At 73.0% G+C, this 91,260-nt stretch carries 74 protein-coding genes, 10 tRNA genes, 1 other RNA gene, 1 pseudogene and 1 riboswitch; of the genes and pseudogenes, 47 read left to right on the top strand and 39 right to left on the bottom strand.

Features of this window, described 5'->3' with window-relative positions; genetic code table 11:
- Positions 1-290: 290 nt before the first annotated feature.
- Complete coding sequence (locus tag ACFYWG_RS27340; RefSeq protein WP_389203979.1) at positions 291-839, bottom strand: MarR family winged helix-turn-helix transcriptional regulator; 549 nt, start codon at positions 837-839, stop codon at positions 291-293.
- Between the two features lie 122 nt (positions 840-961).
- Here ACFYWG_RS27340 and ACFYWG_RS27335 point away from each other — a divergent pair, with 122 nt between their 5' ends.
- Positions 962-2,224, top strand: coding sequence for an MFS transporter (locus ACFYWG_RS27335; protein WP_389203990.1), 1,263 nt, complete (start codon positions 962-964; stop codon positions 2,222-2,224).
- 40 nt (positions 2,225-2,264) lie between these two features.
- On the opposite strand, the gene ACFYWG_RS27330 is transcribed toward ACFYWG_RS27335, so the two are convergent.
- Positions 2,265-3,932, bottom strand: a complete 1,668-nt coding sequence (locus ACFYWG_RS27330; RefSeq protein WP_383503693.1) for a SpoIIE family protein phosphatase — start codon at positions 3,930-3,932, stop codon at positions 2,265-2,267.
- A gap of 172 nt (positions 3,933-4,104) precedes the next feature.
- Positions 4,105-5,484, bottom strand: a complete 1,380-nt coding sequence (locus ACFYWG_RS27325) for an NAD(P)/FAD-dependent oxidoreductase (RefSeq protein WP_383503694.1) — start codon at positions 5,482-5,484, stop codon at positions 4,105-4,107.
- A gap of 376 nt (positions 5,485-5,860) precedes the next feature.
- Between ACFYWG_RS27325 and ACFYWG_RS27320 the strand changes: the two genes are divergently transcribed.
- On the top strand, positions 5,861-6,622 hold the full coding sequence (locus tag ACFYWG_RS27320; protein WP_376334543.1) for a TetR/AcrR family transcriptional regulator: 762 nt from the start codon (positions 5,861-5,863) through the stop codon (positions 6,620-6,622).
- A gap of 597 nt (positions 6,623-7,219) precedes the next feature.
- Positions 7,220-9,160 carry a sigma-70 family RNA polymerase sigma factor gene (locus tag ACFYWG_RS27315; RefSeq protein WP_389203978.1) on the top strand — a complete coding sequence of 647 codons (1,941 nt, stop codon included), beginning with the start codon at positions 7,220-7,222 and terminating at the stop codon, positions 9,158-9,160.
- Positions 9,161-9,270: 110 nt separating this feature from the next.
- Here ACFYWG_RS27315 and ACFYWG_RS27310 read toward each other — a convergent pair whose 3' ends face one another.
- The gene (locus ACFYWG_RS27310; protein ID WP_385421899.1) at positions 9,271-11,385 is read right to left on the bottom strand and encodes an asparagine synthase-related protein; all 2,115 of its coding nucleotides are present in this window, start codon (positions 11,383-11,385) and stop codon (positions 9,271-9,273) included.
- 837 nt (positions 11,386-12,222) lie between these two features.
- Between ACFYWG_RS27310 and ACFYWG_RS27305 the strand changes: the two genes are divergently transcribed.
- The 4 genes from ACFYWG_RS27305 to ACFYWG_RS27290 all read left to right on the top strand — a co-directional run bounded on the left by ACFYWG_RS27305 (position 12,223) and on the right by ACFYWG_RS27290 (position 17,252).
- Positions 12,223-13,647: an MFS transporter gene (locus tag ACFYWG_RS27305; RefSeq protein WP_376334538.1), complete on the top strand. Its 1,425-nt coding sequence runs from the start codon at positions 12,223-12,225 to the stop codon at positions 13,645-13,647.
- Positions 13,648-13,709: 62 nt separating this feature from the next.
- Positions 13,710-14,915 (top strand): L-2-hydroxyglutarate oxidase, encoded by a 1,206-nt coding sequence (lhgO, locus tag ACFYWG_RS27300; protein ID WP_389203977.1) that lies wholly within the window; start codon positions 13,710-13,712, stop codon positions 14,913-14,915.
- Between the two features lie 87 nt (positions 14,916-15,002).
- Positions 15,003-15,857: a tRNA (guanosine(46)-N7)-methyltransferase TrmB gene (gene trmB, locus ACFYWG_RS27295; RefSeq protein ID WP_389203976.1), complete on the top strand. Its 855-nt coding sequence runs from the start codon at positions 15,003-15,005 to the stop codon at positions 15,855-15,857.
- A gap of 57 nt (positions 15,858-15,914) precedes the next feature.
- On the top strand, positions 15,915-17,252 hold the full coding sequence (locus ACFYWG_RS27290) for a PrsW family intramembrane metalloprotease (RefSeq protein WP_385421890.1): 1,338 nt from the start codon (positions 15,915-15,917) through the stop codon (positions 17,250-17,252).
- Between the two features lie 22 nt (positions 17,253-17,274).
- Here the strand turns inward: ACFYWG_RS27290 and ACFYWG_RS27285 are convergent, their stop codons facing one another.
- From ACFYWG_RS27285 to ACFYWG_RS27270, 4 genes are all read right to left on the bottom strand, one after another.
- Positions 17,275-18,228, bottom strand: coding sequence for an aldo/keto reductase (locus tag ACFYWG_RS27285; protein WP_389203975.1), 954 nt, complete (start codon positions 18,226-18,228; stop codon positions 17,275-17,277).
- A 139-nt stretch (positions 18,229-18,367) separates the two neighbouring features.
- The gene (locus tag ACFYWG_RS27280; RefSeq protein WP_383503701.1) at positions 18,368-19,402 is read right to left on the bottom strand and encodes a M23 family metallopeptidase; all 1,035 of its coding nucleotides are present in this window, start codon (positions 19,400-19,402) and stop codon (positions 18,368-18,370) included.
- Positions 19,403-19,413: 11 nt separating this feature from the next.
- Positions 19,414-19,570: riboswitch (cyclic di-AMP (ydaO/yuaA leader) on the bottom strand.
- Between the two features lie 302 nt (positions 19,571-19,872).
- Positions 19,873-19,946, bottom strand: a tRNA-Met gene (locus tag ACFYWG_RS27275).
- Between the two features lie 126 nt (positions 19,947-20,072).
- Positions 20,073-21,203 (bottom strand): dihydrofolate reductase family protein, encoded by a 1,131-nt coding sequence (locus ACFYWG_RS27270; RefSeq protein WP_389203974.1) that lies wholly within the window; start codon positions 21,201-21,203, stop codon positions 20,073-20,075.
- Between the two features lie 263 nt (positions 21,204-21,466).
- On the opposite strand from ACFYWG_RS27270, the gene ACFYWG_RS27265 reads away from it, so the two are divergent.
- The 3 genes from ACFYWG_RS27265 to ACFYWG_RS27255 all read left to right on the top strand — a co-directional run bounded on the left by ACFYWG_RS27265 (position 21,467) and on the right by ACFYWG_RS27255 (position 23,382).
- On the top strand, positions 21,467-21,982 hold the full coding sequence (locus ACFYWG_RS27265) for a MarR family winged helix-turn-helix transcriptional regulator (protein ID WP_389203973.1): 516 nt from the start codon (positions 21,467-21,469) through the stop codon (positions 21,980-21,982).
- A 131-nt stretch (positions 21,983-22,113) separates the two neighbouring features.
- Positions 22,114-22,755 carry a GTP cyclohydrolase II gene (ribA, locus tag ACFYWG_RS27260; protein WP_383503704.1) on the top strand — a complete coding sequence of 214 codons (642 nt, stop codon included), beginning with the start codon at positions 22,114-22,116 and terminating at the stop codon, positions 22,753-22,755.
- A 120-nt stretch (positions 22,756-22,875) separates the two neighbouring features.
- Positions 22,876-23,382: a MarR family winged helix-turn-helix transcriptional regulator gene (locus tag ACFYWG_RS27255; RefSeq protein WP_389203972.1), complete on the top strand. Its 507-nt coding sequence runs from the start codon at positions 22,876-22,878 to the stop codon at positions 23,380-23,382.
- 85 nt (positions 23,383-23,467) lie between these two features.
- Here the strand turns inward: ACFYWG_RS27255 and ACFYWG_RS27250 are convergent, their stop codons facing one another.
- From ACFYWG_RS27250 to ACFYWG_RS27230, 5 genes are all read right to left on the bottom strand, one after another.
- Positions 23,468-24,523, bottom strand: a complete 1,056-nt coding sequence (locus ACFYWG_RS27250; protein WP_389203971.1) for a SpoIIE family protein phosphatase — start codon at positions 24,521-24,523, stop codon at positions 23,468-23,470.
- Entirely contained in the window at positions 24,523-24,966 is a 444-nt protein-coding gene (locus tag ACFYWG_RS27245; RefSeq protein WP_383503707.1) for an ATP-binding protein, read from the bottom strand. The genes ACFYWG_RS27250 and ACFYWG_RS27245 overlap by 1 nt, the downstream gene beginning before the upstream one ends.
- On the bottom strand, positions 24,966-25,382 hold the full coding sequence (locus tag ACFYWG_RS27240) for an STAS domain-containing protein (protein WP_389203969.1): 417 nt from the start codon (positions 25,380-25,382) through the stop codon (positions 24,966-24,968). Before ACFYWG_RS27240 ends, ACFYWG_RS27245 begins: the two co-directional genes overlap by 1 nt.
- 8 nt (positions 25,383-25,390) lie before the next feature.
- Positions 25,391-26,302, bottom strand: a complete 912-nt coding sequence (locus ACFYWG_RS27235) for an STAS domain-containing protein (RefSeq protein WP_376334512.1) — start codon at positions 26,300-26,302, stop codon at positions 25,391-25,393.
- Positions 26,303-26,441: 139 nt separating this feature from the next.
- Positions 26,442-27,614, bottom strand: a complete 1,173-nt coding sequence (locus ACFYWG_RS27230; protein WP_383503710.1) for a PP2C family protein-serine/threonine phosphatase — start codon at positions 27,612-27,614, stop codon at positions 26,442-26,444.
- A 320-nt stretch (positions 27,615-27,934) separates the two neighbouring features.
- On the opposite strand from ACFYWG_RS27230, the gene ACFYWG_RS27225 reads away from it, so the two are divergent.
- Together ACFYWG_RS27225 and ACFYWG_RS27220 are read left to right on the top strand one after the other, a co-directional pair.
- The gene (locus ACFYWG_RS27225) at positions 27,935-28,429 is read left to right on the top strand and encodes a MarR family transcriptional regulator (RefSeq protein ID WP_376325988.1); all 495 of its coding nucleotides are present in this window, start codon (positions 27,935-27,937) and stop codon (positions 28,427-28,429) included.
- A gap of 355 nt (positions 28,430-28,784) precedes the next feature.
- On the top strand, positions 28,785-29,633 hold the full coding sequence (locus ACFYWG_RS27220; RefSeq protein WP_376326011.1) for an RNA polymerase sigma factor SigF: 849 nt from the start codon (positions 28,785-28,787) through the stop codon (positions 29,631-29,633).
- 98 nt (positions 29,634-29,731) lie between these two features.
- Here ACFYWG_RS27220 and ACFYWG_RS27215 read toward each other — a convergent pair.
- The 4 genes from ACFYWG_RS27215 to ACFYWG_RS27200 form a co-directional block, all read right to left on the bottom strand.
- Positions 29,732-29,804 (bottom strand) — tRNA-Lys (locus ACFYWG_RS27215).
- Between the two features lie 239 nt (positions 29,805-30,043).
- Positions 30,044-32,197 carry a DEAD/DEAH box helicase gene (locus ACFYWG_RS27210; protein WP_389203968.1) on the bottom strand — a complete coding sequence of 718 codons (2,154 nt, stop codon included), beginning with the start codon at positions 32,195-32,197 and terminating at the stop codon, positions 30,044-30,046.
- Between the two features lie 356 nt (positions 32,198-32,553).
- A complete protein-coding gene (locus ACFYWG_RS27205; RefSeq protein WP_389203967.1) occupies positions 32,554-33,090 on the bottom strand; it encodes a hypothetical protein in 537 nt (178 codons plus the stop codon).
- An 86-nt stretch (positions 33,091-33,176) separates the two neighbouring features.
- The gene (locus ACFYWG_RS27200) at positions 33,177-33,527 is read right to left on the bottom strand and encodes a metallopeptidase family protein (protein WP_383509759.1); all 351 of its coding nucleotides are present in this window, start codon (positions 33,525-33,527) and stop codon (positions 33,177-33,179) included.
- 83 nt (positions 33,528-33,610) lie between these two features.
- On the opposite strand from ACFYWG_RS27200, the gene ACFYWG_RS27195 reads away from it, so the two are divergent.
- The 8 genes from ACFYWG_RS27195 (at position 33,611) to ACFYWG_RS27160 (ending at position 40,726) form a co-directional block, all read left to right on the top strand.
- Positions 33,611-35,218, top strand: a complete 1,608-nt coding sequence (locus ACFYWG_RS27195; RefSeq protein ID WP_389203966.1) for a metallophosphoesterase — start codon at positions 33,611-33,613, stop codon at positions 35,216-35,218.
- A gap of 80 nt (positions 35,219-35,298) precedes the next feature.
- Positions 35,299-35,371 (top strand) — tRNA-Glu (locus ACFYWG_RS27190).
- 36 nt (positions 35,372-35,407) lie between these two features.
- A tRNA-Asp gene (locus tag ACFYWG_RS27185) sits at positions 35,408-35,482 on the top strand.
- Between the two features lie 24 nt (positions 35,483-35,506).
- Positions 35,507-35,580, top strand: a tRNA-Phe gene (locus ACFYWG_RS27180).
- Between the two features lie 112 nt (positions 35,581-35,692).
- A complete protein-coding gene (locus ACFYWG_RS27175) occupies positions 35,693-36,040 on the top strand; it encodes a DUF6233 domain-containing protein (protein WP_383509751.1) in 348 nt (115 codons plus the stop codon).
- 68 nt (positions 36,041-36,108) lie between these two features.
- Positions 36,109-40,077 carry an ATP-dependent RNA helicase HrpA gene (gene hrpA, locus ACFYWG_RS27170; protein WP_389203965.1) on the top strand — a complete coding sequence of 1,323 codons (3,969 nt, stop codon included), beginning with the start codon at positions 36,109-36,111 and terminating at the stop codon, positions 40,075-40,077.
- 93 nt (positions 40,078-40,170) lie between these two features.
- Positions 40,171-40,245: transfer RNA gene (locus ACFYWG_RS27165), tRNA-Asp, on the top strand.
- 286 nt (positions 40,246-40,531) lie between these two features.
- Positions 40,532-40,726: a DUF6274 family protein gene (locus tag ACFYWG_RS27160; protein WP_333931349.1), complete on the top strand. Its 195-nt coding sequence runs from the start codon at positions 40,532-40,534 to the stop codon at positions 40,724-40,726.
- Between the two features lie 468 nt (positions 40,727-41,194).
- Here the strand turns inward: ACFYWG_RS27160 and bldC are convergent, their stop codons facing one another.
- Positions 41,195-41,401, bottom strand: a complete 207-nt coding sequence (gene bldC / locus ACFYWG_RS27155; protein ID WP_003949541.1) for a developmental transcriptional regulator BldC — start codon at positions 41,399-41,401, stop codon at positions 41,195-41,197.
- A gap of 599 nt (positions 41,402-42,000) precedes the next feature.
- Positions 42,001-42,846 carry a hypothetical protein gene (locus ACFYWG_RS27150; RefSeq protein ID WP_376325976.1) on the bottom strand — a complete coding sequence of 282 codons (846 nt, stop codon included), beginning with the start codon at positions 42,844-42,846 and terminating at the stop codon, positions 42,001-42,003.
- Positions 42,847-43,066: 220 nt separating this feature from the next.
- Here ACFYWG_RS27150 and ACFYWG_RS27145 point away from each other — a divergent pair, with 220 nt between their 5' ends.
- Together ACFYWG_RS27145 and ACFYWG_RS27140 are read left to right on the top strand one after the other, a co-directional pair.
- Positions 43,067-44,173, top strand: a complete 1,107-nt coding sequence (locus tag ACFYWG_RS27145; RefSeq protein WP_376325974.1) for a Leu/Phe/Val dehydrogenase — start codon at positions 43,067-43,069, stop codon at positions 44,171-44,173.
- Positions 44,174-44,480: 307 nt separating this feature from the next.
- The gene (locus ACFYWG_RS27140; protein ID WP_376325972.1) at positions 44,481-44,729 is read left to right on the top strand and encodes a DUF3073 domain-containing protein; all 249 of its coding nucleotides are present in this window, start codon (positions 44,481-44,483) and stop codon (positions 44,727-44,729) included.
- A gap of 81 nt (positions 44,730-44,810) precedes the next feature.
- Here ACFYWG_RS27140 and purM read toward each other — a convergent pair whose 3' ends face one another.
- The 4 genes from purM to ACFYWG_RS27120 all read right to left on the bottom strand — a co-directional run bounded on the left by purM (position 44,811) and on the right by ACFYWG_RS27120 (position 49,169).
- Positions 44,811-45,890, bottom strand: coding sequence for a phosphoribosylformylglycinamidine cyclo-ligase (purM, locus tag ACFYWG_RS27135; protein ID WP_376325970.1), 1,080 nt, complete (start codon positions 45,888-45,890; stop codon positions 44,811-44,813).
- Between the two features lie 43 nt (positions 45,891-45,933).
- Positions 45,934-47,463, bottom strand: coding sequence for an amidophosphoribosyltransferase (gene purF, locus ACFYWG_RS27130; RefSeq protein WP_311688302.1), 1,530 nt, complete (start codon positions 47,461-47,463; stop codon positions 45,934-45,936).
- Between the two features lie 63 nt (positions 47,464-47,526).
- Positions 47,527-48,300, bottom strand: coding sequence for an META domain-containing protein (locus ACFYWG_RS27125; protein ID WP_385411409.1), 774 nt, complete (start codon positions 48,298-48,300; stop codon positions 47,527-47,529).
- A 71-nt stretch (positions 48,301-48,371) separates the two neighbouring features.
- Complete coding sequence (locus tag ACFYWG_RS27120) at positions 48,372-49,169, bottom strand: sterol carrier family protein (protein WP_389203964.1); 798 nt, start codon at positions 49,167-49,169, stop codon at positions 48,372-48,374.
- Positions 49,170-49,670: 501 nt separating this feature from the next.
- On the opposite strand from ACFYWG_RS27120, the gene ACFYWG_RS27115 reads away from it, so the two are divergent.
- From ACFYWG_RS27115 to ACFYWG_RS27075, 9 genes are all read left to right on the top strand, one after another.
- Positions 49,671-50,123 carry a hypothetical protein gene (locus ACFYWG_RS27115; protein WP_389203963.1) on the top strand — a complete coding sequence of 151 codons (453 nt, stop codon included), beginning with the start codon at positions 49,671-49,673 and terminating at the stop codon, positions 50,121-50,123.
- 120 nt (positions 50,124-50,243) lie between these two features.
- Positions 50,244-50,435 carry a hypothetical protein gene (locus ACFYWG_RS27110; protein WP_376325962.1) on the top strand — a complete coding sequence of 64 codons (192 nt, stop codon included), beginning with the start codon at positions 50,244-50,246 and terminating at the stop codon, positions 50,433-50,435.
- A 29-nt stretch (positions 50,436-50,464) separates the two neighbouring features.
- Positions 50,465-50,656: a hypothetical protein gene (locus ACFYWG_RS27105; protein WP_376325961.1), complete on the top strand. Its 192-nt coding sequence runs from the start codon at positions 50,465-50,467 to the stop codon at positions 50,654-50,656.
- A gap of 334 nt (positions 50,657-50,990) precedes the next feature.
- Positions 50,991-52,715 (top strand): alpha/beta fold hydrolase, encoded by a 1,725-nt coding sequence (locus ACFYWG_RS27100; protein ID WP_389203962.1) that lies wholly within the window; start codon positions 50,991-50,993, stop codon positions 52,713-52,715.
- A gap of 5 nt (positions 52,716-52,720) precedes the next feature.
- On the top strand, positions 52,721-53,299 hold the full coding sequence (locus ACFYWG_RS27095) for a hypothetical protein (protein WP_383511526.1): 579 nt from the start codon (positions 52,721-52,723) through the stop codon (positions 53,297-53,299).
- Between the two features lie 61 nt (positions 53,300-53,360).
- On the top strand, positions 53,361-54,116 hold the full coding sequence (locus ACFYWG_RS27090) for a class I SAM-dependent methyltransferase (RefSeq protein WP_376325956.1): 756 nt from the start codon (positions 53,361-53,363) through the stop codon (positions 54,114-54,116).
- Entirely contained in the window at positions 54,113-55,840 is a 1,728-nt protein-coding gene (locus ACFYWG_RS27085) for an ABC transporter ATP-binding protein (protein ID WP_383511523.1), read from the top strand. The genes ACFYWG_RS27090 and ACFYWG_RS27085 overlap by 4 nt, the downstream gene beginning before the upstream one ends.
- Entirely contained in the window at positions 55,837-57,321 is a 1,485-nt protein-coding gene (locus ACFYWG_RS27080) for a phytoene desaturase family protein (RefSeq protein ID WP_383511521.1), read from the top strand. The genes ACFYWG_RS27085 and ACFYWG_RS27080 overlap by 4 nt, the downstream gene beginning before the upstream one ends.
- The gene (locus ACFYWG_RS27075; RefSeq protein WP_383511519.1) at positions 57,318-58,163 is read left to right on the top strand and encodes a nuclear transport factor 2 family protein; all 846 of its coding nucleotides are present in this window, start codon (positions 57,318-57,320) and stop codon (positions 58,161-58,163) included. The genes ACFYWG_RS27080 and ACFYWG_RS27075 overlap by 4 nt, the downstream gene beginning before the upstream one ends.
- A gap of 103 nt (positions 58,164-58,266) precedes the next feature.
- Here the strand turns inward: ACFYWG_RS27075 and purL are convergent, their stop codons facing one another.
- From purL to purS, 3 genes are read right to left on the bottom strand one after another with little or no spacing between them, the layout of a single operon-like run.
- A complete protein-coding gene (purL, locus tag ACFYWG_RS27070) occupies positions 58,267-60,525 on the bottom strand; it encodes a phosphoribosylformylglycinamidine synthase subunit PurL (protein ID WP_383499168.1) in 2,259 nt (752 codons plus the stop codon).
- Positions 60,522-61,202 (bottom strand): phosphoribosylformylglycinamidine synthase subunit PurQ, encoded by a 681-nt coding sequence (purQ, locus tag ACFYWG_RS27065; RefSeq protein ID WP_376325947.1) that lies wholly within the window; start codon positions 61,200-61,202, stop codon positions 60,522-60,524. Before purQ ends, purL begins: the two co-directional genes overlap by 4 nt.
- Entirely contained in the window at positions 61,199-61,462 is a 264-nt protein-coding gene (gene purS / locus ACFYWG_RS27060; RefSeq protein WP_010045045.1) for a phosphoribosylformylglycinamidine synthase subunit PurS, read from the bottom strand. Before purS ends, purQ begins: the two co-directional genes overlap by 4 nt.
- 268 nt (positions 61,463-61,730) lie before the next feature.
- Here purS and ACFYWG_RS27055 point away from each other — a divergent pair, with 268 nt between their 5' ends.
- The 8 genes from ACFYWG_RS27055 (at position 61,731) to ACFYWG_RS27020 (ending at position 66,294) form a co-directional block, all read left to right on the top strand.
- Positions 61,731-62,048, top strand: coding sequence for an Lsr2 family protein (locus ACFYWG_RS27055; protein ID WP_383499164.1), 318 nt, complete (start codon positions 61,731-61,733; stop codon positions 62,046-62,048).
- Between the two features lie 135 nt (positions 62,049-62,183).
- Positions 62,184-62,255: transfer RNA gene (locus tag ACFYWG_RS27050), tRNA-Gly, on the top strand.
- 81 nt (positions 62,256-62,336) lie between these two features.
- Positions 62,337-62,409, top strand: a tRNA-Gly gene (locus ACFYWG_RS27045).
- Between the two features lie 128 nt (positions 62,410-62,537).
- The gene (locus tag ACFYWG_RS27040) at positions 62,538-63,512 is read left to right on the top strand and encodes an ABC transporter ATP-binding protein (protein ID WP_389203961.1); all 975 of its coding nucleotides are present in this window, start codon (positions 62,538-62,540) and stop codon (positions 63,510-63,512) included.
- Positions 63,509-64,285 carry an ABC transporter permease gene (locus ACFYWG_RS27035; RefSeq protein WP_383499158.1) on the top strand — a complete coding sequence of 259 codons (777 nt, stop codon included), beginning with the start codon at positions 63,509-63,511 and terminating at the stop codon, positions 64,283-64,285. The genes ACFYWG_RS27040 and ACFYWG_RS27035 overlap by 4 nt, the downstream gene beginning before the upstream one ends.
- A gap of 19 nt (positions 64,286-64,304) precedes the next feature.
- Entirely contained in the window at positions 64,305-65,576 is a 1,272-nt protein-coding gene (locus ACFYWG_RS27030; RefSeq protein WP_385411427.1) for a sensor histidine kinase, read from the top strand.
- Positions 65,573-66,196 carry a response regulator gene (locus ACFYWG_RS27025; protein WP_376325939.1) on the top strand — a complete coding sequence of 208 codons (624 nt, stop codon included), beginning with the start codon at positions 65,573-65,575 and terminating at the stop codon, positions 66,194-66,196. Before ACFYWG_RS27030 ends, ACFYWG_RS27025 begins: the two co-directional genes overlap by 4 nt.
- 22 nt (positions 66,197-66,218) lie before the next feature.
- Positions 66,219-66,294, top strand: a tRNA-Gly gene (locus ACFYWG_RS27020).
- Between the two features lie 51 nt (positions 66,295-66,345).
- On the opposite strand, the gene ACFYWG_RS27015 is transcribed toward ACFYWG_RS27020, so the two are convergent.
- The 6 genes from ACFYWG_RS27015 to ffs all read right to left on the bottom strand — a co-directional run bounded on the left by ACFYWG_RS27015 (position 66,346) and on the right by ffs (position 75,634).
- Positions 66,346-67,245, bottom strand: coding sequence for a phosphoribosylaminoimidazolesuccinocarboxamide synthase (locus tag ACFYWG_RS27015; protein WP_389203959.1), 900 nt, complete (start codon positions 67,243-67,245; stop codon positions 66,346-66,348).
- A gap of 69 nt (positions 67,246-67,314) precedes the next feature.
- Positions 67,315-68,793, bottom strand: a complete 1,479-nt coding sequence (locus ACFYWG_RS27010) for a N,N-dimethylformamidase beta subunit family domain-containing protein (protein ID WP_383499148.1) — start codon at positions 68,791-68,793, stop codon at positions 67,315-67,317.
- A 368-nt stretch (positions 68,794-69,161) separates the two neighbouring features.
- Positions 69,162-71,165 carry a hypothetical protein gene (locus tag ACFYWG_RS27005; protein WP_389203989.1) on the bottom strand — a complete coding sequence of 668 codons (2,004 nt, stop codon included), beginning with the start codon at positions 71,163-71,165 and terminating at the stop codon, positions 69,162-69,164.
- A gap of 364 nt (positions 71,166-71,529) precedes the next feature.
- On the bottom strand, positions 71,530-72,780 hold the full coding sequence (purD, locus tag ACFYWG_RS27000) for a phosphoribosylamine--glycine ligase (protein ID WP_389203957.1): 1,251 nt from the start codon (positions 72,778-72,780) through the stop codon (positions 71,530-71,532).
- 223 nt (positions 72,781-73,003) lie between these two features.
- The gene (locus ACFYWG_RS26995; RefSeq protein ID WP_389203956.1) at positions 73,004-75,433 is read right to left on the bottom strand and encodes a DNA polymerase III subunit gamma and tau; all 2,430 of its coding nucleotides are present in this window, start codon (positions 75,431-75,433) and stop codon (positions 73,004-73,006) included.
- Between the two features lie 104 nt (positions 75,434-75,537).
- An RNA gene (ffs, locus tag ACFYWG_RS26990) (signal recognition particle sRNA small type) lies at positions 75,538-75,634 on the bottom strand.
- A gap of 72 nt (positions 75,635-75,706) precedes the next feature.
- Between ffs and ACFYWG_RS26985 the strand changes: the two genes are divergently transcribed.
- Positions 75,707-75,794: transfer RNA gene (locus tag ACFYWG_RS26985), tRNA-Ser, on the top strand.
- Positions 75,795-75,873: 79 nt separating this feature from the next.
- Here the strand turns inward: ACFYWG_RS26985 and ACFYWG_RS26980 are convergent.
- A pseudogene (locus ACFYWG_RS26980) lies at positions 75,874-76,153 on the bottom strand (site-specific integrase); the annotation flags it as partial.
- A gap of 148 nt (positions 76,154-76,301) precedes the next feature.
- Here ACFYWG_RS26980 and ACFYWG_RS26975 point away from each other — a divergent pair.
- The 4 genes from ACFYWG_RS26975 (at position 76,302) to ACFYWG_RS26960 (ending at position 79,527) form a co-directional block, all read left to right on the top strand.
- Positions 76,302-76,769 carry a hypothetical protein gene (locus ACFYWG_RS26975; RefSeq protein WP_389203955.1) on the top strand — a complete coding sequence of 156 codons (468 nt, stop codon included), beginning with the start codon at positions 76,302-76,304 and terminating at the stop codon, positions 76,767-76,769.
- An 8-nt stretch (positions 76,770-76,777) separates the two neighbouring features.
- Positions 76,778-78,601, top strand: a complete 1,824-nt coding sequence (locus ACFYWG_RS26970) for an alpha/beta hydrolase (protein WP_389203954.1) — start codon at positions 76,778-76,780, stop codon at positions 78,599-78,601.
- Entirely contained in the window at positions 78,598-79,146 is a 549-nt protein-coding gene (locus ACFYWG_RS26965) for a hypothetical protein (protein ID WP_389203953.1), read from the top strand. The genes ACFYWG_RS26970 and ACFYWG_RS26965 overlap by 4 nt, the downstream gene beginning before the upstream one ends.
- 159 nt (positions 79,147-79,305) lie before the next feature.
- Positions 79,306-79,527, top strand: coding sequence for a hypothetical protein (locus ACFYWG_RS26960; RefSeq protein WP_333931599.1), 222 nt, complete (start codon positions 79,306-79,308; stop codon positions 79,525-79,527).
- A gap of 378 nt (positions 79,528-79,905) precedes the next feature.
- Here the strand turns inward: ACFYWG_RS26960 and ACFYWG_RS26955 are convergent, their stop codons facing one another.
- The gene (locus tag ACFYWG_RS26955) at positions 79,906-80,373 is read right to left on the bottom strand and encodes an MSMEG_6728 family protein (RefSeq protein WP_383499129.1); all 468 of its coding nucleotides are present in this window, start codon (positions 80,371-80,373) and stop codon (positions 79,906-79,908) included.
- A gap of 55 nt (positions 80,374-80,428) precedes the next feature.
- Positions 80,429-82,942 carry a SpoIIE family protein phosphatase gene (locus ACFYWG_RS26950; RefSeq protein ID WP_389203952.1) on the bottom strand — a complete coding sequence of 838 codons (2,514 nt, stop codon included), beginning with the start codon at positions 82,940-82,942 and terminating at the stop codon, positions 80,429-80,431.
- 147 nt (positions 82,943-83,089) lie between these two features.
- Here ACFYWG_RS26950 and ACFYWG_RS26945 point away from each other — a divergent pair, with 147 nt between their 5' ends.
- Positions 83,090-84,061 carry a DUF72 domain-containing protein gene (locus tag ACFYWG_RS26945; protein WP_383499123.1) on the top strand — a complete coding sequence of 324 codons (972 nt, stop codon included), beginning with the start codon at positions 83,090-83,092 and terminating at the stop codon, positions 84,059-84,061.
- Here ACFYWG_RS26945 and ACFYWG_RS26940 read toward each other — a convergent pair.
- The 4 genes from ACFYWG_RS26940 to ACFYWG_RS26925 all read right to left on the bottom strand — a co-directional run bounded on the left by ACFYWG_RS26940 (position 83,961) and on the right by ACFYWG_RS26925 (position 89,418).
- Positions 83,961-86,048, bottom strand: a complete 2,088-nt coding sequence (locus ACFYWG_RS26940; protein WP_389203988.1) for a copper resistance protein CopC — start codon at positions 86,046-86,048, stop codon at positions 83,961-83,963. The two genes, ACFYWG_RS26945 and ACFYWG_RS26940, sit on opposite strands and share 101 nt — an antisense overlap.
- A gap of 205 nt (positions 86,049-86,253) precedes the next feature.
- Complete coding sequence (locus tag ACFYWG_RS26935) at positions 86,254-86,730, bottom strand: cupin domain-containing protein (protein ID WP_376325918.1); 477 nt, start codon at positions 86,728-86,730, stop codon at positions 86,254-86,256.
- Complete coding sequence (locus ACFYWG_RS26930; protein ID WP_383499119.1) at positions 86,727-87,335, bottom strand: GNAT family N-acetyltransferase; 609 nt, start codon at positions 87,333-87,335, stop codon at positions 86,727-86,729. The genes ACFYWG_RS26935 and ACFYWG_RS26930 overlap by 4 nt, the downstream gene beginning before the upstream one ends.
- The gene (locus ACFYWG_RS26925) at positions 87,328-89,418 is read right to left on the bottom strand and encodes a penicillin acylase family protein (protein WP_389203951.1); all 2,091 of its coding nucleotides are present in this window, start codon (positions 89,416-89,418) and stop codon (positions 87,328-87,330) included. The genes ACFYWG_RS26930 and ACFYWG_RS26925 overlap by 8 nt, the downstream gene beginning before the upstream one ends.
- A 77-nt stretch (positions 89,419-89,495) precedes the next feature.
- On the opposite strand from ACFYWG_RS26925, the gene ACFYWG_RS26920 reads away from it, so the two are divergent.
- Together ACFYWG_RS26920 and ACFYWG_RS26915 are read left to right on the top strand one after the other, a co-directional pair.
- Complete coding sequence (locus tag ACFYWG_RS26920; protein ID WP_376325911.1) at positions 89,496-90,215, top strand: siderophore-interacting protein; 720 nt, start codon at positions 89,496-89,498, stop codon at positions 90,213-90,215.
- Between the two features lie 46 nt (positions 90,216-90,261).
- The gene (locus ACFYWG_RS26915; RefSeq protein WP_376325909.1) at positions 90,262-90,864 is read left to right on the top strand and encodes an HhH-GPD-type base excision DNA repair protein; all 603 of its coding nucleotides are present in this window, start codon (positions 90,262-90,264) and stop codon (positions 90,862-90,864) included.
- Positions 90,865-91,260: the final 396 nt, after the last annotated feature.

Raw genomic sequence — 91,260 nt, 5'->3', positions numbered from 1 at the left:
CTGTCCTCACGGCTGTTGGGCCGTTCCGACGTCTCCAACCTTAGCGCGGTCTCTCGGCGATCCAAAATCGAAGCCGGTGCGGATTCGATCAGGACGTCGAGTCCCATTCGAATTGAATTCGGGAACGCCGAATGCAACCCGGCTGGGATCGATCTTGCTGGTGGTTGGTGCCGCTGCTGCGGCGGAAGTGCTACCGAAGAACCGTTACGGCTCCGTGGCAACCCGAAGAACCTTACGGACCCGGCAAGGGGCTGTCAAGCACCCCCTGTCAAGATCTTTTCTGCCGGCCGTCAGTCCAGGTCGGTGAGGCGTCCGCCGGCGTCTGGCTGGGCGTGCTCGACCCGGCGCAGCAGGCGGGTGAGCACCTCGCCGAGTGCCGTGCGCTCCTGCGGGGACAGGTCCTGGAGCAGGTCCTCCTCGAAGACCGACGCCATGCGCATCGCCTCCAGCCACTTCTCTCGCCCCTCCGGTGTCAGCTCCACGATGACGCGGACGCGGTTCGTCTCGTCCCGTTCCCGGGTCACCAATGCTTCGGCGACCATGCGGTCGATCCGGTGGGTCATGGCGGCCGGCGTCAGGCCGAGGCGCTTGGCGAGGTCGCTGGGGCCCAGGCGGTAGGGGGCGCCGGAGAGGACGAGGGCCTTGAGGACCTCCCACTCGGCGTTGCTGATCCCGAGGGCCGCGGTCTGGCGGCCGTAGGCGACGTTCATGCGGCGGTTCAGGCGGGACAGGGCGGAGACGATCTGCTCCACCTGGGGGTCGAGGTCCTGGAACTCGCGCTGGTACGCGGCGATCTGCTCTTCGAGAGTCGGCTCACTGGGGCCGGGGGTGTCGCCCATGGCCGCAGTATGGCACGCCCCTCCTTTGCCTTGAAGTCCTTGACTATGTACTCTTTAGCATCGAACTTTAGCTTCGAAGTCTTCACTCCTAACTTCTGAGAGAGGTGAACGTGACCAGGGCGATGGGCGCTGCGATGCGCCGGATCCACGTGGGCAACGCACTCAGCGCTTTCGGGCTCGGCTTCACAGTCCCCTACCTGTACGTCTATGTGGCGCAGGTGCGAGGGCTCGGGGCCATGACGGCGGGTCTGGTGCTCGCCGTCTTCGCTGTGGCCGCGCTGATCGTGCTGCCGTTCGCCGGGCGGGCCATCGTCCGGCGCGGTCCGCTGCCGGTGCTGCTCACCGCCCTCGTCGCCGCCGCCCTGGGGGCGCTGAGCCTGGGAATCTCGAGCAGCGCGGTGGCCGTGCTGGTCTCGGCGTCCCTGCTGGGCGCCGGCCAGGCCGTGATGCAGCCGGCGCTGGCGACCATGATCGTGGACTGCTCCAGCGCCGACACGCGCTCGCGCGCGTTCGCCATGCAGTTCTTCCTGCAGAACCTCGGGCTCGGCGTCGGCGGGCTCATCGGCGGCCACCTGGTCGACACCTCCAGCGCCGCGTCCTTCACGCTGCTCTTCGCGATCGAGGCGGCGATGTTCCTGCTGCTGGTCGTGGTGATGGCGACCGTGCGGATGCCGCACGCGCCCCGGATGGACGCGCCCGTGAGCTCGGGCCGGGGCAGCTGGAAGCAGCTGCTGGGCAACCGGGCCATGGTGCAGCTGTGCGTGCTGGGCTTCGTGCTGTTCTTCGCCTGCTACGGGCAGTTCGAGTCGGGGCTGAGCGCGTACGGGGTCGAGGCCGCCGGTATCTCGACGTCCGCGCTGGGGACCGCCCTGGCGGCCAACACGCTGGTGATCGTCGTGGCGCAGTTCGCCGTGCTGCGGTTCGTGGAGCGGCGCCGGCGGTCGCGGGTGATCGCCGCCGTGGGTCTGATCTGGGCCGTGGCCTGGGTGGTCGCGGGCTACGCGGGGCTCGGGCACGGGAGCCAGGAGATGGCGACGGCCGCGTTCGTGTCGACGTACGCGCTGTTCGGGCTGGGGGAGGCGATGCTGTCGCCGACCGTGGCCCCGCTGGTGGCCGATCTCGCGCCGGAGGGCATGGCCGGTCAGTACAACTCGGCGTTCGCCCTGGTCAAGCAGCTGGCGCTGGCCGTCGGGCCGGCCGTGGGCGGGCCGCTCGGGGCGTCGCTGCACGCGCCGTACATCGTGGCGTTCCTGGTGTTCTCGCTCGGGATCACCTTCCTCGCCGTGCGGCTCGGGCGGCAGCTGACGGAGGCGCAGGACCAGCCGTGGCGCGCGAAGAGCCGGGTCGTGGCGCGGGGCGGGGCGCCCGTCTCGGCGGACGTCTGATCCGTCCCGCCTGCTGATCCCGCCCGCTGCCCCGTCACCGTCAGGGGAGCGCGGTACGGGGCAGGACGAACTCGCACCACACCGCCTTGCCGCCGCCCGGAGTGCGGCGGCAGCCCCAGTTCGAGGCGATCGTGGCGACGATGGCGATGCCGCGGCCCGACTCGTCGCCCGGTTCCGCGCGGCGGCGTCTGGGGAGGTGGTCGTCGCCGTCGGTGACCTCGATGATCAGGCGGCGGTCGGTGCGGCGCAGGCGCAGCCGCATCGGCGGGGTGCCGTGCTGCAGGGAGTTGGCGACCAGTTCGCTGGTCGCCAGCACGCCGAGGTCGTGCAGGTCCGCCGGGAACCGCCAGCTGGTCAGGACCCCGGAGGCGAAGGCACGCGCGCGTGGGGCCGCTTCGACACCGCCGAGCAGTTCCAGCGCGGCGTTGCGGAACAGCTCGCTGTCCGGGCCCGTGCGGGCGGGGTGCTGCAGGACCAGGACGGCCACGTCGTCGTCGTGGTCGGGGGTGACGCCGGCCGAGCGGATCAGGCGGTCGCAGACCACCTGGGGCGTGCCGGTCGCGCCGGACAGGGCGCGTTCCAGGGCGGCGATGCCCTCGTCGAGGTCGGCGTCGCGGCGCTCCACCAGACCGTCCGTGTAGAGGACGGCCGTGGAGCCGGGGCCGAGCGGGATCGAGCCCGAGGTGTGCATCCAGCCGCCGGTGCCGAGCGGGGGTCCGGTGGGTTCCTCGGCGCGCAGGACCGTGCCGTTCTCGTCGCGGACGAGGATCGGGAGGTGGCCCGCCGAGGAGTAGACGAGCTTGCCCTCGTTCGGGTCGTGGATGGCGTACGCGCACGTGGCGATCTGGTGGGCGTCGATCTCCGCCGCGAGGCCGTCCAGGAGCTGGAGGACTTCGTGCGGGGGCAGGTCGAGGCGGGCGTAGGCGCGCACGGCCGTGCGCAGCTGGCCCATGACCGCCGCCGCGCGCACGCCGCGGCCCATGACGTCGCCGATCACCAGAGCCGTGCGACCGCCGCCCAGGGTGATCACGTCGTACCAGTCGCCGCCGACCGCGGCCTCGGTGCCGCCGGGGTGGTAGGTGGCGGCGATGCGCAGGTCGTCGGGTTGTTCCAGCTCCTGGGGGAGCAGGGAGCGCTGGAGGGTGACGGCCGTCTCGCGCTGGCGGCGCTCGCTGGCGCGCAGGCGTTCGGCCGCTTCGGCGTGGTCGGTGACGTCCGTGGCGAAGACGAGGACGCCGCGGCCGTCGCCGCCGGCCTTGCCGTCGCCCCGGGCGACGGGGGTGCAGGTGAAGGTGTAGCAGCGGCCGTCGGGGGCCTTGCGGGACTTGACCGTGCGGGGCTTGCCGCTGCGCTGGACCTGGTCCAGCAGGGGGAACAGGCCGAGCGCGTCGAGTTCCGGCAGGGCCTCGCGGGCGCGTTCGCCCAGGGGGCGCACGCCGAAGGCGGTCGTGTAGGCGTCGTTGACGTAGGCGATGCGGTGGTCGGGGCCGTGGACCAGGGCGACGAGGGAGGGGACGCGGTCGAGGACCTCGCGCACGCGCAGTTCGTCGACTGCGGGAACGGGCGGTACCTCGTCGGTCGGTCGTTCGGCGCGGGCGGCGGGGACGGAGCCGTCCCCCCGCCGGTCCGGGGAGGCCGTCTGCTCGGTCCGCGCTGCGGCGCGGCGCTGCGTTCCGGGGAGCCGGGCGCTCCAGCGCGTGAAGTTCACGAATCCTTGCCTCGTGTAGTGGTCGGCGGCCGGCACCGGAACCGGCCGGGGCCCGGGGGCCCGCACCGGGACGTGGGGTGGCACGCCCGCGGTGGTGGACCAGTCTGGCAGGGCGCGGACCGGACCGACATCCGTCAGACGCCGGGCCGACCGGTGGAGTTCCTGGGGACGGTCAGGACGACCCCTTCGGGTTGTGGGGAGGGTCCTGGGACGGCTTTCCACCGGCCGCGAGTTCGAACTCGGCCCGCGGGTGTTCGAGTGAGCCGAGGGAGACGATCTCCCGTTTGAACAGTCCGGCGAGGGTCCATTCGGCGAGCACGCGCGCCTTGCGGTTGAAGGTGGGCACGCGGCTGAGGTGGTAGGCGCGGTGCATGAACCACGCCGGGTAGCCCTTGACCTTGCGTCCGTAGACGTAGGCGACCCCCTTGTGCAGACCGAGGGAGGCGACGGATCCGGCGTAGGAGTGCTCGTACGTCGTCAGGGGTTCGCCGCGCAGGGTGTGCACGATGTTGTCGGCGAGGACGGCTGCCTGGCGCACGGCGTGCTGGGCGTTGGGCGCGCACTCGCGGCCGGGCTCCTTCGCGGTGACGTCGGGGACGGCGGCGGCGTCTCCGGCGGCCCACGCGTGCGTGGTGCCCTCGACCGACAGCTGCGGGGTGCACTTGAGGCGGCCGCGCTCGTTGCGGGGCAGGTCGGTGGCGGCGAGCACCGGGTGCGGCTTCACGCCGGCCGTCCAGACGACCGTGCGGGTGGGGAAGCGGGCGCCGTCGCTGAGGACGGCGACCCGGTCGGCGCACGACTCCAGCCTGGTCTCCAGGCGCACGTCGATGTTGCGTCGGCGCAGCTCGGTGACGGTGTAGCGGCCCATCTCCTCGCCGACCTCGGGCAGGATGCGGTCCGAGGCCTCGACGAGGATCCACTTCATGTCCTCGGGCCGGACGTTGTGGTAGTGGCGAGCGGCGTAGCGGGCCATGTCCTCCAGCTCGCCGAGCGCCTCCACCCCGGCGTAGCCGCCACCGACGAAGACGAAGGTGAGGGCCGCGTCGCGGATCGCGGGGTCGCGGGTGGAGGAGGCGATGTCCATCTGCTCGATGACGTGGTTGCGCAGCCCGATGGCCTCCTCGACCGTCTTGAAGCCGATGCCGTGGTCGGCCAGGCCCGGGACGGGCAGGGTGCGCGAGACGGAGCCGGGGGCCAGCACCAGGTGGTCGTAGGCGAGCCGCTGTCCGCCGGTGCCCTCCTCCTCGGTGGCGAGGGTGGTGATGGTGGCGGTGCGCTTGTCGTGGTCGACGGCGGTGGCCTCGCCGATGATGATGCGGCACCGGCCGAGGACGCGGCGCAGCGGCACGACGACGTGCCGGGGGGAGATGGCACCGGCGGCGGCCTCGGGGAGGAACGGCTGGTAGGTCATGTACGGGTCGGGGGTGACGACGGTGATCTCGACCTCGTCGCGGTCCAGTTCCCGGCCGAGTCTGCGCTGCAGGCGCAGGGCCGTGTACATCCCGACGTAGCCGCCGCCGACAACGAGAATGCGCGCACGTTCCTTCACCATCCCATGACGCACCCGCCGCTTGCGTTTGTCCACAGCCTCGACGAATTGTGTGACCGGGGCGGGAGCCGGCGCGGAGTTGGCCGAAAGGGCGGGATGCCAGGAGTCGCCGCAGGTCAGGACGGGTGGTGCGGGGGGCGCACGGGAGCACATTCCGGACGTATGCGGCCCGTACTCCGATCGGTGGGCGCTCTGTGCGGAACCTGCCCCTTCTGAATTGACTCCCTCTCAACTATGTTCGTGTGTCGACGGGGTGTAGGGGGATGTGCTCACCGGGTCCGCGACGGGCGGGCCCGCGGACCCGGGCCTGTTCCCCCGTCCCGCGACTGTATGGCGGGGAGCGTCTCCGGGGGGAGACGTCATTACCGGGGGAATGCATATGCATGTTCAGGATTCTCGATGGTCGTCCGTGTCCGCTCTCGCGGGTGGCGCGACGATGAGCCCGGCGCCGGGCGGTGCCCGCGCGGACGGGCCGCGGACCACACCGCTGCGCGTGGACGCGCAGCGCAATCTGGAGCACGTGCTGCGTGCGGCGCGCGAGGTCTTCGGCGAGCTGGGGTACGGCGCGCCGATGGAGGACGTGGCGCGGCGCGCGCGGGTCGGCGTGGGCACGGTCTACCGGCGGTTCCCGAGCAAGGACGTCCTGGTGCGCCGGATAGCCGAGGAGGAGATCTCCCGGCTGACCGACCAGGCCCGTGCGGCGCTCGGGCAGGAGGACGAGCCGTGGTCGGCGCTGTCGCGCTTCCTGCGGACGTCGGTGGCCTCCGGTGCCGGACGGCTGCTGCCGCCGCAGGTGCTGCGGGTCTCCGTGGAGGACGGCGCCGCCGGGCCCCGGGTGCCGCAGCAGCGCACGCAGCCGGGACCGGCGGAACTGCGGCTGGTGCCCGACGAGCCGGCGGCCGTGGCGCCGTCGGCCGCCGCGGAGGACGACGCCGGGGCGGCGGCGCTGCTCGAGGTCGTGGGCCGGCTCGTGGAGCGGGCCCGGGCGGCGGGCGAGCTGCGGGCGGACGTGTCCGTGTCGGACGTCCTGCTGGTGATCGCGACGGCCGCGCCCTCGCTGCCGGATGCGGCCCAGCAGGCGGCGGCCTCGGCCCGGCTGCTGGACATCCTGCTGGAGGGGCTGCGCTCGCGACCGGCGTGAGTCCGGTCCTGCGTACGGGCCTCGGGGCGCATCCGTCCAGCAGGTTCTCTAGGTCCAGGGCGTGAAGGGCCCGGAGCGTGGGCTCCGGGCCCTCGCGCGTGGCGGGCACGGCCTTGCGGCCGACCGGCCGTGCGGCGTGGCGACGGCGGGCGGTGCGGGGGCGGCAGTCCTTCGGCGTGGGCGTGGTCGCGGCCGGTGCGGGGCGGTCGAGCCCTCGGCGCGGACCGCGACTGGCGCTCGATGGTCGGGGCCCTCGGCACGGACCGCGACCGGCGCACGGCAGTCGGGCCTCCGCGCGGACCGCGACCGGTGCTCGGCAGTCGGACCCTCCGCGCGGGCCGCGGGCGGTGGGTGATCCATCGGGATCACGGGCCTCGGCGTGTGCCGCAGCCGGTGCATGTGCCCTCGGTCCCGGCCGGGGCGCGAAGGCGGCCCGAAGGCGCGATTCTTCCCCTGGCGGGCCCCGTTCAGTACTGGCGTGCGGCCGAACCCCTCGGACGGGTGATGGTCCCGACGCAAGGGCTCCCGGTGGGGGCCGCTGTGGCACGCTGACGCGGTGGTCTGGACGGGTTGGTCGGCTGGTGGGGGCGTTCCGCGATGAGCGGTGACGGGCGGGACGAGTCGAGCGGGAGCAGCGAGGACGCCACCGCCGGCGGCGCGGTACCGCCCCAGGTGCCGAGCCAGGGCGGACGCGCGGGGGTGCCGCCCCGCGCTCCCTCGGAGGGCGCCGTCCCGGCCCAGCGCGAGGGACGCGAGGACGGTGTACTGCCACCCCCGCGTGAACTGCCCCCGTCCGACGCCGATCTGATCGACCGGATGCGCGCGGGCGACGACACGGCGTACGAGGAGCTGTACCGGCGCCATGCGCAGGCCGTGCGCCGGTACGCCCGCACCTGCTGCCGCGATGCCCACACCGCCGACGACCTCACCGCCGAGGTCTTCGCCCGGATGCTGCAGGCGGTGCGCGGCGGGGCGGGCCCGTCCCACGCCGTCCGGGCCTACCTGCTCACCTCCGTCCGGCGCGTCGCCGCCTCCTGGACGCGTTCCGCCCGCCGGGAGCAACTCGTCGACGACTTCGCCGTGTTCGCCGCGCAGTCCGCCCGTCGCCCGGACGGGTCCGACGACGACACGCTCGAACTCGGCGCGGACGTACGGGCGCTGCACGCAGCCGAGCAGTCCATGGCGATGCGGGCGTTCCGCTCGCTGCCGGAGCGGTGGCAGGCCGTGCTGTGGCACACCGAGGTGGAGGACGAGTCCCCCAGCGAGGTCGCCACGCTCTTCGGACTCGACGCCAACGGCACGCGCGTGCTGGCCAGCCGGGCCCGGGAGGGACTCAAGCAGGCCTACCTCCAGGCCCACGTCAGTGCCACGCTCACCGCCGACGAGGAGTGCGCCCGCTGGGCCGACCAGCTCGGCACCTACGCCCGGGGCCGGTTGCGCACGCGGGCCGAGCGGGGGCTGCGCAAGCACCTGGAGGAGTGCGCGAAGTGCCGGCTGGCCTCGGCCCAGATCGCGGAGGTGGCCGGGGGCATCCCGGCCGTCGTGCCGGTCGCCGTCATCGGCTGGTTCGGTGCCGCCGGGTACGCGAAGGCGGCCGGACTCATCGCCGGGGGCACGGGAGCGGCCGGTGCGGCCGGGGCCGCCGCGGCGGGCGGCTCGTCCGGCGGGGCCGGGGGTGCCGGCGGAGCGGCGTCCGAGGGGCTCGGCGCACCGCTGAAGGCCGGTGTCGCGGCCGGAGTGGTGGCCGTGGGCGTCGCGGTCGCGGTGGTGCTCGCACTGGCCGGCAGCGAGAAACCGAAGGAGGAGGCCAGGTCGGGCCCGTCGGCCGCTCCGCCCTCGTCGGTCGTCCGCCCCGGTGAGCCCACGCCCGAGCCCCGGAAGCCGGGCCCCGGGCCGAGGCCGCCCGTGCTGCAACCGGTCGGCGCCGGCACGCCCGCGCCCACCCCGACCCCCCGGACCAGCCCGGCACCGTCCCCCTCGGCCTCCCGCACCCCGGCGCCCGCCCCTCCCCGCGCGACCCCGCCACCCACGCCGCCTCGCGCCCCGGCCCCCGAACCCACCCCGGCACCCCCGTCGCCACCACCCCCACCCCCGCCGCCGGCCCCGACCGTCTACCGGTGGAGCGACCTGGCCTACGACGTCGTCGGTGACGGCACCGGGCCGGAGATGCGGATCGGCGCGAGCAGCTGGGTGTGGAAGCGGTCCGGGCTGTCCGTCGACGGCCTGCGGTACGCGCACGGCGTCACCGTGCACGGCAGGTCCTCCGTCACCATCGACCTCAACCGGTCCTGCACCGCGTACGACGCGAAGGCGGGCGTCGACGACCTGGCGCTGAAGCTCGGCCGGGTCTCCTTCTCCGTCTACGCGGACGGGGTCAGGCTGTGGCGCTCCGGGCTGGTCCGGGGCGGCGACCCGGCGGTACCGGTCCATGTGGATCTCACCGGCCGCAGCACCGTGCGCCTCGTGGTGGAGCCGCGCGGCGTGCTCGACGACGTGACGCTCGCGGACTGGGCGGAGTCGACGTTCACCTGCCGCTAGCGGCACGCACGCCGCGCACCTCGTCCGACTCACGCAGGACCTCCTGCGGGGCGATGGCGCGGTAGCCGGCGGAGAACGGAACCCGGAGGCTTCGCGCTGCCCGCGGGTTGCTACACCCGCCGCCCGCCGGCCCCCGCTCCCAGCGCCCCCCGCTGCGGGGCGATTCCCGCCGGTACGGCGCGGGCCCGGGCCGGGGTGCCCGTCCAGCACGTGCCGCGGCGGGACAGCAGGCGGCGGAGCCACAGTTCAAGGGAGACCAGGTCGGCGAGGCCGTCGAGGGGGAGGGGTTCACCGGCTGCCGCGCCGCGCAGCGCCTTGCGGACCACCCGGGCCTCCACCAGCCCCGCCTCCGCCAGCAGCGGCGTCTCGAACAGGGAGATCAGGGAGTCCGCCGCCACCCGCAGACCCGTGCGCGCGGCGGCCGCCGCCGTCCCCTGAGTGGGCACGCCCCAGCCGGGCGGCAACTCCCGTACGCCGGCCCCCTCCAGCACCGTGCGCAGGATCGCCGCCCGCGCCCCGGGCCGTACCCGCAGCGCCTCCGGCAGCGCGCGGGCCGCGCGGACGACCTGGTTGTCGAGGAAGGGCGCGTGCAGCCGCTGGAAGCGGATCTCCGCGGCCTGCTCCAGCACCCGCAGGTCCGCGGCGTAGCGGGCCAGGGACGCCCGCGCGCGGAAGTCGCCCGGCCGCTGGCCCGGCCCCACCAGCTCCGACCGGTGCGTGGCCGCCTGGAGGCGGACCGACACCTCGGCGAGCGCCTCACCGGTCAGCCAGCGCGCCGCCGGCCCGGGTCTGCCCCAGCTCAGCGCGGCGAGGGACGCCTCCACCGCCCCGCCGGGCGCGTCGGGGCCGTCGTCCTGCCGCGGGTCGAGGAGGCGCTCGGCGAGGGACTCCAGGCCCGTGCGGTACGGCGTGCGCGACAGCCGCCGTGCCGCCGCGTACACGCGCGCGGGGACGAACACCGACCCGTCCGCCTTGGTCAGCGCCGCGACCGGACGTACGAGATGGCGCCGTTTGCGGTCCATCAGCAGGTCGGCCAGGCGCGCGGGGTGCGCGTCCAGCACCTGCCGCGCCCCGTAGCCGGTGAAGTGGTCCGCGCTGCCCGCCGCGAGCCGGGCGCGGTGCCGCGCCGCCGTCACCAGGCACGGGCCGGGTTCGTCGGTCAGCGGGCCGTCCAGGTCGGCGTAGGGGAGGGTCTCCTCGCCGCCGGCGACGACCACGTGGTGCAGCCGGGGGTTCGCCGCCAGCGCCCCGGCCCGCTCCAGTTCGGCCTCGGGCGCCTTGACGGCCAGGTCGTTGAAGGTCACGGCGAGCAGCCGCTCCCCCGCGCCGGTGCCGTGCCCGAGGACGGTGCCGGGCATCCCGGGCAGGCCGGCGGCGAGCAGGGCCAGCGCGCCCGATGCCGGGCCGCCGGAGAGGTCCGCCCCGATGCCCGGCACGGGCATCCCGCGGGCGGCGCGCCGCTCGGCCGGGCCCATGCCGGGCACGGGCCCGGGGTCGATGTCCGCGCCCGGGACGTGCCGGGGTGCGGACAGCCGCGTGCGGACGGCCTCCACCAGGGCGTCCCGTACGGCGTCGACGGCGCTGTCGGGGTCGGCCGGCGGGGCGGCCACCGCCAGCGAGGCCCGCGGCTCGTACCCGGCGATCTCCCGGGCCCCGGCGCGCAGGATCAGGGCGTGCCCTGGCGGAATGCGCTTCACGCCGTCGTACGGCGTCGAGTCGTGCAGCGCGGCGGGCACGTCCGGGGCGGCCAGCAGCGCGGCGAGGTGCCCGAAGTCGAGGTTGGCCTCGATGAGGTCGGCCAGCGGCAGGGCGGCGGTGGCGTACGCGGTGCCGCCGGCCCAGGGCGTGTGGAACACCGGCCGGGCGCCCGCGAGATCACCGCAGACGGTGATCCTCCTGCCGACCTGGACGATCGCGGTGTAGCTGCCCGGCCACGCGGTCAGATGGCGCAGGGCCCCGCCGCGCGCGGCGAACAGGGCGACGCGCAGCTGCTCGTCGGTGGCTCCGCAGATGCCGAGCACGGCGATCCGGGTCTGTTCGTCGGCCTTGACGACCCGGACCTCGTCGGGGCGCCAGTCGCCGACCGCCCACAGCGGATCGGGGTCGCCCCACAGGAGTTGGGACCCCACCGGGTGCAGGGTCTCGCCGTCGCTCCCGGTCGCCCCCGCCGTGCCGGCAGCGACGGCTCCCGCGGCGGTGCTGCTCCATCCCACCAACCACCGCATCGCCGCCTCCACAGGCTGTGGACAACCAGTGCACCGTACGAACCGGTTCACCATGCTGCCATGAAGGAAGCGCTCCGGAGGCTGCCCGCGCCGCGCGCGCTCCGCCCAATGCGCCCCGGCGGAGCCGGTCCCCCGGGCCGGGCGACCCCAACGCCCGGTCCCGGTAGGGGCATACGGATGCCGTCGGTGTCCCTCACGGGGAGCGTCGGACGGGTCGAACGTATCGGGAACCGGGGAGAGGGCGCGAAGGCGGAAGGCGTGCCGGAAGAGAAGTCCGGCCAACATGCAAGGCGGCACGGGGACATGTCTCCGGTACGACCGCGACCTGAATGCGCCCCCGTAATGCGCCCCAATCACGCCCGAAGCGCCCTCAAGTACCGTGGTCGCGACCCTTGGCGCAGCCCGGAAGACGGGGTCGATTTTCGGCCAAATAGCCGACGCGTGCACGGAGTCGAACACGCTCCGTACAGGCCGCGGACGCCGTCGTCCGGTCGCGCAGTCCGGGAGACGGAACACGCCTCCCGGACCGTTCCGCCGCCCGCGGGGATGAAGGCGGCGGTGTCCCCCAGCCCACTGGATCCAGTACAGCGGGCCGACCCACGCGAGAACCATGGAACCGCTCCCGGGATGGCCGGAGAAGAGCGCACGGGCGGGCGCACGGCCACACAGCGGGAGCACGTTGCAACTGCCCGTATCTGAACCGCACTTCAGTACGGACCACAATCCCGCCAACCGGAACAATGCCCCTTAACGCTTGGGATCCGGCGAACTACGCTGGGTTTACGAATGCCGCACGGTTATGCCAGCGCGGCAGCCGTCTGTGTCGAGGGGTGGCGCATGTCCAGGGAGCAACGCGGGCCGAACGAAAAGCTCGGCGCCGTTCTCGCCCTCGCGGGAATCTCCAACGCCGGCCTCGCGCGGCGCGTCAACGATCTTGGCGCCCAGCGGGGACTGACACTTCGCTACGACAAGACCTCGGTGGCGCGCTGGGTGTCGAAGGGGATGGTGCCGCAGGGTGCGGCGCCGCACCTCATCGCCGCCGCCATCGGGCAGAAGCTCGGCCGCCCGGTGCCGCTGCACGAGATCGGGCTCGCGGACGCCGACCCCGCGCCCGAGGTCGGACTCGCCTTCCCCCGGGACGTCGGGCAGGCCGTGCGGTCCGCGACCGAGCTCTACCGCCTCGACCTCGCCGGCCGCCGTGCCGGCTCCGGCGGCATCTGGCAGTCGCTGGCCGGATCGTTCGCAGTAAGCGCGTACGCCACGCCCGCCTCGCGCTGGCTGATAACCCCGGCCGACAGCTCGGTGGCGCGCGACGTGGGGTCCGGCGAGGACTCCGGCGCACCGCTGAAAGTCGGCCACAGCGACGTGCAGAAGCTGCGGGAGGCCGCCGAGGACGCGCGGCGCTGGGACTCCAAGTACGGCGGCGGCGACTGGCGTTCCTCGATGGTCCCCGAGTGCCTGAGGGTCGAGGCCGCCCCCCTGCTGCTCGGCTCCTACTCCGACGAGGTCGGCCGGGCCCTGTTCGGCGCCTCCGCGGAGCTCACCCGCCTCGCCGGCTGGATGGCCTTCGACACCGGCCAGCAGGAGGCCGCCCAGCGCTACTACATCCAGGCGCTGCGCCTGGCCCGGGCGGCGGCCGACGTGCCCCTCGGCGGGTACGTCCTGGCCTCCATGTCCCTCCAGGCCACCTACCGCGGCTTCGGCGACGAGGGCGTGGACCTCGCCCAGGCCGCCCTGGAGCGCAACCGCGGCCTCGCCACGGCCCGCACCATGAGCTTCTTCCGCCTGGTCGAGGCCCGCGCGCACGCGCGCGCCAACGACGCCCACGCCGCCGGCGGCGCCCTGAAGGCGGCCGAGAGCTGGCTGGAGCGCGCCCGCCCCGGCGACAACGACCCGAGCTGGCTCGGCTTCTACTCCTACGACCGGTTCTGCGCCGACGCCGCCGAGTGCTACCGCGACCTCAAGGCGCCGCGCCAGGTCCGCCGCTTCACCGAGCAGGCGCTGTCGCGGCCGACGGAGGAGTTCGTCCGCTCGCACGGCCTGCGCCTGGTCGTCTCCGCCGTCGCCGAACTGGAGTCGGGGAACCTGGACGCCGCGTGCGAGCAGGGCGTGCGGGCGGTCGAGGTGGCCGGCCGCATCTCGTCCGCGCGCACCACGGAGTACGTCAAGGACCTCCTGCACCGGCTGGAGCCCTACGGCGACGAGCCGCGGGTGGTCGAGCTGCGCGAGCGGGCCCGGCCCTTGCTGGTGGCCCCCGCGTGAGCGTCCGCCGTCCCCGCGTTTGAAGCCGCTGTCAGTGGCGCAGTGCACTATCGAGGCGGGAGGTGGTGCGCGTGGGGACGGCGTACGACGGTGACGTGCTGGTGATCGGCGGGGGGATCGTCGGCCTGTCCACGGCGTACGCGATCACGCGCGCCGCGCCCGGCACACGTGTCACCGTCCTGGAGAAGGAGCCGGGCCCGGCCCGCCACCAGACGGGCCGCAACAGCGGCGTGATCCACAGCGGCATCTACTACCGCCCCGGTTCGCTCAAGGCGCGCTACGCGGTGCGCGGGGCGGCCGAGATGGTCAAGTTCTGCGCCGAGTACGGCGTCCCGCACGCGGTCACCGGAAAGCTGATCGTCGCGACGGACCGCGCGGAGCTGCCGCGCCTGCACGCGCTCGTGCAGCGCGGCCGGGAGAACGGCATCCCGGTGCGCGAGCTGGGCGCCTCCCAGATCGCCGCGTACGAGCCGGAGGTCCGGGGCCTGGCCGCGATACACGTCGGCACCACCGGCGTCTGCGACTACGTCGAGGTCGCCCGCCGGCTGGCCCACGCCTCCGGCGCGGAGATCCGCTACGGCACCCGGGTCGTCCGCGTCGACCGGCGCCCCGAGCGGGGGGTCGCCGTGCTCACCGCGGCGGGCGAGATCGTCCGCGGGCGCGTGATGGTGAACTGCGCGGGACTGCACTGCGACGAGATCGCGCGCCTGAGCGGGGACGACCCCGAGGTGCGGATCGTGCCGTTCCGGGGCGAGTACTACGAGCTGGCCCGGCCGGAGCTGGTGCGCGGCCTGGTCTACCCCGTCCCCGACCCGGCGTTCCCCTTCCTCGGCGTGCACCTCACCCGCGGCATCGACGGCGAGGTCCACCTCGGCCCCAACGCCGTCCCGGCCCTGGCCCGCGAGGGGTACCGCCGGACCACCCTGAGCCCGCGGGAGCTGGCCTCGACCCTGGCCTGGCCCGGCTCCTGGCACATCGCCCGCAGACACTGGCGATACGGGGCGGGAGAGCTGCGGCGGTCCCTGTCCAGGAGCGCGTTCACCCGGGCGGTGCGCAGGATGCTGCCCGCCGTGTCCGAGGACGACCTGGTCCCGGCGGCGGCGGGCGTCCGCGCACAGGCCGTCCTGCGGGACGGCACGCTGGTCGACGACTTCCTGATCCGCGAGGGCCCGCGCACGGTCCACGTGCTGAACGCCCCGTCGCCGGCGGCGACGGCGTCCCTGCCCATCGGCAGGGAAGTGGGCCGCCGCGCCCTGCGGGCACTCTGAGGGGGACACGCCCGGCCCCGCGCCGGGCCGGTGCCCCGCCCGGCGGGGCGGATCCCTCCGCACCCACCCCGTAAAATCTGTCCCACTGTGTCTGACTCCGTGAACACCCCCGAAAGCCCGCAGCCCGGCACCACCGGGGCCGCCGAGACACCCGGTGGCCCCCTCCGGCACACCCGGGCCAAGGGCGAGCCGCGTTTCCCCGACGGGCCGAAGCCGGACCCCGCCGGGTCGCACTTCGAGCGGCGGATCCGGAGCTTCCAGCCCCGGCGCAGCCGGGTGACGGCCGGCCAGGCCGACGCCCTGCAGCGGCTGTGGCCCACGTGGGGCCTCGACATCGACGGCCGCGCCCTCGACCTGCGCGAGCTCTTCGGCGACGACCGTCCCGTCGTCCTGGAGATCGGCTTCGGCATGGGCGAGGCCACCGCCCAGATGGCCGCCGCGAACCCCGGCACCAACATCCTCGCCGTCGACGTCCACACTCCCGGCCAGGGCAACCTGCTCAACCTCGCCGACCAGCACGGCCTGTCCAACCTCCGGGTCGGCAACGGCGACGCGATCATCCTGCTGCGCGAGATGCTCGCCCCGGACTCCCTGGACGGCCTGCGCGTCTACTTCCCCGACCCGTGGCCCAAGAAGCGGCACCACAAGCGCCGCCTCATCCAGCCCGACTTCCTGTCCCTGGCCGCCACCCGGCTGCGGCCCGGCGCGCTGCTGCACTGCGCCACCGACTGGGAGCCGTACGCCGAGCAGATGCTCGAGGTCCTCACGGCCCACCCCGACTTCGCGAACACGCAGGCGGACGGCGGATTCGCCCCGCGCCCCGACTTCCGGCCGCTGACCCGTTTCGAGGGCCAGGGACTGGACAAGGGACATGTCGTGAACGACCTCCTGTTCCGGCGCGTACCACACGCGGACCAGCCCCAGCCCCTCGCAGGCACCTGACCGCACCCGTACGTTCCCGCCTGCGGACAGCGCCCCTCCGTCGTTAGGGTCAAAGCCGTGGCCACCAGTTCCCCGCATCCGTATCCCCGTGGTCCCGCCGGCGGCGCCCCCGTCGGCGGTTCCCTGCGGCACGCGCACTGGTGGCAGCGCCCCTGGGTGCGCTACGGCGCGCCGAGCACGCTGCTCGCGATATCCGGCCTGGTCATCCTCGCCCTGGTGCGCGAGGAGACCGGCACGGAGGGGTTCCTGGTCGGACTGGGCCTGGCCGTCCTCCCGGTCCCCCTGCTGCTCGCGTCGTTCCGCTGGCTGGACCGGGTGGAACCCGGCCCCTGGCGCAACCTGCTGTTCTGCTTCGCCTGGGGCGCGTGCGCGGCGGCGCTGATCGCGATCGTCGCCAACAGCTTCGCGACCAGATGGATAGCGACGGCGACCGCGGACCCGTCCCGCGCGGACACGCTCGGCGCGACGGTGATAGCGCCGGTGGTCGAGGAGTCCGCCAAGGCGGCCGCCGTCCTGCTGGTCTTCCTGTTCCGGCGGCGCGACTTCACCGGGATCATCGACGGCGTCGTCATCGCCGGCGTCACGGCGACCGGCTTCGCGTTCACCGAGAACATCCTCTACCTGGGCACCGCCTTCGGCACGGACCGCTTGACCGGCGGCACGGGCATCGCGTCCGTGACGGCGGCGACGTTCTTCGTGCGCATCGTCATGTCGCCGTTCGCCCACCCGCTGTTCACCGTCCTCACGGGCATCGGCTTCGGTGTCGCCGCCCTGCGCGGGGACGCGGGCCGGGTCCGCCGGGTGGTGTTCCCGCTCGCCGGGCTGCTGCTGGCGATGGGCATGCACGCGCTGTGGAACGGCTCCTCGTCGCTGGGCGAGTACGGCTTCTTCGCCGTGTACGCGGCGTTCATGGTGCCGATCTTCGGCCTGCTGACGTGGCTGGTGATATGGACCCGGCAGCGGGAGCTGCGGACCGTGCGGGAGGAGCTGCCCGCCTACGCGGTGGCCGGCTGGCTGGACCCGGCGGAGCCCTACGCGCTGGGCTCCATGCGGGCCCGGCGGATCGCCCGCGCCCGGGCCCGGCGCCACGCGGGCCGGGACGCGGCGCGGGAGGTGGCCCGGTACGAGGCGTACGCGACGTCCCTCGCGTTCCTGCGGCACCGGGCACGCCGCGGCCGGGCCGGCGCCGGCTTCACGGTGCGCGAGCGGGAGCTGCTCGGCGAGCTGTGGCGGCGCCGGGAGGCGGCCCGCCCGGCCCTGGTCCACGCGGCCCGGGTCACGTCCCCGCCGCCCCCGGTGATGTTCCCGCCCTGGCCGGCGCACGGGGTGCACGGTGCGTACGGGCAGGTGCCCGGGCCGGCTCCGTACCCGGCGTACAACCCCTACCGCTCCTGAGCCGCCGCTCCCCCCGCTCCCGTCAGGCCGACGCCTCGTCGAGCCGGGCGGTCTCCTCGTCCGTCAGGGTCAGCCCACCCACTCCGACCAGCGCCGGCAGCTGCTCCACCGTCCGAGCGGAGGCGATCGGGGCGACCACGGTCGGGCGGGAGGCCAGCCAGGCCAGGGCCACCGTCGCCACCGGCACCCCGTGCGCCGCGGCGATCCCGTCGAGCGCGTCGAGCACCCGGCGTCCCTGCTCGGTCTCCAGATGCCTGGCCGCGCCCCCGGCCCGCGCGCTCTCGACGGTCGTGCCGGGCCGGTACTTGCCGGTGAGGAAGCCGGACGCGAGCGCGTAGTACGGCACGGCCGCCAGGCCGCTGCGCTGGGCGAGGTCCTGCAGCTCGCCCTCGTAGGTGTCGCGGGAGACCAGGTTGTAGTGGGGCTGGAGGGCCACGTACCGGGCCAGGCCCTCGCGGTCGGAGAACTCCAGGGACTCCCGCAGCCGCTCCGCGGAGATGTTGGAGGCGGCGATGTACCGCACCTTGCCGGCCTTCACGAGGTCGTCGAGGGCGCCGATGATCTCCTCGACGGGCACCTCGGGCCGGTCGTAGTGGGTGTAGTAGAGGTCGATGTGGTCGGTGCGCAGCCGCCGCAGGGAGGCGTCGGCCGCGGCCTTGATGGTGGCGGCGGACAGCCCCTGGAAGTCGGGGTGCTGGCCGGCCTTGGTGGCGACGACCACCTCGGAGCGGTTGCCGCGTGCCTGGAGCCAGGCGCCGAGGATGCTCTCGGACTCGCCGCCCCGGTTGCCCTCGGCCCACGCCGAGTAGACGTCGGCGGTGTCGACGAAGTTGCCGCCGGCCGCCGTGTAGGCGTCGAGGACGGCGAAGGACTGGTCCTCGTCGGCGGTCCAGCCGAAGACGTTGCCGCCGAGGGCGAGCGGGAAGACCTCGAGGTCGGAGGAGCCGAGCTTGCGCAGAGACGTCGTGGCAGTCATGCCCTGCGTCAACGACCGTGCGGAACAGCCCATTCCGGCCGCGGCGCAAAGGTCGGGCAAACCGGCGCCGGAAGAACCGGCAGCCCTGGCGTCGGGGGGTCGTCGTCAGGGCTGCCGGTGCTTCGCGGGCGCGGTGCGTCTACGGGTTCAGTCCCTTGCCCCGCAGCCACGCCATGGGGTCGATGCCGCTCGCGGAGCCGGCGGAGTGGACTTCGAGGTGGAGGTGGGCGCCGGTGACGTTGCCGGTGGCGCCGACACGGCCGATGACGTCGCCGGTGCTGACCTTCTGGCCGACGCTCACGCCGATGGACGACTGGTGCGCGTACCAGATCTCGGTGCCGTCATCGAGGGTGAGGACGGTCTTGTAGCCGTACGAGCCGTTCCAGCCCGCCTCGGTGATGGTGCCGCTGTGGACCGCCTTGATCGGCGTGCCCGTGGGGGCGGCGAAGTCGAGGCCGGTGTGGTAGCCGGAGGACCAGTACGCGCCGGCCTGACCGAAGGAGGAGGTGATCGTGTACGAGGAGGTCGGCAGCGTGTACTGCTTGGCGAGGGCGGCGAGGCGCTCGGCCTCGGCCTTCTTCTCGGCCTCCTCCTCCGCCTTCCTCTTCGCCTCGGCGGCCTTGGCCTCGGCTTCCTTCTCCGCCTTGGCGACGGCCTCCTTGGCCGCCTTCTCGGCGGCGGCCGCGGCGTCCTCGGCGGCCTTGGTGTCGATCTGGTCCTGCTGGTGCTCGACCTGGGCCATGATCCGGGCGCGCAGAGCCTCACCGGCGCCGTCGGCGCCCTGCTCGGTCTCGGCCACGGTCGTGGTGCCCAGGCTGCTGAGCGGAGTGGCGGAACCTTCGGGGGTGTCGTCGTCCGAAAGGAGGGAACCCACCGAGGGAAGGTCCGGGACGGAGATCGACACCGGCGGCTTGCCGGTCTGGGCGCTGGCCATGCCACCCGCGCCGACGGCGGCTATGACACCGACGCCGAGGACGGTGGAGCTGCGGGCGAGCCCTCCGCCGCGCTGCTTGGAGACGCGGTGCCGGCCACGGACGGGGCGAACGGACTCCGCGGTGGGGTTCCACTCCTGGAACGGGCCCTCGTCGGTGCGCTGACGGCCGAAGCCGAAGGTCTCGGGGTCGCGCTGGTCCGCCGCGAACGGGGCCGTGGGGGCAGGCCGGTTGGACGCCACGTGGGCGTGCTCCTTTCCTTCCTTCTCGCCTACCGGGTTAGCTGACGGGTTCGGAGCAGGAAGGTCTCCTACGCGCGTATACCAGCCGTGCTGCCACGGCGGCATCCGCCCGATTCACCCCAAGTGGTGGTTCCCCGGTTCCCTTGCGGGATTCGGCGCGTGCGCACGGAGCCGCCTTCTGTGACGGCTGGGACGACCGCGCTGCGTTATCGAACGTTAATGGATGGCGCGGTGCGTATTCCAGCGCTTCAGCTTGATCATTAACCTTTTTCGCGCGGACCAACCTGCCATGACCGGGGTGAATCGGGCGAGTTGACCGCCCCTCCGGCGACACAGGGGACTTGACGGTGTGTCAGTTGTTATGCGCAGCGGGGCGGTTCACTCACGGTGCGTGATGGCCGGTCAGGGGCCGGAGGGGGAAATACACCGAGGGCCGGAACCCTTGTCGGATTCCGGCCCTCGGCCTTCAGTAGCGGGGACAGGATTTGAACCTGCGACCTCTGGGTTATGAGCCCAGCGAGCTACCGAGCTGCTCCACCCCGCGTCGTTGTGTTCACCAGTGTACGCCATCCGCGGGACCCTCCGCGCACACCCCGGCCCGAGGCCGTCGCCGCCCCGCGCCGGTACGGTCCCGGCGGCGGCCGGGACGGCGGGGCGGCGGGGACCGCTGTCAGCTCAGCAGGTGCCGGTTCGGGGCCTTGGCCCGCTCCTCGTACTCGGGCAGGACGACGACCCGCGCTCCCCCGGCGGCCAGGACGCCGCTGCCGTCGGCCCCGGCGACGAAGGTGTCCGGCTCGCGCCAGGCCGTGACGACCCGCCGCACACCCGCGTCCAGGATCAGCCGGGCGCAGGGCGCCGGCCGCGAGGCGCGGCGGGCGCAGGGTTCGAGGCTGCTGTAGACGGTCGCACCGGCGAGCCTCGGGTCGGCCGGGTCGAGCTTGGCCAGGGCCGCCTCCTCGGCGTGCAGGACCGGGTCGCCGCCCTCGCGGGAGTGGCCGCGGGCCAGCTCGGTGCCGTCCGCCGCGACCACGACGGCCCCGACGCTGAACGCCGTGTCCGAGGGCGGGCACCGCTGTGCCAGTTCGCAGGCGGCGGCCAGCCAGTGGTGGTCGGCGGCGACCGGGAGCGGTCCGGTGCCGGGGGCGGTCGGCTCGTAGCGCATGAGGACGACGTCCTCGATCCGGCGGGTCTCCAGCAGCCGCAGGCGGCCGGAGGGGTAACCGCCCGGGCCGAACAGGCGGGGCGCGGCGGGGTGGCCGACGAAGAGCGGGGCGAGGACCAGCTGGAGCTCGTCGGCGAGCCCTTGGGTGAGCAGCTGGGTGTGGATCAGGCCGCCGCCCTCGACCATGAGCCGCCGCACGCCGCGTACGTCGTGCAGGTGGGTGAGGAGCCGGCGCCAGTCGAGCGCGGTGCCCAGGGGGATGACGTCGGTGGCCAGGCCGAGGGCCCGGGCGCGCTCGGCGCCCTCGTCGGTGGTGTAGAGGACCTTCTCGCCGCCGGTGTGCCAGAAGTTGGCGTCCGGGTCCAGGTCACCGGTGCCGCTGACGGTGACCTTGAGGGGGTACGCGGGCCGGCCGGCGGCGGTGCGGGCGGCGCGGCGCTCCGGGGAGTTCACCAGGAGGCGCGGGTTGTCGGCCCGGATCGTGCCGGCGCCCACCAGGATCGCGTCGACCGACGCGCGCACCTCGTCGACCCGGTCGAAGTCGGCCGGGCTCGACAGGAGCAGGCGTTCGGGTCCGGTGTCGTCCAGGAAGCCGTCGAGGGAGACGGCGGCGGACAGCAGGACGTACGGGTGAGGCATCGACGCTCCGCGGCTGGTCGGGAGGGGCAGGACGGGACGGGACCCGAGGGCGGGGGACCACCGGACGGCTCCGGCGGACCCGGCGAGCCCGGTGGACCCGTCGGACCCGTCGAGCCCGGGGGACCCATTGGACATGGTGACCCGGCGGACCCGGCGGCCCATTGGCCCGGGGGACCCGCCACAGGCCGCCCGGCAGGCCCGCGAACCCCTCGGGCAGGCCCGGCGAGCTTGGTTCAAGTTTGAAACAAAACTACACTGGCGGCATGACGACTCGCTGGCTCACCCCCGAGGAGCAGCGCGCCTGGCGCGCCTACATCGCCGCCTCGCTGCTCCTGGAGGACGCGATCGACCGGCAGCTCCAGCAGGACGCCGGCATGCCGCACCTGTACTACTCCATCCTCTCGGTCCTGTCCGAGTCGCCGGAGCGCCGGCTGCGCATGACCGATCTCGCCGAGCGGCTGAAGATCACCCGCAGCCGGCTGACGTACGCGGTCACGCGGCTGGAGAAGGACGGCATGCTGCGGCGTGAGGCCTGCGCGGACGACAAGCGGGGCAGTGTCGCGGCCCTGACCGACCAGGGCTTCGCCGTGCTGGAGCGGTCCGCGCCCGGACACGTCGAGACGGTGCGCAGCTTCCTGTTCGACCGGCTGAGCGAGGAGCAGGTCGGGCACCTGGAGGAGATCTCGACGGCGATCGCGCGCGGCCTGCAGGAGGACGGGGCGCGGCCGGCGGCGGACGACGTGCCGTGGCGGCGGAGGTCGTCCTCGACCTGTTCGTGAGGCACGTCACACCCTCACCGAGTCTGATTGCTTCAAGTTTCAAGCACGAGTAGGGTTCCCGGCGTGATCTGCTTCAAATCTGAAGCAGTACGGCTGTGCAGCCGAACAGGAACGGAATCCGGAGGCCCCGCATGCCCGACACCGCCGCAGCCCTCGCCACCCCGCGCTCGCGCGTCCGGGTCCCGCTGCGCTTCCATGACGGCTACGCGGTCGACGCGGAGGCCGTCACCTTCCACGGGCTGGCCGACGGCCGGGAGCACGTGGCGCTCGTCCTCGGCGAGCCGGGCACCGTCCCGCTGGTACGGCTGCACTCCGAGTGCCTGACCGGGGACGTGTTCGGCTCGGCCCGCTGCGACTGCGGTCCGCAGCTGCGCGAGGCGGTCGAGCGCATCGCCGAACGCGGCGGCGTGCTCCTGTACCTCCGCCAGGAGGGCCGCGGCATCGGCCTCTACAACAAGCTGGACGCCTACGCCCTGCAGGACGAGGGCCTGGACACCTACGAGGCGAACGCGGCGCTGGGCCTGCCCGAGGACGCCCGCGACTACACGGCGGCGGCCCAGATGCTCCGGGCGCTGGGTATCGGCGAACTAGACCTGCTCTCCAACAACCCCGACAAGGCCGACCAGTTGCGCTCCCTCGGCGTCGGCGTCCGCGAGCGCGTCCCCACGGGCGTGTTCACCACCGCCCACAACGTCCGTTACCTGCGCGCCAAGGTGCTCCAGACCCGGCACACCCTGCCGCTGGCCGCGCTGGCGGAACTCAGCGCAGGCTGAGACCCCTCATCGACCGGGGCGGCCGGGGGAACGGACTGCTTGCCGTTCGGCTCTTCGGGTACAGCCTTTGCAAGGAGGCGATCTCCCCAGCACCCGGAGCTTATGGAAAGTGACCGTTTTGTGACCGGATTCGGCGGCCCCGGTGACCACCGGGCGAGGGGACCGGGCGATGACCCGGAGGCCGTCGCATCGCAGATCGCCGATGCGGTGGACGGCCTGGCGGCCCTGTGGACGGTCGCCGCCCAGGACGCGTCCCTGCGTCTGTCCCCGCACCAGCTGCGGGCGTTGCGCGCGGTGCAGACGGCGCCCGGCCTGAACCTCACGAGCCTGGCGGACCGGCTGGACATCGGCCTGCCCACCGCCAGCCGCCTCTGCGACCGGCTCGCGGCGGCCGGCCTGCTGGAGCGGGCCCCGCACCCGGACACCCGCCGCGAGGTCCAGCTCCGGCTCACCGCGCACGGCCGCACCGTCCTGACCGACGTCGCCGACCGCCGCGCCCACGCCCTCGCCGTGGCCCTGGCCGCGATGCGACCGGCCGAACGCGAGGCGCTGAGGGAGGGGTTGCGCGGCTTCCTGGCGACCCGTGACCCCGCCCCGCCCCGGGCCGACGAACCGCACGGCGACTGAATACCGCCGGACAACGGCGAGGAACGGCGGGAAGGGCAGGGGGACGGCAGCGAAGGCCGGGTACCTCCCGCCGTGGCCCGCTTCGTCAGGCCCGCGGCGAGCCGCCGCCGTTCAGCACCGCCACGCACGTGTCGTCGCGCACCGGGCGGGCGGCGCTGCCCGAGTCGCGCAGCACCACCGCGGCCACCACCGCCGGGTCGCAGGCCGGCAGCACGTCCTCGGGCGGACTCCAGCGGCCGGGCAGACCGTCGCTGTGCAGCACCAGCAGGCTGTCCGGGTGCCACGGCCCGCTCTGCACCCGCACGTTGGCGGGGGCCTGGGCGCCCACGATGCCGGGATACGACAGCAACGGCTCCCACTCCCCGCCGGTGCGCAGCCGGGCGCCGACGTTGCCGATCCCGGCGAAGTCCAGCCGCCCCGCGGACAGGTCGGCCCGGGCCACCGCTACGGCCGCTCCCCGGGTGGGACGCAGCACCGGGCCCAGACGCCGCAGGATCTCGGGCGGCGGCAGCTCCGCCAGGCCGCGCAGTGCGGTCACCGCCGCGGTGGAGGCCTCGGCGGCCTTCTCCCCGTGGCCGAGCCCGTCGGCGAGCAGCAGGGTCAGCCGGTCCCCGGACCGTACCGCGGCCCAGGCGTCTCCCGAGTGGGCCGCCCGGCCCAGCGGGACGTTGACCCCTCCGGCACGGGCCGGCGGCGAGGGCGTCTCCGGGTGCCGCACGGCGGCCTCGCGGTCGATGCGCGCCAGCACGACCGTGCCCCGGCCGACGGCGCTGTGCAGGTCGAAGTCGTCGGCGGTGCGGCGGCACGTGCCCAGCCCGGCGCCCAGGGAGGCCGCGACGGTCGTGGAGTAGCCGTCGCGCATCGCCGCCGCCACGTCCGGGATGCCCGGCCCGTGGTCCAGCGAGAGGAGCTGCACGCAGGAGCGCGGGCCTCGGTCGTCCGTCCGGTCGACGAGGCTGATGAGCACGTGCCCGCCCTCGGCGTGCCGCAGCAGGTTGGTCGCCAGCTCCGTCGCCACCAGCGCGGCGGACGCGGTGCGGTGCGCCGGCAGCCCGGCCCAGGCACTGGCCTCCTCGGCGGCGACCCGGACGTCCCGCACGCGGGTCGAGTCGTCCACGGGCACGTCCCAGACCCTGCTCATCAGGACTCCGGCCGGGGCGGGGGTGCGGCGGTGGCCCAGGCCGCGACGGTGACGGTGGTCCCCTCACCCGGCCGGCTGTCCACCCGGAACTCGTGCACCAGCCGCTTGGCCCCGCTCATGCCGAGGCCGAGCCCGCCGCCGCTGGTGTAGCCGTCGGTCATCGCCTGCTCCAGGTCGCGGATCCCGGGCCCGCTGTCGACGAACGCCAGCCGCAGCCCCCGCACCGGCCCGGTGACCAGCGGGGTGATGTCCACATGGCCGCCCCCGCCGTGGATCAGGGTGTTGCGGGCCAGTTCGCTGGCCGCGGTGACGAGTTTGGTCTGCTGCACCAGACCGAAGCCCAGCTCGGCGGCCGCCAGCCGGACCTGCTGCCGCACCCAGGCCAGATCGGCGTCCGAGCCGATCGGCAGGGTGGCCGGGGCGGCGGGGCGGGAAGCCTGCATCAAGGACTCCCCCCTCCGTCGCGCGGATCGGCGGCGAGCAGCTCCATCGCGCGCTCGACGTCCAGGGCGGTCCGCAACCCCGGCAGCGTCAGGCCGAGTTCGACGAGGGTGATCGCCACGGCCGGGCGCATCCCGGCCAGCACCGTACGCGCCGCGAGCAGTTTCGCCCCGGCGGCGATCTCGGCGAGGATCCGGCCCAGAAACGAGTCGACGATCTCCACACCGGAGATGTCGATGACGACCCCGCCCACCCCGGACCGGGCGATGCCGACCGCGACGTCGTGCTGCAACCGCTCGGCCATGGCGTCGTGCAACTCGCCCTGCAGCGTGACCAGCAGCACATCGCCCAGCCGGAGCACCGGCACGGTGAAGCCGTGGCCGTCCAGCGGCGCGGACAGCGGGGACCCGTCCCCCACGGGCGGCGTCACCGCGCGCCCGCGTCCGCCGGGTCGGCGGCCCGCAGGGGCGCGATCTCCACGCCCTGCCGGCTGAGCGCGTAGGCCAGCGCGTCCGCCAGGCTGGCGCGGGTGATCACCGTGCCGAGGTCGATGCCCAGGTGGACGATGGTCTGCGCGATCGCGGGCCGGATGCCCGACACGACGCACTCGGCGCCCATCAGCCGGGCCGCGGCGACCGTCTTCATCAGGTGCTGGGCGACCAGCGAGTCGACCGTGGGCACACCGGTGATGTCGAGGATGGCGTACCGGGCGCGCTCGGCGACGATGGCGTTCAGCAGGCTCTCCATCACGACCTGGCTGCGGGCGCTGTCGAGCGTGCCGATCAGCGGGACGGCGACCGTGCCGTCCCACAGCTTGATCACCGGGGTGGCCACCTCGTGCAGCTGCTCGCGCTGCCGGGCGATCAGCGCCTCGCCCGCGCTGAGCGTGGTCTCCATCACGACCAACCGCAGCGTGCCCATGAGGATCGTGAGCGCCACCACGCACGCGTGCGCGTCCGGGGAGTCGGGATCGCCGAACTCGGCGCGCAGCAGCTCGACCGCGGGAGGACGCAGGGCGGCCACCTCGTCCGCGACGCCGTCCGGGTCGACGCCCGTCCGGGCGCGGGAGGCGGCCATGCGGCCCAACTGGTCCCGCACGGCATCGAATCCGGGCGCCCTGACGTCGTCCAGCCGCTCGGAGGCCGCGACGGCCGCGAGGGCGGCGAGCACGGCCCGGCCGGCCTCCACCGCCTCGTCGCGGGAGACCGTGAACACGGTGCGGAACAGCGCGGCGTCCGCCCACCGTTGGGCGATCTGCTCCCGACGCCGCTCGAGGAAGGCGCTCACCTGGTGCGCGGCCGGCCCCTGTCCGTTCGCTTCCGACACCGACACTTGCATCGCTCCCTTGCACGGGCTGGACCGGGGTCCGTCACGGCGCCCTCAGCCGCCACTTGCCGTATGACACCCATCGGTGCCGACGGTCGGCACCACCCAGCAGTCGTCCATCGACGCCCTGACCGGCGCCTTCCCCCATCCTTTACCGGCCACGCCAGTCCAGACACACCACGAGTGCGTCGTCGTCCGGGACGGGCCGGCCGCGGTGGCCGGTCAGCTCCCGCAGGATGGCCCGGGGCACGTCGGCGGCCGGCAGCAGCCGGGTCGACTGGATCGCCCGGGCCAGGGCGGCGTCGCCGTAGGGCTCGCCGCCGGGGGACGCGACGTCGTAGACGCCGTCGCTGACGAAGACCAGCCGGTCGCCGGGCTCCACGCCGAACTCCTGCACGACGTAGTCCGTCTCCTCGAACATGCCGAGCGGCAGCTGGGCGTCGAAGACGACCCGTTCCACCGTGCCCCGGCGCAGCCGCAGCAACTGCGGGGAGCCCGCGTCCACCGCCCGGGCCCGCCCCGTGGCCAGCTCGATGTCGAGCATCAGCACGGACAGGTAGCAGCGGCCCCGGTAGTGCGCGTACACGGCCTGGTCCGCGAGCGCCGCCTGGTCGTCGATGGCCAGCCCGGCCCGGCGCGCGTTGCGCAGGGCGCTGATCGCCAGGTTGGTCAGCAGGGAGGCCTCGATGCCCTCCCCCATGCCGTTGGTCACGTAGAGGCTGAGCCGGTCGGCCGAGGCGGACCAGTCGAAGTTGTCGCCGAAGATGGCGTACGCCGGTTCCAGCTGCGCGCCCAGGTCGTACTCGGGGCGGGCGCAGGAGCGGGCGGGCAGCAGCTGCCACTGCATCTCGGCGGCCAGCGTCAGCCGGTCCCGGCGTCGCGCCTGGAGGTAGAGGTCGGTGTCCCGCTCGGCCACGACCACCTCGTGCCCCAGCACCTCGGCGATCTCGGCCAGTTCGCCCACGCAGTCCTCGGCGTGCGCGGCGTCCGGCAGGGTCACCGTCAGCACCCCGAGCCGGTCGCCGCGCACGCTGACCGGCAGGTGCGCCCGGACGACCCCGCCCGCGAGGCTCTCCAGGTACGGCTCCTGGGCGCCGAAGGCACGGCCCGCCGGGCTGTTGTGCACGGGCACCGGCTCCAGGGTGTGCGGCAGTACGGACACGGGCTGGAGCACCGACATGCCGTAGTCGGCCAGGAACAGCTCGACGGAGTCCGCCGCGTACTGATCGGTCAGTACACGACGGACCTCGTCCAGCAGCCGATGGGGCGCCGCCGTGCGCAGGGCGCGCTCGGCGGCGACGAATCTGTTGTCGATCGCAGTCACGACGGGGAAACACCTGTCTCTGTTCGAAAAGCGACGATTACGGGGTGCCCTGCGGCCGCGGAGCCGCCGGGCGGGAGGGCGCGGCCGCCGCGGCGGCGCGGGGCGGCGGTGCCGGGCGCGGGCGCCCCCGCCGGGCCGGCGGCGGTGCGCAGGGCGGGCGGACGGGGCCGTGCGCCCACGGCGGACGCACGCGGGTGTGCGCCCACGGCGGACGGTCGGGAGACCCCGCACACCGCGGTCCGGAGGGGCTCTGCGCCGCTGCCGCCCCCGGTTCCCGGCGCGCCTAGTACGCTGACGGCCATCCCGGTGCCTGCGAGAGTGTGACTGTGACTTCCCTCCGACCCCGCCCAGAGCCAGCCGAGGTCGCCCGCGTGACCTCGACGGCCGCGGAGTTGCTGGAGGTCCTGTGGGGCCGGGCCTCGACCGCGCCGGCCTCGGCCTCCCAGCTGCGCGTGCTGCTCATCCTCGAACACCACGACGGCATCAACCTGCGCACCCTCGCCGACTCCCTCGCCTCCACACCGCCCTCCACCAGCCGGCTCTGCGACCGGCTGCAGGCGGCCGGTTTCGTCGAGCGCGAGGTCAGCGCACCGGACCGGCGCGAGGTGCGGCTGCACCTCAGCGGGCGCGGCCGGGCCTTCCTGGCCGATCTGCGCCTGCGCCGCGAGCAGGCGCTGCGCTCGGTGCTGGACCAGATGCCGGCCGCCAAGCGGGTCGCGCTGCTGCAGGGGCTGGAGGCGTTCTGCGAAGCGGCCGCGGCCCAGATACACGACGACTCCGACGATTCCCGCTCGTCCGGAGCCCGGACTGCCTGACCTGCCCGCCGCGGCCCGCGATCGAATCCTCCGGTTCGCTCCCCGGGCACGTGCGGCACGGCTAGGTTGTTGCCTGCGAACTATAGTTGTCAAACGACAACTGTCCGCTCCGGCTGTCCCCGGGTCTCTTTCCGCGTCCCACACCGTCCCACCCTCCTGCCCGTCCGGTCGGCCCGTCCGGTCGCAGCACATGTCCGGGTACCCCGCCTCGGCCCCGGCCTGCATCGGCTGTGGTCAACGTCTCGACGCGGTGCCCGGGGAGCATGGGAGGGAAGACTGTGGGTAGCGGCGCTGAAGGTGGCCTGTCGGGGGCGGGAGCGGGCCGGACTACGAGGGAGGGCCCGTGACCGCGACCATGCGCATCGGCACGACGACGGATTCCGCCACCGAGACCGGTGAGGAGCTGCCCCGGATCGCCGAACCGCAGAAACTCGCCCCGCAGGACGCGCGCGAGCTGACGGGCCAGTTCCTCGACCGCCTCGCGGTACTCGAGGAGGGCACGCCCGAGTACCAGTACGCCCGCAACACGCTCATCGAGATGAACATGTCGCTCGTGCGGTTCGCGGCCCGCCGCTTCCGCGCGAACGGCCAGGCGATGGAGGACGTCGTCCAGGTCGGCGTCATCGGGCTGATCAAGGCCATCGACCGCTTCGAGGTCTCCCGCGAGGTGCAGTTCACGAGCTTCGCGGTGCCGTACATCATCGGCGAGATCAAGCGGTTCTTCCGCGACACGTCCTGGGCCGTGCACGTGCCGCGCCGGCTGCAGGAGGCCCGTACGGAACTCGCCAAGGCCACCGAGGAGCTGGCCTCGCGCCTCGGCCGCGCCCCGAGGGTGTCCGAGCTGGCCACGCTGATGAACCTGTCGGAGGAGGAGGTCGTCGAGGCGCAGATCGCGGCCAACGGCTACGCGTCCTCCTCGCTCGACGCGGCGATCTCCGGCGACTCCGACGAGGGCGACGCGACACTGGCGGCGTTCATCGGCGGCGACGACCCGGCTCTCGAACTCGTCGAGAACTTCCACACGCTGGCCCCGCTCGTCGCCGAACTGGACGAGCGCCAGAGGCTGATCCTGCACCTGCGCTTCGTGGAGGAGCTGACCCAGGCCGAGATCGGCGACCGGCTCGGCATCTCCCAGATGCACGTCTCCCGGCTGATCTCCCGCACGGTCGCCCGGCTCCGCTCGGGCATGCTCGCCACCGGCTGACCCGCACACCCCGCTCGACGAGAAAGCGCCCCGGCCGGTCTCCCCGGTCGGGGCGCTTCGTCGAGCGTCCGGAGGCGGTCTGCTCCGGCTGCCTGCGGTAGGCCCTGTGGGACTCGAACCCACAACCAATGGATTAAAAGTCCACTGCTCTGCCAATTGAGCTAAGGGCCCAGGCGATGTCGCCCCCACGAGCATAGCCGGACGAGGCCGGGTCTCCGATCGGGTATCCGGCTCGCGGCCCCGCCGGAGGGACGAACCGGGGGCCGACGCGCCCCAGGAATCGGCCGGCCCGGGCGTGTTGAGCCGGCGAACGGCGAAGCGCCGTGGCCCGCCCCTGGGGGCGGGACCACGGCGCTCGTCACGCGTGTGCGTCAGTCGTCGGGCCGGAGGCCGGCCGTCGGAACGGATCGTCAGCCGTTGCGCTTCCAGCGCGGCTTGTCCTCGCGGCGGCCGAAGGAACCGCCGCCGCGGTGCTCGTCACGCCGGCCGTACGGGCGGTCGTGACCGGGACGGTCGTACCCCGGGCGGTCGTGGCCCGGACGGTCGTGGCCACCGGCGCGGAAGCCCGGACGGTCGTCGCGGCGGTCGCGGTTGAAGGGACGGTCGCTGCCCCGGTGCCCACCGCGCTCGTCCCGGCGGAAGCCGCCGCGGTCACGGTCGCGGTTGAAGCCGCCGCGGTCGTCACGACGCTCGAACGAACGGCCGCCGCGGTCGTCCCGGCGCTCGAAGGAACGGCCACCGCGGTCGTCCCGGCGGAAGCCGCCGCGCTCGCCCCGGTCGCCGCCGCGGTCGTCGCGGCGGTCGTCGCGGCGCTCGAACGAACGGCCGCCGCGGTCGTCACGACGGTCGAAGGAACGGCCACCGCGGTCGCGGTCACGGTCGCGGTTGAAGCCGCCGCGGTCGTCACGACGCTCGAACGAACGGCCACCGCGGTCGTCACGACGGTCGAAGGAACGGCCACCGCGGTCGCGGTCGAAGGACCGGTCCCGGTCGGCGTACCGGTCGCGACCGGCCCCGCCGCGCTCCTCGCGCCGCTCCCGGCGCTCGTAGGGCGCCGAGGGCGCGGAGGTCTCGGCGCGGTCCTCGCGCTCGACGTCCTGGGCGGTGGGCTGCTCGGGCACCGACACCTCGACGGCGACGGGAGCGTCCCCGGCCTCGGCGTCCGCGGCCACGGGCTCCTCGCCGCGCTCGCGGGCGACCCGCGCGAGCAGCCGGTCGGCCTCCTCGCGCAGTTCGTTCGCGCGCCGCTGGGCTCGCTCCAGCTCCTTGGCGAGCTGGGTCACCTCACGCTCGGCCTGCTGCGCCGCGTTGCCCACGGACTCGGCCTGGACCTCGGTCATCGACCGGGCCCCGGTGATCTCGGCGACCTCCGCGTCGAAGGTGCCGGCGCCCTGGATGATGTGGCGCGAGGCGTCGACGCCCGCGTCCTCCATCAGCCGGAAGATCTGGCGCCGCTGGTGCGGCAGCGAGAGGGAGACGACGGTGCCGGTGCGGCCGGCACGCGCGGTACGGCCCGCCCGGTGCAGGTAGTCCTTGTGGTCGCCGGCCGGGTCGACGTTCAGCACGAGGTCGATGCCGTCGACGTGGATGCCGCGGGCGGCGACGTCGGTCGCGACGAGGACGTTGACGTACCCGTCCTTGAAGTCGGCGAGGGTGCGGGTGCGCGCGCCCTGGGTCATGCCGCCGTGCAGCGCGTCGGCCTTCACCCCGGCGTCGCGCAGCTGCTCCGCGACGCGGTCGGCGCCCAGCTGGGTGCGGACGAAGATGATCGTGCGGCCCTTGCGGGAGGCGATCGCGGCGGTGACCGGCGCCTTGTCCTTGGGCTTCACGATGAGGATGTGGTGCGACATGGTCGTCACAGCGCCCTGGGCGGCGTCGACCTCGTGGCTGACCGGCTCGTTCAGGTACCGGTCGACGAGGGTCTTGATCTCGTTCTCCATGGTGGCGGAGAAGAGCATCCGCTGACCGCCCGCGGGGATCTGGTCGAGCAGCTCCGTCACCTCGGGCATGAAGCCCAGGTCGGACATCTGGTCGGCCTCGTCGAGGACCGCGATCTGCACGTTCTCCAGGGAGCAGGCGCCGCGGTTGATGATGTCGCGCAGCCGGCCCGGGGTGGCGACCAGGATGTCGACGCCCTTCTCCAGGGCGTAGATCTGGTTGCCCATGGACGTACCGCCGCAGACGACCTTCATCTTCAGGCCGAGGACGTCGCCGTAGGGCTGCAGCGCGTCGGCGACCTGCATGGCGAGCTCACGCGTGGGGGTCAGGATGACGGCACGCGGCTTGTGCTTCTCGGTCCGGCCGCCGGCCAGCGTGGCCAGGGTGGGCAGACCGAACGACAGGGTCTTGCCGGAGCCGGTGCGGCCGCGGCCGAGGATGTCCTTGCCGGCCAGGGCGTCCGGGATGGTCGCGGCCTGGATCGGGAAGGGGGTGGTCACGCCGTTCTGCGCGAGCTTGCGCACGACGCCCTCGGGCAGGCCGAGGTCGGCGAAGGTGGTCTCGGGGGCGTCCTCGACTGCCTCGTTCTCGGGCACGACGACGTGATCAGTACTGGCGATGGACATGCGAATGCGAAACCTTCCGGAGTCTCAAGTCGGCACGCGCCCGTCAACTCCGTGATTCGCGATTCGCAATACGACCGCCTCAATGCGGTCCACCACGGCAAGGGAGAGTACGCGCCACACGGCGCGCTCTGCGGTGGCGCCGGGCAAGATGGGATCAAACGATCTGCCACCATACGCAGTCCGGGTGCCCCAACGCAAACCGGACCGAGCGGGCGACAGCGGAACGCGCCCTCGTCCGCAGACCGCGGGGCGCGCTTCCGAACAGCCTCAACCGACGTCCCCCCTGCTTTGTTCCCGAGCCCCCCGAGCCCCCCGAGCCGCCCGGCACCCGCTTCGCCGCCGCGCACGGGCCCGCCCTACGCCGGCACTCCCGCCTGAGGAGCCGGTTCCCGTCGGCCCAGCTGCGGTCCGGGCGGCTCGTGCGCCGAGGACGAGGGCTCGGGCGTCGGCTCCGGGCTCGTCGTCGGCTCGGGCGGCGTGGGCGTGGGCTCCGGCTCGGCCGTGCGCGTCGGCTCGGGCGGGGCCGGCGGGTTCGCGGTGGGCCGGGACGGCTTGCCGGGCTTGTCGCGCCCCGGGGCGGACGCGCTCGCCCCGTCGGACGGCGAGGCGGCCGGGGACGCGGACTCGTCCGGCTCGCCGTCCTTGTCCTTGTCCTTGCCGCCCTTCTTGCCCTTGCCGTGCCCCCGCTTCCCGTCGGCCGACACCGTCCCGGACCCGAAGCCGCCCGAGAACCCCGAGCCGCCGCCCGGCCCCTCACCGGCCTTGTGCCCGGCGGAGTGCGACGGCTTGGCGCTCCCGCCCGCGCCGTCCTCCCCGACGCTCATGCAGCCCGCGGCGGCGGCGACGGCCACGACCGCGGCGGCCAGGCGGACGGGTACGTACAAGGGGCGCACGGGCCACCTCCGGGAAGGCTGAGGGAGTCAACACCTCCAACTCCCGCCGCCCGCAAGAGGACACGCGCCCCGTATTCACAACCCGCTCAGCCGTAGCCCAGGGCGTGAAGGCGCTCGTCGTCGATGCCGAAGTGGTGCGCGATCTCGTGCACCACCGTGATCTCCGTCTCAGCGACCACGTCCTCGCGCGACGCGCACATCCGCAGCGTGGGATTGCGGTAGATCGTGATCCGGTCGGGCAGCACACCGGCGTACCACTCACCGCGGTCGGTCAGCGGAGTCCCCTCGTAGAGCCCGAGCAGCTCCGGATCGTCCGCGGGCGGTTCGTCCTCCACGAACACCGCGACGTTGTCCATCAGTCGGGTCAGCTCCGGCGGGATCCGGTCGAGCGCCTCGGCGACCAGTTCCTCGAACTCCTCGCGCGTCATCTCCAGCACAGGCCCATTGTCGGCCACGTCCCCGGCCCGCGAGTGCCTCCCGGCGCCGCATATCCGACGGCCGGCTGGGGCATACGGGATCAATGGCCCGCGTCCCCGCCGCAGTCCTGCGTGCCCTCGAGCCCGTCCGCAACGCCCCGCGCGCCCTGGCCCGGCGCTACCGCTCCCGCCAGGCACCCGCCACCATCGCCCTCGTACCGCAGCCGCACCCCTGGACGCGGGCCCTGGGGCTGGTGACCGTCGTGCTCGCCGGCGCCTGGCTCGGCCTGCTGGTGGTGGGCGACGTCCGGGTCCCGGTCGGCCCGATGGACACCACCATGACCCTGCGGCCCTCCTTCACGGGCGGCACGAAGATCAACATCTCGCCGCTGGGCGCCCTGCATCTGGACAGCCACATCGCCCCGGTCCGCCTGGACGTGAACGTCGACCAGCTCGACCCGGACCGCTCCCGGGCCCTGGTCGACCACCCCGAACGCCTCTCCGGTCTCCAGGACGAGGTCACCGAGGACGTCGGCCGCGGCACCCTCGACCTGGCCGTGCGCTCCGGCGCCGCCGTCGTCACCGGCGCCACCGCGCTCGGGCTCGCCGTCTACCGCCGGCCGCGCCGCGCCCTGGCCGCCGGCGGTCTCGCCCTCACCCTGCTCGCCGCCTCGGGCGGCACGGCGTACGCCACCTGGCGTCCCGACTCCGTGCTGGAGCCCCGGTTCTCCGGGCTGCTCACCTCGGCGCCGTCCCTGGTCGGCAACGCGCGCAGCATCGTCACGGAATTCGACGTCTACCAGAAGGAGTTGGCCCGCCTGGTCACCAACGTCACCAGGCTCTACGACGCCACCTCCACGCTCCCCGCCTACGCGCCCGACCCCTCCACGATCCGGGTCCTGCACGTCTCCGACATCCATCTGAACCCGGCGAGCTGGAAGATCATCGCCTCGCTGGTGGAGCAGTACAAGGTGGACGTGATCGTCGACTCGGGCGACACGATGGACCACGGCACGGCCGCCGAGAACGGCTTCCTGGACCCGGTCGAGGACCTCGGGGCGCCCTACGTCTGGGTGCGCGGCAACCACGACTCGATGATCACCCAGGACTACCTGGAGGGCCTGAAGAACGTCCACGTCCTGGACGGGGGCCGCGCGAAGACCGTCAAGGGCCTGCGGTTCGCCGGCATCGGCGACCCGCAGTTCACCCCGGACCGCTCGCGCGGGGCCGGGGCCGAGCAGTCCCAGGAGCTGGCCGGCGCCCGTCTGGCCACGGCCCTGCGCGACCAGCGCGCGGCGGGCACCCCGGTGGACGTCGCCGTCGCCCACGAGCCCTCCGCGGCCCGCGAGGTCGACGGCGAGGTCCCCGTGGTGCTGGCCGGGCACCTGCACCACGACGAGATGGAGGTCCTGAAGTACGGGACGCGGCTGCGCATCGAGGGCTCCACGGGCGGCAGCGGCCTGCGCGCCATCGAGGGCCGGCATCCCGACCCGATCGAGGCGTCGATCCTCTACTTCGACCGGGACACCCGCCGCCTGCAGGCCTGGGACGAGATCGAACTGGGCGGTCTCGGCCTCACCACGGCCGAGGTCAGCCGCCACCTGGCGGAGGAGAACCAGCCGGGCGCGAGTCCGTCCCCGAGCCCTTCCGGGTCGGGGGGAACAGGCACGGCGACAGGTGGCCCCTCCCCGTCCGCGACCCCGCGCCCGTAAACCGTTTTGGCGATAGCTCCCGCCATCCCATATGCTTCTCACGTCCCCGACGCGCTGAGAAGCGCCCAGGCGGGCCGATAGCCCTCATCGTCTAGCGGCCTAGGACGCCGCCCTTTCAAGGCGGTAGCACGGGTTCGAATCCCGTTGGGGGCACGCACCACCCTGTGCGACACTGTCGTACGAAAGCTTGGTCCTGTGGAGCAGTTTGGAGTGCTCGCCACCCTGTCAAGGTGGAGGCCGCGGGTTCAAATCCCGTCAGGACCGCTGAGGTTTCACGTGAAACCTCGTGGCTGGGTAGCTCAGTTGGTACGAGCGTCCGCCTGAAAAGCGGAAGGTCGCCGGTTCGACCCCGGCCCCAGCCACAACCGCCCTCACGAGGGCCTGAGCCCCTCTCCGGAATCCCGGAGAGGGGCTCTTTCGTATGTCGCGGGGGGCGGGGTGACGGGCGGCTTGCTCGACTCTAGAATCGAACATGTGAACGAGGAACCGCCGTCCCGGCTCGAGCTGCTGCGCTTCGCGCGCCGTGTGGTGGTTCGGCAGGCCAAGGCGGCCCTGGCCCAGATCGACCGGTGGATCGCGGTGGAGGAAACCCGCGAGGCCGAGCGGCGCCAGGGACTGGAGGCCCGGCCACCCGCCCCCGAGTGGCTGCTCGAACGGGGACTGTCCGGCCACGACCCGGTGTACGTGCACGTCGGCGACTGCTGGAACGCCGGCAAGCGGTCCAAGGGACTGGAACGGGACGAGGCCCGGCGGGCCCTCGCCGACGGCGTCAAACCCTGCCCCCAGTGCCGCCCGGACAGCGCACTCGGCTTCCTGGATTAGGGCCTGCGGGGCCCCCGGGACAAAAGCGTTCGCCACCAATTTCTCCGGGATGAGATCCTGGATCGCGTATGTCTACGCACCCCGCCCCCGCCCTCGGCGCCCTCGCCCCCCGCCTGACCGAGCTGTCCCTGCGCGACGCGCACCGGCTCGGGCGGCGGCTCGAAGGCGCGCGCAAGATCCGTAAGCCGGAGGCCCGGGCCGCCGTTCTCGCCGAGATCGAGGCGGAGGTCGCCAAGGGCGAGCAGCGCATGGCGACCCGGCGCGCCCGTGTGCCGGAGATCACGTATCCCGAGCAGCTGCCCGTCAGCCAGAAGAAGGACGACATCGCGGCCGCCATCCGCGACCACCAAGTCGTGATCGTCGCCGGCGAGACCGGGTCCGGCAAGACCACGCAGATCCCCAAGATCTGCATGGAGCTCGGCCGGGGTGTGCGCGGCATGATCGGCCACACCCAGCCGCGCAGGATCGCCGCCCGGACCGTCGCCGAGCGCGTCGCCGAGGAGCTGAACACCCCCCTCGGCGAGACCGTCGGCTGGAAGGTGCGGTTCACCGACCAGGTCGACCCCGAGGCCACCTTCGTCAAGCTGATGACGGACGGCATCCTGCTCGCCGAGATCCAGACCGACCGCGAGCTGCGCGCCTACGACACGATCATCATCGACGAGGCCCACGAGCGGTCCCTCAACATCGACTTCCTGCTCGGCTACCTCGCCCAGCTGCTGCCCAGGCGTCCCGATCTCAAGGTCGTCATCACCTCGGCGACGATCGACCCGGAGCGCTTCTCGCGGCACTTCGGCGACGCCCCGATCATCGAGGTCAGCGGCCGTACGTACCCGGTCGAGGTGCGCTACCGCCCGCTCCTGGAGGAGGACGGCGACGACGCCGACCGCGACCAGATCACCGCGATCATCGACGCCGTCGAGGAACTGCAGAAGGAGGGGCAGGGCGACATCCTGGTCTTCCTCTCCGGCGAACGCGAGATCCGCGACACCGCCGACGCCCTCACCAAGAAGAACTACCGCTTCACGGAGATCCTGCCGCTCTACGCCCGGCTCTCCCACGCCGAGCAGCACCGCGTCTTCCAGCCGCACACCGGCCGCCGGATCGTTCTCGCCACCAACGTCGCCGAGACGTCCCTGACCGTCCCGGGCATCAAGTACGTCATCGACCCCGGCTTCGCCCGCATCTCGCGCTACAGCCACCGCACCAAGGTGCAGCGCCTGCCGATCGAGCCGGTCTCGCAGGCCAGCGCCAACCAGCGCAAGGGCCGCTGCGGCCGTACCTCCGACGGCATCTGCATCCGCCTCTACAGCGAGGACGACTTCGACGCCCGCCCGGAGTTCACGGACGCGGAGATCCTCCGGACGAACCTGGCCTCCGTCATCCTGCAGATGACCGCGGCCGGCCTCGGCGACATCGAGAAGTTCCCCTTCATCGACCCGCCGGACCACCGCAACATCCGCGACGGCGTGCAGCTCCTCCAGGAGCTGGGCGCCCTCGACCCGGCGCAGAAGGACCCCCGCAAGCGGCTCACCGACACCGGCCGCAAGCTCGCCCAGCTGCCCGTCGACCCGCGCCTGGCCCGCATGGTCCTGGAGGCGGACAAGAACGGCTGCGTGCGCGAGGTCATGGTCATAGCCGCCGCGCTGTCCATCCAGGACCCGCGCGAACGCCCCGCCGACAAGCAGACCCAGGCCGACCAGCAGCACGCCCGCTTCCGGGACGAGACCAGCGACTTCCTGGCCTACCTCAACCTCTGGCGCTACCTGCGCGAGCAGCAGAAGGAGCGCGGCTCGTCCTCCTTCCGCCGGATGTGCAAGCAGGAGTACCTGAACTTCCTTCGCATCCGTGAATGGCAGGACATCTACACGCAGGTGCGCACGGTCGCCAAGCAGATGGGCATCCACCTCAACGAGGACGACGCCCCGGCCGACCGCATCCACGTCTCCCTCCTCGCGGGCCTGCTGTCCCACATCGGCATGAAGGACGTGAAGGACGCCGGAGGGGAGGGCGGGAGAGGCACGGCGAAGAACGAGTACCTGGGCGCCCGCAACGCCAAGTTCGCGATCTTCCCCGGCTCGGCCCTCTTCAAGAAGCCCCCGCGGTTCGTGATGTCCGCCGAACTCGTCGAGACCTCCCGCCTGTGGGCCCGGGTCAACGCGAAGATCGAGCCGGAGTGGGTCGAGCCCCTCGCCCAGCACCTGATCAAGCGCACCTACAGCGAGCCGCACTGGGAGAAGGACCAGGCGGCCGTGATGGCGTACGAGAAGGTCACGCTGTACGGCGTGCCCGTCGTGGCGCAGCGGAAGATCAACTACGGGCGGATCGACCCGGAGGCCAGCCGCGAGCTGTTCATCCGCAACGCGCTCGTCGAGGGCGACTGGCGCACGCACCACAAGTTCTTCTCGGACAACCGCCGGCTCCTCACCGAGGTCGAGGAGCTGGAGCACCGCGCCCGGCGCCGCGACATCCTGGTCGACGACGAGACGCTGTTCGACTTCTACGACCGGCGCATCCCCGAACACGTCGTCTCCGGCGCGCACTTCGACTCCTGGTGGAAGCGCAAGCGGCACGAGCAGCCCGACTTCCTCGACTTCGAGCGCGAGATGCTCATCAACGAGAAGGCGGGCGAGGTCACCAAGGCCGACTACCCCGACTCGTGGCGCCAGGGGAACCTCAAGTTCCGGGTGACGTACCAGTTCGAGCCGGGCGCGGACGCCGACGGCGTGACCGTCCACATCCCGCTGCAGGTGCTCAACCAGGTCACCGACGAGGGCTTCGACTGGCAGATCCCGGGCCTGCGCGAAGAACTGGTCACGGAACTGATCCGCTCCCTGCCCAAGCCCGTCCGCCGCAACTACGTACCCGCGCCGAACTACGCCAAGGCGTTCCTCGACAAGGCGGTGCCGCTGCAGGAGCCGCTGACCACGACCATGGCCCGCGAGCTCAGGCTCATGGTCGGCGTCCCCTTCGAGCCGGCCGACTTCGACTGGTCCAAGGTCCCCGACCACCTCCGCATCACGTTCCGGATCGTCGACGAGCGGCGCCGCAAGCTGGCCGAGGACAAGGACCTGGAGTCGCTGAGGCTCCGGCTGAAGCCGAAGGCGCGCAAGGCCCTCTCGCAGGCCGCGGCGGCCACGGCCGAGCGGCAGGGCGGCGAGTCCCTGGAGCGCACGGACCTCACCGACTGGACGATCGGCACGCTCACCCGCGTCTTCGAGACCCGCCGGGCCGGTCAGCCGGTGAAGGCCTACCCGGCGCTGGTCGACGACGGCGACACGGTCTCGGTCCGCCTCTTCGACACCGAGGCCGAGCAGGCCGAGGCCATGTGGAAGGGCACGCGCCGGCTGATCCTGCGCACCATCCCGGTCAACCCGGCGAAGTTCGCGTCCGAGAAGCTGACGAACGCGCAGAAGCTGGCCCTGTCCGCCAACCCGCACGGCACGATCCAGGCCCTGTTCGACGACTGCGCCATGGCGGCCGCCGACAAGCTGATCGGCGACTTCGGCGGACCGGCGTGGGACGAGGAGTCCTACCGCAAGCTGTACGACAAGGTGCGTGCCGAGATCGTCGACGCGACGGTCCGCACGGTGGGTCAGGTGCAGCAGGTCCTCGCCGCCTGGCAGGCCTGCGAACGCCGTCTGAAGGCCGTGCGCAGCCCCGCGCTGCTGCCGAACCTCCAGGACGTCCGCAAGCAGCTGGACGCGCTCGTGAAGCCCGGCTTCGTGACGGAGGCGGGTCTGCGCAGGCTGCCGGATCTGATGCGCTATCTGGTGGCCGCCGACCGGCGTCTGCAGCAGATGCCGACCAACGTCCAGCGCGACACCACGCGCATGGAGAAGGTCCACGAGATGCAGGACGAGTACGCCTGGCTCCTGGAGCAGATGCCGCAGGGCCGGCCGGTCCCGTCGTCGGTGCGGGACATCCGCTGGATGATCGAGGAGCTGAGGGTCAGCTACTTCGCCCACGCGCTGGGCACGGCGTACCCCGTCTCGGACAAGCGGATCGTGAAGGCGATCGACGCGGCGGTGCCGTAAGGGCGTGCACACGCTGGGTGAGTTCGACCCGGGGCCCACCCTCCTGTACAGTCTCTTCTCGCAGCGCACCGCACGAATCGCGCAGCGAAACCAGGTCCTGTGGAGCAGTTTGGAGTGCTCGCCACCCTGTCAAGGTGGAGGCCGCGGGTTCAAATCCCGTCAGGACCGCAGCAGAAAGGCCCGGATCCACGGATCCGGGCCTTTCGGCGTCCCGGCCCCGCGCCGGCAGACCGCGGCCGCGCCCCCGCGGCAGAACCGAGCCGGGCGGCCGACGCCCCGTCATCTCGCCCCGCGTCTTCGGGCCTTCCGGCTCCCCCACCCCCCTGGCCTCCTCAGAGGCGTGCTCCAGCCGTCGAGGGCTCCGCACGGGCGCCTCGCGCCGTCTTGACGGTCCCTCAATCGGTCGGTACCCCAGAACCAGGGCCGTTCCCCGTACGGTCCCCGGAGGTGGCGTATGGCGGCATCGGCTAGGCACGAGACGCGGGCGCTGCTCCGCGCACACCTGGCGGCCGCGTCGTCGTACCGGCATCTCACCCGGCACTGCCCGATCTGCCATCGCCTGCTGCGGCTGGCGATGGAGTCCGCCCCCCGCGCCGCCGCCGAGGCCGAGCCGCCGGCCCGGGAGGACGAGTCCCCCGCTCCCGCCTGACCCGCGCCCCAACACCCGTACGGGCGGGGGGTGCTGGAAGCGGACGCCCTTCTACCGCACCGGGAGGCACACCGACAAGCCGGGCGGTATGTGACGGGAGTCACCGCATGTTCCAGGAGAAGTGCGGTACTTACACCCCTCCTACAACGGGTCAATTTAATATGTGCAATTGCACCCGTCATGAGGCCCCTGCCCGGGAGGGTCCCGCACGCGCACGCCGCCCGTCCCCCAGACTCCGACAAGGGCGCGCACCGGCAGGCCGGCGGACCGGCACGAGGGCACAAAAAAGATCGCGCTGGACCCGGCGGAGTCCAGCGCGATCGACGACGCACCCTGTCATATGCCTGGAACGCTCTGACTGGCGTGGGCGTGGGGGCTGTTGGGGCAGCACCCCGCGTCGTGTGGAGCTGTGGGCCCGGACGTCACGGTCGGTTGGGGGACGGACCGATTCGACCGGTATTCAGTTGTTCAGGCCTCGCTGCGCTGCTGCGGGATGCCCGCGAGCAGAGCGCGGACCTCGGCCTCGCGGTAGCGCCGATGCCCGCCGAGCGTGCGGATCGACGTGAGCTTGCCGGCCTTCGCCCACCGCGTGACCGTCTTGGGGTCGACACGGAACATGGTGGCGACCTCAGCCGGGGTCAGCAGCGGCTCGGCATCAGGGGTGCGAGCGGTCATGAGCGGCCTCCTCGGGAGAACCGAACCTTCTCGGTTCTTTCCTCTAAATTCTGCACCTTGACCCGCGTTGCCCGAAATGGCGGACGCGAGTCGAGTCGGTTATAGGACGAACGGCTTGTCCTCGGCACTACAACTACACCATCTGTCCAGCCGCGTCGGCCAAACCGATGGAATTGCCCCTCCAGGTGTTCATCAGCGACGGAAGCCGATGGACCATGCCATAGCGGACAGTCACACCGCTGTGACGATCAGTCACGCGGTGATCAAGGAAGGCACCAGACCCCCCAAAGCGTGCAATGCTGAGATTCCGCCCATAGTGCAGCACTACAGGACGGAGGAGCCCTCCCCGGACTCCTTGTCCTATTTTGGCATGAGGAGGGGCAAGCGGCGCAAGGGCCTCGTACGTGCAGTCCGTCACGCTTGGCCTACTTGCGAACTCTGCCCGGATCGGGCCCTACGTCCCTTGTTGACGCCGCCTCAGGAAACTCTCGGCCCGCTTCAGGAACTCGGTGCGAGGACGAAACCCCAAATCGGGCGGTTCGTCAAACGTCAGTTCGTGACCGAACACGAGCGGTGCGTGCCGACGGCGAGGTCAGGGGTCAGTTGGCGGACCGCAGATCACGTACGGAACGCCACCGCTCCACGAGCCGCGCGTACGCCTCACCGGCGGCCGTGCCGTCGCCCCGGCGCAGCGCCGCGATGCCCTCGGCCACGTCCGCCGCGGAGTGGTCCTCCTCCAGGGCGCCGGCCGGCAGCGCGTGCACCAGGCCGCCGTAGTCCAGTTCCACCAGCGAACGCGGGTGGAACTCCTCCAGCCACCGCCCGACGTCCACCAGCCCGTCGATCAGCGGCCCCTCGTCCATCGCCTCGCGCAGAGCGCGCAGCCCCCGGGCCACGCGCCGCCGGGCCTGGACCATGGGGGTGCGGTAGCGCAGGACGGGCGGACTGCCGGCCGAGGCGCCCTGGTCGTACTCCCGCTCCTCGTCGGAGACCAGCACGAACCAGTTGATCGGCACCTGCCAGGTCGCCGTGCGGATCCACGGGCGGGCGTCCGGGTGCTCGGTCAGCCAGCGCTCGTAGTCCTGGGCCGCCTGGTCGCGCAGGAGGGGCGGCAGGACCGCGTCCAGAACCGGCGGCGGCAGCTCGCCGGAGAGGTCGTCCAGCGCCTGCCAGCCGCGCAGCCGGGTGCGCCAGGGGCAGACGCAGACCACCCCGTCGACGTCGAGGACGAAGGCGTCCTCGCTCTCGTGCACCGGCACCGGCACCGGCGGGGTGGGCGCCAAGTCGGCCAGCGCGCGGCGCAGTTCGTCCTGGTAGGAGGGGCGGTCGCCGCGCCGGGCGTAGCGCGCCCAGTGGCTGCGCTCGGGCTCGGGGAAGGCGGCCAGCGGCTCGTACACGCGCAGATAGGTCGCGTACGGGACGATCACCGAGGTCACCTTGGGCACGCCTGCTCCCTCCCCCGCGCGCCGCCGCGAAAACCTGCCGGACCGTTCGCGGTCGCACGGGAAATACCTGCAAATCGTCGCACGGTGTACTCCGCTCGGAGGTGATCCTGGGCACGGTGCCTCCGACGGCGCCGCCAGGCTCTAATCTCATGCTCAACAGTCCCCGCCACCCGCACGGGGGCCGCCTCCACCCGCCGCAACTTACTCAGGAGTCACCACAGTGACCGACGTAACCGGCGCACCTGCTGATGTCCTGCACACCCTGTTCCACTCGGACCAGGGAGGACATGAGCAAGTCGTGCTCTGCCAGGACCGCGCGAGCGGCCTCAAGGCCGTCATCGCCCTGCACTCCACCGCCCTGGGCCCCGCGCTCGGCGGTACGCGCTTCTACCCCTACGCCAACGAGGCCGAGGCCGTGGCCGACGCGCTGAACCTCGCCCGGGGGATGTCGTACAAGAACGCCATGGCCGGACTCGACCACGGCGGCGGCAAGGCCGTGATCATCGGTGACCCGGAGAAGATCAAGACCGAGGAGCTGCTCCTCGCCTACGGCCGGTTCGTGGCCTCGCTCGGCGGCCGGTACGTGACCGCCTGCGACGTCGGCACCTACGTCGCCGACATGGACGTCGTGGCGCGCGAGTGCCGCTGGACGACGGGCCGCTCGCCGGAGAACGGCGGCGCGGGCGACTCCTCCGTCCTCACCGCCTTCGGCGTCTACCAGGGCATGCGCGCCTCCGCGCAGCACCTGTGGGGCGACCCCTCGCTGCGCGGCCGGAAGGTCGGCATCGCCGGCGTCGGCAAGGTCGGCCACCACCTGGTGGAGCACCTGCGGGCCGAGGGCGCCGAGGTCGTCATCACGGACGTGCGCGAGGACGCCGTGGGCCGCATCCTCGCCGCCCACCCGACGGGCGTCACGGCCGTGGCCGACACCGCCACCCTGATCCGCGTCGAGGGCCTGGACATCTACGCCCCCTGCGCGCTCGGCGGCGCCCTGAACGACGACACCGTGCCCGCGCTCACCGCCCGGGTGGTCTGCGGCGCGGCCAACAACCAGCTCGCCCACCCGGGTGTGGAGAAGGACCTCGCCGACCGCGGGATCCTCTACGCCCCGGACTACGTGGTGAACGCGGGCGGCGTCATCCAGGTCGCCGACGAGCTGCACGGCTTCGACTTCGACCGGTGCAAGGCGAAGGCGGCGAAGATCTTCGACACCACGCTGGCCATATTCGCACGTGCGAAGGAAGATGGCATCCCGCCGGCCGCCGCGGCCGACCGGATCGCCGAGCAGCGCATGCAGGACGCCGCCGCGGCACGCCGGGCCGGCTGACCCGTCCCGGCACCCGGAGTCTCGTACGTTTGACCGGTACCCGCCGGGGGGCAGTTAGAGAGAACTCTCACTTCTCCCGGCGGGTCGACCGCCGATAAGTGGTTAAAATCGCGGTTGACCAGCGAGGACGGGGCGCCTCGAAGGTCCTGGGCGCGGGCACGTCATGCGGGCGACGTACCGTATGGGCGCGGGCTCAGGTACCGTGGAAGCCCTACGGACCGGTCTCTCTGCGGAGAGTCCGTGCCGGACCATGAACGCGTGTCAAGACTCTGGGGCCGTCGAGCCCCGTCGTTGAGGGGGTCGAGCCATGGGGCGCGGCCGGGCCAAGGCCAAGCAGACGAAGGTCGCCCGCCAGCTGAAGTACAACAGCGGTGGGACTGACCTCTCACGCCTGGCCGAGGAGCTGGGTGCATCGCCTTCGAATCCGCAGCCGCCTAACGGCGAGCCGTTCGAAGACGATGATGACGACGACCTGTACGCACGGTACGCCGACCTCTACGAGGACGACGACGAGGACGAGGACGGCCAGTCCCCGCAGCATCGTCGCGGCGCTTGACCTTGCACTGAGCACTTACCCGGTCGGTGACCGTCGGTCACCGACCGGGTTCTGTGCTGCGTGCGGGTGAGGACCCGTGCCTCAGCTCGCGTAGTCACCGATCAGGGCGGCACCCGTGGGGTGCTCGCCCCGTTCCGTGATCTCTCCGGCGACCCAGGCGTCCACGCCGCGGTCGGCCAGGGTGGCCAGGGCCACGTCCACAGACTCCTGGGGCACGATCGCGATCATGCCCACGCCCATGTTGAGCGTCTTCTCCAGCTCCAGGCGCTCGACCCGGCCGGTCCGGCCGACGAGGTCGAAGATCGGCGCCGGGGTCCAGGTGGAACGGTCGACGATCGCGTGCAGCTCGTCGGGGACGACGCGGGCCAGGTTGGCTGCGAGCCCACCACCGGTGACGTGGCTGAAGGCGTGCACCTCGGTGGTGCGCATCAGGGCCAGGCAGTCCAGCGAGTAGATCTTCGTCGGCTCCAGCAGCTCCTCGCCGAGGGTGCGGCCGAGCTCCTCGATGTGCGCGTCCAGCGCGAGGCCCGCCTGGTTGAGCAGGACGTGCCGGACGAGGGAGTACCCGTTGGAGTGGAGACCGGAGGACGCCATGGCGATCACCGCGTCACCCGAACGGATGCGATCCGCGCCGAGCAGCCGGTCGGCCTCCACGACGCCCGTGCCGGCGCCGGCGACGTCGAAGTCGTCCTCGCCCAGCAGGCCCGGGTGCTCGGCCGTCTCGCCGCCGACCAGGGCGCACCCGGCCAGCACACAGCCCTCGGCGATGCCCTTGACGATCGCGGCGACCCGCTCGGGGTGGACCTTGCCGACGCAGATGTAGTCGGTCATGAACAGCGGCTCGGCGCCGCACACCACGATGTCGTCCATGACCATCGCGACCAGGTCGTGGCCGATGGTGTCGTAGATGCCGAGCTGCCGGGCGATGTCGACCTTGGTGCCGACGCCGTCCGTGGCGGAGGCGAGCAGCGGGCGCTCGTAGTTCTTCAGTGCGGAGGCGTCGAAGAGGCCGGCGAAACCGCCGAGGCCGCCGAGGACCTCGGGGCGCTGCGCCTTCTTCACCCACTCCTTCATCAGCTCGACGGCGTGGTCGCCGGCTTCGATGTCGACGCCCGCGGCTGCGTAGCTGGCGCCGCCTTCGGCAAGGGGTTTCTCGGACATGGCTGGGAGAACCTTCGTGTCGTACGGCGGGTGTTACGGGCCTCTACGGGCGGCGGATCGCGTCGGCTGCGGCCGTGGCGGCCGGGCCGGCGGCCAGCTCCGTCTCCAGCAGCTGCTTGCCGAGCAGCTCCGGGTCGGGCAGCTCCATCGGGTACTCGCCGTCGAAGCAGGCACGGCACAGGTTCGGCTTGGCGATGGTGGTCGCCTCGATCATGCCGTCGATGGAGATGTAGGCCAGGGAGTCGGCGCCCAGCGAGGTGCCGATCTCGTCGATCGTCATGCCGTTGGCGATGAGCTCGGCGCGGGTGGCGAAGTCGATGCCGAAGAAGCAGGGCCACTTCACGGGCGGCGAGGAGATCCGGATGTGGACCTCGGCGGCGCCCGCCTCGCGGAGCATGCGGACCAGGGCCCGCTGGGTGTTGCCGCGCACGATCGAGTCGTCGACGACGACCAGGCGCTTGCCCTTGATGACTTCCTTCAGCGGGTTCAGCTTCAGGCGGATGCCCAGCTGGCGGATGGTCTGCGAGGGCTGGATGAAGGTCCGGCCGACGTAGGCGTTCTTCACCAGGCCGGCGCCGAACGGGATGCCGGAGGCCTCCGCGTAGCCGATCGCGGCGGGCGTGCCGGACTCCGGGGTCGCTATGACCAGGTCGGCCTCGACCGGAGCCTCCTTCGCCAGCTTGCGGCCCATCTCCACGCGGGAGAGGTACACGTTCCGGCCGGCGATGTCGGTGTCCGGGCGGGCGAGGTAGACGTACTCGAAGACGCAGCCCTTGGGCTTCGCTTCCGCGAACCGGGAGGTGCGCAGGCCGTTCTCGTCGATGGCGACGAACTCGCCCGGCTCGATCTCGCGGACGTAGCTGGCGCCGCAGATGTCGAGGGCCGCGGACTCGGAGGCGACCACCCAGCCGCGCTCCAGCCGGCCCAGCACCAGCGGGCGGATGCCCTGCGGGTCGCGGGCCGCGTACAGGGTGTGCTCGTCCATGAAGACGAGGGAGAAGGCGCCCCGGACCTGCGGGAGGACGCTGTGCGCGGCCTCCTCGATGGTCAGCGGCTTGCCGTCCTCGTCCGTCTGGGCCGCGAGGAGCGCGGTGAGCAGGTCGGTGTCGTTGGTCGCCGCGACGCGCGGGGTCCGCCCGCCCTCCTGCTTGGGCAGGTCGGCGACCATCTCGGCGAGTTGGGCGGTGTTGACGAGGTTGCCGTTGTGGCCGAGCGCGATGGAGCCGTGCCCGGTGGCACGGAACGTCGGCTGGGCGTTCTCCCAGACGGAGGCACCGGTGGTCGAGTAGCGGGCGTGTCCGACCGCGATGTGACCCTGGAGCGAACCGAGGGAGGTCTCGTCGAAGACCTGGGAGACCAGGCCCATGTCCTTGAAGACGAGGATCTGTGAGCCGTTGCTGACCGCGATACCCGCGGATTCCTGGCCTCGATGCTGGAGGGCGTAGAGCCCGAAGTACGTGAGCTTGGCGACCTCTTCGCCCGGAGCCCAGACACCGAAGACGCCACAAGCGTCCTGGGGGCCCTTCTCGCCGGGGAGCAGGTCGTGGTTGAGTCGTCCGTCACCACGTGGCACGCCACCGAGTGTAGGCGAGGTCCACCGTTGGTCCGAATTGGGGATACCGGACTTTTCCCCGCCTCACCGCGCGGCGACGGCCCGCACCTCGGTGCCGTTCTCGCTGGTCAGCGTGAGGGTTTGCCGATCGACCGCGTACTCGAGCTTCGTCTCGAAAAGGCGCAGCAGGGTCTTCTCGCCGGTCATGAGTGAGTCTTCGCACATCATTCGGGTGGTGGCGGGGCGGCCCAGGGTGATATGGCCGTCGCGGACAGTGGCCTCGGCCTCGACCTTGTTGCAGCCGAGGCTGCCGGAGACGGTGCCCTTCTTCCCGTCGAAGCTGAGGTGGGCGCGGCCCTCGAGGTCGGGGTCGGTGACGTTCCACCGAGTGCCGGCCAGCGGGGCGTCCTTCGCCTTGGTCAGGCGCACGGTCTCCCCCTCGCCGGTGGTGAGGGTGAGCCGGCCGGCGCCGGCCTTCGCCGTCAGCTCCTGTCCGGACAGGGCGCGGGCCAGCGTCGCCTCGAAGGCCATGGGCTCGTCCGCACAGGCCATCTCGGTGGACATGGTCCTGCCGAGGCGGACGCGGTCGCCGTCGACGTCGGCCTCGGCGCTGAAGGTGTTGCAGCCGAAACTGCCTTCGGCGCGGCCCTTGTCGATGGTCACGTGGGCGCCGGCGGGGGCCTCGTGGGTCCGGCCGGCCGCGGTGACGCTGTCCACGCTCCACCGCACCCCGGTGACCTGCTGCCCGGTACCGGCCGAGGCGCTGCCGCCGTCCGTCTTCTCGCTGCCGCACGCCGCCAGGAGCGGGACGAGCATGGCGGCGGCCGTCAGGGTCATGCGCTGCTTCTGCTGGTCCATGCCACTCCGACGGAACACCCGGGGGGATCGGTTCCCCTGGTGCGGGCGGAGGCGTCCGGCGCGGCCGGGCGTCACCCCATGATCGGCAGGTGGGGCGACAGGTCGGCGCGCTCCCCGCCGGCGCTGACCTGCGCGTCCCGCAGCGCCTGCGCCCAGTCCAGCCGTCCGGTCGCGAGCCGGATCCAGGTCAGCGGGTCCGTCTCGACGACGTTGGGCGGGGTGCCCCGGGTGTGCCTCGGGCCCTCCACGCACTGCACCACCGCGAAGGGCGGCACCCGCACCTCCGTCGAGCCGCCCGGGGCCTTGACGGCGAGGGCGTCGGCCAGCAGGCGCGTGCAGGCGGCCAGGGCCTGGCGCTCGACGGGGATGTCCAGGCCGGGGACGGCCGCGTTCAGGTCGTCGGTGTGGACGACGAGTTCGACCGTGCGCGTGACCAGGTGGTCGGCGAGGGTCATGGCACCGGTCCGCGTGGCCAGGACACGGCTGCCGGGGGCGTCCGCGAGCCGGTGCGCCAGGCGCTCGGCGGTCTCGGCGTACAGCGCGCCGAGATCCGGGTGGGCCGCGGCGAGCCGCCGGGTGCCGTCGTCGATGTCGGCGGCCCGGGCGGCGGTGGCGGCGGGCCAGTCGAGCAGGGCCAGTTCCGGGCGGGCGGGTTCCTCGCGGTCGAGACTGCGGCTGACGGTCTCCACGGCCATGGCCACGTGGGCCGCCAGCTCCCTCACGGTCCAGTCGCCGAGCCGGGTCGGCCGTGCGAGCTGCTCCGGCGTCAGGCTCCCGACGGCCTGCCGCACGTGGCCGAACTGGCCGAGCACGGCTGCGCGGATCTTGGCGGGGTCGTAGCTACGGGTGCGCTTCCTGGCCTGGGGCATGACGGCAGCCTAGGGGACAAGTGGAGCACTCTATTCGGAATGTGTACTTCCAATTCATCAGAACCCACACAGGAACCGCTCATTCCGCCGCTGCGATAACGCCATTGACCCAAAACCGCCCATCACGGGGGCAGGGAAAAAGGTCGGCCGAGATGCCGGGTTTGTACTGTTGCGTGGTGTGCGGTCGTGGGTTAGCCCGAGGGTCCGCATCGGGCGTTACGGATGGTAACCCTGTCCCAAATGAGGGGCAAGAGACAGCAAAATCCAGACAAAGAGCGTCAATGGACCACTGTCCGTCATGCATGACAGGACCATTTCCCCGGGATGGCCGGATCATTGTGTAAACGGAATCTTTCGCCGGATCGGCCTTGCTCCGCAGTTCTTCCTGTCCAAGGATTGTCTGGAGCGTCGACGCACCGGGCGAATGCGAATGGGTGCGCATTTCATGCAGCGGTATTCGCCGGCAGCCCGATTCTTGTTTTTCCGCACTGGGGGTCACGGATGAAAAAGCGGCCGGTTCTCCGCGTCTTTTCGGCAACAGCCGCTGTCTGCGCGCTGGCAGGGGCGGCGAGCCCCGCGGCCGCCGGAAGCAGCGGCGGCACCGGCGGCACCGCCGTGGAGTGGTCGGCCGCCCACGGCACCTCCGCGGCCGCCGGCACGCGGTGGACCGAGCCGAGCGGGACCGGACTCGGCTCCGCGCTCGTCGTCCGGGGAGAACTGCGCACCTCCGGGGCGGAGTGCTTCTCCGTCTGGGTGCGGTGGACGTACGACTTCGTCCCGGGGCCGCAGCGCAGGCACGCCACGCAGTGCGGTCCGGGCGCGGCCCCCGTGGACGTCCGGCTCGATCCGTACCGGCCGACGACGACGGGGCGGTTGACCGTGTGCCGCGGGACGGCGGACACGAGCGACTGCGGCCCTGCCGTTTCGCTCACCTCCTGGCCCGTGCGCGGCTGACCACCGAAGCGGACCCCCCACAGACTTGCCCGGCGGTGCACGCCGGGCGGGCCCGGGTGCCTTGATCGATCCGGGGCGCAGCACCACACAAGGAGCAAGGAAGAGACAGGAGACAAGCAAGTGGAGCAGAAGATATCTGCCTTCATGAACGAGCTGGACCTCGGTCCGCTCGAGGGCGGTTTCCAGGACGAGTCGGGCCTGCAGGTCCTGGCCACCCCCGCTGCCGTGGCCACCTGCTGGTACGTCGCCGGTGGCGTCGCCGGCGCCGGTGCCGTGGTCGGCGCCTATGTGGCCGGCCGCAACGAAGGCTGACGCACCACCACCCCCCACAAGGAGATGGAATGAGCAAGATCGTTGAGAGCGTCGCCGCCGTCACGCCGGCCGAGCTGACGGACGAGACGCACGGAGAGCTCGGCGCGATGATGCCGGTCCAGGCGACGCCGGGTCTGGTCGCCTTCGGTGTCGGCTTCGCCGGTGGCGCCGGCGTGGCCTGGGTGACCGTCCAGGCGTACGAAGCGGGCGCCAACGACTGACCGGACGCCCCGACTGAGCTCCACCTGCTGAGCGGTACCGCGGGCTTGTGAAAGCTCCGCAGCGGGAGGCGCCAGGAGGCTGTCGGGCCGCGCCGGAATCGCGGCCCGACAGCCTTGCCACCCTACTGGCGGCAGGTTCAACACAAAGGAAAAGCCGGGTATGATGCGAATAAAGAAGATGGCCTCTGCGCTCTTCTCACCCGTCCCCGTGGCGCGGGACCGCGCAATAGGAATTTCCGAGCGACTTGCCGCTCTTTCCAGCCTCTCTTCCTCTCTGGAATATCTCCACCAGCACCGTAATCTCGGTCCGGGCGGTCTCAATGACTGGGAGATCATGAAGCAGACGCCGGAAAGCAGGATTCCGGCCGTGCAGAAGATCACCGACCTGGTGAGCGGAAGACGAACGACCCTGGCCCTGCACGCCACCCGGGTCGCGTGCAGCGCGGCCATGCTGCTCCCCGGGAACAGCCGCTGGCGGGCGGCGGGCGACCTCTACCTCGCCGCCACCACCACACTGCTGCAGGCCCGCCACCGCTACGGCACGGACGGATCGGACCAGGTCGCCACCCAGGTGCAGGCGGTCGACGGACTCGCCCGGCTGGCGCCCGGCCCGCAGGTCAAGGACGCCCTGATGTGGTACCTCGCGCTGCAGGCGACCATGTCGTACGCGGCGTCCGGGTGGGCCAAGCTGGCGGGCACCAAGTGGCGGGACGGCTCCGCCCTGCCGGGCGTGATGCGGACCCGCACCTACGGATTCGAGCCGGTCTACCGGCTGACCCGGCGTCACCCCCGGGCCAGCAAGGCCGTCCAGCACTCCGTCCTGGCGATGGAGTGCCTCTTCCCCGTGGTCTACCTGGCCGGCGGCCGGCTGACCCGGCCGATGATCGCCTCGGCGGCCGGATTCCACGTGGCCAACGCGTTCGTCATGGGACTGGGCCGGTTCATGACCGCGTTCCCCGCCATGCACCCCATGATCGCCTACACGACCGCACCGCGGACCCTGCCCGCGGTCGCCGGCCGTGACGACCGGATGGTCAAGACCGCTCTGGTCCTGCTGGCCGGAGGGGTCACCGCCGCCGGGGTGCTGGCCACCCAGCGGCGCGCCCGGGCCGTGGCCGGCTGGCCGAAGTCCCGTACCGTGACGACCCGGTGCGGCAACGTGCTGACGTACGACGTCGGCGGGCGTGACCACGCCGACCGGCCGATCCTCGTCTTCAACCATGGGCTCGCCTCCACCCCCGAGCACTTCGCGTGGATGATCGAGCGGCTCGCCTTCGACCTCGGGTATCCGGTGGTGAGCTTCGCCCGGGCCGGCTACGGCCCGAGCCGCCGGGTGCGCACCGCGCCGTACACGCTGCAGGAGTCCGTCGACGACCTGGTGGACCTCGTCCGGGAAGCCCTGCCGGACGATCGCCGGATCGTGCTCGTCGGCCACTCCCTGGGCGCCGAGTTCAACCGGCGGGCCGTGCCGCAGCTCGGCGACCGCGTGGCGGGCGTCGTCCACCTGGACCCCTCGCACCCCGCCCAGCTCGTGCGGTCGGACAAGCAGCGCAAGGGCATGGAGCTGTTCACCGACTCCACCAGGGACATGGCGCGGTGGACGCGGGCCGGCTTCGGCGCGCTGATGACGCGTCCCCGGTGGGTCGACGAACTCCCCTACCCCTACCGGGAGAAGGTCTTCTCCCTCTACACCGACGCGCGGCTGTGGGCGGCGGCGGCCCGGGAGTGGGACGTGGTCCGTGAGGAGTTCAGCCGCTTCGAGGGAGAGCTGGAACCCGTACCCGCCCCGGGCCTGGTGGTCGCCGCCCAGCTGACGGTGGACGTCGATCCGGAGCAGCTGCTGATGTACCACGACCTCGTCCGCACGCATCAGGCCGCCGGACGGCCGGGGGACGTCACCGTCGTCGAGCGGGCCGGGCACGACACGATCCTCACCAACGCCCGCTTCGCGCGGACCGCCGCGGACCGCCTGGCCGCGTTCGTGGAGCAGCACTGCACGCCGTCCGCCCCGCAGACCGACGCGGCCCCCGCACGGGAAGCCGCCGGGAAAGGCGAATGAGACACGTGAACCCCACCGCACTCCTCAAGGACGCCTTCACCGGCCCCGGCGCCGTCACCCGCCTGGCGGGCGCCGCGCTCCTCGTGACGACGCTGGCCGCGCAGCATCCGCATCCCGCCTTCGAACGCGCGCGGGCGAAGGACCTGTTCTCCCTGATCCCGAACTGGAAGTTCTTCGCGCCCAACCCCGCGACGCACGACTACCACTACCTGTACCGCACCCTCGACGAGAACCGTGAGACCTCCGCGTGGGTGGAGCTCGACCTGATCCAGCACCGCAGGATGAGCCAGGCCTTCTGGTTCGCCTCCCGGCGGTCGGAGAAGGCCGTCTTCGACATCTGCACCGCCATCATCAAGAGCATCGCCAAGGGCGAGGACCCCACGGACTCACCGGGCTTCCGGGTCCTCGCCGAGTTCGTCCGCCGGCAGATCAGGGACTCCGCGCGGGTGTCCCAGGTGCGCGGCTTCCAGTTCGCCGTGGTGCGTGCCGCCGGTCACGACGACGCCGAGGACCCCGAAGTCCTCTACGTCTCCACCTACCAGGCGATGAGCCCGGCCTCCCCCGGCTTCCTGAAGGCGGCCTGAGAGCCGGCACCCGACGGGGCTCCACGCCGGCACCGGACCCCAGCAACGAAACGGAGAACCAGTGACGATCGCGGACATCGGCTACGGCAAGCAGTTCGAAGGCTGGTACGACCGCGTCTTCCGGGACGACGCGTCCACCCGGGCCGCCGTCGAGGCACTCACCCGATTCCACCCCGATCCTTCCTGGGGCACGCTGGAGTTCGGTGTCGGCACCGGCCGGATCGCCCTGCCCCTGTCGCACCGCGTGGGACCGGTGCACGGCGTGGACTCCTCACCCGAGATGCTCGCCTCCCTGGAGAAGAAGGCCGACGAGGGCCGGGTCACGGCCGAACTCGGCGACATCCGCACCTACGCGGCGGACAGGCAGTACGGCCTGGTCTACTGCGTGTGCTCCACGCTGGCGCTGGTGCTCGACCCGGAGGAGCAGCGCGCCACCGTCGCCCGGGCCGCCCGGCTGCTGCGTCCCGGCGGCCGGCTGGTGATCGAGACGCACAACCGGCCGGGCATCGTCGCCCAGCACGAGGGCATGACCCGCACGACGTTCTTCGCGCCGTACCCGGAGCCCGACACCGGCATCCAGATGCACGCCACCCTCCTGATGGAGCAGCGGATCTGGCAGGTGTCGACGGTGTGGTTCGAAGCCGACGGCACCCATCGCATCGGCTCCGAGACCGCGCGCCTGCTGACCCCCGACGAGGTCGACGGCTACGCGAGGGACGCCGGGCTGGAGCCCGAGGGGCGCCACAGCGACTGGCAGGGCACCGCGTACGTCCCCGCGGCCGGCCTGTTCGTCACCACCTACACCAAGCCGGCATGAACCTCCGGGACATCGTCCGCCGCCACCGGACCCTCCTGATCACCGGCATCGGCCTGGGCCTGGCCGGGGCGGCGGCCACGCTCGCACAGCCCTGGATGCTGGGCCGGCTGATCGAGGCCGTGTCACGGGACGAGCCGATCGCCTGGCCCCTCACCCTCATCGCGCTGTTCTTCCTGGCCGACGCCGCACTGAGCGCGGGGCACTCCTACGCCATCGGCCGCGCCGGCGAGGGCATCGTGTACGACACCCGGCGCGTCCTGGGAGGCCGGCTGCTGCGCAGCCGGATAGCGGACTTCTCCCGGCTGCAGCTCGGCGACGTCTTCGCCCGCACCGTGTCGGACACGTCCATCGCGTGCCTGGTCATCGCCCAGGCGCTGGCGCAGATGGTGACCTCCGTGTTCATGGTGGCCGGCAGCCTGGTGCTGATGGCCAGGCTGGACTGGAAGCTGCTGCTGACCACGGTCGGCTGCCTCGGCCTGGCCAGCGCGGTGGCGCTGCTGCTGGCCCGCCGGGTGCGCCGGGCCGCCCTGCAGAACCGCACCGACGTCGGCGCGTTCGGCTCCGGCCTGCAGCGGGTGCTCGGTGCCCTCACCACGGTCAAGGCGTCGCGTGCCGAGGAACGGGAGACGCAGGAGCTGGCCGCCCTGGCCGGCCGGGCCCGGCGTACGGGCGTCCGCGTCACGGCGTACGGGTCGCTGCTGACGCCGACGATGAACGTGGGCACCCAGCTCTCGCTCGCCGTCGTCATCTCCTGGGGGATGGCCCGCGTCGCCACGGGCTCGCTGTCCCCCGCCGACCTGACGTCGTTCGTCATGTACCTCTTCTATCTGGTGTCGCCGCTGGTCCTGCTGTTCATGTCGATCAGCCAGGTCCAGCAGGGCCGCGCCGCCGTCCAGCGCGTGACGGAGCTCGGGGCGATCCCCCAGGAGGAAGACGAGACGGCGCCGGGCGAACCGCGCGGGTCCGGCGTCCCGGCCGACGCGCCGGCGGTCCGCTTCGACCACGTGGGCTTCTCCTACCAGAAGGACGCACCCGTGCTCCGGGACGTCTCCTTCGTGACGCCCGAGCGCGGTCTGACCGCCATCGTCGGCCCGTCGGGTGCCGGGAAGACGACGGCGTTCCAGCTCATCGAGCGTTTCCACCTCCCCGACTCGGGCACGATCCGGGTCGCGGGCCAGGACGTGACGCGGCTGCCGCTGACCGAACTGCGCTCCCTGGTCGGGTACGTGGAACAGGACGCGCCTCTCCTGCGCGGAACGATCCGGGAGAATCTGACCTATGCGAACCCGAGCGCCGACGACGCCGAGATCGCCCGCGCGCTGCGCCTCGCCCATCTCGAGGACTTCGTGGCCGCGCTGCCCGAGGGGCTGGACACCGAACTCGGGGAACGCGGGGCGGGGTTGTCCGGCGGTCAGCGCCAGCGCCTGGCCATCGCCCGCACGATGCTGCAGCGACCGGCGGTGATCCTCCTGGACGAGGTCACCGCGCACCTGGACAGCGACACCGAGGCGGCTTTGCGGGGCGCCATCACGGAGGCGGCGCGGGAATGCGCCGTGCTGGCCATCGCCCACCGGCTGTCCACCATCGTGCAGGCGGACCGCATCATCGTGATGGAGGAGGGCCGGGTCCGGGCGGTCGGCACGCACCGCCGGCTGATGCAGGACGACGAGGTGTACCGGCGGCTCGCGCTCCAGCAGTTCGCGGCCGAAGAGGCGGTGGCATGACCCGGGTCGACGTCGCCGTGGTGGGCAGCGGACCGAACGGCCTGGCCGCCGCGGTCACCATGGCCCGCGCGGGTCTGACGGTGCACGTCCACGAGCAGGCGCCGACACCGGGCGGCGGCCTGCGCGGCGAAGCGCTCTTCGACCCGCGCGTCCGGCACGACCTCTGCGCCGCCGTGCACCCGATGGCCGCCGCGTCCGCGTTCTTCCGGGAGTTCGACCTCGCGGCCCGCGGCGTCAGGCTGCTGCACCCCCCGCTCCCCTACGCCCACCCGCTGGACGGCGGCAGGGCGGCGGTCGCCCACCGGGACGTCGGGACGACGGCCGACCGGCTCGGCCCGGACGGGCGGCGCTGGCACCGGCTGATGGCACCCCTGGTGCGGCACAGCCGCGGCGTCACCGACTTCCTGCTCTCCGGGCAGCGCTCCCTGCCCCGCGACCTGTCGGCGCCGCTGCTGCTCGCACCCCGGTTGCTCGACCAGCTCCTGCGCGGCGGCGGGCTGCGCACGGACGCGGCGCGCGCGCTGCTCACCGGGGTGGCGGCGCACGCGGTGGGCCGGCTGCCCAGCCTGCCCTCCGGTGCCATCGCCCTGCTGCTGGGGCACCTGGCGCACAGCACCGGCTGGCCCTTGCCGGAAGGCGGCAGCAGCCGGATCGCCGAGGCCCTGGCCGACGACCTCACCGCGCACGGCGGAGTGCTGCACGTCGGCCACCGGATCTCCCACCTGGCCGAACCGGACGCCCGGGTGGTCATGCTCGACACCGCCCCCACCGGTCTGCTCGCGCTGGGCGGCGACCGCCTGCCGCCCCGGTACGCGCGAGCCCTGCGCCGGTTCCGCTACGGCCCCGGCGCTGCCAAGGCCGACTTCCTGGTGAGTGAGCCCATCCCCTGGGCCGATCCGGAGGTGGGCCGGGCGGGCACCGTCCACCTGGGCGGCACGCGCGCCGAGACGGTCGCGGCGGAGAACGCCGCCGTGCGCGGAGACGCCGTCGAGGACCCGTTCGTGCTGGTCGTCGACCCCGCCGTGACCGACCCCACCCGCGCGGTGGACGGCCGCCGCCCCGTGTGGGCCTACGCCCACGTGCCGAACGGGGACACACGGGACCCGGTCCCCCTCATCACCCGCCGCATCGAGCGGTACGCGCCCGGATTCACCGACACGATCGTCGCCGCCCGCGGTGTACCGGCCGCCGACTACGAGGCGTACAACCCGAACTACCCCGGCGGTGACATCGGGGCGGGGGCCCTCACCCTGACCCAGTCCCTGTTCCGGCCCCGGCCGGCCTGGAATCCGTACCGCACCCCCCTGCCCGGTGTGTACCTGTGCTCCGCGTCGACCCCGCCCGGCCCCAGCGTGCACGGCATGTGCGGGTACCTGGCGGCGCGGGCGGCCCTCCGCGACGAGTTCCACATCAGCACGGCGCCGTCCCTGCGTCCGAAGGACGGCGTTCCCCCCACCGAGACACACAGGAGAGCGTCATGAGCACCACCGACCGCCCCACCGCCGCGGAGGACTTCGCCGGGTACCTCCGGGCCTACTACGCCGACGCCTTCGACGGAACGGAGCCGGTCGAGGAGGTCTGGGACCGCTACCACCTGCCCGAGGGAAGCCTGCGGGTCAACGGCGAGGTCTGGGACCGCAAGAAGATCCTCGGCGAGGCCCGCTCCCGGCGTTCGCTGCGGGCACCCCACGAGCTGCACGTCCACGAGGTCGTCGCCGAGGGCCGCCGGGCCGCCGCCCGGTACACGGTGAGCACGCCGATGCTGTGGAAGGTGCAGAGCGTCACCGAGGCCGCGGTCCTGGCGGAGATGGGGGAGGACGGGCGGGTGGCCCGGATGACCGCCTTCTTCTCCAGCGGGCTCGGCTGGTCGAGCGGCGCCGCACCCTACGACAGCGGCGTCCGCCCGGCCCCGGGCACCGCTCCGGCCCCGGCGGCCGCTCCCGGGACCGAGCCCACCCCCGCCCAGGACCCGGCCCACTACCTGCGCGCCTACTACGCCGCCGGATACGACCCCGCGGTCCCGGTCGCCGAGGCCCACGACCGCTTCCACACCCCGGACGCGGTGCACCAGGTCGGCGGCAAGGTGATGCAGCGCAGTGGCGTGCTGAAGGCCCTGGAGGACGGACGCAGGCGCGGGCACCGCTACCCGGTGGACGTCCGGGAGACCCTGCGGGAGGGCGACCGCTTCGCGGCGCACTACCTCACCAGCAGGGACGGGAACCCGGACAAGCTCCAGGAGGTGCTGGCCTTCGGCGAGTTCGCGCCGGACGGCCGCGTCCGCGTCGCCCGCTTCGCCCTCCAGCCCGGCCACGGAGCGGCCTAGCGGCCGGAGCGGAAGACGCCGGGACGCGCGAGCGCCCGGCCGGTGGACCCGGCCGGGCGCTCGCGTGCGGTCGCGCGGTGGTGCTCCCGACGTGTGCGGACCGTCAGGCCAGCAGCGCCGGGATCGTGCCCTCGTGGGCCTCGCGGAGGTCGGACAGGGGCAGGGTGAACTCGCCCTGGACGTCCACCGTGTCGCCGTCGACGACGCCGATGCGGGTGACCGGCAGGCCGCGGGCACCGCACATGTCGTTGAAGCGGACCTCCTCCGAGCGCGGCACGGCCACGATCGCGCGGCCCGCCGACTCGGAGAACAGGAAGGTGAACGCGTCCAGCCCGTCCGGGACGATCAGGCGCGCCCCCTTGCCGCCCAGCAGCGCCGACTCGACCACGGCCTGGATCAGGCCGCCGTCGGACAGGTCGTGCGCGGAGTCGATCATGCCGTCGCGGGAGGCGGAGATCAGGATCTCGGCCAGCAGGCGCTCGCGCTCCAGGTCGACCTTCGGGGGCAGGCCGCCGAGGTGGTCGTGGATCACCTGGGACCAGGCCGAGCCGCCGAACTCCTCACGCGTGTCGCCGAGGAGGTAGAGCAGCTGGCCCTCCTCCTGGAAGGCGACCGGGGTGCGGCGGGCGACGTCGTCGATGACGCCCAGGACCGCGACGACCGGGGTCGGGTGGATGGCGGCCTCGCCCGTCTGGTTGTAGAGCGAGACGTTGCCGCCGGTCACCGGGGTGCCGAGCTGCCGGCAGGCGTCCGCCAGACCGCGCACGGCCTCCGCGAACTGCCACATCACCGCCGGGTCCTCGGGCGAGCCGAAGTTCAGGCAGTCGGAGACGGCCAGCGGCTTGGCGCCGGTGGTGGCGACGTTGCGGTACGCCTCCGCCAGGGCCAGCTGGGCGCCGTGGTACGGGTCGAGCTTGGCGTACCGGCCGTTGCCGTCGGTGGCGATGGCCACACCGAGGCCGGTCTCCTCGTCGATCCGGATCATGCCGGAGTCCTCGGGCTGGGCGAGGACGGTGTTGCCCTGCACGAAGTGGTCGTACTGGCTGGTGATCCAGGACTTGGAGGCCTGGTTCGGGGAGGAGACCAGCTTCAGGACCTGGTCCTTCAGCTCCTCCGACGTCTCCGGGCGGGGCAGCTTGTTCGCGTCGTCCGCCTGGAGGGTGTCCTGCCAGTCGGGACGGGCGTAGGGCCGCTCGTAGACCGGGCCCTCGTGGGCGACCGTGCGCGGGTCGACGTCGACGATCTTGCCGCCGTGCCAGTAGATCTCCAGGCGGTCGCCGTCGGTCACCTCACCGATGACGGTGGCGATGACGTCCCACTTCTCGCAGATCTCCAGGAAGCGGTCGACCTTCTCCGGCTCCACGACCGCGCACATGCGCTCCTGCGACTCGCTCATGAGGATCTCCTCGGGCGAGAGCGTGGAGTCGCGCAGCGGGACGTCGTCCAGGGTGACGCGCATGCCGCCGGAGCCGTTGGACGCCAGCTCGCTGGTGGCGCAGGACAGCCCGGCCGCGCCGAGGTCCTGGATGCCGACGACGAGCTTCTCGCGGAACGCCTCCAGGGTGCACTCGATGAGGAGCTTCTCCTGGAAGGGGTCGCCGACCTGGACGGCGGGGCGCTTGGACGGCTTGGCGTCGTCGAAGGTCTCGCTCGCCAGGATCGAGGCGCCGCCGATGCCGTCGCCGCCGGTCCGGGCCCCGTACAGGATGACCTTGTTGCCCGCGCCGGACGCCTTCGCGAGATGGATGTCCTCGTGCCGCATGACGCCGATGGCACCGGCGTTGACCAGCGGGTTGCCCTGGTAGCAGGCGTCGAAGACGACCTCGCCGCCGATGTTGGGCAGGCCCAGGCAGTTGCCGTAGCCGCCGATGCCCGCGACCACGCCCGGCAGGACGCGCTTGGTGTCGGGGTGGTCGGCGGCGCCGAAGCGCAGCGGGTCGACGACCGCGACCGGGCGGGCGCCCATCGCGATGATGTCGCGGACGATGCCACCGACACCGGTGGCCGCGCCCTGGTAGGGCTCGACGTACGACGGGTGGTTGTGCGACTCGACCTTGAAGGTGACCGCGTAGCCCTGGCCGACGTCCACCACACCGGCGTTCTCGCCGATGCCGACGAGCATGGCGTCGCTCTCGGGCGCCTTCTCGCCGAACTGGCGCAGGTGCACCTTGGAGGACTTGTACGAGCAGTGCTCGGACCACATGACCGAGTACATGGCGAGTTCGGCACCGGTGGGCCGGCGGCCGAGGATCTCGACCACGCGCTCGTACTCGTCCTTCTTCAGGCCGAGTTCGGCCCAGGGCAGCTCGACGTCGGGGGTCGCGGCCGCGTGCTCGACCGTGTCCAGAGGCGTCCGGCTCATGCGTTGACCAGCTTCTTGAGGATCGAGGTGAAGAAGGGGAGGCCGTCGGTGCGGCCGGTGCCGATGAGCGGCTCCACGGCGTGCTCCGGGTGCGGCATCAGGCCGACCACGTTGCCGGCCTCGTTGGTGACGCCGGCGATGTCCCGCTGCGAGCCGTTCGGGTTGAAGTCGAGGTACCGGAAGGCGACCCGGCCCTCGGCCTCCAGCTGGTCGAGCGTGTACGCGTCGGCGACGTACTGCCCGTCGTTGTTCTTCAGCGGGATGTGGATCTCCTGGCCGGCCGTGTAGTCGGTGGTCCAGGCGGTCTCGGCGTTCTCCACCCGCAGCTTCTGGTCGCGGCAGATGAAGTGCAGGTGGTCGTTGCGCAGCATCGTGCCGGGCAGCAGGTGCGCCTCGGTGAGGATCTGGAAGCCGTTGCAGATGCCGAGGACCGGCAGACCGGCCTTCGCCTGCTCCAGCAGCGGGTCCATCACCGGCGAGAAACGGGCGATGGCGCCGGCCCGCAGGTAGTCGCCGTAGGAGAAGCCGCCGCACAGCACCACGGCGTCGACCTGCTTGAGGTCCTTGTCCTTGTGCCACAGGGCGACCGGCTCGGCCCCCGCCAGGCGGATCGCACGCTGCGTGTCCCGGTCGTCCAGACTTCCCGGAAAAGTGACGACGCCGATACGAGCGGTCACTTCACGGCCTCCGCGACTTCCTCGACCCGGACGGTGAAGTCCTCGATCACGGTGTTCGCGAGGAAGGACTCCGCAAGATCGTGAATGCGGGCGAGGGCGGCCTCGTCGACCGGCCCGTCAACTTCCAGTTCGAAACGCTTTCCCTGGCGGACGTCCGAGATCCCTTCGAAACCCAGCCGCGGCAGTGCGCGCTGCACCGCCTGGCCCTGGGGGTCGAGGATCTCCGGCTTGAGCATGACGTCGACTACGACGCGTGCCACTGGCACTCCCGGTGTGTGGTGCTGAGCAGGTTCCTTCAGACTACCCGCACAAAATTTCTACGCGCGTCGACTTGGAGGAAACTACGTGACCGCCATCACGATCCGGCATCAGGGCTCGCGCACACGAAATTTTCGGGAAAGATTCCGGATCGACACCCGAAAACCATTGCGTACGGACACGCGATGGGGATTTAGTCGGGCTTCACCAGGTATTGCCGGGCACTGTACAAATGAATTGGCATGGTGCCGCAAGAAGGGACCGATATTCGTGGCGCAGAAGGTCGTGGTCACCCTCTTCGACGACATCGACGGCTCGGAAGCGGCGGAGACGATCGCCTTTGGACTGGACGGCACGTCGTACGAGATCGACCTGAGCGAGGTCCACGCCGGCGAACTGCGGGAGGCGCTCGCCCCCTACGTCGAGGCCGGCCGCAAGCGCTCCCGCTCGGGCAAGGCGTACCGGCAGACGGAGGTCGCCCCGGACCCCGCGGCCGTGCGCGCGTGGGCGCAGGCCCACAAGATGGAGGTCCCCGCGCGCGGGCGCATCCCCAAGAAGGTCTACGAGGCGTTCGCCGCCGCCCGGTGACGGTTCGTCCGGGCCGGGCCGGCGACCGCCCACCCGCCCCTCGCGGCAACCGACTTGCGCAGCACCCCTGCTGATCAGCTAGAGTCTGGAGCACGCCGAGGGGCGAGGCCGCAAAGGCCCGGCTCACGGAGACATGCGGGTGTAGTTCAGTAGTAGAACATCCCCCTTCCAGGGGGAAGGCGCAGTGTGCGATTCCTGTCACCCGCTCTGCACCGCCGTACCGGCCACTGTTGTGGATCAGGTATGCTGGTGCCCGCACCGATCGGTGAAAGCCGGTCGGGAGCAGATGCGGACGTAGCTCAGTTGGTAGAGCGCAACCTTGCCAAGGTTGAGGTCGCGAGTTCGAGCCTCGTCGTCCGCTCGGGAATGAGACCCCGGTCCTACTGGACCGGGGTCTTCATCGTTTCCCGGGCCCCTTCTGACATTTGTCATGCCGAGTGATGACAGCGCGCACTGCTCCCGGCCGCCCGCGGGCGGAACGCTGAGAGCATGGAAACCAACGGACACGAGCACGTGATCGAGGTCACCGGCCTGCGGCGTGTGTACGGGGGCGGGTTCGAGGCGGTCCGCGGGATCGACTTCTCCGTCCGGCGCGGCGAGATCTTCGCGCTGCTGGGCACCAACGGCGCGGGCAAGACGTCGACCGTCGAACTGCTGGAGGGACTCGCGGCACCGGCCGCCGGCCGCATCCGGGTCCTCGGGCACGACCCGTACACCGAGCGGTCCGCGGTGCGGCCGCGCACCGGCGTCATGCTGCAGGAGGGCGGCTTCCCCTCCGAGCTGACCGTCGCGGAGACCGCGCGGATGTGGGCGGGCTGCGTCAGCGGGGCCCGGCCACCGGCCGAGGTGCTCGCCCTCGTCGGGCTGGACCGGAGGTCGGACGTACGGGTCAAGCAGCTGTCCGGGGGTGAGCGCCGCCGCCTCGACCTGGCCCTGGCCCTGCTCGGCCGGCCCGAGGTCCTGTTCCTGGACGAGCCGACGACCGGGCTCGACGCCGAAGGCCGCCGCGACACCTGGGATCTCGTGCGCGCCCTGCGCGACGGCGGGACCACGGTCCTGCTGACCACGCACTACCTGGAGGAGGCGGAGACGCTGGCGGACCGGCTGGCGATCCTGCACGAGGGACGCATCGCCGTGACCGGCACCCCGGCCGAGGTCACCGCCAGCCAGCCGTCCAGGATCTCCTTCGAGCTGCCGCGGGACCACCACCTCGGCGACCTGCCGCCGCTGGCCGAGCTCGGCGTGTGCGCGCACGAGGTGACGGGCCGGACGGTCCGGCTGCGCACGCGGGAGCTGCAGCGGACGGCGACGGCGCTGCTCACCTGGGCCGAGCGGGCCGGGGTCGAGCTGCGGCGGCTGGACGTGCGGTCGGCCTCACTGGAAGAGGCGTTCCTGAGCATCGCCCAGGAAGCGGGTGCCAAGACGGCCCCGGCTTCCCAGGACCTGAAGGAGTACGCGGCATGACGCACGCCGTCACCACCAGCAGGAGCCGGCTGACGGCTCTGGCCCGGGCCGAGATGACCCTGCTCGGCCGGAGCAAGGGCACCCTCGTCGCGGCGCTGTTCGTCCCGCTGATGCTGCCGTTCACCGTCCTGTCGGTGGTCGGGGACATGGACCTGGAGGAGGTCGGGCTGACGGTCGGCACGGTCGTGCTGCCCGCCGCCGTCGGCTTCTCCCTGCTCTTCGCCGTCTACAGCGCCCTCGTCGGCATCTTCGTCTCCCGCCGCGAGGAACTCGTCCTGAAGCGGCTGCGCACCGGTGAGGTGCGGGACGCCGAGATCCTGGGCGGCGCCGCGCTCCCCTCCGTCACCATCGCCCTCGTGCAGTGTGTGGTGCTCGCCACGGGCTGCGCCGTGCTGCTCGACGTGTCGGCGCCCGAGGCGCCCCATCTCGTCGTCCTGGGCCTGCTGGCCGGCCTGGTGATGTGCGCCGCGCTGGCCGCCGTCACCGCCGGCTTCACCCGGACCGTGGAGAGCGCCCAGGTCACCTCGCTCCCGCTGCTGCTGACCTCGATGCTGGGCTCCGGTATCGCCGTGCCGCTGGAGGTGCTGCCCGACCGGCTCGCCTCGGTCTGCGAGCTGCTGCCGCTGAGCCCCGTCATCCTGCTGGTCCGCGACGGCTGGACGGGCGGCCTGTCGGGCTACGAGACACTGGGCGCCGTGGTGACGGCGGCGGCCTGGACCGCCCTGGCGCTGTTCGGTGTACGGCGCTGGTTCCGGTGGGAGCCGCGGCGTTGAGGTGAGGGAGCCCGACAACATGCGCGAGCCGAGCCGCTGGTGGCGGCGCAAGAGCACACCGGCGAAGGTGGAGACGTACACCCGGTGGTCGTTCCACTTCTTCGGCGTGGGCGAGGTCCTGGTGGTCGGGCTGCCCTCCCTCGGCGCGCTGGGCCCGCGCCTGGGCAGCCTGCTGATGGCGATGGTGTGCGCGCACGCCGCGGTCTGCGCGGTGGCCGTCTCCCGCGCGCTGGACTGGACGCGCGGCCGGCGCAGGCAGCCCGTCCACCTGCTCTGGGTGCTCGGCGCGGTCAGCGCGGTGATCGCCGCCGCCGCGCTCGCCATCGTGGAGCACGGTGCGCACGGCTCGGACGACGTCGGCACCGCGGCCGGCGCGGTGTTCGGCACCGTCCTGATACTCGGGGCCGGCATCATCGCCCTCGGCCTGGGCCGCAGGCGGCACGTGTTCTTCGTCGTGATCGGCTTCGCCGCGGGTGCGGGCACAGTCTCGCTCCTCCTGGGCGCCCCGGCCGCCGCCGCCGCGGTCACCACACTGGTCGTGCTGCTGGGAGCCGGGTTCGTCTCCTTCACGGCCGTGTTCTCGGTCTGGCTGCTCGACGCCGTGTACGAACTCGACGAGGCGCGCGAGACCCGGGCCCGGCTGGCCGTCGCCGAGGAGCGGCTGCGGTTCGGGCGGGACCTGCACGACGTCATGGGGCGCAACCTCGCCGTGATCGCGCTCAAGAGCGAGCTGGCCGTGCAACTGGCCCAGCGCGGAAGGCCCGAGGCGGTGGCGCAGATGGTCGAGGTGCAGCGGCTCGCGCGCGAGTCGCAGCGGGAGGTGCGGGAGGTCGTGCGCGGCTACCGCGAGGCCGACCTCGGTTCGGAACTGGCCGGCGCGCAGGGCGTGCTCACGGCGGCCGGCATCGACTGCACGGTCACCGGCCCGGTCCCCGTGGAGCTGCCGGCCGGGGTGCAGTCCGCCCTGGGCTGGGTCGTCCGGGAGGCCGCGACGAACGTCCTGCGGCACGGAGACGCGCGGTGGTGCCGGGTACGGCTGTCGACGACGGAGGAGCGCGTGGTGCTGTCGGTGGAGAACGACGGGGTCGCCGCCGGGCAGGAGCCGTCCGGCCCGGCCGGGTCCGGACTCGCCGGGCTGCGGGAACGGCTGGCCCGCATCGACGGGACGCTGGAGGCGGGGCCGGTGGACAAGGGGCGGTTCCGGCTGACCGCGCGGATCCCGCTGCCGGCGCACGCCGCCCCGGCTGGAACGGCCAAAACTCCGACGACCGTGAGCGAGATCACACGATGAGGAACGGGGAGACGAGCGTGCGGCTGCTGCTCGCCGACGACGAGCACCTGATCCGCGGCGCGCTCGCCACGCTGCTGTCGCTGGAGGAGGACCTCATGGTCGTCGCCGAGGCGGCCACCGGGCCGGAGGCCCTGGCGATGGCCCGGGCGCACCAGCCCGACGTGGCGGTGCTGGACCTGCAGATGCCCGGCGCCGACGGTGTGAAGGTCGCCACATCCCTGCGCACCGAACTGCCCGCGTGCAAGGTCCTCATCGTCACGAGCCACGGGCGGCCCGGGCACCTCAAGCGCGCGCTGGAGGCCGGGGTGCGCGGGTTCGTGCCGAAGACGGTGAGCGCGCAGCGGCTCGCCGAGATCATCCGCACGGTGCACGCCGGGAACCGCTATGTCGACCCGGAGTTGGCCGCCGACGCGATCGCCGCCGGGGACTCGCCGCTGACCGCGCGGGAGGCCGAGGTGCTGGAACTCGCCGCCGACGGGGCACCGGTCGCGGAGATCGCCGAGCGGGCGGCGCTGTCCCAGGGGACCGTGCGCAACTACCTGTCGTCGGCCGTCTCGAAGCTCGGGGCGGAGAACCGGCACGCGGCGGTGCGCCTCGCACGGGAGCGAGGTTGGGTATAGTGGTTCCCGCGCCACGGCGCATGCGAACGTAGCTCAGTTGGTAGAGCGCAACCTTGCCAAGGTTGAGGTCGCGAGTTCGAACCTCGTCGTTCGCTCCAGCGAGAAGCCCCCCGGTTCCGGCCGGGGGGCTTTTCCGTGTCCCGCTCTCGCTACGACCAGCTCGTGCCGGTGAGGCGCTCGTACGCCTCGACGTACTTGGCGCGGGTGGCGTCCACGACCTGCTGCGGCAGGGCCGGGGGCGGCTGCTCGCTCCGGCGGTCCCAGCCGGACTCCGCCGAGGTCAGCCAGTCGCGCACGAACTGCTTGTCGTACGACGGCTGCGCCCGGCCGGGCTCCCACCGGTCGGCCGGCCAGAAGCGGGAGGAGTCCGCGGTGAGGACCTCGTCGGCGAGGACCAGGGTCTCGCCGTCGAAGCCGAACTCGAACTTGGTGTCCGCCAGGATGATGCCGCGCTCCCGGGCGATGTCCCGGCCGCGGGAGTACACCGCGAGGGTCGCCTGGCGCAGCCGGGCCGCGGTGTCGGCGCCGACCCGGCGGGCGACCTCCTCGTAGGAGACGTTCTCGTCGTGCTCGCCGACCTCGGCCTTGGTGGCCGGGGTGAAGATGGGGGCGGGCAGTTCGCTGCCGTCGGTCAGGCCCTCCGGCAGGGCGAGACCGCAGACCGTGCGGGTCTCGTTGTACTCGGCGAGACCCGAGCCGGTGAGGTAGCCGCGGGCCACGCACTCCACGGGGACCATCTCGAGGTTCTTGCAGACGAGCGTGCGGCCCTCCCAGTCGGCGGGGGCGCCCGCGGGCAGGTCCGTGCTCAGCACGTGGTTCGGGACCAGGTCGGAGAGCCGGTCGAACCACCACAGGGACAGCTGGGTGAGGATGCGGCCCTTGTCGGGGATCTCGGTCGGCAGCACCCAGTCGTAGGCGGAGATGCGGTCGCTGGCGACCATCACGAGGTCGCCCGCCTCGTTCCGGTACAGCTCGCGCACCTTGCCGGTGTGCAGATGCACCAGACCCGGAACCTCGATCGGCTCGGGCTTTTCGACGAATCCGGACACGGTTCCTCCCCGTGGTTCTGTCCAAGTGGCTCGATTCTCCCGTATGGGGGACCGGTCACGGACAGCGGGTCAGTCGCGTTTGCAGATGCGGTCCAGAAGATTGGCGGTCGCCCGCTGGACCCGTTCGTCGACGTGGCCGGGCCGGTCCAGGGCCGGGGACCAGGCGAACGTTCCTGCTGCGAAGACCCAGGCCCCGGACGGCGCGCGGTACAGGGAGGTCTCCTGGTGGCGGAGCGCGCCCTCCTTGTCGGTGTACGGGGAGTGGGCGAGCAGGACCCGCTCCTCGTGCTCGGGCAGCGGGGTGCGCGGGAAGTAGCGGTCGGCCTCGCCCGCCACCAGGTTCTCGATCTCGTCGCCCTCGTGGGCGCCGGTGGCCTCCCACAGCCAGTGCCCGGCGTTGCGCACGATCAGCGGGTGGGGCTCGGGGACGGGGCCGGCGTACTGGATGCCCAGGAGCTGCTGCTCCGCCCGGTCGATCTCCCGCCACAGCACCGGCTTGCCCGGGCCCCTGCGCTTGCGGCAGGTCAGCAGGCGGCCGGGGACGCCTGAGGGGGAGGGGCCCAGTTCCACCTGCCAGTACAGGGAGTTGGCGGACAGGAACACCAGTGAGGTGCCGGCGTCCCGGGCGGCCTCCACGGTGCGGCGCATCTCGGCCGACCAGTACTCGTCGTGCCCGGGGAAGACGAGTCCTCGGTAGCGGCCCGGGTCGACGCGGCCCGCGTGCAGGTCGGAGGCGTGGGCGTAGGCGAGGTCGTAGCCGTAGCGCTCGGCCCAGCGGATGACGTCGTAGGCGTGGCCGACGTGCAGGGGCAGGCCGGCGCCGGCGTAGGGGCGGTCGAAGGAGACCGTGGTGGCGGCCTGCGACTCGCCCAGCAGGCGGCCCTCCTCGTCCCAGGCGTGGTAGAGGCTCGCACCCGTGCGGCCGTCCTCCGGGTAGAGGTTGTACGCCTGCCAGGTCACGTCGGGCAGCACGAGCAGCAGATCGGCCGGCTGGTCGTGCCGGACGGTGAAGGGCACGTGGGAGCGGTGGCCGCCGGCCGTGGTGAGGACCGCGACGTACGCCCCGACGTTCCAGTACGCGGGGATCTGCAGGCGCCACGACAGCCACCAGTGGTGGCAGGAGACCGTGCGGTCCGCGGCGAGGGGCCGGGGCTGCACGATGCCGGACAGGCGCGGGCTGGTGGTGATCTTCGCGGCGCCGTCACCGCCGTAGTGGCCGATGCGGTAGATGTCGACGCCGAACTCCTGCGGCGGGTCGACGGTGATGTGGAAGTCGATGGCCTCGCCGGGCGCGACGGCGCCGGTGGAGGTGAAGCCCTTGATCTGGAGGTGCACGTCGTCGGCCGCGCGGGGGCCGCCGCCGGAGCGGGTGCCCTTCCTCGCCCCGGGGGCCGCGTCCTGGTCGACGTACCAGGGGACGACCTGGCCGGTGTCGTCGAAGTACGTCACGTTGCCGCGCAGCCACGGCACGGGACCCTGCCCGAAGGGATCCGTCACGGCGTGCGCCAGTGCTCCCGACTCCCAGCGCCGAGTCTGCTCCGAACCCATGGCGGCTTCCCCTCCCCTTGGCCCCCGTGATCGTGCGTACCGGTGTGTGCGCGCTCTCTTTTGCTGTGCCTGTGCCTGTGCGTGTGTGCCTGTGCGTGTGTGCCTGTGCCTCTGCGTGTACGCGTGCGTGTGCGTGGCGTGCTGTGGGCGTGGTGGGCGGGCCTCGCGGGCCGTGCGTGCGGTGACCCCGGTGCTCGTGGCCGGGTGAGGTGCGTGCGACGCCCCGTGCCTATGTGTGTGTCGTATTCCGCCAGCCCTTGCCATGCGCGCGACGCTCCCAGCACATCACATGAAGCGCCTGTTCCGTCACTGTTCGTCGCGAATTGGCCAGAAGCGGAAGGTGTTGCTCCGCGGCGGGTCCGGCCCGGTCAGGCGAGCCGGACCGGCTTCTCCGGGCGTATCCCCAGCTCGGCGAGCCAGGCGCGCAACGGGACCGCGTCGCCGTCCTCGATCAGGGTGAGGACCTTGGGGGCGAGATCCGCCGCGCGCTCGCCGCCGACGAGCAGGGAGGGGCCGTCCAGCCAGTCCAGGCCCGGGGTGGCGCCCACGCTGTCCATCGCCGCGCAGCAGACCATCGCCGTGAGGTGGTCGGCGAGCAGCTCGCGGGCCGTGCGCGGCGGCTGGAGGGGGAAGAGGGGCAGGGCCCGGTCGTCCCAGAGGGCCGCGGAGCCGGGGCCGGCGGCCGCGGCAGGGGGCACCGGGCCGGGACCGGTGGCCGCCGCGGGCGGGGCCTCCTCGCGGGCCAGCTCGGCGCTGAGCCGGGCGGCGAGGGCTGCGCTGCGGGGGGTGGTGTCGGCGAGGTCCTCGTCGTCGGCGAAGGGCGCGGCGCCGGTGTCCCCGGGCAGGGGCGCCCCGGCAGGGCCGCCGGCCGCCGTACCGGCGGGCTCGGGGGGCGTGGCTGCGGAGGCCGAGGTGGTCGCTGCGGGAGCCGAAGCGGCGGCCGGGGCGGTCGTCGCGGAGGCGGGGGCGGCGGCTGCGGAGGCCGGGGCAGTGGCCGCCGGGGTCGGGGCGGCGGCGGAGCGGCCTGCCGCGGGGGCGGCCGGGCTGTAACCCGGGGCGGTGATCGTGCAGGGCGGGCCGGGGGGCCAGGCGCGGTCCGGCTCCGTGAGGTGGTCGAGGACCCGGGACAGGGTCGGGGCGGCGGAGGCCGGGGGTGCGTCCCCCGGCGCCGGGCGGACGCCCATGGCGTCGAGGACCCGGTGCAGCCGGGCGGCGTCCAGGCGCCACTTGCGGTCCACGACCTCCTCCGGATACTCGCTCCAGTCCACCGGCGACCAGTCGGGCCCGGACCCGGCCGGGCCGCCGTGGAAGAGGCGGGCGGCGAGCAGGGAGGCGGCCTCGTCGACCGCGCCCGGCTCCTCCAGCAGGTCGCAGGCGGGCCGCTCGCCGAGCCGGGACGCGAAGCCCTCGGCCAGGCGGTCCCGCCGGGACAGCTCGGTGAGCGCCGCGACGACACCGGCGTCCAGCCGGGACGGCCAGCGGCCCATCCGCCAGGCCGGCAGCGCCACCCGGGTCAGCAGCCGGTCCCAGCCCGCGTACGCCAGGCCGACCTGCTCCTGGGCGACGATCCGCAGCCCGTAGTCCACAGCCTGTGCACGCTCCGCGGCGGCGGACGCCACGCCCCGTTCCATCTCGGCGGCGTGGGCGCGGCAGCTGCGCAGCAGCAGCCGGGCCACCCAGCCGACCCCCGCGAGCACCGCCCGGGTCACCGGGTCGCGGCGGGGCGCCGAGGCCACGGCGACGGCGGCGTCCAGGCCCCGGACGAAGCGCCGGGCGGCCGCTATGTCGGGGTGGGCCGAGGGGCCCGTACCGGCGACGACCGGGGCGAGGACCGCGCGCAGCTCGCCGACGCGCATCCACCACAGGAAGGGGGAGCCGATGACCAGGACCGGGGCGACCGGCTGCCGGCGCTGGGCGTGCCGGCCGGAGCCGGCTATGTCGTCGTGCTCCTCGGCGGGGGGCGGTCCGTGGGCCGGGTGCGTCCGGTCCTCGAGCCAGCTGTCGCAGTCCGGGGTGAGCGCTATGGCGGAGGGCGCCGGGACGTCCAGGCGGTCGGCGAGGTCGCGCACCATCCGGTACAGGTCGGGGGCCGCCTCCTCGGCGATCGGGACGGTCGGGCTCATCGCGGGCCGGGCCCGGGCCACGACCAGGGCGATCCCGCCGGCGGCGAGCAGCACGAGCGCCGCGACCGGCGTCAGGGCCCAGCGGGTCGCGTCCCAGACGGGACCCTCGAGCCGGTCGCCCGCGGCGCCCGCCAGCAGGATCACGGCGACGGCGGCGGGCAGCAGGGCGACGGCCAGCGCACGGCTGCGCATGCGGAGCACGGCCAGTGCCCGCGCCCGCGCGGCCTGCGCTCCTGCCTCCACACCCATTCCGGTCACGACCGACCTCACCCCCTCCCCGTAGACCTGACGCTTCCCTTGCTCACTCCCCCACTGTGGCACCCGTCACTGACATCGCAATGCCGGTGGGCCAAGTGCCGGAACGCTTGCGCGGCACCATAGTTGGGGCTTCTCCCCCCGTCAGCCGGAAACGACATCGGTCACTCGATGGAATGGCTTTGGGGAGAGCTGATGACGGACAGCGCGACGATCGGATCACCCCCGCCGACGGCTTTCCGCCACGCGTCAGGCCCCGGATCCTGAGACGGGTCCGGGGCCTGCGGGGTTCATCGGTGACCAGGTACAGCGGCCGGGGGGCGTCCGGGGGAGCCGGTGCCCGCCCGGCCGCGGGACGTTACGCGCCGGCCGCCTTCGCGGCGATGTCGGTGCGGTGCTGGGAGCCGTCGAGGCGGATGCGCGCGACGGCCGTGTAGGCGCGGTCGCGGGCCTCGGTGAGGTCCTTGCCGGTGGCCGTGACGGACAGCACCCGGCCGCCCGCGCTGACGACGGCGTCGCCCTCCCGCCTGGTGCCGGCGTGCAGCACGTACGCGTGCGGGGCGTCCTGGGCGGCGACCTCGTCCAGACCGGTGATCGGGTCGCCGGTGCGCGGGGTGCCCGGGTAGTTGTGCGAGGCGACGACCACGGTCACGGCCGCGTCGTCGCTCCAGCGCAGCGGCTCCAGGTCGGCGAGGGTGCCGGTGGCGGCGGCCAGCAGCAGACCGGCCAGCGGCGTCTTCAGCCGGGCCAGCACGACCTGGGTCTCCGGATCGCCGAAGCGGGCGTTGAACTCGATCACGCGCACACCGCGCGAGGTGATCGCGAGACCGGCGTAGAGCAGCCCGGAGAACGGGGTGCCGCGCCGCCGCATCTCGTCCACGGTCGGCTGCAGCACGGTGTGCAGCACCTCGTCGACCAGCTTGGGGTCGGCCCACGGCAGCGGGGAGTAAGCGCCCATGCCGCCGGTGTTGGGGCCCTCGTCGCCGTTCAGGGCGCGCTTGAAGTCCTGGGCGGGCTGGAGCGGTACGACCGTCTCGCCGTCGGTCACCGCGAACAGGGAGACCTCGGGGCCGTCGAGGTACTCCTCGATGACCACGCGCTCGCAGGCAGCAGCGTGCTCGCGGGCCGCGCGCAGATCGTCGGTGACGACGACGCCCTTGCCGGCGGCCAGGCCGTCGTCCTTGACGACGTAGGGGGCGCCGAAGGCGTCGAGGGCGGTGTCGACCTCCTCGGCCGTCGTGCAGACGTACGACCGGGCCGTGGGCACGCCGGCCGCCGCCATGACGTCCTTGGCGAAGGCCTTGGAGCCTTCCAGCTGCGCGGCCTCACCGGAGGGGCCGAACACCGGGATGCCCGCCTCGCGCACGGCGTCGGCGACACCGGCGACGAGCGGCGCCTCCGGGCCGACGACCACCAGCTCCGCGCCCAGCCGGGTGGCCAGCGCGGTGACGGCGGCGCCGTCCAGGGCGTCGACCTGGTGCAGCTCGGCGACCTCGGCGATGCCGGCGTTGCCGGGGGCGCAGTGCAGCGCCGTGACGTCGGGGTCGTGGGACAGGGAGTGGCACAGGGCGTGTTCGCGGGCGCCGCTGCCGATGACGAGGACCTTCACGGGGTCAGCCTAACGGCAGCCGCCGCTGGGCCTTTGTGCGGGCTTCCGAAGGCGGGAGCGGAGGGGATATGGAGGTTCCTACGAAAGGCACCCACGTGAGCGCCGTGGTGAGAAGCCCGGGCGCCTGCGTGCCGGGGCCGTGACGGGGAACCGCCCGCCGCTCCGTGGGACGGTTGCCGGTGGCCGCCCTCCGCCCGGAGGGGCCGTTGCGGGAAGCCGCCCGCTAGTCGTTGGTGAACTCCTCCACCACCGTCGCCCCCAGCTCCCTGACGATCAGCTCCTGGCCGGAGAGCGCCGATTCGTCCAGGTCGGGGTCGTCGTCCTCGGGGATGTCCTCCTCGACGGAGACGTGGCGCGGCTGGGGCGCGGAGGGCTGGGGGACCGGCGCCGAGGGCGCGGGGGCTGACGGCCGGGCCGGGGCCGACGGGGCGGCTGCCTGGGCCGGGGCCGGGCGCTGGGCGGTCGCCGTGCCTCCACCGCCGCCGGAGCCGTAGCCGCCGCCGTAGGCGCCGGAGCCGGTGGCCGAGGCGGAACCGCCGTAGCCGCCCGGGGCCGGGGCCGCGCCCGAGCCGCCGCCGAAGCCCCCGGGGCCGCCGGAGGCCGGGGGCGCGGAGCCGCCCGAGGGGTCGACGATCGCCTCGATCTTCCACTGCACGTTGAACTGCTCGCCCAGCGCCTGACGCAGTACGTCCTCACTGCCGCTGCTCAGGAAGTTGTCCCGGGCGCCCGCGTTCACGAAGCCGAGCTGGAGGGTCGTGCCGTCGAAGCCGGCCACCTGGGCGTTCTGGCTGAGCAGGATCCAGGTGAAGCGGCGGCGGTTCTTGACCGCCTCCAGGATGTTCGGCCACAGCATGCGCGGGTCGAGTCCCCCGGCCGGGGGCGCGGCGGACGCCGCCTGGGGCGGGGCCGCCGGGGTGGACTGCGGGGGCTGCGGCGCGGGCGGAGGGCTGCTCGGCGCGGGAGTGCCTGGTGCGGAGGGGTCCGGGGCCGGGGCGCCGGAGGCGGGTGCGCCCGGGGCCGCCGTGGGCCAGCCGCCGGGACGGCGGCCACCGCCGGCGGACGCGGCCGTGGGCCAGGCGCCGGGAGCGGGGGCGGAGGCGGAGGGTGCCGGGGCGTGCGGCTGCTGGGCGGACGGCGCGGGCTGCGTGGGTGGGGCGGGCGCGCCGCCCTGGCCGGACGCGGGTGCGGAGGGGGTGGCGGCGGGGGCGTGGCCCCCGGGCGCTCCCGGGCTGGGGCGTTCGGGCGCGGCCGGGCCGTGGCCCTCGGGCGCTGCCGGGCCGGACGAAGGCGCGCCCGGACCGGTCGGGGCGGGAGCCGTCGGGCCGCCGCTGCCCTGGTCGGCGGGGGCGCCGGGGCCACCGGACGTCCGGACCGCCGCGCGGGCGGCGGCGGGGCCGCCCCCGGGCTGGACCGGCGGTGCGGGCTGCGCGTGGGCCTCGGGCCCGGGCACGTACCCCATGGCGGGCATGCCGGCCGCGGGGGGCGCGGAGAAGCTCACGCCGCGCTCGATGCGGTCCAGGCGGGCCATGACGGACCGCTCGTCGCCGTAGGCGGCGGGGAGCAGCACGCGGGCGCAGATCAGTTCGAGCTGGAGGCGGGGCGAGTTGGCGCCGCGCATCTCCGTCAGGCCCTCGTTGACCAGGTCGGCGGCGCGGCTCAGCTCGGCGGGGCCGAAGGTGCCGGCCTGTGCCTGCATGCGCTCGACGACGTCGGCCGGGGCGTCGATCAGCCCCTTCTCGGCGGCGTCCGGGACGGCGGCCAGGATCACCAGGTCGCGCAGCCGCTCCAGCAGGTCGGCGACGAACCGGCGCGGGTCGTTGCCGCCCTCGATGACCCGGTCGACGACCTCGAAGGCGGCGGCCCCGTCACCCGTGGCGAACGCCTCGACGACGGAGTCGAGCAGCGAGCCTTCGGTGTACCCGAGCAGGGACGTGGCCATGGCATAGGTCACACCGTCCGAGGCGGCGCCGGCGAGCAGCTGGTCCATGACGGACATGGAGTCACGCACGGATCCGGCGCCGGCCCGCACGACGAGCGGGAGCACCCCGTCCTCGACCGGGATGCCCTCCTTCTGGCACACCTCGCCGAGGTACTCCCGGAGGGTGCCGGGCGGGACGAGCCGGAAGGGGTAGTGGTGGGTCCGGGAGCGGATCGTCCCGATGACCTTCTCGGGCTCGGTGGTGGCGAAGATGAACTTGAGGTGCTCCGGGGGCTCCTCGACGACCTTCAGCAGCGCGTTGAAGCCGGCCGACGTGACCATGTGGGCCTCGTCGATGATGTAGATCTTGTACCGGCTGCGGGCCGGCCCGAAGAAGGCCTTCTCGCGAAGGTCACGGGCGTCGTCCACGCCTCCGTGGGAAGCGGCGTCGATCTCGATGACGTCGATGGAGCCGGGGCCGTTGCGCGCGAGGTCCTGGCAGGAGTGGCACGCGCCGCACGGGGTGGGCGTGGGGCCCTGCTCGCAGTTCAGGCAGCGGGCCAGGATGCGTGCGCTGGTCGTCTTGCCACAGCCGCGCGGCCCGCTGAACAGGTACGCGTGGTTGACCCGGTTGTTGCGCAGCGCCTGCTGCAACGGGTCGGTGACATGCTCCTGCCCGATGACCTCGGCGAAGGTCTCCGGGCGGTAGCGGCGGTACAGAGCGAGAGACGACACGCCTACGAGGTTATAGGCGGCCACCGACATCGGGCCCCGGCCGGGAGACGGAGCGGAGGCCGAGAACCCAGCGGAACGTGGAAGAACCCGGAGCCGCCCCGGAACGCAGACGCCCCCCACGCACCCGCCAGAGCCGACCTACCCTTGCTGCCTTCCGGCCCTGGGGGAGTTCAGTCAGATAGCGCCGCGTGAGGGGCTGCGCCAAGGCTACCTGATGTCGGGGGCGGGGAACGAGTTCGCGAGCACTCCTCTCGGTCATGTAATGTTTCCGGCGGAGGATTCGCCTAGAGGCCTAGGGCGCACGCTTGGAAAGCGTGTTGGGGGCAACCCCTCACGAGTTCGAATCTCGTATCCTCCGCCAGTGCCTCACCGGGCACGATGTCGAAGGGCCCCACCGTTCGCGGTGGGGCCCTTCGACGTGTGTGGTCTCAGCTCTGGTCTCACTTGGGTCCGGAGGGGCCCCACAGCTTCTCGCCGCCCTCATCCGCGACCTTCCGGAGCATGATCCCCGTCACATGCATGCAGCGGGCCCGCATCCGGGCGGCGCCACCCGGCTCCCAGCCCATGATCGCGTCCACGATGACGTCCGGGACACCCGTGGCGAGCGTCATGGAGACGCCCATCCCGCACGCCCGCGTCCCGAAGGAGCGGCTTCCACACGTGATAGTCGGTGTTCGGGCCCAGTGGCCCGCCCGTCGGCGAAGTGAAGACGTAGCCGCTGAGTACACGTACTCAGACTCCCGGGTGCCTACACGGATGGGGCGCGTGATGTCGGGGCGTTACGGTACGTCTCGATCACCAGAGCGAGGCGGTCACAAGTTCACATCCGCTCGGTGACGCGCAGTAAGGACACGGGGAGGAGCCGCGCATGGCGTGGGACGAGTGGGAGCAACTCAAAGCCGCGGCCGCCGAGCGGCACACCACGCAGATGCAGCTCAATCAACTACCCGCCGACCAAGGCGGCACCGGCTCCGCCGCCAGTGGCGACGGAGCGGGCAAGCTGAGGTCCGACAAGGCGGCGTGGACCAGGGCGGGAGCGGACGTCGGGTCATTGGGTGAGGACCTCGGCAGGGCACGGGCGAAAATGGAGGTCGGCCAGGCCGGGCTCGGGAAGGGAGCCGGGTGCCTGACCGCGACAGCGCAGCGGGAGGTCTTCAACTCCTGGAAGCGCTACGTCAAGGACGTGGCCGAGGTGTGCGACGGGCTTGCCGACGTGTTGGAGAAGGCGGGTAATGATCAGCTACGGACCGACGAGGCCATCAAGGCAGAGATCTCCAAGCTGAGGGCCGAGTACTACACGAGCACACCTGCCGGCGGCCAGGCCCGGGGACGGTGACCCGGTACATGGACCACCTGACACTCAGGGCCCTCGAACCGACCGAGTACGCGGAGGCAGCGGACGGATACCGCGTGGTCAGTGCCATGGCGGACGCAGCCCGGGAACGCATCCACAAGCAGATCACCGCGGCTCTGCAGAAGGCCAATGAGGGTGAGGCGGTGGACGCGGCACTGAAGCAACTGAGGAAGCTGTCGGAGAACTTCCACTACACCCAGGTCGAGTGCGGTCTGATCACAGGCGCGCTAGACGGTTTCTCGTCCGAGATCACTGCCCCCAAAAAGCGCCTGTCCGAGGCCCTGGACGACGCGGCAGCGCTGGCGTACACCGTCAACGCCGACGGCACCGTCACGTATCCCGCCGGCGGGAAGGAGGAGTTCAGCGGTGAGCCGATCCCGGGCGGCACAGTCCTGGGCAACAACGGCATGCTCACCGGCAATGACACGGGATTTCGGTCACCAGGGCTGGTCCAGCACAATCCGCAGTTCAAGAATCCGAACCCGCACCATGCCAAGGCCGTGGACATCGCCGACCGCATCGCCCACGCCGTACGGGAAGCTCAGGAGATCGACGACCGGTACAGCAAGGCGCTGAACAAGCTCAAGGCAGCGCCGGGTCTGAACGTCGACACCAAGACATGGGCGGATGTGGCAGCCGACGTCACGTCTGTGAGCTCAGCGGCCAGGGAGTACCTCCGGGACCACATCCCCCTGGACAAGTCACCGGCCGACCGCAAGGAGTGGTGGGACGGTCTGAGCGACGAGCAACGTGAGGGGTACAAGGCGGCTTTTCCCGATGTCATCGGGAACTTGGACGGTATCCCGTCGACGGTCCGGGACGAGGCGAACCGGGAGAACATCCATCTCCTCATCGCGCAGTTGCAGGGCCATCATGACGAGGCGTCCAAGGAGAAGCTCGAAGGGCTGAAGGGCATCCAGAACAAGCTCAACGCCGGAGGCCAGCCACCGATTCTCCTCCTGGGCGTCGGTCTTGAGGGGAACGGGAGGGCGATCGTCGCCTACGGGAATCCTGACACCTCGAAGAATGTCTCGGCATATGCGCCCGGATTGGGGACCAAGCTCGACTCCGCTTTCGCCGAAGGTACGGTGAAACGCGCCTACTACACGGCCACGGAGGCCCAGAAGTTCGATCCCTCCTCATCGTCAATCGTATGGCTCGGTTACGACGCGCCTCAATCTATCGATGTAATGACTGCAGTCGACGCCCAGCGCGGCGCACCCGCGTACAACAGCTTCATGAGCGGCATTTCGGCAACGAATGAGCACACCGACCCTCACATCACCGCCATCGGCCATTCCTACGGTTCTCGGCTGGTAGGGGGAGCCACACAGGAAGCGGGAGGCATTCCTGGCGCCGACGACATCATTCTCGTCGGAAGCCCTGGCGTCGGCGCCGACAAGGCGGAGGACCTGGGGGTGGGAAAGGAGCACGTCTGGGTGGGTGCGGCGGAGAACGACATCGTCACCAAGCTGCCGGCGCCGAAGGAAGCCGTGGCCGGAACCATGGGGTTCTTCGGCGGAGGGCCACCTGGCGCCTACCTCGGAGGAGAGGTTGCCGATCAGGGCGATGACGACATCTGGTTCGGGAAGGACCCGGCAAGCGAAGCGTTCGGCGCCAACCGGTTCCGCACCCTGCCCGGTCCGGAGCTCGTGCAGCCGTCCTTCCCCGACATCCTGGACTCAGAATTGGATATCGAAGCCCATAGCAACTACTTCTCCCCGGCAGAGGGGAAGGACAGAATCTCTGCGCAGAACATAGCCGCCATCGTCGCAGGACATCCAGAATACGTCATAAGGGAGACGCCGCGATGAGGGTGAGAATTGCAGTCGCCGCAGTACTGGTGCTGTTTCTGGCCGGTTGCGGCACGACCGGTTCTGCGTCCTCGAGCAAAGAGAGCCGATCGAAGATGAACCTGCAAGAGGCCGCCGACCGCGCGGACGGGATCTTGGACGAGGCGTTCGCGGCCATCAAGCCACCGGTCGAGTGGACACACAGGTACTCAATGCCGGGTGACTGCTATGTGGACCGCGATCGTGCCGTCATGACGATCATCTCCGCCGAGCGGCGTGGCAGCTTCCTCGGCGTGCTGGAGCGGCACTGGAAGAGCAAGGGGTACAAGCTCGTCGCCACGAGTCCGAACGGGCTGGTGGCCCACTTCAGAACGCAGGACGACTTCCAGCTCGAAGTTCTGATCGGGCCCGACGGGCAAGCCCACCTGAGCGTCACGACCCCGTGCGTGGAGAAGTCGGAGGTCGCTCAGCCGACGAGCAAGCCGAGCGGCAAGGACTACTCCGGGCAGGAGCTGCCGGCGCCGAACGTGAGGTCCCCGTTCTGGTCCAGTGACGCACCTCTCTGAGTCGACGCGTTCTCGGGCGGGGAGACGCGGCTTCCCCTGTGGGCACGTGCCCGTGGGGCCCTTCGACGTGTCGGGTGTCACCTCTGTGACGTCGTTTCCGGGAGATCCGGAACGGGCAGGAGCGGTGCGTCGGGCGGCGGTGGCCGCATACTGGGGGCAATGACTAAGCCTTCAGCTCCGAAGCGCCATCTGCCGACCAGCCCCTTCAAGGCCCCGGTCGCACCGGCCCCCAAGCACTTCGCCGTGGGAGACCAGGTCACCCACGACATGTACGGCCTCGGCCGGGTCATCGGCATCGAGGACGGAATCGCGGCGCTCGTCGACTTCGGTTCGGCGCCCGTACGGATCCCGAGCCCCTACGCCAAGATGACCAAGCTGTAGTCCTCCGTGCCGGGACACGGCACGCACGGGCCCGATCGCGGGCCCGCTCACATCGAAAAGAGACCTCTCATCGAATCGACTTCGCTGTTCTCCGCCGTGGAAGGGCACCCCAGCCGTTCCGCCGCAGCGTCCCCGCCGCCGGCGACGGACCCCTTCCAGGCCCCCGACTTCGGGGAGGACGACACGTTCCTGCCCGAGGAGGCGCCGGAGCCCGCCCCGGACAGGCGCACGTCGCGCCGCCGGGCCGCCTAGCGTCTCCCGGCGAGCCGACCGGCCGGTTGCCGGCGCCTCCGTGAGGAAGGCCACGCCGGCCGACCGTCCGGGACGTCCACGGCCGCCCGGCCGTCCGAGGTGTCCACGGCCTCCCGCCCGCGACGCCTACGGCCGGCGGTCCGAGTCCGGCCAGACGTACGGCAGGTCGTCCGGAACGCCCGGGAAGAGATCCGCGTAGGCCTCCGGGTCCTTGCGGACCAGGGCCGAGCGGTGGCTGCGGTGGAACGGGCCGTCGCCCAGCCAGGGCGGGAGTTCGCCCTCGGCGGCCAGCTCCTGCTGGTCGCGGATCGGGGCGTGCGGGCGGGCCGCCGCGAGGTCGGCGACCATCGTGGCGGCGCAGGTGTCCTGGTGGCCCCGGTCGCGCCAGACCCGGCAGATCTCCAGGCCGTAGCGGACCAGGGCCTCCTCGTAGCCGACCCACATCCGCACCGCCGGGTGGTTACGCCAGCCGTAGTCCGGGACGACCAGGCCGCGCAGCACCTGGAGCGCCTCGACGCGCTGTTTGCCGAGCCTGCGGCGGTCCAGGGCGAGCGCCGTCTCGTGGAAGTCCGCGTAGGGGAGGAAGGTCTGCATCCGTCGTCGGTGATCCTTGCCGTGTCGCGGGGACGGGGGTCGGGGCGGGTGTTCCTCAGGGCGGAGGCAGGGGCTGCTCCGCCCAGATGGTCTTGCCGGTCGCCGTCTGCCGGGTACCCCAGCGCTCGGTCAGCTGCGCCACCAGGAGCAGGCCGCGGCCGCCCTCGTCCAAGCTGCGCGCCCGGCGCAGGTGGGGGGCGGTGCTGCCGCCGTCGGAGACCTCGCAGATCAGGCTCGTGTCGTGGATCAGCCGGAGCCGGACCGGCGGCTCGGCGTGCCGGATGGCGTTGGTGACCAGTTCGCTCACGACCAGTTCGGTGACGAACGCGGCGTCCGACAGCCCCCACCGCTCCAGCTGCGCCACGACGTCCTTGCGGGCCTGCGCGACGGCGGACGGGTCGGACGGCACCGACCAGGTCGCCACCCGGTCGTCGTGCAGCACCCGGGTGCGGGCCAGGAGCAGGGCCACGTCGTCCGCCGGGCGCGGCGGCAGCAGGTCCGCGAGCACCGCGTCGCACAGCGCGTCCAGCGAGACCGCGGGCCGGGCCAGGGCGCGGCGCAGCCGGACGACCCCGGCGTCGAGGTCGTGGTCCCCGGTCTCCAGCAGGCCGTTGGTGTACAGCGCGAGCAGGCTGCCCTCGGGCAGCTCCAGCTCGGTGGCCTCGTAGGGCAGTCCGCCCACGCCGAGCGGGGGCCCGGCCGGGACGGTGAGCAGGTCGACGATGCCGTCGGGGCTCACCACGGCCGGCCGGGGGTGCCCGGCGGCCGAGAAGCAGCAGCGCCGGGTGACCGGGTCGTAGACGGCGTACAGGCAGGTGGCGCCGACGTCCGCGGCGGTCCTGGCGGCGGGGTCGGCGGCTCCGGCGAAGGCGGGGGCGGGTGCGGGCCCGCCGGCCTCGCCTCCCTCGTCCTCGGTGTTCAGCCGTGCCACCAGGTCGTCCAGGTGGGTCAGCAGTTCGTCGCAGGGCAGATCGATGTCGGCGAGGGTGCGCACCGCCGTGCGCAGCCGCCCCATGGTGGCGCTGGCGTGCAGCCCGTGGCCGACGACGTCGCCGACGACCAGGGCCACCCGCGCCCCGGACAGCGGGATGACGTCGAACCAGTCGCCGCCGACCCCGGCGTGCCCGCCGGCCGGCAGGTAGCGGGAGGCCACCTCGACCGCCGCCTGCCGGGGCAGCCGCTGCGGCAGCAGGCTGCGCTGGAGCGTGACGGCGGTGTCCCGCTCGCGCGTGTAGCGGCGGGCGTTGTCGATGCTGACGGCCGCCCGGGCCGTGAGTTCCCCGGCCAGCACCAGGTCGTCGTGCCGGAACACCTCGGTGTTGCGATGGCGCACGAAGTACGCCACGCCCAGGGTGGTGCCGCGGGCGACGAGCGGCACGCTCATCACCGAGTGGATGCCGAACGCCCGGTAGCGCGCGGAGCGGGCCGCGTCGCGGGCGAGCCATCCGGTGAACGCCGGGTCGTCCGGCGCGTGCAGCACCGGCTGCCCCGTGCGCAGGCTCTCGTAGGGCGCCGAGCCCGCCGGGTAGGCGTCCACGGCGCCCGCCGCCACGACCGCCTCCGGCGCCCCGGGGATCCGCGAGCGCAGCGCGGTCCGCCGCAGCAGCAGCGGGCCCGCCGCCGGGACGGTCCGCCCGGGCGGCTCGGGCAGGTCCTCCAGTGAGGCCAGCAGGTCGACGCTGACGAAGTCGGCGAGCTCGGGCACGGTCACGTCCGCCAGCTCCTGGGCGGTGCGGGTCACGTCGAGCGTGGTGCCGATGCGCCGCCCCGCCTCGGCGATCAGTTGCAGGCGCTTGCGGGCCCAGAACTGCTCGGTCATGTCGTGCGCGGCGAGGCAGACGCCCCGGATGACGTCCTGCCGGTCCCGCAGGGCCGACATGAAGACCGACCAGGCGTGCTCGTGCTGCTCGCCGGGGGCGCGCAGGTAGTTCTCCTCGTACTGCGGCTCGCCGGTGGTGAGCACCCGGGCCATGCCGCGTTCCGCCCGTGCGCCGGCGTCGTCGTCGATGATCTCGGACACGCGCAGGCCCCGCATCTCCTCCTCGGTGAGGGCGGTGGCGCGTTCCATGTCGGCGTTGGCCCGCCGCAGTCTCAGCCGGGTGTCGTAGAGCGCCATGGCGCAGCACGGGGACTGCGCGAAGCTCCAGCTCACCAGCTCCTCCTCCAGGCCGGTGCCGGGGCCGGGGCCCGCGAGGGCGGAGACGATCAGCCAGGCCGGGGCGCCGGAGCCGGGCGGCCGGTGGTGGGCGAGGATCCTGACCGTCAAGGGCCGGCCGTCGCGGTGGCGCAGGGCGACATCACCGTTCCAGCGGGGCAGCTCCGCCACGGCCGGCATGCCGCCGCGCAGCGGGATCGGCTCGGCCAGCAGGTCCGCGGCGGGCCGGCCGGTCATCTCCGCGGCCGGATACCCGAGCAGCTCCTCCGCACCGGCGTTCCAGGCGGTCACCGCGCCGTGCTCGTCGAGGGTGACGCGGGCGGTGAGCGCCTCGCCGACGAGGGCGTCGACGGCTTCGGGTGCCGGTCCGGTCGACGACCGGGTGGCCCGGCCGATGGTGACGGGCTGCTCCATGATCGGTCATCTCGCTCTCACGGGAGCTCGGTCAAACCCCGGAAATGCGCACTATGACCTGTTTACCCCGATCGGGAGAGCCCTCACCGCCCCGTGGCCGGAAGCGGCACGAGCCTGCCGCCGCCCGGCCCGGGTAACCGCTCCCCCATGGGTGAGATCCTCGTGGGCACGTGCTCCTGGACCGACAAGGCACTGGTCGCCGGCGGGTGGTATCCGCCGGGACGGCGGGACGCCGAGGGGCGGTTACGGCACTACGCCGAGCGGTTCCCGGTGGTCGAGGTCGACTCCTCGTACTACGCGCTGCCCAGCGAGCGGAACAGCCTGCTGTGGGCCGGGCGCACCCCGGACGGGTTCGTGTTCGACGTGAAGGCGTTCTCGCTGCTGACCGGGCATCCCACCCGGCCGGCCGTGATGCCGGACGGGCTGCCGGCCGATCCCCGGGACCCCCGGGTGCTGGACGAGGTGTGGGCCCGTTTCGCCGCCGGTGTCGAGCCCTTGCGGCAGGCCGGGCGGCTCGGGAGTGTGCTCTTCCAGTTCCCGCCGTGGTTCCGGCCCGGGCGGCGGGCCGAGGAGTTCCTGGCGGAGTGCGCCGCGCGGACCGCGGGCTGGCCGCTCGCCGTGGAGTTCCGGCATCCGTCCTGGTGGGAGCCGGGGACCGCCGAGGACACGGAGGCGCTGCTCGCCCGGTACGGCATGGCCGCCGTTGCCGTCGACATGACGCAGACGCTGCCCTCCTCCGTCCCGCCCGTGACGCCGGTGACCTCGTCCCGGCTGGCCGTGGTCCGCTTCCACGGCCGCAGCACGGCCTGGGGCACCGGCAGCAAGGAGGACCGGTTCCGGTACGCGTACGGCGAGGACGAACTCGCCGAGTGGCTGCCCCGGGTGCGCGCGATGGCCGGGCGGGCGGACCGGGTGCACGTGCTGTTCAACAACTGCTGCGGCGACGCCGCCGTGCGCGCCGCGCAGACCATGGCCCGGCTGCTCGACGGCACCGGAGCGAGTGCCGCGGGAGGGGTGCCTAGGGCGCGATCCGCACCTTCTTCTCCACCGTCACCTGGTCCACGTCCGACACCCGCACCGTCGTCCGCATCGTCCAGTTCCCGGCGAGCGGCAGGTTGACGGAGTTGGTGCCCCAGTAGCCGCCCCGGTCCTTGACCTCGGCGTCGATGGGGCCGACCTCGCGGGAGGGGAGGGTGAAGGTGATGCGGACCTCGGGGACGACGACCAGGCCGGTGTCGGAGCCGTGGACCACCGCCGTCACGGCGTTGTCCCCGACCCGGGCCGGGTCGAGCGTGACGTAGACGCTGCCGCGGCCGGTCACACCGTCCCGGCCCGTGTCGAAGGGCACGACGACCTCCGCGGTGGGCGGCAGCGCGCCGACCGGGGCCTGCCGCGCCGCCTCGGCCTGGGCGCGCCCGGGCAGCGTCCCGGTGAGCAGGGTGGTGAGGAACAGCACCACGGCGGCGACGGCGACCTCGGCGAGCACGGACCGCCGCAGACCGCGCCGCCGGGCGTCGTGCTCCTCGTGATCGTCACGCCCGGCGGGGCCGTCGGGGCCACCGGGGCCGGCGGAGTGGCCGGGGCTGCCGGGGCCGTGGGGGTCGCAGGAGCCGTGGCGGCCGTCCGGGCCGTCGGCCTTGCCGGGGCCGTCGGGCTCTTCGGCCCCGTCGGGGCTGCCGGGGCCCTCCGCCCGGCCGGAGCCTACGAGCCTGCCGGTCCTGCCGGAGCCGCTGCGGGCTCCGGGCCCGTGGTCACCGACGGCAACGCCGGTGCCCTCGCGGCCGTCCGGCTCCGGCCCGGCGGGCGGCTCCGGCCCGGCGGGCGGTCCCTCCGGCACCGGGCCGTCGTCGCCGCCCGGCCCGCCCACCACCGCGCCGACCGGCTGCGGGATCCGCACCGCGACAGCGGCGGTCTCGGCGGTGCGCGCCGGGACCGCGATACGGGCGGTCCAGCGGCGCGCGTAGCGGGCCACCAGCAGCAGCGCCCCCACCCCGGCCAGCTTCGCGAGCAGCAGGCGGCCGTACGGGGTGCCGCTCAGCGCGGACAGGGAGCCGAGGCCGCGCCAGGACTGGTAGAGGCCCGTGACCGCCAGGACGGTCACCGCGGCGAAGGCGATCCGGGAGAACAGGGGCACGATCCGCGCCAGGTCCTCGCCCGAGCCGCGGCGCGACACCAGCAGCAGCGCGACCAGGCCGCCGAGCCACACGCCCGTCGCCAGCAGGTGCAGCACGGACGACGTCATCGCCAGCGGCACCTGGATCCCGGCGGAGGCGTGCTCGGCCGCCGCCCACGTCAGGGCCAGCGCGACGGCCAGGACCGTGCCCGCCGCGAGCGGCACGGGGCCACCGCGCGACGGCCCCCGGCCGTCCGCGCGCCCCCGGGACAGCCACCGTGCGAGGGCGGCGGTGAGCAGGAGCACGGCGAGCCGTACGAGCAGGGCCTGGCCCGGGCGGCCGGTCAGGGTGCGGCCCAGGGCATCGGTGTCGAAGGCCGACGCCGGGCCGGTCCCCGCCTCGTAGGGGGCGCGCAGCAGGAGCAGGACGACCGTGGCGCCGAGCAGCGCCCACCAGGCGCCGCGCGCGGGCCGCCGGAGGGCGGACGGGTGGGCCGGCCGGCACAGCAGCACGAACGCGGCGACGCCGACCAGCAGGGCGGCGGCGAGGTAGGCGAGGTAGCGGGCGGCGTCGTGCAGGCCGCCGGTGACGGGGTCCTCGGCGGGGCCCGTGTCGACCTGGGCGGTGGTAGCGGAGCGCTTGCCCACCGAGAAGCTGAACGCGCCCGAGACGGGGTGGCTGTCGGCGGACACGACCCGCCAGGCCACCGTGTACGTGCCCCGGGCGAGTCCGGCGGGCAGGGCGACCCGGGCCGTCTCGGAGCGGCCGTCGGCGTGCGTGGCCTCGCCGGTGCGGACGCGGCGCTGGTCGGGCCCGAAGACCCGGAAGGAGTCGTCGAGCAGGCCGACGGACTCGGTGAAGGTCAGGGTGACGTGGCGGGGGGCCCGCTGGACGACGGACCCGTCGTCGGGGTCGGTACCGCTGAGGGCCGCGTGGGCCGAGGCGGGGCCGGTGCCGAGGAGGAGCAGGGCCAGTACGGTGCCGAGCAGCACCAGGGCCCGGGCCCGCCGGGGGCGTCCGACAGTGCGCTCCTCGTTCCGCCGGTGCTCCACGTGCTTCTCCGGGGTCGGGTCCTACGGCTTCCCGTCATGTACGGCTTCCGTCTATGTACGGGTGGAACGGCTGCCGTGCTCACGCGGCGGGACGGAATCCGTGCCGTGCTCCCGCACCCCCGTCCACCGGCCCGGCCCCGCTCCTCTACACAGGCCGGGTCAGGTCCGCGATCGCGGCGGCGGCCGCCGGGTGGCTGGCCGTCAGTTCGGCCGCGTCCCCGTGCTCGTAGCCCTCGAAGGTGAAGCCGGGGGCCATCGTGCAGCCGAACAGGGTCCACGAGCCGCCCGCGCGGACCCTGCCGCCCATCCAGGTGCCCGCCGGGACCGTGAACTGGACGTGCTGGCCCCGCAGGACGTCCGGCCCGAGGACCACCGTGCGGGTGCCGCCGTCCGGGGCGAGCAGCAGCAGCTCCAGCGGGTCGCCCCGGTAGTGGTGCCAGATCTCGTCCGTGGGCAGGCGGTGGAGGGCGGAGAAGTCGTCCGCGGTGAGCAGGGCGACGATCGCCGTGCCCTCCGGCCTGCCGTCGGGGCGCTGCGGCCCGGCCCAGGTCTGGCGGAACAGGCCGCCTTCGGCGGGGATCGGTTCGAGGCCGTAGTGCGCGATGAGCTCGTCGGGCGTCACGCGGGGAAGAGTATCTCCCGGTCCAGGAAGGCCAGCTGGGCCTTCTTCTCCGGCAGGTACACGTCCGGCAGGTCGACCTCGGGCAGGACGACGACCGGCCCCGGTGTGAAGCCCTGCTTGAGGAAGCGGGCCACCGCCTTCTCGTTGGCCACGTCCGGGTCGACCACGACCCGGCGGCGGTCCAGGCCCAGCAGGACGTAGGCGGCGACGACGGACAGGAGGCGGGAGGTCCAGCCGGGCCGTGCGCCGCCGGGTCCGGCGGGGGCGAGCAGCAGGTGGACGCCGATGTCGCCGGGGCGGACCTCGTAGCACTCGCCGACGCGGTCGGCCTCCGGCTCGTAGGTCTGCAGGACCGCGACCGGTTCGGCGTCCCGGACGACCAGGAAGGCGTGGTGGCTGGGGAGGGTCTCCATGTGGGCGTAGACCTCGGCGACCTGCCGCTCGGTCAGGCCGGTCATGCCCCAGAAGGAGGCCCGCTCCTCGCTCACCCAGCGGTGGATCACCCCGGCGTCGGCCTCCGGGTCCAGCGGCAGCACCCGGACGGTGCCGAGGCCCTCCGTCACCTGCTCGTGGACGGGCGTGCGGGAGGCGTACGGGTCAGACATCGGTCTCCTTCGTCAGCTGGTCCCAGTCGGTGACGACCGGGACGAGGTCTCCCCCGAGCCACAGGGGGAGCTGGTCGCGATGGTGCGGGGAGCCCGGGACGCCGGACGCGCCGAACGGGACCACCCAGCGGCTGTCCTCGCGCCGGGCCAGGTCCCAGACGTAGCGGGCGGCCGGGCCGCGGGCGGCCAGGTCGGTCAGGCCCGGCACGCCGGAGGTGCACAGCACGCAGTCGTGGTCACCGGACAGGCCCGGCTCGTCGACGGGCCGCTCCGGTTCCAGGGCCCGCCAGGGGGCGAGCCGGTGGGTGTCGCCCCAGACCCCGGCCGGTGGCCGCAGGGCCACCTCCTCGACGGCCTCCCGGACGGCCGCCGGGCGGTCGACGCCGTACAACTCGTCGGCGGTCAGCAGGTGTTCGAGGGCGAAGCCGATGCGCGGGAGCAGGGCGAGCCACGGCCGGAAGAGCTCCGGGTACGCCGGTGCCACGGTGAGCGCGGCGAACGCGGGGTGCGCCGCGAGCCGCCGTACCAGCGCCGAGCGCACGGCCGCGTACAGGGCCGCGCCGGTGCTGCCGGCGTCCATGCGGCGGTCCCAGGCGAGGAGCCGGTCGCGCAGGGCGGCGGCCTCGGGCGTGAGGCCGTCCAGGCCGCGCAGCAGGTCGAGCAGCGGGGTGGCGGAGGCCAGGTGGGTGTCCATGTGGACGGCCGGCATGTCGGGGGCCGACCAGCGGTCCTTCGCCGCCAGCAGCGCGGCGATGCGGTCGTGGCGGTGGGGCGGGGCGAACTCGACGCCGAGGGGCTCCGCGGGGCCCCGCTGGTTGGCCATGACGGCGACACCGGCCCTGAGCCCGGCCCGTGGCGCGGCGTGCCAGCCGTGCCAGTCGTGGCCGGGCTCCCAGGCGGGCACCAGCCGCACGCGGTTGGCCTCGGCGCGCAGCGGCACCCGCCCGGCCACCCGGTGCAGCACACCGCCCTCGGTGTCGGCGGCCTGGACGACGTTGACCGGCTCGGCCCACAGGTCCAGGGCCCGGTCCACGTCGGCGGTACGGCGGGCGCGCAGCAGCGGCAGCAGGGCGCCGAAGCCGAGGTCGCCGGTGACGCGCGGCGGGTAGCGCAGGCTGACCGCCACGGGCACGCCGGACGGGTCGGCCGGGTCGCCGTCGAGCCCTTCGGGGCCGCCGATGATCACCGGGCCGCGGTCGGTCTCGATCACCTCGACCTCGACCGGCTCCTCCCCGGCGACCTCCACGGTCTCCGTGTGCCGGGACGCCCGGTGCCAGGTGCCGTCCGGCCCGAGCGCCTCGACCCCGGCGCCGGTGCGCCGCAGCCGCTCCCGGTACAGGTCCTGGTAGTCGGCCATGGCGTTGGTGATGGCCCAGGCGACGGTGCCGGTGTGCCCGAAGTGGGCGATGCCGGGGACCCCGGGCACGGCGAGGCCGACGACGTCGAACTCCGGGCAGGACAGGCGGATCTGCTGGTAGACGCCGGGGTCCTCGATGAAGCGGTGCGGGTCGCCGGCGATGACCGCCTGCCCGGTGACGGTCCGCTCCCCGGCGACGAGCCAGCCGTTGCTGCCGGAGGTGCCCGGGCCGTCGGTGGCGAACAGCCCGACCGCGCCGGCGCCGAGGTGGGCCGCGACCTGCTCGCGCCAGAGCTTGGCCGGGAAACCGGCGAACAGGATGTGCGTGGCGAGCCAGACGCCGAGCGGCGTCCACGGCTCCCAGCGGCCGGGGGCGAGGCCGCAGCGGGCGAACTCGGGGGCGTCGGCGGGCTCCGCCAGGCCCGCGTTGACCCCGTCGACGTAGGCCCGCACCCACGCCGCCGTCTCCGGGTCGCGTCTCTCCAGGTCGGCGAAGCACCGCCTGGCCGTGTCGTCGAGTCGGGCGCGTCTGGCGAACCGGTCCCAGGCCAGGGCGCTCTCGCCCAGGAAGGACGCGGAGGTGCCCCGCGCCCGGTGGCGCTCGACCTCCAGCTGCCAGGCCCGGTCCCGGGCGGTGACGCGGCCCTGCGCGTGGGCGAGTTCGGCCGCGCTGCCCGCGCGCAGATGCGGAATGCCCCAGACGTCACGGTAGATCTCGGTGACCACGCTGCGCCCTCACTTACCTTTAGGTTAGGCTTGCCTAAGTCAATGTGGCGGAATCGTACGCGAAGGGTGCACACGCGATGGGGCAGGGGCGGGGTTGGGAGGGCGCGGTCCTCAAACTGCTGCGCGCGAAGGATTTCCGGTTCACCGTGACGGACGGCGAGGACGTCACCCCCGACTACCGGCGGCTGCGGTTCACCGACGGCGGGCTGCTCGCCGCGACCGGCGTGCACCCGACCATGTGGGTCCGCCTCTGGTTCGACAACGCGGGCAAGCCCCACCAGCGGGCCTACACCCTGGTCGACCCCGACCCGGAGACCGGCACCTTCGCGCTGGAGTTCGCCCTGCACGAGGGGTGCGCCAGCGACTGGGCCCGGGCGGCGAAGCCCGGCGACACCATCGAGGCCACCGTCCAGGGCACCGGCTTCGAGCACCCGGCCCCGGCTCCCTCGCACGTCTTCGCCGTGGGCGACCCGGCCTCCCTGCCCGCCATCAACTCCCTGCTGGACGCCCTCGGTTCCGCCCCGGCCACCGTCTGGTTCGAGGGCGGGGACGACGCGCTGCCGTTCCGCACCGATCCCGCCCGGCACGACCTGCGCACGGTGCCGCGCCAGGACTCCGGCGCCCACCTGGTCGACCGGGTCAGGTCGGAGCTGCCGGAGCTGCTCGCCGGCACGCCGGACCCGTACGTGTGGATCGCCTGCGACACGGCGACGACCCGCGCACTCGCCGCGTACGTCCGCAAGGAACTGGGGCTGCCCAAGCAGCGGGTGCACGCGCTCGGGTACTGGCGCCCCTGAACGGGCTTCGGACGCGGCCGGGCGCGCAGCGGGGGATGATCGGGGCATGGACGTCACCCTGCACCTCGCCCAGGACCCCGAGGCCGACGCGCTGCTCGGCCGCAGCCCGCTCGCCGCGCTGATCGGGATGCTGCTGGACCAGCAGGTCCCGATGGAGTGGGCGTTCAAGGGCCCGGCGACGATCGCGCAGCGGCTCGGCACCGACGACCTCGACGCGCACGAGATCGCCGCGCAGGAGCCGGAGGCCTTCGCCGCGCTGCTCTCGCAGAAACCGGCCGTGCACCGCTACCCCGGCTCCATGGCCAAGCGCATCCAGCAGCTGTGCCAGTACCTCGTCGAGCACTACGACGGGGACGCCGAGGCCGTCTGGAAGGACGCCGGCACCGGCAAGGAGCTGCTGAAGCGGCTGGCCGAGCTGCCCGGCTTCGGCAAGCAGAAGGCCCAGATCTTCCTGGCCCTGCTCGGCAAGCAGCTCGGGGTGCGCCCCACGGGCTGGCGGGAGGCGGCGGGCTCCTACGGCGAGGCGGACTCCTTCCGCTCGGTCGCCGACATCACGGGCCCCGAGTCCCTGACGAAGGTGCGGGCGTACAAGCAGGAGATGAAGGCGGCGGCGAAGTCGGCCAAGGCGGCGAAGCCGACGGGGTCGTAGCCCACCGCGCCGCCGCGCTCCGGCCGGAGGACCGCGCCGTACGCCGAGGCCGCCCACCGGTGGCCCCCGGGCCGGGGGCCGCACCCGGCGGAGCGTCCGGCCGAGGCTCCTCGCGGGCCGCGGGCCGCGGGCCGCCGCCACGGACGCGCAGTGCTGGGGGCGTCCCGCGCGCCGCCGTCAGTCTCCCGGACCGCCCCGGATGGCGGATCGCGGCAGGGCGGTCCCAGCATGGACCATGACCGAGCCACCGAGCGGCTCCCCCGACGGTTCGGAGCCCGACACCGCCACCGACCGCGCCCCAGGACCCGGACCCGGACGCGCCGGACGGTGGCCGTCCGACCCCGAGGCGCCCACGGGACCCGGGCGGCGCGCGCCGGACGAACGGGCCTCCCGCTC

The sequence above is a fragment of the Streptomyces sp. NPDC003456 genome, assembly GCF_042878735.1.
Lineage (GTDB): Bacteria > Actinomycetota > Actinomycetes > Streptomycetales > Streptomycetaceae > Streptomyces.
The sequence above is the reverse complement of the archived record's forward strand: the minus strand, read 5'-3'. Positions and strand labels throughout refer to the sequence as shown.

What these genes read in the sequence shown, in the direction of transcription:
- ACFYWG_RS27340 (WP_389203979.1), bottom strand. Translation starts at nt 839, where the DNA reads ATGGGCGACACCCCCGGCCCCAGTGAGCCGACTCTCGAAGAGCAGATC.
- ACFYWG_RS27335 (WP_389203990.1), top strand. Translation starts at nt 962, where the DNA reads ATGGGCGCTGCGATGCGCCGGATCCACGTGGGCAACGCACTCAGCGCT.
- ACFYWG_RS27325 (WP_383503694.1), bottom strand. Translation starts at nt 5,484, where the DNA reads ATGGTGAAGGAACGTGCGCGCATTCTCGTTGTCGGCGGCGGCTACGTC.
- ACFYWG_RS27320 (WP_376334543.1), top strand. Translation starts at nt 5,861, where the DNA reads ATGCATGTTCAGGATTCTCGATGGTCGTCCGTGTCCGCTCTCGCGGGT.
- ACFYWG_RS27315 (WP_389203978.1), top strand. Translation starts at nt 7,220, where the DNA reads ATGAGCGGTGACGGGCGGGACGAGTCGAGCGGGAGCAGCGAGGACGCC.
- ACFYWG_RS27310 (WP_385421899.1), bottom strand. Translation starts at nt 11,385, where the DNA reads ATGCGGTGGTTGGTGGGATGGAGCAGCACCGCCGCGGGAGCCGTCGCT.
- ACFYWG_RS27305 (WP_376334538.1), top strand. Translation starts at nt 12,223, where the DNA reads ATGTCCAGGGAGCAACGCGGGCCGAACGAAAAGCTCGGCGCCGTTCTC.
- ACFYWG_RS27285 (WP_389203975.1), bottom strand. Translation starts at nt 18,228, where the DNA reads ATGACTGCCACGACGTCTCTGCGCAAGCTCGGCTCCTCCGACCTCGAG.
- ACFYWG_RS27270 (WP_389203974.1), bottom strand. Translation starts at nt 21,203, where the DNA reads ATGCCTCACCCGTACGTCCTGCTGTCCGCCGCCGTCTCCCTCGACGGC.
- ACFYWG_RS27265 (WP_389203973.1), top strand. Translation starts at nt 21,467, where the DNA reads ATGACGACTCGCTGGCTCACCCCCGAGGAGCAGCGCGCCTGGCGCGCC.
- ribA (WP_383503704.1), top strand. Translation starts at nt 22,114, where the DNA reads ATGCCCGACACCGCCGCAGCCCTCGCCACCCCGCGCTCGCGCGTCCGG.
- ACFYWG_RS27250 (WP_389203971.1), bottom strand. Translation starts at nt 24,523, where the DNA reads ATGAGCAGGGTCTGGGACGTGCCCGTGGACGACTCGACCCGCGTGCGG.
- ACFYWG_RS27245 (WP_383503707.1), bottom strand. Translation starts at nt 24,966, where the DNA reads ATGCAGGCTTCCCGCCCCGCCGCCCCGGCCACCCTGCCGATCGGCTCG.
- ACFYWG_RS27235 (WP_376334512.1), bottom strand. Translation starts at nt 26,302, where the DNA reads ATGCAAGTGTCGGTGTCGGAAGCGAACGGACAGGGGCCGGCCGCGCAC.
- ACFYWG_RS27220 (WP_376326011.1), top strand. Translation starts at nt 28,785, where the DNA reads ATGCGCATCGGCACGACGACGGATTCCGCCACCGAGACCGGTGAGGAG.
- ACFYWG_RS27210 (WP_389203968.1), bottom strand. Translation starts at nt 32,197, where the DNA reads ATGTCCATCGCCAGTACTGATCACGTCGTCGTGCCCGAGAACGAGGCA.
- ACFYWG_RS27195 (WP_389203966.1), top strand. Translation starts at nt 33,611, where the DNA reads ATGGCCCGCGTCCCCGCCGCAGTCCTGCGTGCCCTCGAGCCCGTCCGC.
- hrpA (WP_389203965.1), top strand. Translation starts at nt 36,109, where the DNA reads ATGTCTACGCACCCCGCCCCCGCCCTCGGCGCCCTCGCCCCCCGCCTG.
- ACFYWG_RS27160 (WP_333931349.1), top strand. Translation starts at nt 40,532, where the DNA reads ATGGCGGCATCGGCTAGGCACGAGACGCGGGCGCTGCTCCGCGCACAC.
- bldC (WP_003949541.1), bottom strand. Translation starts at nt 41,401, where the DNA reads ATGACCGCTCGCACCCCTGATGCCGAGCCGCTGCTGACCCCGGCTGAG.
- ACFYWG_RS27140 (WP_376325972.1), top strand. Translation starts at nt 44,481, where the DNA reads ATGGGGCGCGGCCGGGCCAAGGCCAAGCAGACGAAGGTCGCCCGCCAG.
- purM (WP_376325970.1), bottom strand. Translation starts at nt 45,890, where the DNA reads ATGTCCGAGAAACCCCTTGCCGAAGGCGGCGCCAGCTACGCAGCCGCG.
- ACFYWG_RS27125 (WP_385411409.1), bottom strand. Translation starts at nt 48,300, where the DNA reads ATGGACCAGCAGAAGCAGCGCATGACCCTGACGGCCGCCGCCATGCTC.
- ACFYWG_RS27120 (WP_389203964.1), bottom strand. Translation starts at nt 49,169, where the DNA reads ATGCCCCAGGCCAGGAAGCGCACCCGTAGCTACGACCCCGCCAAGATC.
- ACFYWG_RS27115 (WP_389203963.1), top strand. Translation starts at nt 49,671, where the DNA reads ATGAAAAAGCGGCCGGTTCTCCGCGTCTTTTCGGCAACAGCCGCTGTC.
- ACFYWG_RS27105 (WP_376325961.1), top strand. Translation starts at nt 50,465, where the DNA reads ATGAGCAAGATCGTTGAGAGCGTCGCCGCCGTCACGCCGGCCGAGCTG.
- ACFYWG_RS27100 (WP_389203962.1), top strand. Translation starts at nt 50,991, where the DNA reads ATGAAGCAGACGCCGGAAAGCAGGATTCCGGCCGTGCAGAAGATCACC.
- ACFYWG_RS27085 (WP_383511523.1), top strand. Translation starts at nt 54,113, where the DNA reads ATGAACCTCCGGGACATCGTCCGCCGCCACCGGACCCTCCTGATCACC.
- ACFYWG_RS27080 (WP_383511521.1), top strand. Translation starts at nt 55,837, where the DNA reads ATGACCCGGGTCGACGTCGCCGTGGTGGGCAGCGGACCGAACGGCCTG.
- ACFYWG_RS27075 (WP_383511519.1), top strand. Translation starts at nt 57,318, where the DNA reads ATGAGCACCACCGACCGCCCCACCGCCGCGGAGGACTTCGCCGGGTAC.
- purL (WP_383499168.1), bottom strand. Translation starts at nt 60,525, where the DNA reads ATGAGCCGGACGCCTCTGGACACGGTCGAGCACGCGGCCGCGACCCCC.
- ACFYWG_RS27040 (WP_389203961.1), top strand. Translation starts at nt 62,538, where the DNA reads ATGGAAACCAACGGACACGAGCACGTGATCGAGGTCACCGGCCTGCGG.
- ACFYWG_RS27035 (WP_383499158.1), top strand. Translation starts at nt 63,509, where the DNA reads ATGACGCACGCCGTCACCACCAGCAGGAGCCGGCTGACGGCTCTGGCC.
- ACFYWG_RS27030 (WP_385411427.1), top strand. Translation starts at nt 64,305, where the DNA reads ATGCGCGAGCCGAGCCGCTGGTGGCGGCGCAAGAGCACACCGGCGAAG.
- ACFYWG_RS27025 (WP_376325939.1), top strand. Translation starts at nt 65,573, where the DNA reads ATGAGGAACGGGGAGACGAGCGTGCGGCTGCTGCTCGCCGACGACGAG.
- ACFYWG_RS27010 (WP_383499148.1), bottom strand. Translation starts at nt 68,793, where the DNA reads ATGGGTTCGGAGCAGACTCGGCGCTGGGAGTCGGGAGCACTGGCGCAC.
- ACFYWG_RS27005 (WP_389203989.1), bottom strand. Translation starts at nt 71,165, where the DNA reads ATGGGTGTGGAGGCAGGAGCGCAGGCCGCGCGGGCGCGGGCACTGGCC.
- ACFYWG_RS26975 (WP_389203955.1), top strand. Translation starts at nt 76,302, where the DNA reads ATGGCGTGGGACGAGTGGGAGCAACTCAAAGCCGCGGCCGCCGAGCGG.
- ACFYWG_RS26970 (WP_389203954.1), top strand. Translation starts at nt 76,778, where the DNA reads ATGGACCACCTGACACTCAGGGCCCTCGAACCGACCGAGTACGCGGAG.
- ACFYWG_RS26965 (WP_389203953.1), top strand. Translation starts at nt 78,598, where the DNA reads ATGAGGGTGAGAATTGCAGTCGCCGCAGTACTGGTGCTGTTTCTGGCC.
- ACFYWG_RS26960 (WP_333931599.1), top strand. Translation starts at nt 79,306, where the DNA reads ATGACTAAGCCTTCAGCTCCGAAGCGCCATCTGCCGACCAGCCCCTTC.
- ACFYWG_RS26955 (WP_383499129.1), bottom strand. Translation starts at nt 80,373, where the DNA reads ATGCAGACCTTCCTCCCCTACGCGGACTTCCACGAGACGGCGCTCGCC.
- ACFYWG_RS26950 (WP_389203952.1), bottom strand. Translation starts at nt 82,942, where the DNA reads ATGGAGCAGCCCGTCACCATCGGCCGGGCCACCCGGTCGTCGACCGGA.
- ACFYWG_RS26945 (WP_383499123.1), top strand. Translation starts at nt 83,090, where the DNA reads ATGGGTGAGATCCTCGTGGGCACGTGCTCCTGGACCGACAAGGCACTG.
- ACFYWG_RS26930 (WP_383499119.1), bottom strand. Translation starts at nt 87,335, where the DNA reads ATGTCTGACCCGTACGCCTCCCGCACGCCCGTCCACGAGCAGGTGACG.
- ACFYWG_RS26920 (WP_376325911.1), top strand. Translation starts at nt 89,496, where the DNA reads ATGGGGCAGGGGCGGGGTTGGGAGGGCGCGGTCCTCAAACTGCTGCGC.
- ACFYWG_RS26915 (WP_376325909.1), top strand. Translation starts at nt 90,262, where the DNA reads ATGGACGTCACCCTGCACCTCGCCCAGGACCCCGAGGCCGACGCGCTG.